Annotated in this window: 102 protein-coding genes, 2 tRNA genes and 1 pseudogene (2 of these 105 cut by a window edge); 47 read left to right on the top strand and 58 right to left on the bottom strand. The window is 63.4% G+C overall.

The window, feature by feature from the left end:
- Positions 1–69: the final stretch of an NAD(P)H-hydrate dehydratase gene (locus H2LOC_RS02745; protein WP_136494987.1), read on the top strand. It extends 1,476 nt beyond the left edge of the window; only the last 69 of its 1,545 coding nucleotides appear in the window; the start codon falls outside the window, past its left edge; it ends in the stop codon at positions 67–69.
- 74 nt (positions 70–143) lie between these two features.
- Here the strand turns inward: H2LOC_RS02745 and H2LOC_RS02740 are convergent, their stop codons facing one another.
- Positions 144–764 carry a 2,3-bisphosphoglycerate-dependent phosphoglycerate mutase gene (locus H2LOC_RS02740; RefSeq protein WP_136494986.1) on the bottom strand — a complete coding sequence of 207 codons (621 nt, stop codon included), beginning with the start codon at positions 762–764 and terminating at the stop codon, positions 144–146.
- Positions 765–903: 139 nt separating this feature from the next.
- The gene (locus tag H2LOC_RS02735; RefSeq protein WP_136494985.1) at positions 904–2,166 is read right to left on the bottom strand and encodes a hypothetical protein; all 1,263 of its coding nucleotides are present in this window, start codon (positions 2,164–2,166) and stop codon (positions 904–906) included.
- Positions 2,167–2,502: 336 nt separating this feature from the next.
- Between H2LOC_RS02735 and H2LOC_RS02730 the strand changes: the two genes are divergently transcribed.
- The 4 genes from H2LOC_RS02730 to modC all read left to right on the top strand — a co-directional run bounded on the left by H2LOC_RS02730 (position 2,503) and on the right by modC (position 5,566).
- On the top strand, positions 2,503–2,787 hold the full coding sequence (locus tag H2LOC_RS02730; RefSeq protein WP_246206956.1) for a hypothetical protein: 285 nt from the start codon (positions 2,503–2,505) through the stop codon (positions 2,785–2,787).
- Positions 2,788–2,995: 208 nt separating this feature from the next.
- On the top strand, positions 2,996–3,757 hold the full coding sequence (gene modA / locus H2LOC_RS02725; RefSeq protein WP_136494984.1) for a molybdate ABC transporter substrate-binding protein: 762 nt from the start codon (positions 2,996–2,998) through the stop codon (positions 3,755–3,757).
- A gap of 4 nt (positions 3,758–3,761) precedes the next feature.
- Positions 3,762–4,451: a molybdate ABC transporter permease subunit gene (gene modB, locus H2LOC_RS02720; RefSeq protein WP_136494983.1), complete on the top strand. Its 690-nt coding sequence runs from the start codon at positions 3,762–3,764 to the stop codon at positions 4,449–4,451.
- Positions 4,448–5,566, top strand: coding sequence for a molybdenum ABC transporter ATP-binding protein (gene modC, locus H2LOC_RS02715; RefSeq protein ID WP_136494982.1), 1,119 nt, complete (start codon positions 4,448–4,450; stop codon positions 5,564–5,566). The genes modB and modC overlap by 4 nt, the downstream gene beginning before the upstream one ends.
- Positions 5,567–5,584: 18 nt before the next feature.
- On the opposite strand, the gene H2LOC_RS02710 is transcribed toward modC, so the two are convergent.
- The 7 genes from H2LOC_RS02710 to H2LOC_RS02680 form a co-directional block, all read right to left on the bottom strand.
- On the bottom strand, positions 5,585–6,904 hold the full coding sequence (locus H2LOC_RS02710) for a choice-of-anchor tandem repeat GloVer-containing protein (RefSeq protein ID WP_154331552.1): 1,320 nt from the start codon (positions 6,902–6,904) through the stop codon (positions 5,585–5,587).
- 85 nt (positions 6,905–6,989) lie between these two features.
- Complete coding sequence (locus H2LOC_RS02705; RefSeq protein WP_136494980.1) at positions 6,990–8,327, bottom strand: choice-of-anchor tandem repeat GloVer-containing protein; 1,338 nt, start codon at positions 8,325–8,327, stop codon at positions 6,990–6,992.
- Positions 8,328–8,412: 85 nt separating this feature from the next.
- On the bottom strand, positions 8,413–9,822 hold the full coding sequence (locus H2LOC_RS02700) for a choice-of-anchor tandem repeat GloVer-containing protein (RefSeq protein WP_136494979.1): 1,410 nt from the start codon (positions 9,820–9,822) through the stop codon (positions 8,413–8,415).
- Positions 9,823–9,908: 86 nt separating this feature from the next.
- On the bottom strand, positions 9,909–11,117 hold the full coding sequence (locus tag H2LOC_RS02695) for a choice-of-anchor tandem repeat GloVer-containing protein (protein ID WP_136494978.1): 1,209 nt from the start codon (positions 11,115–11,117) through the stop codon (positions 9,909–9,911).
- 68 nt (positions 11,118–11,185) lie between these two features.
- Positions 11,186–12,538 (bottom strand): choice-of-anchor tandem repeat GloVer-containing protein, encoded by a 1,353-nt coding sequence (locus H2LOC_RS02690; protein WP_136494977.1) that lies wholly within the window; start codon positions 12,536–12,538, stop codon positions 11,186–11,188.
- A 193-nt stretch (positions 12,539–12,731) separates the two neighbouring features.
- Positions 12,732–14,177 carry a sensor histidine kinase gene (locus tag H2LOC_RS02685; protein ID WP_136494976.1) on the bottom strand — a complete coding sequence of 482 codons (1,446 nt, stop codon included), beginning with the start codon at positions 14,175–14,177 and terminating at the stop codon, positions 12,732–12,734.
- Positions 14,174–14,848, bottom strand: a complete 675-nt coding sequence (locus H2LOC_RS02680) for a response regulator transcription factor (protein WP_136494975.1) — start codon at positions 14,846–14,848, stop codon at positions 14,174–14,176. Before H2LOC_RS02680 ends, H2LOC_RS02685 begins: the two co-directional genes overlap by 4 nt.
- Positions 14,849–15,077: 229 nt before the next feature.
- Between H2LOC_RS02680 and H2LOC_RS02675 the strand changes: the two genes are divergently transcribed.
- The 3 genes from H2LOC_RS02675 to H2LOC_RS02665 all read left to right on the top strand — a co-directional run bounded on the left by H2LOC_RS02675 (position 15,078) and on the right by H2LOC_RS02665 (position 19,199).
- Positions 15,078–15,497 carry a DUF2946 family protein gene (locus H2LOC_RS02675; protein WP_136494974.1) on the top strand — a complete coding sequence of 140 codons (420 nt, stop codon included), beginning with the start codon at positions 15,078–15,080 and terminating at the stop codon, positions 15,495–15,497.
- Between the two features lie 74 nt (positions 15,498–15,571).
- Entirely contained in the window at positions 15,572–17,896 is a 2,325-nt protein-coding gene (locus H2LOC_RS02670; protein WP_136494973.1) for a TonB-dependent siderophore receptor, read from the top strand.
- Between the two features lie 61 nt (positions 17,897–17,957).
- A complete protein-coding gene (locus tag H2LOC_RS02665) occupies positions 17,958–19,199 on the top strand; it encodes a PepSY-associated TM helix domain-containing protein (protein ID WP_246206955.1) in 1,242 nt (413 codons plus the stop codon).
- 24 nt (positions 19,200–19,223) lie between these two features.
- Here H2LOC_RS02665 and H2LOC_RS02660 read toward each other — a convergent pair whose 3' ends face one another.
- Together H2LOC_RS02660 and H2LOC_RS02655 are read right to left on the bottom strand one after the other, a co-directional pair.
- Positions 19,224–20,393: an acyl-CoA dehydrogenase family protein gene (locus H2LOC_RS02660; RefSeq protein ID WP_162009684.1), complete on the bottom strand. Its 1,170-nt coding sequence runs from the start codon at positions 20,391–20,393 to the stop codon at positions 19,224–19,226.
- A 98-nt stretch (positions 20,394–20,491) separates the two neighbouring features.
- Entirely contained in the window at positions 20,492–21,193 is a 702-nt protein-coding gene (locus H2LOC_RS02655) for a DsbA family protein (protein WP_246206954.1), read from the bottom strand.
- Between the two features lie 296 nt (positions 21,194–21,489).
- On the opposite strand from H2LOC_RS02655, the gene H2LOC_RS02650 reads away from it, so the two are divergent.
- Positions 21,490–21,702 carry a cold-shock protein gene (locus H2LOC_RS02650; protein WP_136494970.1) on the top strand — a complete coding sequence of 71 codons (213 nt, stop codon included), beginning with the start codon at positions 21,490–21,492 and terminating at the stop codon, positions 21,700–21,702.
- Positions 21,703–21,837: 135 nt separating this feature from the next.
- Here the strand turns inward: H2LOC_RS02650 and H2LOC_RS02645 are convergent, their stop codons facing one another.
- From H2LOC_RS02645 to H2LOC_RS02630, 4 genes are all read right to left on the bottom strand, one after another.
- Positions 21,838–22,056 carry a hypothetical protein gene (locus H2LOC_RS02645; protein ID WP_136494969.1) on the bottom strand — a complete coding sequence of 73 codons (219 nt, stop codon included), beginning with the start codon at positions 22,054–22,056 and terminating at the stop codon, positions 21,838–21,840.
- Positions 22,057–22,347: 291 nt separating this feature from the next.
- A complete protein-coding gene (locus H2LOC_RS02640; protein WP_136494968.1) occupies positions 22,348–22,662 on the bottom strand; it encodes a Rieske 2Fe-2S domain-containing protein in 315 nt (104 codons plus the stop codon).
- Positions 22,663–22,665: 3 nt separating this feature from the next.
- Positions 22,666–25,104 carry a nitrite reductase large subunit NirB gene (gene nirB, locus H2LOC_RS02635; RefSeq protein WP_136494967.1) on the bottom strand — a complete coding sequence of 813 codons (2,439 nt, stop codon included), beginning with the start codon at positions 25,102–25,104 and terminating at the stop codon, positions 22,666–22,668.
- A 26-nt stretch (positions 25,105–25,130) separates the two neighbouring features.
- On the bottom strand, positions 25,131–25,481 hold the full coding sequence (locus tag H2LOC_RS02630; protein WP_136494966.1) for a molybdopterin oxidoreductase: 351 nt from the start codon (positions 25,479–25,481) through the stop codon (positions 25,131–25,133).
- 226 nt (positions 25,482–25,707) lie between these two features.
- On the opposite strand from H2LOC_RS02630, the gene H2LOC_RS02625 reads away from it, so the two are divergent.
- The 3 genes and pseudogenes from H2LOC_RS02625 (at position 25,708) to H2LOC_RS02615 (ending at position 28,531) form a co-directional block, all read left to right on the top strand.
- Positions 25,708–26,061, top strand: a complete 354-nt coding sequence (locus H2LOC_RS02625; protein WP_136494965.1) for an HdeA/HdeB family chaperone — start codon at positions 25,708–25,710, stop codon at positions 26,059–26,061.
- A gap of 170 nt (positions 26,062–26,231) precedes the next feature.
- A pseudogene (locus H2LOC_RS02620) lies at positions 26,232–27,664 on the top strand (DUF1254 domain-containing protein).
- Positions 27,665–27,715: 51 nt separating this feature from the next.
- Positions 27,716–28,531 carry a hypothetical protein gene (locus tag H2LOC_RS02615; RefSeq protein WP_136494964.1) on the top strand — a complete coding sequence of 272 codons (816 nt, stop codon included), beginning with the start codon at positions 27,716–27,718 and terminating at the stop codon, positions 28,529–28,531.
- A 102-nt stretch (positions 28,532–28,633) separates the two neighbouring features.
- Here the strand turns inward: H2LOC_RS02615 and H2LOC_RS02610 are convergent, their stop codons facing one another.
- Entirely contained in the window at positions 28,634–29,338 is a 705-nt protein-coding gene (locus H2LOC_RS02610; protein WP_246206953.1) for a phospholipase D-like domain-containing protein, read from the bottom strand.
- Between the two features lie 156 nt (positions 29,339–29,494).
- Here H2LOC_RS02610 and H2LOC_RS02605 point away from each other — a divergent pair, with 156 nt between their 5' ends.
- Both H2LOC_RS02605 and H2LOC_RS02600 read left to right on the top strand, forming a co-directional pair.
- Positions 29,495–29,911, top strand: a complete 417-nt coding sequence (locus H2LOC_RS02605; RefSeq protein ID WP_136494962.1) for a CopG family transcriptional regulator — start codon at positions 29,495–29,497, stop codon at positions 29,909–29,911.
- Between the two features lie 29 nt (positions 29,912–29,940).
- Positions 29,941–31,113, top strand: a complete 1,173-nt coding sequence (locus H2LOC_RS02600; RefSeq protein WP_136494961.1) for an extracellular catalytic domain type 1 short-chain-length polyhydroxyalkanoate depolymerase — start codon at positions 29,941–29,943, stop codon at positions 31,111–31,113.
- Between the two features lie 10 nt (positions 31,114–31,123).
- Here H2LOC_RS02600 and H2LOC_RS02595 read toward each other — a convergent pair.
- A tRNA-Ser gene (locus tag H2LOC_RS02595) sits at positions 31,124–31,213 on the bottom strand.
- 319 nt (positions 31,214–31,532) lie between these two features.
- Between H2LOC_RS02595 and H2LOC_RS02590 the strand changes: the two genes are divergently transcribed.
- A complete protein-coding gene (locus H2LOC_RS02590; protein ID WP_246206952.1) occupies positions 31,533–32,996 on the top strand; it encodes a M23 family metallopeptidase in 1,464 nt (487 codons plus the stop codon).
- Between the two features lie 61 nt (positions 32,997–33,057).
- On the top strand, positions 33,058–33,834 hold the full coding sequence (locus H2LOC_RS02585; protein ID WP_136494960.1) for a HesA/MoeB/ThiF family protein: 777 nt from the start codon (positions 33,058–33,060) through the stop codon (positions 33,832–33,834).
- A gap of 39 nt (positions 33,835–33,873) precedes the next feature.
- On the opposite strand, the gene H2LOC_RS02580 is transcribed toward H2LOC_RS02585, so the two are convergent.
- Complete coding sequence (locus H2LOC_RS02580) at positions 33,874–34,227, bottom strand: RidA family protein (protein ID WP_136494959.1); 354 nt, start codon at positions 34,225–34,227, stop codon at positions 33,874–33,876.
- A gap of 285 nt (positions 34,228–34,512) precedes the next feature.
- Here H2LOC_RS02580 and H2LOC_RS02575 point away from each other — a divergent pair.
- The 5 genes from H2LOC_RS02575 to H2LOC_RS02555 all read left to right on the top strand — a co-directional run bounded on the left by H2LOC_RS02575 (position 34,513) and on the right by H2LOC_RS02555 (position 39,403).
- A tRNA-Phe gene (locus H2LOC_RS02575) sits at positions 34,513–34,588 on the top strand.
- Between the two features lie 238 nt (positions 34,589–34,826).
- Positions 34,827–36,197 carry a cytochrome P450 gene (locus tag H2LOC_RS02570; protein ID WP_154331551.1) on the top strand — a complete coding sequence of 457 codons (1,371 nt, stop codon included), beginning with the start codon at positions 34,827–34,829 and terminating at the stop codon, positions 36,195–36,197.
- 125 nt (positions 36,198–36,322) lie between these two features.
- Positions 36,323–37,561, top strand: a complete 1,239-nt coding sequence (locus H2LOC_RS02565; protein ID WP_162009683.1) for a GTPase family protein — start codon at positions 36,323–36,325, stop codon at positions 37,559–37,561.
- An 84-nt stretch (positions 37,562–37,645) separates the two neighbouring features.
- On the top strand, positions 37,646–39,106 hold the full coding sequence (locus H2LOC_RS02560; protein ID WP_162009682.1) for a GTPase family protein: 1,461 nt from the start codon (positions 37,646–37,648) through the stop codon (positions 39,104–39,106).
- Between the two features lie 27 nt (positions 39,107–39,133).
- Positions 39,134–39,403 (top strand): hypothetical protein, encoded by a 270-nt coding sequence (locus H2LOC_RS02555; protein ID WP_136494954.1) that lies wholly within the window; start codon positions 39,134–39,136, stop codon positions 39,401–39,403.
- A gap of 145 nt (positions 39,404–39,548) precedes the next feature.
- Here the strand turns inward: H2LOC_RS02555 and H2LOC_RS02550 are convergent, their stop codons facing one another.
- Together H2LOC_RS02550 and H2LOC_RS02545 are read right to left on the bottom strand one after the other, a co-directional pair.
- On the bottom strand, positions 39,549–41,723 hold the full coding sequence (locus tag H2LOC_RS02550) for a multicopper oxidase family protein (RefSeq protein ID WP_136494953.1): 2,175 nt from the start codon (positions 41,721–41,723) through the stop codon (positions 39,549–39,551).
- 145 nt (positions 41,724–41,868) lie between these two features.
- Positions 41,869–42,183, bottom strand: coding sequence for a GNAT family N-acetyltransferase (locus tag H2LOC_RS02545; RefSeq protein WP_136494952.1), 315 nt, complete (start codon positions 42,181–42,183; stop codon positions 41,869–41,871).
- Positions 42,184–42,377: 194 nt separating this feature from the next.
- Between H2LOC_RS02545 and H2LOC_RS02540 the strand changes: the two genes are divergently transcribed.
- Positions 42,378–43,703: a choice-of-anchor tandem repeat GloVer-containing protein gene (locus H2LOC_RS02540; RefSeq protein ID WP_136494951.1), complete on the top strand. Its 1,326-nt coding sequence runs from the start codon at positions 42,378–42,380 to the stop codon at positions 43,701–43,703.
- Between the two features lie 239 nt (positions 43,704–43,942).
- A complete protein-coding gene (locus tag H2LOC_RS02535) occupies positions 43,943–44,269 on the top strand; it encodes a hypothetical protein (protein ID WP_136494950.1) in 327 nt (108 codons plus the stop codon).
- Here H2LOC_RS02535 and fdhF read toward each other — a convergent pair whose 3' ends face one another.
- Positions 44,270–47,149: a formate dehydrogenase subunit alpha gene (fdhF, locus tag H2LOC_RS02530; RefSeq protein ID WP_136494949.1), complete on the bottom strand. Its 2,880-nt coding sequence runs from the start codon at positions 47,147–47,149 to the stop codon at positions 44,270–44,272.
- Between the two features lie 301 nt (positions 47,150–47,450).
- Here fdhF and H2LOC_RS02525 point away from each other — a divergent pair, with 301 nt between their 5' ends.
- Positions 47,451–48,188, top strand: a complete 738-nt coding sequence (locus H2LOC_RS02525; protein WP_136494948.1) for a YkgJ family cysteine cluster protein — start codon at positions 47,451–47,453, stop codon at positions 48,186–48,188.
- A gap of 112 nt (positions 48,189–48,300) precedes the next feature.
- On the top strand, positions 48,301–48,996 hold the full coding sequence (locus H2LOC_RS02520) for an alpha/beta hydrolase (RefSeq protein WP_136494947.1): 696 nt from the start codon (positions 48,301–48,303) through the stop codon (positions 48,994–48,996).
- Between the two features lie 55 nt (positions 48,997–49,051).
- On the opposite strand, the gene H2LOC_RS02515 is transcribed toward H2LOC_RS02520, so the two are convergent.
- On the bottom strand, positions 49,052–50,011 hold the full coding sequence (locus H2LOC_RS02515) for an NAD-dependent epimerase/dehydratase family protein (protein WP_136494946.1): 960 nt from the start codon (positions 50,009–50,011) through the stop codon (positions 49,052–49,054).
- A 96-nt stretch (positions 50,012–50,107) separates the two neighbouring features.
- Here H2LOC_RS02515 and H2LOC_RS02510 point away from each other — a divergent pair, with 96 nt between their 5' ends.
- Entirely contained in the window at positions 50,108–50,995 is an 888-nt protein-coding gene (locus tag H2LOC_RS02510; RefSeq protein ID WP_136494945.1) for a LysR family transcriptional regulator, read from the top strand.
- A 74-nt stretch (positions 50,996–51,069) separates the two neighbouring features.
- Here H2LOC_RS02510 and H2LOC_RS02505 read toward each other — a convergent pair whose 3' ends face one another.
- The 3 genes from H2LOC_RS02505 to H2LOC_RS02495 all read right to left on the bottom strand — a co-directional run bounded on the left by H2LOC_RS02505 (position 51,070) and on the right by H2LOC_RS02495 (position 55,131).
- On the bottom strand, positions 51,070–53,028 hold the full coding sequence (locus tag H2LOC_RS02505) for a hydrogenase maturation protein (protein WP_136494944.1): 1,959 nt from the start codon (positions 53,026–53,028) through the stop codon (positions 51,070–51,072).
- Between the two features lie 61 nt (positions 53,029–53,089).
- Entirely contained in the window at positions 53,090–54,121 is a 1,032-nt protein-coding gene (locus H2LOC_RS02500) for a GlxA family transcriptional regulator (protein ID WP_202620516.1), read from the bottom strand.
- A gap of 200 nt (positions 54,122–54,321) precedes the next feature.
- The gene (locus H2LOC_RS02495; RefSeq protein WP_136494943.1) at positions 54,322–55,131 is read right to left on the bottom strand and encodes a methyltransferase domain-containing protein; all 810 of its coding nucleotides are present in this window, start codon (positions 55,129–55,131) and stop codon (positions 54,322–54,324) included.
- A gap of 122 nt (positions 55,132–55,253) precedes the next feature.
- Here H2LOC_RS02495 and gloB point away from each other — a divergent pair, with 122 nt between their 5' ends.
- From gloB to H2LOC_RS02480, 3 genes are all read left to right on the top strand, one after another.
- Positions 55,254–56,030 carry a hydroxyacylglutathione hydrolase gene (gene gloB / locus H2LOC_RS02490; protein WP_136494942.1) on the top strand — a complete coding sequence of 259 codons (777 nt, stop codon included), beginning with the start codon at positions 55,254–55,256 and terminating at the stop codon, positions 56,028–56,030.
- Positions 56,027–56,512, top strand: coding sequence for a cupin domain-containing protein (locus H2LOC_RS02485; protein WP_136494941.1), 486 nt, complete (start codon positions 56,027–56,029; stop codon positions 56,510–56,512). Before gloB ends, H2LOC_RS02485 begins: the two co-directional genes overlap by 4 nt.
- 111 nt (positions 56,513–56,623) lie before the next feature.
- Positions 56,624–58,438, top strand: coding sequence for a putative bifunctional diguanylate cyclase/phosphodiesterase (locus tag H2LOC_RS02480; RefSeq protein ID WP_136494940.1), 1,815 nt, complete (start codon positions 56,624–56,626; stop codon positions 58,436–58,438).
- A gap of 111 nt (positions 58,439–58,549) precedes the next feature.
- On the opposite strand, the gene phaR is transcribed toward H2LOC_RS02480, so the two are convergent.
- Positions 58,550–59,167 carry a polyhydroxyalkanoate synthesis repressor PhaR gene (gene phaR, locus H2LOC_RS02475; RefSeq protein ID WP_136494939.1) on the bottom strand — a complete coding sequence of 206 codons (618 nt, stop codon included), beginning with the start codon at positions 59,165–59,167 and terminating at the stop codon, positions 58,550–58,552.
- Positions 59,168–59,414: 247 nt separating this feature from the next.
- Between phaR and H2LOC_RS02470 the strand changes: the two genes are divergently transcribed.
- The gene (locus tag H2LOC_RS02470; RefSeq protein WP_136494938.1) at positions 59,415–60,590 is read left to right on the top strand and encodes an acetyl-CoA C-acetyltransferase; all 1,176 of its coding nucleotides are present in this window, start codon (positions 59,415–59,417) and stop codon (positions 60,588–60,590) included.
- 72 nt (positions 60,591–60,662) lie between these two features.
- Positions 60,663–61,388 carry an acetoacetyl-CoA reductase gene (gene phbB / locus H2LOC_RS02465; protein ID WP_136494937.1) on the top strand — a complete coding sequence of 242 codons (726 nt, stop codon included), beginning with the start codon at positions 60,663–60,665 and terminating at the stop codon, positions 61,386–61,388.
- 83 nt (positions 61,389–61,471) lie between these two features.
- Here the strand turns inward: phbB and H2LOC_RS02460 are convergent, their stop codons facing one another.
- The 5 genes from H2LOC_RS02460 to H2LOC_RS02440 all read right to left on the bottom strand — a co-directional run bounded on the left by H2LOC_RS02460 (position 61,472) and on the right by H2LOC_RS02440 (position 65,871).
- Positions 61,472–62,359 (bottom strand): DUF1259 domain-containing protein, encoded by an 888-nt coding sequence (locus H2LOC_RS02460; protein WP_136494936.1) that lies wholly within the window; start codon positions 62,357–62,359, stop codon positions 61,472–61,474.
- A 259-nt stretch (positions 62,360–62,618) separates the two neighbouring features.
- Positions 62,619–62,777: a type II toxin-antitoxin system Phd/YefM family antitoxin gene (locus H2LOC_RS02455; RefSeq protein WP_136494935.1), complete on the bottom strand. Its 159-nt coding sequence runs from the start codon at positions 62,775–62,777 to the stop codon at positions 62,619–62,621.
- Between the two features lie 21 nt (positions 62,778–62,798).
- Entirely contained in the window at positions 62,799–64,604 is a 1,806-nt protein-coding gene (lepA, locus tag H2LOC_RS02450) for a translation elongation factor 4 (RefSeq protein WP_136494934.1), read from the bottom strand.
- Between the two features lie 174 nt (positions 64,605–64,778).
- On the bottom strand, positions 64,779–65,324 hold the full coding sequence (locus tag H2LOC_RS02445) for a hypothetical protein (RefSeq protein ID WP_136494933.1): 546 nt from the start codon (positions 65,322–65,324) through the stop codon (positions 64,779–64,781).
- Positions 65,325–65,583: 259 nt separating this feature from the next.
- Positions 65,584–65,871 (bottom strand): hypothetical protein, encoded by a 288-nt coding sequence (locus H2LOC_RS02440; RefSeq protein WP_136494932.1) that lies wholly within the window; start codon positions 65,869–65,871, stop codon positions 65,584–65,586.
- A gap of 229 nt (positions 65,872–66,100) precedes the next feature.
- On the opposite strand from H2LOC_RS02440, the gene H2LOC_RS02435 reads away from it, so the two are divergent.
- The 3 genes from H2LOC_RS02435 to H2LOC_RS02425 all read left to right on the top strand — a co-directional run bounded on the left by H2LOC_RS02435 (position 66,101) and on the right by H2LOC_RS02425 (position 69,066).
- Positions 66,101–67,978 carry a PAS domain-containing sensor histidine kinase gene (locus H2LOC_RS02435; protein WP_246206951.1) on the top strand — a complete coding sequence of 626 codons (1,878 nt, stop codon included), beginning with the start codon at positions 66,101–66,103 and terminating at the stop codon, positions 67,976–67,978.
- Positions 67,971–68,639 (top strand): peptidoglycan-binding domain-containing protein, encoded by a 669-nt coding sequence (locus tag H2LOC_RS02430; protein ID WP_136494931.1) that lies wholly within the window; start codon positions 67,971–67,973, stop codon positions 68,637–68,639. Before H2LOC_RS02435 ends, H2LOC_RS02430 begins: the two co-directional genes overlap by 8 nt.
- A gap of 85 nt (positions 68,640–68,724) precedes the next feature.
- Positions 68,725–69,066: a DUF1491 family protein gene (locus tag H2LOC_RS02425; RefSeq protein ID WP_136494930.1), complete on the top strand. Its 342-nt coding sequence runs from the start codon at positions 68,725–68,727 to the stop codon at positions 69,064–69,066.
- A gap of 32 nt (positions 69,067–69,098) precedes the next feature.
- Here the strand turns inward: H2LOC_RS02425 and H2LOC_RS02420 are convergent, their stop codons facing one another.
- Positions 69,099–70,142, bottom strand: a complete 1,044-nt coding sequence (locus H2LOC_RS02420) for a DUF2336 domain-containing protein (RefSeq protein ID WP_162009681.1) — start codon at positions 70,140–70,142, stop codon at positions 69,099–69,101.
- A 211-nt stretch (positions 70,143–70,353) separates the two neighbouring features.
- Here H2LOC_RS02420 and H2LOC_RS21460 point away from each other — a divergent pair, with 211 nt between their 5' ends.
- The gene (locus H2LOC_RS21460) at positions 70,354–70,557 is read left to right on the top strand and encodes a hypothetical protein (protein ID WP_136494927.1); all 204 of its coding nucleotides are present in this window, start codon (positions 70,354–70,356) and stop codon (positions 70,555–70,557) included.
- 13 nt (positions 70,558–70,570) lie between these two features.
- Here H2LOC_RS21460 and H2LOC_RS02410 read toward each other — a convergent pair whose 3' ends face one another.
- The 5 genes from H2LOC_RS02410 to epmA form a co-directional block, all read right to left on the bottom strand.
- Positions 70,571–71,101 (bottom strand): CAP domain-containing protein, encoded by a 531-nt coding sequence (locus tag H2LOC_RS02410; RefSeq protein ID WP_136494926.1) that lies wholly within the window; start codon positions 71,099–71,101, stop codon positions 70,571–70,573.
- Between the two features lie 64 nt (positions 71,102–71,165).
- Positions 71,166–73,832, bottom strand: a complete 2,667-nt coding sequence (locus H2LOC_RS02405) for a DUF3772 domain-containing protein (RefSeq protein WP_136494925.1) — start codon at positions 73,830–73,832, stop codon at positions 71,166–71,168.
- A 168-nt stretch (positions 73,833–74,000) separates the two neighbouring features.
- A complete protein-coding gene (locus tag H2LOC_RS02400; protein WP_136494924.1) occupies positions 74,001–75,056 on the bottom strand; it encodes a lysine-2,3-aminomutase-like protein in 1,056 nt (351 codons plus the stop codon).
- Positions 75,057–75,728, bottom strand: coding sequence for an NAD(P)-dependent oxidoreductase (locus H2LOC_RS02395; protein WP_202620515.1), 672 nt, complete (start codon positions 75,726–75,728; stop codon positions 75,057–75,059).
- A 1-nt stretch (position 75,729) separates the two neighbouring features.
- Positions 75,730–76,776 (bottom strand): EF-P lysine aminoacylase EpmA, encoded by a 1,047-nt coding sequence (gene epmA / locus H2LOC_RS02390; protein WP_136494923.1) that lies wholly within the window; start codon positions 76,774–76,776, stop codon positions 75,730–75,732.
- A gap of 138 nt (positions 76,777–76,914) precedes the next feature.
- On the opposite strand from epmA, the gene efp reads away from it, so the two are divergent.
- A complete protein-coding gene (gene efp, locus H2LOC_RS02385; protein ID WP_136494922.1) occupies positions 76,915–77,484 on the top strand; it encodes an elongation factor P in 570 nt (189 codons plus the stop codon).
- Between the two features lie 113 nt (positions 77,485–77,597).
- Here the strand turns inward: efp and H2LOC_RS02380 are convergent, their stop codons facing one another.
- From H2LOC_RS02380 to H2LOC_RS02365, 4 genes are all read right to left on the bottom strand, one after another.
- Complete coding sequence (locus H2LOC_RS02380; protein ID WP_136494921.1) at positions 77,598–77,873, bottom strand: type II toxin-antitoxin system YafQ family toxin; 276 nt, start codon at positions 77,871–77,873, stop codon at positions 77,598–77,600.
- Positions 77,860–78,120 (bottom strand): type II toxin-antitoxin system RelB/DinJ family antitoxin, encoded by a 261-nt coding sequence (locus H2LOC_RS02375; protein ID WP_136494920.1) that lies wholly within the window; start codon positions 78,118–78,120, stop codon positions 77,860–77,862. Before H2LOC_RS02375 ends, H2LOC_RS02380 begins: the two co-directional genes overlap by 14 nt.
- A 152-nt stretch (positions 78,121–78,272) precedes the next feature.
- A complete protein-coding gene (locus H2LOC_RS02370) occupies positions 78,273–78,677 on the bottom strand; it encodes a very short patch repair endonuclease (RefSeq protein WP_154331549.1) in 405 nt (134 codons plus the stop codon).
- On the bottom strand, positions 78,674–79,816 hold the full coding sequence (locus tag H2LOC_RS02365; RefSeq protein ID WP_136494919.1) for a DNA cytosine methyltransferase: 1,143 nt from the start codon (positions 79,814–79,816) through the stop codon (positions 78,674–78,676). Before H2LOC_RS02365 ends, H2LOC_RS02370 begins: the two co-directional genes overlap by 4 nt.
- A 202-nt stretch (positions 79,817–80,018) precedes the next feature.
- Here H2LOC_RS02365 and H2LOC_RS02360 point away from each other — a divergent pair, with 202 nt between their 5' ends.
- A complete protein-coding gene (locus H2LOC_RS02360) occupies positions 80,019–81,269 on the top strand; it encodes an NAD(P)/FAD-dependent oxidoreductase (protein ID WP_154331548.1) in 1,251 nt (416 codons plus the stop codon).
- 151 nt (positions 81,270–81,420) lie between these two features.
- Here the strand turns inward: H2LOC_RS02360 and H2LOC_RS02355 are convergent, their stop codons facing one another.
- Positions 81,421–81,657 carry a PsiF family protein gene (locus H2LOC_RS02355; protein ID WP_136494918.1) on the bottom strand — a complete coding sequence of 79 codons (237 nt, stop codon included), beginning with the start codon at positions 81,655–81,657 and terminating at the stop codon, positions 81,421–81,423.
- A gap of 351 nt (positions 81,658–82,008) precedes the next feature.
- Between H2LOC_RS02355 and H2LOC_RS02350 the strand changes: the two genes are divergently transcribed.
- Positions 82,009–84,549 (top strand): TonB-dependent receptor, encoded by a 2,541-nt coding sequence (locus H2LOC_RS02350; RefSeq protein WP_136494917.1) that lies wholly within the window; start codon positions 82,009–82,011, stop codon positions 84,547–84,549.
- Here H2LOC_RS02350 and purH read toward each other — a convergent pair.
- Positions 84,546–86,138: a bifunctional phosphoribosylaminoimidazolecarboxamide formyltransferase/IMP cyclohydrolase gene (purH, locus tag H2LOC_RS02345; protein WP_136494916.1), complete on the bottom strand. Its 1,593-nt coding sequence runs from the start codon at positions 86,136–86,138 to the stop codon at positions 84,546–84,548. The two genes, H2LOC_RS02350 and purH, sit on opposite strands and share 4 nt — an antisense overlap.
- A 189-nt stretch (positions 86,139–86,327) precedes the next feature.
- Positions 86,328–88,046 carry a heparinase II/III family protein gene (locus H2LOC_RS02340; RefSeq protein WP_154331547.1) on the bottom strand — a complete coding sequence of 573 codons (1,719 nt, stop codon included), beginning with the start codon at positions 88,044–88,046 and terminating at the stop codon, positions 86,328–86,330.
- 185 nt (positions 88,047–88,231) lie between these two features.
- Between H2LOC_RS02340 and H2LOC_RS02335 the strand changes: the two genes are divergently transcribed.
- Positions 88,232–88,765, top strand: a complete 534-nt coding sequence (locus H2LOC_RS02335; RefSeq protein WP_154331546.1) for a gamma carbonic anhydrase family protein — start codon at positions 88,232–88,234, stop codon at positions 88,763–88,765.
- An 83-nt stretch (positions 88,766–88,848) separates the two neighbouring features.
- Here H2LOC_RS02335 and H2LOC_RS02330 read toward each other — a convergent pair whose 3' ends face one another.
- The gene (locus tag H2LOC_RS02330) at positions 88,849–89,472 is read right to left on the bottom strand and encodes a transglutaminase-like cysteine peptidase (RefSeq protein ID WP_136494915.1); all 624 of its coding nucleotides are present in this window, start codon (positions 89,470–89,472) and stop codon (positions 88,849–88,851) included.
- 431 nt (positions 89,473–89,903) lie between these two features.
- Here H2LOC_RS02330 and H2LOC_RS02325 point away from each other — a divergent pair, with 431 nt between their 5' ends.
- Positions 89,904–90,374: a hypothetical protein gene (locus H2LOC_RS02325; RefSeq protein ID WP_136494914.1), complete on the top strand. Its 471-nt coding sequence runs from the start codon at positions 89,904–89,906 to the stop codon at positions 90,372–90,374.
- Positions 90,375–90,711: 337 nt separating this feature from the next.
- Here the strand turns inward: H2LOC_RS02325 and H2LOC_RS02320 are convergent, their stop codons facing one another.
- Complete coding sequence (locus tag H2LOC_RS02320) at positions 90,712–91,857, bottom strand: helix-turn-helix transcriptional regulator (protein WP_136494913.1); 1,146 nt, start codon at positions 91,855–91,857, stop codon at positions 90,712–90,714.
- A gap of 397 nt (positions 91,858–92,254) precedes the next feature.
- On the opposite strand from H2LOC_RS02320, the gene H2LOC_RS02315 reads away from it, so the two are divergent.
- Together H2LOC_RS02315 and H2LOC_RS02310 are read left to right on the top strand one after the other, a co-directional pair.
- Positions 92,255–92,662, top strand: a complete 408-nt coding sequence (locus H2LOC_RS02315) for a hypothetical protein (RefSeq protein WP_136494912.1) — start codon at positions 92,255–92,257, stop codon at positions 92,660–92,662.
- A gap of 112 nt (positions 92,663–92,774) precedes the next feature.
- Positions 92,775–93,863 carry a helix-turn-helix transcriptional regulator gene (locus H2LOC_RS02310; protein WP_136494911.1) on the top strand — a complete coding sequence of 363 codons (1,089 nt, stop codon included), beginning with the start codon at positions 92,775–92,777 and terminating at the stop codon, positions 93,861–93,863.
- A gap of 48 nt (positions 93,864–93,911) precedes the next feature.
- On the opposite strand, the gene H2LOC_RS02305 is transcribed toward H2LOC_RS02310, so the two are convergent.
- A complete protein-coding gene (locus H2LOC_RS02305; protein WP_136494910.1) occupies positions 93,912–95,189 on the bottom strand; it encodes a choice-of-anchor tandem repeat GloVer-containing protein in 1,278 nt (425 codons plus the stop codon).
- Between the two features lie 205 nt (positions 95,190–95,394).
- Positions 95,395–96,216: a MipA/OmpV family protein gene (locus H2LOC_RS02300; protein WP_246206950.1), complete on the bottom strand. Its 822-nt coding sequence runs from the start codon at positions 96,214–96,216 to the stop codon at positions 95,395–95,397.
- A gap of 150 nt (positions 96,217–96,366) precedes the next feature.
- Here H2LOC_RS02300 and H2LOC_RS02295 point away from each other — a divergent pair, with 150 nt between their 5' ends.
- A complete protein-coding gene (locus H2LOC_RS02295) occupies positions 96,367–96,969 on the top strand; it encodes a TMEM175 family protein (protein WP_154331545.1) in 603 nt (200 codons plus the stop codon).
- On the opposite strand, the gene H2LOC_RS02290 is transcribed toward H2LOC_RS02295, so the two are convergent.
- The 4 genes from H2LOC_RS02290 to H2LOC_RS02275 all read right to left on the bottom strand — a co-directional run bounded on the left by H2LOC_RS02290 (position 96,960) and on the right by H2LOC_RS02275 (position 101,449).
- Positions 96,960–98,159, bottom strand: a complete 1,200-nt coding sequence (locus H2LOC_RS02290) for an FAD-dependent monooxygenase (protein WP_136494909.1) — start codon at positions 98,157–98,159, stop codon at positions 96,960–96,962. The two genes, H2LOC_RS02295 and H2LOC_RS02290, sit on opposite strands and share 10 nt — an antisense overlap.
- On the bottom strand, positions 98,156–98,410 hold the full coding sequence (locus H2LOC_RS02285) for a zinc-finger domain-containing protein (protein ID WP_136494908.1): 255 nt from the start codon (positions 98,408–98,410) through the stop codon (positions 98,156–98,158). The genes H2LOC_RS02290 and H2LOC_RS02285 overlap by 4 nt, the downstream gene beginning before the upstream one ends.
- Positions 98,411–98,701: 291 nt before the next feature.
- On the bottom strand, positions 98,702–100,327 hold the full coding sequence (locus H2LOC_RS02280; protein WP_136494907.1) for an inorganic phosphate transporter: 1,626 nt from the start codon (positions 100,325–100,327) through the stop codon (positions 98,702–98,704).
- A 246-nt stretch (positions 100,328–100,573) separates the two neighbouring features.
- The gene (locus tag H2LOC_RS02275; RefSeq protein WP_136494906.1) at positions 100,574–101,449 is read right to left on the bottom strand and encodes an alpha/beta fold hydrolase; all 876 of its coding nucleotides are present in this window, start codon (positions 101,447–101,449) and stop codon (positions 100,574–100,576) included.
- 249 nt (positions 101,450–101,698) lie between these two features.
- Between H2LOC_RS02275 and H2LOC_RS02270 the strand changes: the two genes are divergently transcribed.
- From H2LOC_RS02270 to H2LOC_RS02255, 4 genes are all read left to right on the top strand, one after another.
- Positions 101,699–102,652, top strand: a complete 954-nt coding sequence (locus H2LOC_RS02270; protein WP_136494905.1) for an acetyl-CoA carboxylase carboxyltransferase subunit alpha — start codon at positions 101,699–101,701, stop codon at positions 102,650–102,652.
- Positions 102,653–102,933: 281 nt separating this feature from the next.
- Complete coding sequence (locus H2LOC_RS02265) at positions 102,934–104,235, top strand: L,D-transpeptidase family protein (protein ID WP_202620514.1); 1,302 nt, start codon at positions 102,934–102,936, stop codon at positions 104,233–104,235.
- 454 nt (positions 104,236–104,689) lie between these two features.
- Entirely contained in the window at positions 104,690–107,290 is a 2,601-nt protein-coding gene (locus H2LOC_RS02260; protein ID WP_136494904.1) for an MMPL family transporter, read from the top strand.
- A gap of 43 nt (positions 107,291–107,333) precedes the next feature.
- Positions 107,334–107,741, top strand: coding sequence for a DUF2147 domain-containing protein (locus H2LOC_RS02255; protein WP_136494903.1), 408 nt, complete (start codon positions 107,334–107,336; stop codon positions 107,739–107,741).
- 19 nt (positions 107,742–107,760) lie between these two features.
- Here H2LOC_RS02255 and H2LOC_RS02250 read toward each other — a convergent pair whose 3' ends face one another.
- From H2LOC_RS02250 to H2LOC_RS02225, 6 genes are all read right to left on the bottom strand, one after another.
- On the bottom strand, positions 107,761–108,981 hold the full coding sequence (locus tag H2LOC_RS02250) for an MFS transporter (RefSeq protein ID WP_136494902.1): 1,221 nt from the start codon (positions 108,979–108,981) through the stop codon (positions 107,761–107,763).
- A gap of 325 nt (positions 108,982–109,306) precedes the next feature.
- Positions 109,307–109,669 (bottom strand): hypothetical protein, encoded by a 363-nt coding sequence (locus H2LOC_RS02245; RefSeq protein WP_136494901.1) that lies wholly within the window; start codon positions 109,667–109,669, stop codon positions 109,307–109,309.
- 250 nt (positions 109,670–109,919) lie between these two features.
- Positions 109,920–110,210 (bottom strand): hypothetical protein, encoded by a 291-nt coding sequence (locus H2LOC_RS02240; protein WP_136494900.1) that lies wholly within the window; start codon positions 110,208–110,210, stop codon positions 109,920–109,922.
- A 260-nt stretch (positions 110,211–110,470) separates the two neighbouring features.
- Positions 110,471–111,184: a 5,6-dimethylbenzimidazole synthase gene (gene bluB / locus H2LOC_RS02235; protein ID WP_136494899.1), complete on the bottom strand. Its 714-nt coding sequence runs from the start codon at positions 111,182–111,184 to the stop codon at positions 110,471–110,473.
- Positions 111,174–112,202: a threonine-phosphate decarboxylase CobD gene (cobD, locus tag H2LOC_RS02230; protein WP_136494898.1), complete on the bottom strand. Its 1,029-nt coding sequence runs from the start codon at positions 112,200–112,202 to the stop codon at positions 111,174–111,176. The genes bluB and cobD overlap by 11 nt, the downstream gene beginning before the upstream one ends.
- On the bottom strand, positions 112,199–112,592 hold the 3' end of the coding sequence (locus H2LOC_RS02225) for a cobyric acid synthase (protein ID WP_202620513.1). It continues 1,064 nt past the right edge of the window; only the last 394 of its 1,458 coding nucleotides appear in the window; its start codon lies off the right edge, out of view — the gene reads right to left on this strand; it ends in the stop codon at positions 112,199–112,201. The genes cobD and H2LOC_RS02225 overlap by 4 nt, the downstream gene beginning before the upstream one ends.

Genomic DNA, 112,592 nt, shown 5'->3' with positions numbered 1-112,592 from the left:
CTCATCGCCGACGACATCGCCGCGACGCTTCCGCAAGTGTGGCGGGAGCTGACGCCCGCGCCCACGTGACCGCCGCATATTGACGGCCGATGGCTGGGAAGGCGGCGAATTTATTTAAGCCCCGAGCCAGCGAATTTTCGTTCTCACCCCCGGAACACCTGCTTCGATGCGACGGTGGCGTCCGCGTTCAAGCGATACGCCGTCGCCGCGCCATTCTCGATTTCCACCTGGGGGACCGTTTCGGGAGTCAGGCCTTCGAGCGCCATGACCAGCGCCCGCAGCGAGTTTTCATGTGAGACAACAAGGACGGGTCCTCCGCGCAAAACATGCGGCAGGATATTCTGACAGTAAAACGGGAGGATCCTCGCCGAGGTGTCCTTCAGACTCTCGCCGCCCGGCGGCGCGACTTCATATGAACGGCGCCACAGATGCACCTGTTCGTCGCCCCATTTACGGCATGCCTCTTCCTTGCTCATTCCCGACAAGTCTCCGTAGTGCCGTTCGTTCAGCGCCGGCTCGCTGAGCGTCGGGATTCCTGTTTGTCCCAACTCGTCGAGAATGATGTCGAGGGTATGCTGCGCCCGCAGAAGGGCCGAAGTGAATGCGACCGTGAAAGCGAGATCGCGCTTTTTGAGTTCGCGGCCGACGCTGCGCGCCTCTTCGATTCCCAGCGGCGTCAGACCGGGATTTTTCCATCCGGTGAATCTGCTTTGCAAATTCCATTCGCTCTGGCCATGACGTACGGTGACGAGCATTCGCTCCATTCTTATTTCCCTCAAACTGTCCTCGCAGGGTCGATCCTGCCCCAAACAGTCCGATGGTCAATATTTAATAATGGGCGAAACTGACGCCAGCCCGCGCAAGACGGCGGCGGCACGCTGCTTTTTTGGCCTCCTTGCAGCCCTAAAACATCACCCTGCCGGCGACCGAGATCTGCCACGCCTTGCCCAATTGCGGGCCGTTGAGTTCCTGGAACACCGGGCCGCCGGCCTCCACCGCGAGAATCGTCATGCCGAGGCCGAAGGGACGTCCCGAGACGGCGAGGCCTCCCAGCAGATCGATGCGCTTGCCGCCGTAATAGAGCGGATTGGCGGGGGAGGAGAGTCCATTGATGAGCGGGTCCTGGCCGTGGATATGATCCTGCGTCGAGCCCGCAACCCGGAAGGTAGCCGTGACGCCGGGAATGAAACTATATCCGCCCCAGCCGGTGAGCTCGTTCGAAGCGCCGAACTGGTAACCCTCGCTGTTCTTGTCCAGGGCGTAGCGCCCGCGAAACATCGCGCCCCAGGACCAGGGGCCCATCTTTCCGGTGTAGGCGAGAGTGGGAACGAGATCGACCGTCCCCGTTCCGATCTGCATGGCGTAGGGCGCGCGCATGGTCATATAGCCGCCCATGGCGCTGAGCATCTGAATCGTGGAAGTCTGCGCACCCACCGGCAGGGCTAGGGCTAGTCCCGCTTGCAGATGATTGACGTCGTCCTGATAAAGCCGCAGATTCAAACCCACCATCGCATCGTTGAAGCCTTCCGTGCTTCCCGAGCTTTGACCAAGCACCGCGAGGCCCGACATGCCCGCGAACGTAGTCATGGTCATCGATTTCTGGGCGTAGCTGCCCATCACCATCAGATTGATGGAATCGGTCAGGCCGTACATGCCGTTGAACATGTGCATCTGCGAATCCATGCTCGACGGCACGATCCGCAGCATGACCGGCATGATCATGGTCTTGGTCATCGGCATGCCTCCCATGCCGCCCATCTTCATGGTCATGGTCATGAACTGGCCGGAAAAAATCGTGGAGGCGATGGTCTGCGGAGACACCTGCTCCGAGCCGACGTAATTGCCGCTCATATGCATGAAGGTCGGCGTGTAATTGAACATGCCCTCGCCGGCGGGAACCATATAGGCGCCGGTCACGCCCGCTGGAATGCGCTCGCCCGCCATGCCGGAGCCGCCATGTCCGGCGGTCGCCCCGCCCGGCATGGGGCTCATGGCGTCGGAATGATCCATCGCGGCGCCGGAGCCGATCTGATCCATCGCGCGCGCCGCCCCCGGAAAAGCGAGGAGGGCGAGCGTCAAAGCGGCGGCGCGGCTGCGATCGGCCGCTCGAAGGCGAAAATTTCCGGCAGGCTGGCGTAGGACGAAATTCAGGGCGCGGACGATCATTCACGAACTCCTCCGAAGCGCCCGGGATCAGAAAGGGTCAAAAAGCTCAGAGGCCCGCGCTTCGTTATGTATCCAAATTAGATAAGGAGAATTAATTGCCGCCGCGGACCGGCGTCAACGAGCATCGAGCCGAGATTTTAGGCAATATATTGATTTGCCGCGAGATGCGACAAAACTGCCACATCGCCCTCCCGCCTGGGCCTCGCCCTGCCCTGCGTCGCAAATCCCCCTTGCAAAAACCGACGGAAGCGGGCAATAGGGCTATGTATATAGTTTATATAATGAGCTGCGTCGGTCGCGCCTTCGCGACTCCAGCGCCCTGGAAAGGAGCATGAAATGCAGAGCAATCTCGCCTATGCGATCGAGGCCGACGAAGTTTCCGCGGGCGGGGAAAGCTCCGCCTCGGCGCAAAACGCTCCGATCCTGCTGCATGTTCGTTTTCGGCCCGACACCACCGTGCTGAAGATCGACTATTGCCCGAGCGATCTCACCCCTGAAGAATGGTTCAAACGGCTCTGCGCCCGCGCCGGCGGCAAATTCGCCACCCGCGCCGGAGGAAGAGGCTTTTTCCGCCTTACCCCTGCGGAATTAGAGGCGCTTGCGGCGCCGCGCGCTCACTGAGCGCTCCGGGGCGCTCTCGCCGGTCGGGCCTTCCCGTCCGGCCCGAGAGCGCGCCGAGCATATCGGGGGCCGGGGAGTTGATCCGCCTCTCCGGCCCTCTCCCGACCCGCCGGCGAAGTTTTCGCTTGAAAAGCATTATGTAAAACATCCATATTTTTTCTCATCGCAATTTGCGCCGGGAGGCGCCGCATCCGGGGGCGCCGATCGAATGAAACCCAAAAACCTTCTCTTGGCCTGGCTGGGCCTGTTTCTGGTCGCAGCGATCCCGGCGCAGGTTCTGGCGGCTCAGACCAATGTCGCGGTCGCGGCCAATTTCACCGAAGCCGCAAAGGAAATCGCCGGCGCCTTCAAGGCGAAGACCGGCCATGAGGCGAGCTTGAGCTTTGGATCGAGCGGCCAGCTTTATACCCAGATCACCCAGGAGGCGCCTTTCGAGGTCTTCCTTTCCGCCGACGAAGCCCGGCCGAAGAAGGCGATCGAGGATGGCTACGCCCTCCCCGACAGCCGTTTCACCTATGCGATCGGCAAGCTGGTTCTCTGGAGCAAGAACCCCGCTCTTTCCGCGGGCCCCGAGGCCCTGAAGGCGCCTTCCTTCGAGAAGCTCGCCTATTGCAATCCTTTGGGCGCGCCTTACGGAGCGGCGGCGATCGAAACCCTGAAATCGCTGAAACTCTACGAGAAACTGCAGCCGAAACTGGTGCAGGGCGAAAACATCTCCCAGGCGTTTCAGTTCGTCGATTCGGGCAACGCCGAAATGGGCTTCGTCGCGCTCTCGCAGCTCGCAAAAGTCAGCGGCGGTTCGAGGTGGGTCGTGCCGCAGGATCTCTATACGCCGATCCGGCAGGACGCCGTGCTCTTGAAAAAGGGCGCGGCCAATCAGGCCGCCGTCGCTTTCCTCGCCTTTCTGAAAAGTCCAGATGGCGTAGCCATCGTCAAAAAATACGGCTACGGCGTCGGGGACAAGAACTAGCCGGATGACCAGCCTGCCGCCCGAAACCTGGACCGCCATCAGTCTCACCATCGAGCTCGCGGCGCTCACGACGCTGATATTGCTCGTTGTCGGAACGCCGCTGGCCTGGTGGCTGGCGCGCTCCCGCGCATGGTGGAAAGAGGCGGCGGCGACGGTGATCGCCCTGCCCCTGGTTCTCCCGCCGACGGTGCTCGGTTTTTACCTGCTCGTCGCGCTGGGGCCCGACGGCCCCGGCGGCTGGATCGCCCGCGCCTGGAATCTCCGCACTCTGGCGTTCACCTTCCAGGGGCTGGTGATCGGTTCGGTGGTCTATTCGACGCCTTTCGTGGTCCAGCCTATTCGCAACGCCTTCGAAGCGATGGGCGACCGCCCGCTGGAGGCGGCGGCGACGCTGCGGGCGTCGCCATGGCGCGCGTTCTGGACCGTCGCAGTGCCTCTCGCCCTGCCCGGCTTTCTCACCGGGGCCGTGCTGGGCTTCGCCCATACCGTGGGCGAGTTCGGAATCGTGCTGATGATCGGGGGCAATATTCCGGGCAAGACCAAAGTGCTCTCCGTCGCGGTTTACGATTATGTCGAAACGATGCAATGGCGCGAGGCCAATATCCTCGCCGGGGCCATGGCGGCCTTCGCTTTCCTGGTGATATTGACGATGACTTTGCTCGAGAAGCGCTTCTCGCGCCCGGGCCGCGCATGACCCGGGGGGCGATCCGGGCGAAGTTCCGCGGCTTTGCGGGCCGATTCGAGCTCAATGCGGCTTTCGAGACGCCGGCGCGCGGCGTCACTGCGCTGTTCGGCCATTCCGGCTGCGGCAAGACCATGCTGCTGCGCTGCATCGCCGGCCTCAATCGCCTCGACGACGGCTTCATCGCCATCGACGGCGAAACCTGGCAGGACGACGGCTATTTCCGCCCCACCCACCAGCGGCCTATCGGCTATGTGTTTCAGGAAGCGAGCCTTTTTCCCCATCTGTCGGTGAGGCGGAACCTGACCTACGGCGCGCCTCGCAAGCCCAATAACGGCGAGAGTCTCCGTTTCGACGACGTCGTCGACCTGCTCGGGCTCGCCGGGCTGCTGGATCGGGCGCCGTCGCATCTTTCCGGCGGCGAACGCCAGCGCGTCGCCATCGGCCGCGCGCTGCTTTCGCAGCCGAGACTGATGCTGATGGACGAGCCGCTCTCCGCGCTCGACCGCATGACCAAGGACGAGATTCTTCCTTTCCTCGAGCGGCTGCACGAAGAACTCTCCATGCCCGTCATCTATGTGAGCCACGACATGGAGGAGGTCGAGCGCCTCGCCGATCGCCTCGTTCTGATGAAGGGCGGCCGCGTGGTCGCCTCGGGGCCGCTCGCGAGATTGCAGAGCGATCCCGACCTGCCGCTGATGCAGAGCCGATCCGCGGCGGTGAGCCTCAACGCGAAAGTGGAACGCTATGATGCGAACTACGGCGTCGCCTCTCTGCGGGCCGACGGCGGCAGTTTCGAGGTTCCCTCTCCCCCTGTCGCAGCAGGAGAAATTCGCCGCATCCGTATCCTCGCGACCGATGTCAGCCTCGCGCGGGAGCTACTGCCGAGGAGCACGATCCTCAATGTCCTTCCGGCGCGGATTCTGAGCGTCGCGCCCTCCGAGGAAAACCGTATGACGGCCGTGCTCGGCTTGGGGCCGGAAGGCGCCGGCGCGCGCATTTTGGCGCGGGTCACCCGACTTTCCTGGGAGCGGCTGGAGTTTGCGCCCAGAATGGACGTGTTCGCCCAGATCAAGGCGGTCACCTTCGCGCCGGGCCGCACCGGCAGCGCCAATGGCGGAGGCTGAGAGGACGATCCGGCAGCCCTAACGCGCGCAGGCCGTTTGCAGGGCGCCGCCAAGGACCTCCCGCGCCCGCGGCAGGCACTGCAAGGCAAAGACCTGGCTGGCTGTGGCGCCGTAGACGCCGAGTCCGAAATTGACCGGGACGATGGTCAGACCCGCGTATGGGCGCGCGCCGTCCATGCCGCCGGTGAAGGTCCAGAGCGTTTCCTCGGTCCATTGGGTGGAGGGCGGAACCGGCGGATTCAGCCGATAGATGGAGCCGCAGTTGGGGTCCAAGGAGCAGCCTCCCCCATATGGAACAGCGCCATAAAGGGCGCCGCCGAGGAGCACGGGAGCGCTGTAGGGATTGGCGCCATCGGCGCCTCCAGTGAAGCTGTAAAGCTCCGTTTTGGTCCATTGCGTGGCGGGAGCGGTCGGCGGCGTCAGTTTGAACACCTGGCCGTAGCCGCCGGCGCCGCCGAGGAAAGTCGCGCCATAGAGCGCGCCGTGGGCATCCATGATGACGCCGACAGGAGACCCGCCGTCGGCCCCGCCGGCGAAGTTGTAGAGCACGGTCTCGCACCAGAGATTGGGCGCCGTGGGCGTGCAATTTGCGCCGGGCGGGGTCAGCTTGAACACGACCCCGTATCTGTTCGCCCCGCCGATGCCGGCTGCGCCGTAAAGCGCGTGGTTCGCATCCATGGCGAAGGTAAGTCCCGGCTGGCCTCCGTCGGCTCCGCCCGTGAAATTATAAAGTGCCACGCCGGACCCCGGCGGCGTGAGCTTGTACACCGTCCCGCGGTATGAGGCCCCGCCTGAATAGGCCCCCCCATAAAGCGCGCCGCTGCTGTCCATTACGAAGGCGCCTTGGGGATTTTCGCCGATGGAAAAATTGAAGTCCACCATCTTGGTCTCGACCCACTGTGTCGCGGGCGGCGCCGGCGGCGTGAGCTTGAATGCGACGCCGTAGTTGCCGGACCCTCCCGAAGTCGTGGCGCCGTAGAGCGCTCCCTGGGAGTTGATGGTCGGGGTAAAGATGGGAATCGCCCCATCGGCCCCGGAAAAAGTGTAAAGGATGGTCTCGGTCCATTTGCTTTTGCCGGGTTCCGGCGGAGTCAGTTTGAATACGACGCCCAAATTGCTGGCGCCGCCCCCCGATGTCGTCCCGTAAAGCGCGCCGTCGCTATCGACCGCCAGGTTGAGGATTTTGCCGCCCCCGTCGGCCCCGCCCGAAAAGGAATGAAGCGGCGCCACGCCGAAGTGCGAGGAGGCCTCGGGGCGAAGCTGCTGCGCCGAAGCGAAAGGGGCCGACAGGCTGAGCGCCGCCGCAAGCGCGAAACGGGCGGCCTTCAGGATAGACACGATGCAAAACTCCGGCGTGAAAACTCAGCCCCAGACTAGCCGGCAGGAGTCGCCGCCCCGTTAATCGCGCCTGCGCAAAACCAAGCTATTGCGCGCAGGCCGTCTGCAGGGCGCCGCCCGAGATCAGCCGCGCCCGCGGGGCGCATTGCAGGCTGAAGACGCCGACGCCAAAAGTCGCTACGCCATAGACGGCGACGCCTAGTCCGAATTGGGACGGGGCGAATGTAAGGCTTGGCGCAGATCCACCATCGGCGTCGCCTGTAAAGCTCCAAAGCGTGTTCTCGGTCCATTGGGCAGATGGCGTAACCGGCGGCTTGAGTTGATAGATCGCGCCGCAGTTCGGACAGTTTCCATAATGTAGGGTTGCGCCGTAAAGGGCGCCGCCCACCAGAACCGGAGTGCCGAAAGGATTGCCTCCGTCCGCGCCGCCCGTGAAGCTGTAGAGCGTCGTCTTGCTCCATTGACTGGAAGGAGGCGTCGGCGGCGTCAATTTAAAAATCTGGCCCTGCCCTTTGGCGCCGCCCATGTAGGTCGCGCCATAGAGCGCGCCGTGGGAATCCATCGTGACGCCGTCAGCAATGGCCACGCCGTCGGCGGCGTCGGCAAAGCTATAGAGCACGGTCTCGCACCACAGATTTGGCGCCGTGGGTGCGCAATCGGCGCCGGGCGGCGTGAGCTTGAACACGACGCCATTTCCGCTCGTCCCGCCATCTCCGGTCCCACCGTAGAGCGCGCCGCTCGTGTCCATGAAGAGCTTTAGTCCGGGATAGCGTCCGTCCGCCCCACCGGTGAAATTGTAGAGAGCAACGCCGGTCCATTGTGTCGCCGGCGGAACAGGGGGCGTGAGCTTGTATACGGTGCCATAGCCCGAGGCTCCGCCTTCCCCACCCACCCCGTAGAGCGCTCCATTGCTGTCAAACACGAAAGCGCCCCCGGGCCAACTGCCGACGCTGTAAGTGAAGTCGAAAATCTTGGTCTCGACCCATTGCGTCGAAGGGGCGACGGGCGGAGTCAGCATGAACGCGACTCCGAGATTGTTCGCGCCGCCCTGAGACGTGGCTCCGTAAAGCGCGCCTCGGGAGTCGAGCGCCGGGGTAAACGAGGGTCTGGCCCCGTCGGGCCCCGAGAAGCTGTAAAGCACGCTCTCGGTCCACTTGCTTTTACCGGGAGCCGGAGGAGTCAGTTTGAACACGACGCCCGCATTGGCGCCGCCGCCTGTCACCGTGGTCCCATACAGCGCGCCGTCGCTGTCGACCGTCAGACCAGCTTCCGGGTTTCCCCCATCGGCGCCGGAAAAAGTGTAAAGCCGAACCACGGTGAAGGACGATGGCGGGGCGCCGACACGAACCTGCGCCGAAGCCGAGGAGGCCGAAAGGCCGAGCGCCGCCGCGAGCGCGAAACGGCCGACGTCGAGGATAGTCAAGATGCGAAACTCCTGCGTGAAAAACTCAACCGCAAGTTTAAGCCGCGCGAGTTTCCGCGGCGTGAATCACGCCGCGGAAGAAGCGCTATTGCGCGCAAACGACATGCTGCGCGCCGCCGTAGATCTCGCCGGTCTGCGGTTTGCACTGCAACTGGTAAACCACGCCTTTTCCGGCAGGGCCTCCCGTCGCAGTGACGCCGTAGATCGCCGCCCCGAAGCCGAAGTCGGTGGGACCGAAGATCACGCCGCCGAGAGGATTGCCGCCGTCAGCGCCGCCCGAGAAGTTGTAAAGGACGTTTTCGGTCCATTTCGTCGAGGGTGGAACCGGCGGCCTGAGCTGGAACAGCACGCCGTTGCCGGCCGAACCACCCTGAGAGGCGGTCCCGTAGAGCGCGCCGCCGATCATGGTCACGCCCGCCTGGGAAGCGCTGCCGCCCAATGGATCGGTGAAAGCATAGAGTGTGGTCTCGCACCAGAGGTTTTGGCTTATCGGCCTGCAATCCTGGCCGGGCGGCGTCAGCTTGAAGACGTTCGAGAGCGTCGTTCCATAGAGATTGCCGCTGCTGTCGATGGTCAGCTCCGCTGCGGGCGTCTGGCCATCAGCGCCGAAAAAGTTGTACAGAACCGAGCCGCACCAGGGGAATGGCGCCGTGGGCGTGCAGTTCGGCCCCGGCGGGGTCGCCTTGAACACCGTGCCGTAACCGCCCGCGCCGCCAATGGGAGTCGTGCCGTAGAGAGCGCCGGCCGAGTCCATCACGAGAGCGATCGACGGAAGATTAGCAATGCTGCCCGCCCTCATGTCGAAACTGGCGAGCGAGGCCGCGCACCACAGATTGGGCGCGACGGGAGCGCAATTGGGGCCGGGCGGACTCAGCTTGGTGACGAGAGCGAAATCCTGCTCGGTTGGCGTGACGCCGGCAAAAACGCCCACAATCGCAATCCAAGAGATCCCATAAAGCGCTCCCTGGGAATCGAAGATCAGGGGCGAATCCGGAACCGCCTCCGGCGAGACCGCCTGATTGTAAAGGATGGTTTCGCACCAAAGATTGGGGGCGGTGGGGGCGCAACTCGGCCCCGGCGGGGTCAGCTTGTAGACAAGTCCGCCCCACGCCCCATAAAGCGCCCCGCTGGTGTCCATCACCACGCCCGCTTGCGGATTGGCGAGGTCGCTCCCGCCGGCGAAGCTGTAAAGCACTGTCTCGGTCCATTTGGTCTGGCCCGGACCGGGCGGGGTCAGCCTGAACACGGTTCCGAGATTATTGGCCCCGCCATAGGCCGAGGTTCCATAGAGCGCCCCCTGGCTGTCTATCGCCAGCTTGACGTATTTCGGCGTGGCGGCGTCGGTTCCGCCCGCGAAGCCGTAAATCGTCGTCCTGCCGGAGGGGATGCCGCCTGTTGCGGTGGGCGGACGGCCATAGACCTGCGCCGAGGCGAAAGTCGCCGAGAGGCTGAGCCCCGCCGCGAGCGCGAAGCGCGCCGCCTTGAAGATAGACACGATGCGAAACTCCTGCGTGAAAACTCAACCATGAGTTTAACCCGCAGGCGTTTCCACGCCGTGAATCGCGCCCGCCCAAAACCGCGCTATTGAATGCAGGCCGCGCGCGGGGCGCCGCCGAACACCTCCCGCGCGCGGGGGGCGCATTGCAGGGCGAAAATCTGGCCGGGCGTCGAGCCGAAAATAGAAACGCTACGGCCCAGATTGGATGGGGCGAAAGTCAGGCCCGCCACTGGAGCTCCGCCATCGGCGCCGCCGGTGAAGCTCCAGAGCGTGTCCTCGATCCATTGGACAGCCGGCGGAACCGGCGGCCTGAGCCGATAGATGGCGCCGCAAGAGGAGCAGTTCCCCTTGTTCGTCGTAGCGCCGTAAAGAGCCCCGTCGATGAGGACCGGAGCACTGAACGGATTGGCCCCGTCGGCGCCGCCCGTGAAGCTGTAGAGCGTGGTTTTGATCCAGGGCGTGGAGGCAGGCGTCGGCGGCGTCAATTTGAAGAGCTGGCCGTAGCCATAGGCGCCGCCCGCCTGTGTTACGCCATAAAGCGCCCCGTGCGAATCCAATGTGACGCCGCCCACGATGCCGGCCCCGTCGGCGTCGCCGGCGAAGCTGTAGAGCACGGTCTCGCACCAGAGATTGGGCGCCGCCGGCGTGCAATTCGCTCCAGGCGGCGTCAGCATGAACACGGCGCCGTTTCCGCTGGCGCCGCCAGATGCCGTCCCGCCGTAGAGCGCGCCTCTGCTGTCCATGGCGAGCGTTATCCCAGGTGTTCCGCCGTCCGCGCCGCCGGCAAAATTATACAGCGCCGCGGCGGTCCATTGCGTGGCGGGCGGCGCAGGCGGCGTGAGCTTGAAAGCGACGCCAATATTATTTGCGCCGCCGCCGCTCGTCGCGCCGTAGAGCGCTCCCCAGGAGTCGAAACTAGGCGTAAACCAGGGGCTGGCCCCGTCGGGCCCCGAGAAGCTGTAAAGGACGGTCTCGCTCCATATGGCGTTGCCGGGAGCCGGCGGGGTAAGTTTGAACACGACGCCATTATTGGCGGAGCCGCCCGTGAGAGTGGTTCCGTAGAGCGCTCCGTCGCTATCGACCGTCACGTTGAGAGACTTGCCGCCGCCATCGCCGGCGCCGGAAAAGGCGTAGAGCGGCGTCAGGGGAAGAGGCGGTGTCGAAACGCGGGGCGACGTCAAAACATGGGGCGCAGCAGAGCCGCCCGGATGAACGACCTGAGCCAAAGCGGAGGACGCCGACAGGCCGAGCGAGGCCGCCAGCGTGAAGCGCGTGGCGTTGAGAATGAACAAGGCGATAGCTCCTGCTGCTGCGATATTTATTTCGTCATGCCGTGTCGTCGCGCTCTCGCAAGACCGCGCTATAGCGCGCAGGCCGTCCGCATGGCCCCGCCAAAGACTTGTCTGCCTCGCGGGGGGCACCGCAAGGTGAAGATCTCGCCGTAGCCGCCTGCCCCACCCCCCATTTGTACGGCGCCGTTGATCGCAATGCCGAGGCCGAAATTGGACGGCGCCAAACTCAGGCCGGACGGGAACGGTCCGTGGGGGGTGGCGAAACTCCAGAGCGTGGTCTCGGTCCATTGGGTGGAAGGCGGAACCGGCGGCGTGAGCTCATAGATCGCGCCGCAATAGATGCAGTTCCCCATTAACGACGTTGTGCCGTAGAGGACGCCGCCCACGAGAATCGGAGCCCTTGTTGGATTGGCTCCGTCGGCGCCGCCGGTGAAGCTGTAAAGCGTCGCCAGGGTCCATTGCGTGGCGGGAGGCACAGGCGGAGTCAATTTGAAGAGCTGGCCGTGGCTATAGGCTCCGCCGCCCTGCGCCGCGCCGTAAAGCGCCCCGTGCGAATCCATGACTACGCCGCCGGAAAGACTGCCGATTCCGTCCGCAAGCACGGTCTCGCACCACAGATTGGGCGCTGTCGGCGTGCAATTCCCTCCCGGCGGGATCAGCTTGAACACGACGCCGCTTCCGCTCGCGCCGCCAGATGCGGTCCCGCCGTAGAGCGCGCCGCTGCTGTCTATGACGAGCGTCCTTCCGGGATTGCCGCCGTCCGCGCCGCCGGAGAAGCTGTAAAGCGCCGCTCCGGTCCATTGCGTGGCGGGCGGCGTAGGGGGGGTAAGCTTGTACACCGTCCCCTTGCCCTGAGGGCCGCCGGTCGAGGTGGTTCCGTAAAGCGCGCCGCTGCTGTCGATCACGAAGCCGCCCTTGGGGTTAGCTCCGGTCGAGGCGTAACTGAAGTCGAAAATCTTGGTCCCGGTCCATTGGGTCGAGGGCGGGATCGGCGGGGTCAACTGGAACGCGGCGCCGCTATTATCGTTCGCTCCGCCGTACTGTGTGGCGCCATAGATGACTCCTCGGGAGTCGATGGTCGGCGTAAACATGGGGTTGAGCCCGTTGGACCCTCCCAAAAAGCTGTAAAGGACAGTCTCGGTCCAATTGTTTGAGCCCGCGGCCGGCGGCGTCAGTTTGAACACCACGCCGTCGTTATAGGCGCCGCCCGCCACTGTGGTCCCGTAGAGCGCGCCGTCGCTGTCGACCGCCAGCTCGGAAGCCGGCATCGACCCGTCGTTCCCGCCTGAGAAAGAGAAAATCGGCGTCACCACCAAGGGCGCAGCAGCGCCGTCCGGATGAACCGCCTGAGCCAAAGCGGAGGACGCCGCCAGGCCTAGCCAGGCCGCAAGAGCGAAACGAGCAGTATTGAAGATGGACAAAGGTGACGACTCCTGCTGGAGAATCTTACGATTTAGCCAGCAGAAGTTGCCAGCACATTAAGCGCACAGGAAAAAACCTATTGCACATAACCATTTGCATGCTCGATCTGAAAGCGCGCAGGCCACTGTGCTCGATGCGATAACGGCGCCGGACGCGTCAACCGCGCCACGGAGGAAGCTCCGACGCCTTAAATCAAACGATGAAGGCGGGTTTCGCCAGCTGGGGCGCGGCGAGGTCGTTCAGGGGCGGCGAAACCGGCTCCTGAACGACGTGCGGGAGGGACACTTTGAATGTCGCGCCGCCGCCGGGCGTTTCCTCGACCCAAATGCGCCCGCCCTGCTGGTCGATCAGCTCCCTGGCGATGGCGAGGCCGAGGCCCGCGCCGCGCGTCGAATTGCTCTTGCGCCAGAACGGCTCGAAAATCGCCTCGCGATCATTGGGCGCGACGCCCTCGCCATGATCGACGATCTCGATCGTCGCGCCGGGCGAGACGCGCACGAGCACGTTTCCGCCGACCGGCTCCGCGCGAACCGCGTTTTCAACCAGATTGGTGACCACGCTCTCCAGCGCCCAGCCGTTTGCCCGGGCCATCACCGGAGACGACGCGCAGTCGAGTTCGATGTTGCGCCCGCTTTCGATCGCGAGCGGCATATAGTCGAGGATCACCGAGAGCGCGGCCTTGCCGAGATCGATGTCCTTTTCGCTGGCGCCCTTCTGGCCCGAGATGTGGGCGACGCTGAGCAATTGCTCGACGATGGTGCGGATGCGGCGCGCGTCGCGTTTGATGTCCTCGCGAAATGTCTGATCGTCCGGATTGGCGATGTGCGAGCACAATATCGTGATCGGCGTGCGCAATTCATGCGCGGCGTTGGCGAGAAAGCGTTTTTGACGGGCGACACCGTCGTCGACGCGCTCCAGCGCCTTGTTCATCGCTTCGACAAAAGGCGCGACTTCCGAAGGAAGACCGGCGACGGGAATGCGCTGGTCGAGCGAGTTCAAATCGATGCTGGCCGCCTTGCCCGCCGCGGCGCGCAAGGGAGCAAGGCCGCGCCGCACGACGAAAAGCGCGATGAGCGCCATCACCGCACAGATCGGAAGATAAACGAAGAAGTTCCCCCAAGTGAAAGCGTAGGAAATCTGATAAAGCACGTCGTCGCCGTGAAAATTCGCGCCGTAGAGGATGAAACGCACTGTTCCGACTTCGGTGGCGATCGTGCGGACCCAGCCGCGGGCGTCGGGGTCCGGATCGTCGGCGAGATGAAACGAAATGGTGAGCATGTCGGCGCGGCCTCGCGGGGCGAAGGCGGCGGCCAGATCTTCGGACGAGCCCGGCAAGAGTTCGTCGTTCTTCGCGTCCAGCACGGCGAAGCGAAAGTGCGGATTGGCTTCCATATAGGCGCGCAATTCGTCGGTCTGTTCGACGAAAAGGCGCCCGTCAGGCCCCTTGCGCAGCGCCGCCTCCACCGTGAAACGCGCGCGTTTCGTCGTCCAGCTCTGAAGGTTTGCGTCCGAAAATTCGTTGAGCCGCAGCGCCGCGAGCAGAAGGGCGACGATGATCGGCAGGGTAAAATAGGAGACTGCGAAACCAACGATCCAATAGACCGTCAATCGGGAGGAGAGAGAGGTCGGCTTCTTCATGCGGACACCGCCCCTATCATGTAGCCGACCCCGCGCGCGGAGTGAATCGCGACGCCCGCGCGATGCTCCTCCAGGGTCCGTCGCAGGCGCAGCACCAGCACGTTCAGCGCCGCCGGCTGAATGTCGTCGTCGGGCCCGTAGATTTCGTCGAGCAGGCTCTGGCGCGACACCATCCTGTCGGCGTGACGCATCAGAACTTCGAGCAGCGTCAATTCGCGCCCGTGGACGATCACGGATTTGCCGCGCACGGAAACATCGCGAATGCGGGGATCGAAGGACAAGTCGCCGACGACGATCTTCGGCAGCGCGTCGCCATGGCGACGCAGCCCGACGCGGATTCTCGCCAGCAATTCGTCGAAATCGAAAGGCTTGGACAGATAATCGTCGGCGCCGGCGTCGAGCCCTGCGACGATCTCGTCGGTCTTGTTGCATGCGGTGAGCATCAAAACCTGAATGCCCGGCCGCATCCGCCGCATCTCCGGCGTCAGGGAAATGCCATCGCCGTCGGGGAGGCGCCGATCCAGAACGACCAACGCATAGGGCTGGCGCGCCAGCGCGCGCCGCGCCTCGTCGATGGAGGAAACATGGTCCGAGACGAAGCCCGCGCGGCCGAGTGCGCTAGAAATCGAGAGCGCGACTTCCATTTCGTCTTCGACCAACAGGATTCGCATGCGGCCTTCCATCGGGAACACGAGGAACCATCAAGAAGAACAGGTAATTCGCCGCGCCGTCAATCCGGCTCGCGCCGCTCCGATGTGGCAAAAATGGCACAGTGTCGAAAACTTTAAGAATTCCATACTGTCGAAATCGTCATGAAATTTTTCGTGCGCCGAAAGTGTTTAGTTACGCTGCTCAAATGCTTTGAGCGGCCGAGCGGCCCGCTCCTGGAGAGACGAAACCTTGCCGAAGGTCTGGGGAACAAAGACAGGATCGGCCCGCGCGGCTCTCGCGACGGTCGCCATCTGTCTGCTCGTTCTCAAGGCGCTTGTCCTGGCTCCGCTCCAATCCGGAAGCGCGGCGCAACACTGGGGCCTCGGCGCCCCTGCCTCCCTTCTCGCCGTCGATTGCGCCGCTACGGGCGCGCCCGGAGACGGCAAGGTCCCCGCGCCCACTTCGCATCATCATGACGCCTGCGCCTTTTGTCTCGTCAGGCATCATGCAGCGGCCTTCGGCGCCGCGATCTCGCCCGCGGCGCTGGTATTCATCGTCCCCCACGCTCCGCCGACGACGCTGGGCCGACCGGCGCTCTCCGATTCCCGGACGCCTTCCAGGGTCTGGTTCGAGGCCCGGTCGCCGCGCGGCCCGCCGATCTTCTCCTGACCCACTGAACGCGGCCCCGGCCGTATCCGTTCTTGGTTCGCGCGCGCGCCCGGCGCCGCGCAGGAGACTCCTTTATGTTCCGTTCGACCCCGCCACGCCGCGCTTCCGCCGGCGCGCTCGCACTCGTCCTCGCCTCGTCCTGCCCAGCCGCCCTCGCGCAGGAAGCCTTGCCGTCCATAGACGTCGGCAGCGCCGCGCCCCCGGCGACCTCGGCGCCCGCGACCTCGACTCCAGCGCCCGGTCCTATGACGGCTAAGGAGCGCGAGAAGGCCGAGGAGCACTCCTACACCCGCAGCTATGCGACAACGGCGACCAAGACCGATACGCCGATCCTCGATACGCCGAGAGCCATTGTCGTCGTTCCCAAGCAGGTGCTGGAGGACGCTCAGGTTCTCAACACGCAGGATGCGGTGAGATTCGTGTCGGGCGTGCAGCAGGGCCTGGGCGTCTATTACGACAGCTACATCATCCGCGGATTTCCGACCGCCTCGAACACTTACCGGAACGGCCTCAAGCTGTTCGCGGTCGCCGGCTCGGAGGATGTGTCCTTCATCGACCGGGTCGAGATCGTGAAGGGGCCGACCGCGATGCTTTATGGGCGCATCCAACCCGGCGGACTGGTGAATTTCGTGACGAAGCGCCCGCAGGAGGAGGCTGCCTACAGCATTCAGGAACAGTTCGGAAGCTGGGGATTGTCGCGCACCACGCTGGATCTCACCGGACCCGTGACCTCGGATAAATCCGTCCTCTATCGCGTCATGGGAGCGTTCGATCACTCTGACTCATGGGTCGATTTCGAGCATCACGACAAGGGCGCTTTCTCAGGCGAAGTCAGCTGGCGGCCAACGACGCAATTCGAGGCCAATGTGGGTCTCGAATATTACAATGACAGCGACGCCAACCGCGGCGGCTACGCGGGGATGATCCCCGCGATCGCGACGACCTATAAAGTGCCGTGGCTCATTGGACGGCCCGCCTATCTGCCGCGCGATTGGACGCAAAACGATCCACAAAAATACAACCAGTTTCCGGATACGATCGAGCGCGAGCTGGTCTCCGCCGACTGGACCTATCGCTTCAACGATCAATGGAAGGTGACCAACCGGTTCTTGTACAATCACAGCGATGAAAACGAGAATTATCTTCTCGCCGCTCCCGTCGCGCTGAATTACAAAACCGGCAATCTCCTGCGGCGCCTGAGCTGGAGCCAGGTCTATCGCGACAACTGGTCCATCAATCTCGACGTGACCGGCAAGGTCGAAACCGGCCCCGTCAAACACAACCTTTTGTTCGGCTTCGATTATTACGACTATCACAACCTGTATCTCGGCGACAATCCCGCCCCCAGGGCGGTGCCGGAAATCCCAGCGTTCAACATCTGGGCTCCAGCCTATGGCGGCATAAACTGGACGATCATCGGCGCCCAGCAGGCCTATGCCCATGGCAACAAGAGCCGCAACAAGTCCCTGGACGTCGGCTATTATGTTCAGGACGACATCGATTATAACGATATCATCCATTTCCTGATCGGCGGACGCTACGACATCGCGTTCGACGCCGCCTCGGAGCTCGCCTTCGCGACGGTTTCGGGGAGCCCCTGCTTTCCGCTTTGCGACGGCCACTATACCCCGCCGTGGAAAGGCAATCCGACCTATCACAAGGTCTCGCCCAGCGGCGGACTGCTGTTCAAGCTGACGCCCGAATATTCGGTTTACGCCAGCTACGCCGAGTCGTTCGGAACGTCGAACGCGACTGCGCGCAGCTTCAGCGGCGCGCCGTTCCAGCCTCAGGAGGGCAGGCAATATGAAATCGGCGCCAAGGCGAGCCTCTACGACGGCAAGCTCACGGCGTCGATAGCCGCCTACGATCTTTACATGACCAACGTGCTGACGACCGATCCGGCCAATTCGGGCTTTTCGATCGCCGCCGGCGAGGTGCGCAGCCGCGGCGTTGAACTCGACATCGCCGGACAGGTCACCGACAACATCAGCATCATCGGCGGCTATACCTATGACGACGCCCTGGTCATCAAGGACAATACGACCGGAACCGGCGCCATTCTCGGCAAACGTCAGCCCGGCGTTCCGCGAAACGCCGGCAGCCTCTGGGCGAAATACGACACGGCGCCCGGTCTGAAGGAGGGCTGGAGCTTCGGCGCCGGAGCCTTCGCCAACGGCCTGCGCGAAGCAAACGCTACGAACTCTTGGGCGCTGCCGGGCTACGTGCGCTTCGATACGATGATCGGCTATCGCACCGTGTTCGAAGGTCATCAGGTCGAGGCGCAGTTGAATGTCGTCAATATCGCCGACGCCAAATATTTCGACACGGCGGTCAACAGCCAATACGCCGTCTACGGACAACCGAGAACTTTCATCGGGTCGATCAAGGTCAAGTTCTAGCACTTCGCGAGTCGAAAGCGCCGCCGCCGCGGCGGCGGCGCCTTTTTCAAGGGAATGGAACATGATTACGCGCTCGCTCTGGGTCGTCGTGCATCGCTGGACCGGCCTGGCAATGGCGGCCTTTCTCATCGTCGTCGGGCTTACGGGCAGCGTGCTCGCTTTCTTCGGCGAGTTGAACCACTGGCTCTCGCCGGAACTCTTCCCCGAGCCGCGTCCCGGCGTCCGGCTCGACGCCGGAACGCTGGCGCGCAGCGCCGAGGAGCTGGTTCCGCAAGCGCGGACAAGCTCGGTCTATCTCGGCTTCGCCGGGACGGCGATGGTTCGAATGGAGCCGCGGCCCGGCGCGGCTCAAAAGCTCGACTTCCAGCAGTTGATGCTGGATCCTATCGACGGCCATGAACTGGGCCGGCGCGAGGCAGGCGGTCTTCCAACCGGCCTCGCGACGATCATCCCCTTCGTCTACCAGCTGCACATGAATCTGCTGATGGGGCCGACCGGCGCCTGGATACTCGGGATCGTCGCTCTCGTCTGGACGCTGGATTGCTTCAACGGTTTCTATCTGACGCTGCCTGTTCCCAGCCGCGCGGCGCGCAACGGTTACTTCGCACGCTGGCGTCCCGCCTGGATGGTGAAATGGCCGGCCTCCAGCTATCGCCTCAATTTCGACCTGCATCGCGCGGGCGGGCTATGGCTGTGGGCGATGCTGCTCGTATTCGCGTGGTCGAGCGTCTCGTTCCATCTGAACGGCGTTTACGCCGCAGCGACGAGACTGTTCCTCGCTTACGAGGAACCGCTCATGAAGCATGAAGCGGAGCCGGCGCCGGCGCAAAAAAACCGCAAGCCGCTGGGCTGGGAGGAGGCGCAGGCGATCGGCGTCCGGCTGATGGACGAACAGGCGAGAAATCACGACTTCAAGATCGACCGGCCGAACGCGCTGTCATATATGCGCGCTCGTGGGCTCTATGGTTACAGCGTGCATTCCAGCCGCGACGTCGGCGAGAAATACGGCTCGACCACGGTCTACTTCGACGCCTATTCGGGAGAGTTTCACGCGCTTGGTCTCCCCAGCGGGGAGCACGCCGGCAATACGCTGACATCCTGGCTCGTGGCGCTCCACATGGCCAATCTGTTCGGTCTTCCGTACAAGATTTTCGTCTGCGCGCTCGGCTTCGCCATCACGATGCTCTCAGGGACCGGCGTGTACATCTGGTTGCGCAAGCGACGCGCGCGAAAGCGCATCCCCTCGCAGAAGCGCGTCGCGCCGGAGCCGCTCACAATCGCCGCGCAAGCGTCGGCGGAGTGAAGAAGTCGAAAAGCGCAGCCCAATTCAAAAGGCGAAGAACGGCCAGTCCGGCGCAAGGCCCAGCATGATCTGCCCCACCCCCTGCAATTTGGCGGAGTTGATGAAGCCGTGCTGGGTGATGACGTGGATGTCGCGGAAATGCCGCGAGAAGCTGTATTCGTCGCGCACGCCCGAGGCGCCGACGATCTCATGAACGATGTCGACCGCCGCCGCCGCTTCGAGCATGGCGTGGGTCATGGCGAGCTGCATTTTCGCCTTTAAGCCGATGTCGATAGGGCGCCCGGCGACAGCTTCCCGATAGGCCTCCGCGAAGGTCTGGTAAAACAAAGCCCGACCGGCGCAGAGCCGCGCTTCGGCGCGCGCCAGTTGCGACTGAACGACGCTATTGTCCTTGAGCGCCCTGGCGCCGAAGGCCGGAGTCTTCGCGGTCGCGAGCGCCACCGCCTCGTCGACCGCGGCGCGGGCGATGCCGAGCGCCGGCGGCGTGAGGGCGGCTATCGCCGGCCATACGGTGAGACGATAGAGCGGCCCCTGATAGGCGCTGCCCGGCTTTTGCAACGGCGCCCACGGAACCGTCCAATGCGCGGGAATGAAAGCGTCGTGCATCTCGACGTCATGGCTGCCGGTGCCGCGCATGCCGATGACGTTCCAATTGTCGACGATTTGGGCGTCTTTCGCGGGACAGGCGACCAGAAGCGTCTCCGGCGTCCCATCGGCGCCGCGACGCAGTTCGCCGTTCTCCACTATGTTGGCGTAACCGATGTAGGCGGTCGCCTGATGCGCGCCGCTCACAAAGGGGGTCTTGCCGGAGAGGAGATAGCCTCCCTCGACGGGAACGGCGCGGCGCGCGGGCTGCTGGCCGCCCACGGTTATGGCGTCGCCCCCGAAAATCTCGCGCGCGGCGGCGTCGCCGAACCATGGGCCAAAGAGATCATGCGCGATCGATACCTGAAGGTTCCAGCTCGCCGCGCTGTCGATGCGCGCGAGCTCCTCGATGACGCGAAAGCCGGTTACCGGATCGACCTCGAGTCCACCGAGAGCTTTCGGACGCCACAGCCGATAAAGCCCCGCCTCGCGCATCGCGGCCGCCGCCGGCGCCGCCAGCCTACGGTCGCGCTCTGCGGCGGGAGCGTTTTCTCGTATGACCGGTTCAATCCGCCGGACGGCGTCGAGGATTGAATCGATCTGCTGCATGGCGGCTTTCCCTTTTTTGCGCGACTCGAAAATGTTCGCGCAAAGACTAGGCGAAGCCGTGGGCCGAACCCGCGCGGCGAATTGCCGCTCTCCTCGAGTTATTTTTTCTCGCAGACCGGCAGGCCGCATTGATGCACGGCGGCGGCGACGGACCCCAGCGCTTTGATCCCGGGCCATCCGATCAAGGCGGCGCCGGCGATGACGAAGGACGGCGTCATGTTCATGTCGAGGCTGGAAGCGAGTCGCGTCTGGCGCTTCAGCACGTCGGATACGACGTCGCTGTCGGCGGATTCCTCGATCTTCGCGGCGTCGAGCTTCATCGACCGCGCCACGTCGAGCGCGGCGAGCCCGTCGTTCTGGCCCTTGCGCGCAAACATGCGCAGGTGAAAATCATAGGCGACCTTGGGCCCGTAAAGCCTGAGGATGGCCTGCTGAACCTTCGCAGCCTGAACCGAGCCGATCGACAACATGGCGTTGTTGACGAGCCCGAGGCGCAGGCGCTTGTCCTTTGCGACGAGCGCCTCGATTTCGCGGGCCGCCTTTCGGCACCAGGCGCAATTGTAGTCGAAGAACTCATAGAGGACCGCGTCGGCGCCTTCCGCACCGCGCCAGACGATTCCGGGCGTAGCGGCGGGATCGAGTTCCGCCGGAATGCGAAAGTTCCTGACCGGCGCGCCGTCGTCGCCCTGGATCGGATACCATTGCGTGTCGTCGGCGTGCGCGGCGACGGCGAAGGGAACGACGCCGATGAGGCGCAGCGCGTCTCTTCGGCTGAGGATGGGTGGAGTGATTTGCTGCATTCGCGATTCCTGGCGGACAAAGCTGAAGGAATTCTGATGGGCCATCGAAAAGCGGCGGCGCCTTTCGGGCGCCCCGCGGCCGGGCGGCGGCGTCGAAGGAATTACTTTTCCGGTCGAGGTTGCCATTCGAGAAAAACCGCCTATTTGTAGCTTATCGGGTTTCGGCCGGACGATCTTACTGTCTTTCTCGCCATAATAGGCGCGTCGGCCCGTGACTTCCTCTCCAGAACTTCGATTCTCTCTCGCGCCAGCAGCTCAACGCGCCGGCGCCTAAACGCTCCTGGAAAGGACATTCTATGATCAGCGGAACCGTAAAGTGGTTCAACGCCCAAAAGGGCTTTGGCTTCATCCAGCCCGATTCCGGCGGAAACGATGTTTTCGTCCACATCAGCGCGGTTGAGCGCGCCGGCCTCTCAACTCTCGTAGAGGGCCAAAAAGTCAGCTTCGACCTGATGGTCGACAAGCGCAGCGGCAAATATTCGGCGGACATGCTGAAGCTGGAAAGCTGATCGCAGCAGCGCCATAGGCCTCTGAAACGAAGCAAAAGCACGAGAAGCGACGGCTTTCCGCCGCTTCCTCCCCCAGGAATTTTCAGTGAATGTCTTGTGGCCGCGAAGCGGCGCCTGCGTCGCTCCGTCCGATGCTCAGGATGAACGTCGCACCGCCTTGATCGCCGCCATCGGTCGTCCCGAGCGTTCGGCGATTTCCCGATCCTGAGCTTCGATCACTGCGCGCGCCGGCTCGTCTCCGTCGAGCCCGCCGAGGATATCCTTCGGCACCCGGCGATTGGAGCGTTGGCTGCCGTCATCGTAGATGACGTCGAAAAGGACATATTCGCTTTTTGTCCCAGGCTTGCGAGCCATCGTCATCACTCCATTGTCTGCTTCGGACCGTCTCAACCGCCCGCAGGGGATGTCGCGGGCGCTCGCGTCAATTCAGGTTCGAATTGACGCGACAGGCTCCGTGGTCGAAGCTCGGCGGCGGCCCTGCGCTTTTTGCGTCGCCTCCGCCTTCTCGCGAATTCGGATATCGGGGAGAATATCTAGGGCGGGAAGATACCGCGTTCGAACGTCGAACGGCCCTGCCCCATTCTTTAGGATAAGACGCAGGCGAGCGCCAGCCGGTTTCCGGCTGAAATGAACAAGTTCGAGAAATTACTCCGCCAATTCGACGACCATTCCGCCATCCCGCTCGATTGCGACGGGAAAGACGCAAATATCCTCGCAGTCCCCGCTGAGATTCCTGCCCGAGCGCAAGTCGAAAGAACGATCATGCAGCGGGCAGGTCACGGACGCGCCTCCGAGAAGGCCGTCCGCGAGCGGGCCTCCCGCATGCGGACAATCCGGCTGGGCGGCGAAGATTTCGCCCGCCCAGGTGCGGAAGACGGCGATTTCGCGGTCCCCGAGCCTGAACCGCCGCCCCTCGCCTCTGGGAACTTCTTCGATGTTGCCGATCCTGACCAGACCCATCGATCAGTCCTCCGCGCCAATCGCGGCGGCGAACTGGTTCGCAGTCCTCGGCGCCGACGCTTCCTTCCAGGGATCGCAAGCGGCGTCGACAGCCGCCTGCATGGCCGCGTCGAGAGCCGCTCCCTGCCCTTCGGAATCCGCAGCGACAACCGCTCGGACATGATCTATGCCGACGCGCTCGATGAAATCGTAAGTGCGCTCGCGCCAGTTGGCGTTCTCGCGGTAGTATTGGAGAAAACGGCCGGCGAGAGCGAGCGCCTTTTCTTCGCCGTCGACCGTGCAAAGCAAGTCGCCCTTGCGCACATGCGAGCCGCCCGCTCCACCGACATAAATCTCCCAATTGCCATCGCCTATCGCAACGAAGCCGACGTCCTTGATCATGGCTTCCGAGCAGTTGCGAGGGCATCCCGCCGTGGCGAGCTTGAGTTTGGCCGGGCTTTCCACCCCGCGAAACCGACGCTCGACCTTCTGGGCCAATCCCATGCTGTCATCGAGGCCGAAACGGCAATAGTCCGAACCGATGCAGCTCTTGCAGGTACGATAGGCCTTGGCCCAGGCCGCCCCGGCGGGCATGTCGAGATCGCGCCAGATCGCGGGCAGGACATTCTTTTGCGCTCCGACGAGGTCGATCCTCTGCCCGCCCGTCAGCTTGACGAGCGGAATATGATATTTCAAAGCGACCTCGGCGATGCGCATCAACTCCGCAGGCGTGCAAACGCCGCCCGGCATCTCCGGAACGACCGAGAACGATCCGTCTTTCTGGATATTGGCGTGCACGCGGTCATTGATGAAGCGGGCGCCGCGCTCGTCTTCGTAATCGCGGTTCCAGATCGTCGCCAGCAGCGAGGCGAGCGCAGGCTTGCTCGCCGCGTCCTCGACTCCCCCCGCGAGCGCATCGAAAACAGCGGAAACGGATTTGAGGCCCCTCTCCCGCAGCTCCGCGGCCAGCCTCGGCTTCGTCATGGGAATGCACGGGACGTAGTAATGGATCGAAGGATCCTCTTCGGCCTCGCCGCCACAAAAATAGAGCACCGTCTCGGCGACGAGGGGTTTGCAGGCGCCGCAGCCTTTGCCGGCTCGGGTTGCATCCATCGCCGCTTTCAAAGTGCGATGGCCGGCCGCGACGCAGGAGGCGATCGCAGCTTTTGTGACGCCGCTGCAGTTGCAGACCTGCGTTTCGGCGGACATCTCTTCGATCGCCGCCGTCCCGCTCGGCGCGCCGAAATCGAACAGCATCCGCAACCGGTCTTCCGGCAAGGGCGCGTCTTTCGCGAAGGCCTGCATCAGATAGGCCGCTTTTGCGATATCGCCGAGCAGGACCCCTCCCACGAGGCGGCCGTTGCGAATGACGAGTTTCTTGTAGACGGCCCTTCGGGGCTCGGAGAACTGGATCAGTTCGTCGCCTTCCTGGGGCTCGGGCGAGCCCATCGACGCAAGCTCGATGCCCATGACCTTCAGCTTGGTCGCCAGCTTGGAGCCGTGATAGCGGGCGTCCGGATTGGTTTGAGTCACATGGTCAGCGAAGACCTTGCCCTGCTCCCACAGCGGAGCGACCATGCCATAGACCTTGCCGCGATGCTGGGCGCATTCGCCGAGCGCATAAACGTCGGGATCGTCTTCCGTGCGCATGTGATCGTCGACGACGATGGCGCGTTCGACGGTCAGGCCGGCGCAGAGCCCGATTTCAATATTCGGTCGCACGCCTGCCGCCAGCACGACCAATTCGCAATCCAGCCTCTCGCCGTCCTTGAAGGCGACGCCTGCAACCTCGCTCTCGCCGACGACGCCGACCGTCCGCTTATCGAGATGCACCCGGGCGCCGAGCTCCGCCATGCCGGCCGCGAGCATCGCCCCCGCCGCGGCGTCGAGTTGCTGGTTCATCAGATGCCTGCCGCTGTGGACAACATGCACCTCGCTCATATGCTTCAGCAGGCCATGGGCGGCCTCGAGTCCGAGCAGGCCGCCTCCGATGACGGCGGCGCGTGAGCTTTCCCCGGCGCGCGCCATGATGGCGTTGCAATCATCCATGCTGCGGAAACCGAAGACCCCGGATTTCAACCCTCCGTCGACGCCGCGAACGCCATCGATCGGCGGAATGAAAGGACGGCTTCCTGTCGCGATGAGAAGCTTGTCGTAGCCTTCGCGAAGGCCCGCTTCCGAAACCACGATTTTGGCGGCGCGATCGATCCTGGCTACCGGATCTCCGGCATGCAGGGCGATGTTGCGCTCCCTGTACCAGTCCAGCGGATTCATGAAGATTTCACTCGCGTCCTGCTCGCCGCTCAAGACGCTGGAAAGCATGATCCTGTTGTAATTGCCGTAGGGCTCGGCGCCGAAGATCACGATGTCGAAGAGATCGGCGCCGCCCCGGAGGAGAACCTCCTCTACAGCGCGCACGCCGGCCATGCCGTTGCCGACGACCACGAGTTTTTTCTTGGCCATCCCGGCCTCCCGAGTGGAATTTCAGGTCATATTTCCACCAATCCGACATCAACCATGATGAAGCCGGCGACGCCCCCCGGCGCGGCAAGAAAAATATCTATCCTGGTGTCGGGAGGCAGGTCCTCGACCACTGCCAGCGGAACATGGGTTCCGGCCTTCGACCCGATTGCGAAATAGCGCATGGGTGCGCCGTCGCGCATCAATATTGCGATGATCATTTCGCCGGAGGAATTGCCGCCGCGGAAATAGATCGGCTGCGTTCGCCTGTCGGGCGGGACGATGTAACTCAGTTTTTCGTGCAGAAGTCGGGGCTTGTCGAGTCCTGCTCCGACAAATTCAAATACGCCCTGCAGAAATTGGGGGACGGAGTCGCGCATGACGCCAGCCTCGCATCTCAAGCACCCGAAAATCGGCCCCCTGTGTCAAAATTAGCCGAAGGCCGACCCCATGGCAAGCAGTATCTCATAATTTGGCGCATTATCGCCAGCTGCCGAAAACCCAGGTGAAGATAGCGAAATTTGGAGTAACGCGTGTTATTGTGCCGTCATCGCTTCCGAGGCTGCGGTCGCGGGCGCGTATAAAATAGTAAAATGGGAGGATTACATGAACTTCAAGACAGCTTTATGCGGCCTGCTGCTCTCGCTGGCTGCGGGCTCGGCTATCGCTGCGACCGAATTGACCGAATACGCCGACAAGGATGGTTACATCGACGTCCAGGCGCTCACCTGCGACCAGCTGGCCAATACGTTTCAGGAAGACGCCGACTACCTCACCGTCTGGTACAGCGGCTGGTACAATGGCCTCGGCAAGAAACACAAAATGAAAGTCGACCGCGCCAGAACCCTGGAGCATGAGGTTATCGTCTACTGCAAGGAAAACAGGGAAAAGAAGGTCATTCAGGCCATCGACGTCGTATTCAAGAAGTATCGCGCCGACCAGGGTATAAAGGCCAACTGACGCTCGCGGCCGAAAACAAATGCGCCCCGACGCCAACCCGCGGCCGGGGCGTTTTTTCAGGATTTGCAGTCCAAATTCGTGCGCGCCGGGGCCCGGACGATGTTTTAGCGACGACCCGAAACCTTGCCGAGGGGCATTGCACGGCAAGGCGCCAACATCAGGAGAGCTCCATGGAAATTACACGCCGCGCCGCCGCAATGGGAGGACTCGGTTTAATTGCGACCGGGGCGTTTTCTCCCCCGAGCTTCGCCTGGGATAATTTCGCGCTCGACGCCATCGAGGACGTCGAAGCTTTCAAGATCGCCTCCGACGCCTACATCTACGGATACCCGCTGGTAACCATGGAAATGACGCGGCGGGTGATGACCAATGTCGCAGCCCCCGAGGGCACGCGCGCGCCGATGGGTCAGATCATCAAGCTTCGGCAGTATCCCGACGCGTCGTTCCGTGACGTCACCGCGCCCAACGCCGACACACTTTACACCACTGCCTTTTTCGATGTCGGCGACGAACCCTGGGTTCTCGAGGCGCCCGACATGGAAGGACGCTATTTCCTCCTGCCGATGCTCGACGGATGGACCGATGTGTTCCAGGACCCCGGCGCTCGGACGACCGGAACCAAGGCGCAGACCTACCTGATTTCCAGCGCAAGTTGGAAGGGGAAGGTTCCCCCGGCGTGAAGCATCTGGTCTCTTCCACCAGCATCGTCTGGCTGTTGGGCCGCATCTACTGCACCGGTTCCGCGGAAGATTACGCAGCGGTCCACGCGCTTCAGGACAAATTCAGGCTCTACCCGCTCAGCGCCTCAGGCAAGCCCTGGACGCCGCCCGGCGGCAAGATCGATCCCTCGGTCGACATGAAGACGCCGGTTCGAGATCAGGTCGACCGCTTGACGGCGACGCAGTTCTTCAAGCTTCTCGCGGAGCTGATGAAGCGCAATCCGCCTTCGCCCAAGGACGCGCCGGCGCTCGCCCGTTTCGCGGAAATCGGCCTTGTCCCCGGCCAGGACTTCGACGGCAAGGCGATCGACGACCGATGGGAGACGCGGATCCCGAAAATCTCGCGCGACCGCATCATGTTTCACTTCAAGTTCAGCGACGGCGACGTAACCAATGTCAACGGCTGGAGTTACACGATCAAGACCGGTCTCTACGGAACCGATTATATCCAGCGCGCATTGGTCACGGTTATCGGCCTGGGCGCAAACAGGCCTCAAGACGCAGTCTATCCGACGTCGCTGAAACCCTCGACGTTCGAAAGCTACGAAGGGTCGAAAAAATATGTGATGCGGTTTCCGCCGGGACAACAGCCGCCGGCGAAAGGCTTCTGGTCGCTCACGATGTACGACGAAAACTATTTCTTCGTCGCCAATCCGATCAATCGCTATTCGATGAGCATGCGCACCAATCCGAAGCTGGAGAAAGACGGGTCTCTGATCGTCCACATCCAGCATGAGTCGCCGGGGCCGGACAAGGAGGCGAACTGGCTGCCGGCGCCGGAGGGCAAGTTCGTGCTGATGCTTCGTATGTACTGGCCCAGCGAGAAGAAACCGTCGATTCTCGATGGGTCCTGGACGATACCGCCGGTGACGACGGCGAGCTGACGCATCGCGAAAACAAAGACGCCCCGCCGTCGCATTCCCGGGCGGCGGATTTTGCCTGCTCTATTAAAAAAACTGCGATCCCCGGTTGAAAAAGCTGTGGAAATTCTCCTGCGCATGCGTCAGAACTCGCATGCGCAGGAAGCCCCTGAATTTCTCTCAGGGACTAAAACGCAAGATTTCAGGACGCTCGGGCGCTCGGGCAAAATTCAATCGAAAGTCATATGCATGTTTACATGTAAAGTGCCCGACGAAGCGGGCATCCGCCGCCTCACGAAAATCGAGCATCATTTATTCGATGGCGTTTCCTTATCGAAGGAGCGAATACGAGAAATACATGAATTCTGCCCAGAAATGTTCTGCGTCATTGAAAATGAGGATGCCAATATCGTCGGCTATTCAACCATATTTACAATGGCTCCCGAACAAGCGCTCCACTTTATTTCCGGAAGCATATCGGAGCCGGACCTTTCTCCTGAATTGCTGATCACGCCCTCGGACGACAATTTCAGCAAAACCCATGCCTATATCGGATCGGTTGTCGTAACAGGGGATTTCAACGTCATAACCCGGTCTGTGTTGTTGTCCAGCTTACTTTCCTGGCGCATGACGCAGATGACGCGTCTCGCGCTCCGCCGGCTTCCCGTATTCATGATCGCCGCGTCCGAGAACGGGAGCCAATTGATTCGGTTCGTCGGCGCCCGAATCCTCAAAGAGGCCGCCGAGCGGGAGGACGGCGCCCCCGTTTACGGTCGAACCATAACGCCCAGCTTCATGAATCGCGCCAACAAGGCGCTTCAGCGCTGCTTGTCTTCCGGATTTGTAAAGATGGACTATTCGGGATGTTCACGAAGTTGCGCCGACAGCTGAAAGCCGGTTGAACGCCGGGTCGGATGCTTCGTCCGCCGGCAAAAGAGGTCTCGAAGGGCTTCGAGCGACGCCGTCCTCAACGACAATGAGTCGGCTCTTCGTTCAGCGCGCCGCCTTTCGCCATCCTGCGGCGACCGCCTGGGCTTCCGAGCAGAACCAGCGCTTGCCGTCGCCCTTCATCGTCACGCGAGCATAGCCTCGCCCATTAGGCAGATGGTAAATCCTCTCGCCCCGGCTGTTCACGTTGCCCTTGATCGCGCAGGCCGCGCCGCCGCGTTCCGGCGCAGGGGCGCCGGCCGACGCCGTCCAAGGGTCGGCCGCGGTCCATATGGCGTCGAAACGCGCCTCGAACGCAGCGACGGCTTTGGGGCTATCGCGCAGGACGATGAGGTCGTTGTCCTGCTTCTTCAGACCCGAGGCCGAAAGATTCGCCGACCCCGACCGCAGCGCGACGCGGTCGATCGCATAGGCCTTGAGATGCATGTAGGGGCCCGGCGGCTTCATGCGGACGCCGCCCGACAGGGGCCGAAGCAGTTCGAGGGCGTGGTTCTGGCCGGGATCCAGGACGAGCCGCACCGCGACTCCGCGTCGTCGCGCGTCGATCAGCGCCTCGATGACCGGGCGATCCGTCAGCGTGTAGGCGGCGATATCGATGCTCTTGCGCGCCGACCGTAGCAGAGCGAGGTCGATCCGCTCGAGATTTTCTACCGGCGCATAGTGGATCTCCGCCTCGCCGGCGAAGACCGCCGCAGAGGCTGTCGCGGCGAAAACCGTGAATGCGTAATAAAGGCATGTCCGGCGCGACACGCTGCATCCCCTCCAATGTTCGCTGCTTCGAAAGCACGGCCTCGATAACAGAACAAATAAAGAACAAAAGAGCCGAAGTCCAGCCCCTCGAAACGTCCTTTCCTCTTGAAGAGGCGCCATCGCTCTCCATATGCCATCCAGCTGGAGTGCACAGGGATGGCGGAGATACAGAGGCTGCGCGAAAAGGTCGGAGAGACCGAAAAGGTCACCGTCAATGTGGGTTACGTCGACCTCGGTCATATCGACCTTCTGGTGCGCGAAGGGTTCTACTCTAACCGCACGGATCTTATCCGTACGGCTATTCGCAACCAGCTCGCCAACCATTCGGATGCGATCAGGCAATCGATCGTCCGCAACACGCTCGAACTCGGCTTGAGGAAATTCACGCGCGAAGAGCTGGAAGCGGTCGAGGCCGCCGGCCGCAAACTGCGCATACAGGTGATCGGGCTCGCCGTCATAGCCGACGACGTTACGCCCGAACTCGCGAGGAAGGCGATCGACTCGATCACCGTTCTCGGGGCGCTTCAGGCAAGCGCATCGGTAAAGGCTGCGCTCGCGGACCGAATAAGCTGAGCAATCTCCCTCAAAATCAGGCGTGATCAATGCAACCCTTCACCGGCAATGCAATCGAAGAGGCAATGAGGCTCGCCCGCGAGCAAAACCCGATCGGAGCGACGCGCCTGCTGTTGAACCGCCTCTCCGTGGGCCGCTTCAAAACGCCCACGCAACCGGCGCCTGAAGAACGGGGAAATCCAGCGCAGCCCCGCATAGATTCCAGGGTCGGCGTCACATCCGGCGCCGAAGGCCCCGCCACACGCTTGCGCATGCCCCTCGGAGAGACGCTGGCGCGCCTGCGCAGCGGCGAAGTCCCGAGCTTTGGGCTGGACCCGGAGGCCCTCTCGAAACTCGGCAAAAGGCCGAAGGTGCTGGTTCCCGAAGGAGCCTCCTATCTTTCACGCGAGTTTATCGGGACGGCGGGAGCCCGACGTTACAAGGTCTATGTGCCGAGCAAATTGCGCGGCGCCAGGGCCCCGCTCCTCGTGATGCTTCACGGCTGCACACAGAATCCGGACGATTTCGCGGTTGGAACCGGAATGAACCGTCTTGCCGAAGAACTCGGGTTTATCGTCGCTTATCCGGAGCAGCCGGCCGCCGATAATCAGATGCGGTGCTGGAATTGGTTCGACCAAAAGCATCAGCTGAGGGATTGTGGCGAGCCGAGCATCATCGCCGGCCTCACCCGCGCTCTGATTTCCGAGATGAACCTTGATCGTGAACGCGTCTTCGTCGCCGGCCTTTCCGCCGGCGGCGCCATGGCCGATGTGATGAGCGTGACCTATCCGGACCTCTACGCCGCCGCGGGCATCCATTCGGGCCTGGCCTATGGGGTCGCCGCCGACCAGGCCTCGGCCTTCATGGCGATGAGCGGAAAATCACAACAATGCCGGCAACGCTTTGCACGCAACCGCGTTCGAACCGTCATTTTTCACGGCGCTCGCGACGCCAAGGTGCACCCGATCAACGCGGAACGGATTCTGACCGAAGCGCGCGCGGGAATTTCTGGCGACTGTGAGGAGACGACGCAGCGGGGAATGTCGAACGGGCTTCAATATCAGCGCACGGTCGTGGCCGATGCCGCAGGCGTCCAGCTGGAATATTGGGCCATAGAAGGCTTGGGGCATGCGTGGTGTGGAGGCTCGCCGGAAGGGTCGCATACCGAGCGCCGCGGACCCGACGCTTCTCGCGAAATGCTGCGCTTTTTTCTGGAAAGCTGAATTTGGAGAATGGCGGAGAGGGAGGGATTTGAACCCCCGATACGGTTGCCCGTATGCCGCATTTCGAGTGCGGTGCATTCAACCACTCTGCCACCTCTCCGGCGGGCGGCTCGCGGTCCTGGTGGACCGTGGCCGCTTACGTGGTCTGCGGGCAGATAACATGCGTCGGCGCGCGCAATCAAGCCAGGAATGATCTTTCGCCCAAGAAACTGCGCCCGCCCCTGCGCGCCTCGACCGCATGCCCCGCAAGTCGCTGTTTGGCGAAGCGTTAACCTTAATGATGTCTAATGAATTTTGCGGGGGGCTCCTGTCCGCGAAGCCTTCGGCGGCCATGGGTCGGCCCCGGAGAGCGGCGGGAGCGGCCCGCAGTTCGTGAGTTTTGGCGACGTCGGCTGAAACAAGCCGTCAGGAACCGTGTCATGGCGCTGCGCGAAAAGTCTTACCAATTCGTAGAAGCAACCTCGGACTTCGTGGTCCACTTCAGCCGCGGCCAGTATCGCAGGCGATTCGATGTGTCGCCGCTGGCGCTTCTCGGCGGGATCTCCGCCGTGCTGGTCGGCGCGGCGGCCCTGGGCGCCGCAGGTTATATGATCTTCCGCGACGATCTCGTCGCCAATCTGGTCGAGCGCCAGACCCAGATGCAATACGCCTATGAGGACCGGCTCGCGGCCGCGCGGCTGAGACTCGACCAGGTGACGAGCCGGCAGTTCATCGACCAGGACACGGTCGAAGGCAAAGTCCAGAACCTCGTCATCCGCCAGGCCATGCTGGAAACGCGCGCCGCCGTGGTGGCGCAGCTCGTCGAGCACACGGCCCGCGATCCCGTCGCGACCGTCGCCAGCGCCCGCCCGGGCGAGAGCGTCGTGAAAAAGGGAGCCGCGCCAGCCGCCGCCGGAGCGACGACGCTTTCCGCCGTCCCGGCTTCCGGCCTCGGTCTCGCGCCTCCGCCCAAGATTTCCGCCGAGGAGCAGATCGAGCAGGTCGGAGGGAAACCCCACCCCGAAGGCATGGATCTGCGTCTCGGCCACGAGAGCGAACCGGGCAAGAACGCGCAGCGCCCCGGCCAGAACGAGGCTTACGAAACCGGAACGCCGATGCCCGCCTCCAGCCGCAAGAGCTCCGCTCTCACCGAGGCCGCCGATCCCGCCCTGCCGATGCCGACGCGCCTCGCCAGCCTCGCGGTTTCGCTCGACCGCGTCGAAAAGGAGCAGGCCGCCGGGCTTTCCAACATCGTCAAGCCGGCGCTGGACGCCGCGGTCAAACTGCGCCGCGCCTTCGACGTGGCGGGCCTGCCGGTCGAAAAATACCTCGGCAAGAACAAGGCGCGCGCCGGCGCGACGACGACGGCGGTGGGCGGGCCTTTCGTCCCGGCCGATCCCAGAGGCGGATCGTTCGAACGCGACCTCGCCACCGCACAGACCGCCGTGGCGACGCTGGACGGGCTGCGCCGCGCCCTGCCCAGCGTGCCGCTGCGCAAGCCGCTGAACGGCGAACTGCAGATGACCTCCACCTTCGGCTATCGCACCGATCCGTTTCTCGGCCGTCCGGCGCTGCACAGCGGCGTCGATCTGCGCGAGGAATACGGAACCCCCGCCCGCGCCACCGCGGCCGGCGTCGTGCTTTCCGCGGGACCGACCGGCGGCTACGGCAATATGGTGGAAATCGACCATGGCGGCGGCCTCACCACCCGCTACGCTCATCTCTCCTCCATCGCCGTCTCGCCGGGGCAGCAGGTCTCCCCCGGCGCCACTGTGGGCCGGGTGGGCTCGACCGGCCGCTCCACCGGGCCTCATCTGCATTATGAGGTGCGCATCGACGGCGAGGCGGTCGATCCCGCGCGCTTCCTGCGCGCCGCTACGGCGCTGAACGGCATGGCGCAATAAATACGAAGGGCTCGTCCCGCGAGGCGTTTCACTCGATTCGGAAAGCCGCTAAACAGCGGGGATGAGCCTCTCCTCCGAAGAAATCGAACGATACGCGCGTCACCTCGTCCTGCGCGAGGTCGGCGGGCCGGGTCAGCAGAAGCTTCGCAAGGCGCGCGTCCTGGTGGTGGGCGCCGGCGGGCTGGGCGCGCCGCTGCTGCAATATCTCGCCGCCGCCGGGCTCGGAACTCTCGGAATCGTCGACGACGACGACGTGTCGCTGTCCAATCTGCAGCGCCAGGTGCTTTACGGCGCGGAGGACATCGGCCAGCCCAAGGTCGAGCGCGCCGAGGCGGCGATAAGGCGGCTCAATCCTCATGTGACAGTGGAGCGGCGGCGCCTGCGCATCGACGCCCAAAACGCGCGCGAACTCGTCCGCGACTATGACATCGTGGCCGACGGATCGGATAATTTCGCGACCCGCTATGCGGTGTCGGACGCCTGTTTCCATGAAAAGAAGCCTCTCGTCACCGCCGCGGTCGGGGGCTTCGACGCCTCGCTGACCACGCTGCGGCCTTTCGAGAAGGACGCGGGGGGCCGCCCCAATCCGACCTATCGCTGCCTGTTCCCCTCCCCGCCCCCGCCCGGCGCCGTGCCGACCTGCGAGCAGGCCGGAGTGCTCGGCGCCCTCACCGGCATGGTCGGCGCCATGATGGCGCTGGAGGTCGTCCGGGAAATCGTCGGCTTCGGCGAGGGACTGGTCGGGCGCCTGCTGCTGATCGATACGCGCGCGATGCGCTTCGAGACCATCAGATACGGCCACGATCCCGACAATCCGCTTTCCGGGGCCGGGAAGTAGCGGCGGCGCGAAGGGGGCCGCCGCAGCGGCCCTGTCATGTCAGACCGCCGCTATAACCGCGATCTCGACCTTGTAATCCGGCGCGACCAGCTTGGCTTCCACCGTGGCGCGGGCGGGCGGATTGATTTTGTCGACCCAGACGTCCCAGACGCCGTTCATCTCGGCGAAGGTCGAGATATCAGCCAGATAAATGGTGGCGGAAATGATCTTGGCCTTTTCGCTTCCCGCCTCGGCCAGAATCGAATCGATCAGCGCGAGAATCTCCCCGGTCTGGTCCTTGACCGAGCCGCCCTTGGTTTTCTCGGCCACCTGGCCGGCGGTGAAAATCGTGTCGCCGTGCACCACGGCCTTGCTCATGCGGGGTCCCGCGCCGATGCGCTTGATCTTCGACATTAAATCCTCCTTCGAGCGCGTTTTGCGATCGAACGACTCGTTCGATCGACGAGAAATCGCGCCAAGTGAAAAAGCGGAGCGAATTTCCGTCGAAAACGGCCCGCTGGAATTCGCTCTGGTCGCCGCCGGTTTAGGCGAAGGCGCCCGCAGGAGCAAGCTTTCCGGGCGATCCGGCGGCCTTGGCCTTGGTCGCTGACATAAAATCGAAAAGAATGCCCGCAAGGGGCTGGACAAGACGCCGACCGCTTTCTATAAGCCGCTCCACGTTGCGTCGCTGACGCACACGCCCGGGTAGCTCAGTTGGTAGAGCATGCGACTGAAAATCGCAGTGTCGATGGTTCGATTCCGTCCCCGGGCACCACTCCCCGCCTAAAAAAGTTCAAGGACAACCCTACCCGCCCCGGCTTGACGTCGGTGGGCGCTCAGCCGCCCCATTTTTTCCCGGGGTGGAATGCTTCTTTACGTGCTTGCGCGCCTCGTCGCTACAAGCGCCGCCGATTGAATTCGTCTTCCCCGAACGGCCGCGGATACGCCATATTGGCGCCATTTCGTGTCGGCTTCGCCGCCGACGAAAGCATTTTCTTTCAGGAGCGCCTTTCATGTCTCGATATCCCGATCTCATCGGACCAAAACCGCCGATAAAGAAACTGCCCTTTTTCACCGCGATGCGCGCGATGAAAGACAATCCCATCGCGACGCTTCCGCTGGCGGCTTATCAGCGACCGTTCTGGGAGGCGAAGAGCATCTTCGGCGCTCAGCTGCTCGTCAGCGAGCCCGCCGGAATCAAGCGCGTCCTCGTCGACAATGCCGCGAACTACGCCAAGGCGCCGCTCGACGCGCGCATTCTCGGCACGGCCTTCGGAGATGGGCTGCTGGCAAGCGAGGGCGACAAATGGCGTGCGCATCGGCGCGTGATGTCGCCGGCTTTCGATCCGCGCGCCGTCGCCTCCTATGCGCCGGTCGTCACCCGCGCGACCGAGGCGCGGCTCGAGGACTGGGATGCGATGGAAAACGGCGCCGAGATCGATATTGCGCGCGAGATGACCACGCTGATGCTGGGGATCATCTCGCGCACGATGTTCTCGACGGACAGCGAATGCCTGCAGGGGCGCCTCGATGAAACCCTCCGCAAATGCATCGCCGAACTGAGTTTCGGCTTCCAGCATCTCGCGCCCGTGATCGGGCCCTTGCTGATGAAGCGCAAGCTCGCTCGCGTGCGCGCCAATTTCGAGGCCGTGGATGCTGTGATGCAAGGCTTGATCCGCAGTCGGGACAAGCGCACGGGGCAGCCGCCTAGAGACCTGCTCGATCGGCTGATCGCCGCGACCGACGCCGACACGGGCTTTCGCATGACGGACGAAGAAGTGCGCGACGAGGTCGTCATCGTCTTCCTCGCGGGACATGAAACCAGCGCTCTCGCCGCGACCTATGCCTGGTATCTCCTGTCGCTCCACGCTGAAGCGGAAGCTACTCTCCACGCCGAACTCGACGCCGTGCTCGGCGGCCGCACGCCGACATACGACGACCTCGAAAAACTCGTCTATACGCGCATGGTCGTGGATGAGGCGCTGCGGCTCTATCCACCCGCGCCGCTGCTTTCGAGCCGCATCGCACGCGAAGACGACGAGATTTGCGGCGTTCGGGTCGCCAAAGGCATGGAGATCGTCATCTCGCCATGGGTGACGCAGCGACACAGGACGCTTTGGGACGATCCCGACCGCTTCGATCCCTGGCGCTTCTCGCGCGAGCGCAGCCAAGCGCGCCCGCGCTATGCCTATTTGCCCTTCGGCGCGGGACCGCGCGTCTGCATCGGCGCGCAATTCGCCATCGCCGAGGTCATGCTCCTCCTCGGCGCCATGGCGCAACGCTATCGGCTGAAGCTCACCCCCGGGCAGGATATCGTTTTGGATCTTCGGATCACGCAGCGTCCTCGCGACGGGATTCGCATGCGATTGGAGCGCAGGGGCTGAGCCGATTCGCCCCGACCCTCGAGGCGCGGCGGCCAGCGTGGTTCCTTGTCCGCATTGTTGGACTTATAGTCGTGTGTTGCAAGTCACAGCATTACGCGCAGGCGGACTCGCACGGGAGGGACGTATTGCTAGAGGCTCTCTGGAAACGCCTGAATGGTTGGAGACTGACCCGGTTTTGGGAGGCGGTCGGACGGACCGCGGCGGCGGCGGATGAAGAGGACGCCGAAAAGACGCAAAGCAGCGCGGCGGCGACGGCCCCGATCATCTGGCTGTTGGGAAAGACGGGTTCGGGCAAGAGTTCCATCGCCTCCGCCCTGACCGGAGACCCCAAAGCGACCATTGGGGAGGGCTACAAGCCATGCACCGCCCGATCCGCCATTTACGACTGGCCCAGAGAAGCGCCGATCTTACGATTCCTGGACACCAGAGGGCTTGGAGAGGCTGACTACGATCCCGCCGAAGATATCGCCTATGCCGAAGCACAAACCCATATCCTGCTTGTCGCGGCGAAGATATCAGACCCGTCGCAAGGCGAAGTCGTTTCGGTCGTCGAAAAAATAAGGCTCAAACATCCAGAGTGGCCAATCGTCGTCGCGCAAACGACGTTGCACGCCCTTTATCCTCGCGGCGAAACGCATCCGCCCACCTATCCTTATGCGGGAACCGACGCCGATGACCGGAACATCGCGCTGCCGACGGATCTTCGCCGCGCCCTTCGTTATCAGCGCGAACTCTTTGCAAGAATCGCAGGTCGCGCCCCAATTTTCGTGCCGCTCGATTTCACCTTGCCTGAAGACGGTCATGTCCCAATCGGTTTTGGCGACGAGACGCTGAAGGCGGCGCTCATAAAGACCGGCGCCGATGTTTTGCGAAAGATCGAGGAGAACTTCGCCGAAGAGGCGAATGACGAAATCGCCCGACAAGCGCATCCGTTTATTCTAGGCTATGCCGCCGCGGCGGGGGCGTCGGGAGCCGTCCCGATACCCATCGTCGGGATCGGCGCCCTTGCAAGTTCGGTCGGCCTTATGCTGCACGCCTTGGCGAGCCGCTACGAGATGGACTGGAATCGGATGCGGATCTCGCAATTCGCGGGCGCAATCGGTTTAGGCGCAGCCGGCGGCTTTGCTTTCAGATATGGGCTCGGCGAACTGGTGAAGCTTATTCCAATCCAGGGAACGATAGCCGGCGGCGCCCTCAACGCGGCAGGCGCCTCCGCACTGGTTTACGCAATCGGGATCGCGGCTTGCGTCTATCTGGGAGAGATACGCAAAGGCCAAATCGTGTCGTCGGAGAAAATCCGTCGCGCTTTCGAGGACGCGTTCGCGAGGTCTCAGGCGAAGAAGCCGAAAGCCGACCGGTCGTAGGGGACGAAGGCGATGCTCAAGAATTCCATATTTGGGCGTTATTGGCGAGAAGCAGCCTATTTCGCGGCGATCCTTCTGCCCTGGTTGGCTTTGGCGCCGCTCGGCTTCTATTGGTTATGGCGAAGCGCGCTGCTCTACTGGTGGCTTCTTCTCGCCTCTGCCTTTGGCGTAGCGGCATTCGCTTTGAGGCGGAGCATTGCGGCGAATGTAAAAGCCGAAACTGAAAAGATTGCCGAACAGGCGTCGCCAGTCTCGAATGAATGGGGGCCGAAAGAAAAAGAAGCCTGGCGATTGGTGGAAAATATCGCCAGAGAGTCTGAGCCGCTGACCGAGTCAACGCGGGCCATCGCGCTCATGGAGCAGACCGTGGACGCGGTAGCTGAATTTTTCCATGAGGATGCGGCGCAAGCGCGCTTCAGGATCACCCTCCCGGAAATGTTGTTGCTGACAGAGCGGGTGTCGCGCGACTTGCGCGCCGCAGCCGTGAAATATCTTCCGGGAGCGCGAGAAATCCAAATCAGCCACCTGCTTTGGTTGAAGGAGAGATATGATCGTCATGGCCCATGGGTGAAAATTGCGCACCCCTATTTTACCAATTTTCTTCGTTTGAGCAGATGGACGCGGCCCGAAAGCGCGCTGCTGTCCGAGGCCACGGGCCGGCTTGCAGGACCAGTCGTTGACTTCGTGACTTTACGGCTGCGCTCCGAATTCACCGCCCTGCTTGTCCGCGAAACTGGTAGAGCGGCGATCGACCTCTACTCGGGGCGCCTTCGGCTTGCCCCACAAGAAATTCAATCCGCGGCGCAAGCCGAAAATTCGGGAGCGGCTCGCGATCTCGTCGGTCCGATCAGGGTCCTTCTTGCAGGGCAAGTGAATGCAGGCAAATCAAGCCTGCTGAATGCGATCGCGGGACAGGCGCAGCGAAGCGTGGGAGTAACGCCGATCCGGGATATTCCGGCGGAGGTGACGCTGACCCTGGCGGGCCGTCCCGAGGTCGTTCTGATCGACACGCCCGGCATCGGCGACAAGCTCTGGACTCTCGATATCTTTGCCGATCAACGCGCGAAAGCGGATTTGATCCTCTGGGTCGTCTCGGCCACCCAGCCGGCATCTGCGCCCGATCTGAGCGCATTGCGGGCGACTCGTGATGAATTCCAACAGAAGGGACGCCACATGCCTCCGGTGCTTTGTGCGGTGACCCACATCGACGAGCTGCGCCCGGCGAACGAATGGAATCCGCCATACGACCTCACGCAGACCGATGACGCCAAGGCCGCTCGGATTCGAGAGGCGATCGACCACATCGGCGCTACCCTGAAAATTGACCGTGAGCGCATTGTTCCCGTCTGTGTGCGTGACCTCGATATGGCCTATAACGTCGACCTTCTCTGGAGCTTGATTGCGATGCATCTGGACGATGCGCGCTTTGCTAAGCTGGATCGGCTTCTCCAAGACGCTCGGGCCTTTTCGAGCAAAAGAGTATTGGAACAAATGGCGGCGGCCGGGCGATGGCTGAGCAAGGCTGTCCTCTTCGAGAAACGCTGAAGACGAGCCCGCGGCGGAGAAACCGACATGCCGACTACCTATCTCCCCCGGGTCAATGCGACGGAACACGAGGCTCTGCGGCGCCTCGTCGGCAACTACCCGGCCGACACTTACGAAAAATGGCTTTATCTCCAGGCCAAGGAGATCGGCAATTGGGAGAGGAGCGGATGGGAAGTTGTCTTGATCGATGTCAGCGCGGATGATTTTGTCCGCTATTGCCGTGAGACAGGGGCAAGTCCCAACTTCCATACATTCAGGGGCATTGCCTCCGCCAAGGCGATAGGAAAGTTCAGTTGACGCGCGATCGGAGCGTATAACGGTTCGCGCGAGAAGAAGACGCGAGCAAATATGAATGCCCGTTTTCCTTTCGCGCCTCTTGCCCCGGCTCCTCACCCTGACCCTCTCCCCGCTTGCGGGGAGAGGGAAGCGCCCATCGCTGCGATCACACCGTCTCGAAGTGAAGCATCATGCCCATGTCTTCATGTTCGACGAGGTGGCAGTGGTAGGGATATCTGCCCTTATATTCCGGCGGGAACCAGACCAGCAGCTCGACGAGTTCATTGGATTGAATCCGCGTCGTGTCGTGCCTCGCAATGTCGTCTGAATCGACGGCGGGCCTCGGCGCCGGAACATAACGCCATTTCCCCGCCGCATCCGCCTGGAGCGCATAGCGGTTCGTCACCACGAAATTCACGAGATGCAGATGGAAAGGATGCATGTCGGGAAGCTTGCCGTTCGGCTCCGGCTGCGCGTTGCCGATATTGGCCACATACCAGCGCTCATAGGTTCCCGCTTGCGGCTTGACGACTTCGCCCTGGAACAGCCGCCCATATTTGAACAGCGGCGGATGGCCATGGGGATTTTCCGTGATGAGCGGCCACAGCGGGTCCTGGGTCCTTGGCGCGTGGGTCTCGTCCTCGGGATGAAAGAAGGTCGCGCGCGACACCCTGTATTCCTTGAGATCCGAGGGCCCGCCCCGCTCCGTCGAAGCGAGTTGCGCATCGAAAGGAAGCTTGAAGGCTTTGGCGGGATCGCCCAGGGGATTTCCCCGGATCATTTCCCAGATCTGGGTGTCGCGCCAGGGCAGGCCTGTGATCGGGTTTGACCGCGTGCCGGGATCGCCGGCCTTGCCCTCGGTGTCGTTCATCAGCAGGATCAGCCGGTTCTTAACGATCCCGCCGTTCCTCGGATCGCAGCCGAGGCGCTGCCTGGCCGCATCCCAAACAAAACCGTCGCCGCAGGCGTAATGCGCCAGCACTTCGTCGAGGTCCTTCCGCATCGCCGCGTCGAGAGCGGGCGTCGCGCCCATCCCGCTCATGCCCGCGGGGTCGGCGAAACGGAACTGCATGACGTAAAGCTGCGGGAAAGCCGCGGCGTCCTTGATGTTGGCGGCGCTGCCCGCGTCGGTCGACGCCAGCACCGACTCGGTTTCGGTCTGAAAGATCGGCTCCGCGGCGCCCGGATCGGCGGCCAGCCCTTTCAGCGCCAGATTATAGAGAACGAGCGGCGGGCTCTTGCCGTCGAAGCTCGAGAAATCCACCAGCACATCCAGCCGCTCTCCGGGGGCGAGCAGCAGATAGTCGGTCTCCTTCAGCCGCAGGGACTTCGCGTAGAGACCGCCGTCGTTGCCGATGACGGTGAAAAGGTCGCTGCGCCAGATCTTGCCGCCTGCCGCGCCGGTGGGCTCGGCCAGCGCCAGAGCATAGCTGCGCGCATTGGAGCCGTTGAGCAGACGCAGCCTGTATATGCCGGGATGCACATGTGCGTGGGGCGTCTGGCGGCCGTTGACGAAGATCGTCCGCCCCAGATACTCGGGCCGGTCGAAGTCGGTTATCTTCGAGCCGTCCGAGCTGTAGACCGGCGCGAGACCGGCAAAATAATCGAAGCTTTTGCCGTCGCCTGCAAGGATGCGATCCTGGACGACGAGCGGCAGCTCCTGGGCCTCGGAGCCGATCAGGTTGAAGATGTCCGCATCAGACTGGTCGCGCAGGAAATAGACCCCGGCAAGCCCGGCGTGCACCTGAGGCGCGGTGTTGTCCATGCCGTGATCGTGGAACCACAGCATCGCCGCGCGCTGGTCGTTGGGCCAGTGATAGGTCCGCTGCATCGGAAAGCCGAAAGGGTTGCTCGAAAAGCTCGCCGGCTCCAGCGGCCAGCCGTCCGAGTCATGGGGGACCTTGCCGCCATGAAGATGCGCCACGACGCCGACCGAGAAATTCATCGAGGACCATTGCGGAAGCTGCTCGGCGTCGATCTTCGCCATCGGCAGCGGATCGATCGGCGGGTCGATCAGCGTCCGCGCAGCTCCGGGCTTGGCGGGCGGCATCGCCGGCATGGAGCCGAGCATATTGACGAAGGAAATCTTCAGCGGCTGTCCCCGCGTCACATTGAGGACCGGGCCGAGGTAATTCGCCAGCAGGCCGGGGACGTCCTTGAGCGAGCCCTGCCGCACATAGCACCAGGCGTTGGTCTTGCCGGCGTCGGGAGAGACGCCTTCCGCCAGAGCGACGCCGCGCGCTTCCACGCGCAGGATGACATGTCCAAGGGCGGCGGTCTCTCCGGTGGATACGATGTCGAGAGCGGCGGCAGGCAAATGTTCGTCGAATGAAACGGGCATTTTTAAGCTCCGTGAGAAGGAAAGTCGTAGGAAATTCTCAAAACGTGGCGAGCGGCAGCATATGAATCGAAATCGCCCGGTTCAAGCCCGTCGACGGCAAGTCAAAATGCCGCAGAAGCGGCCCTGCGGCGCATGGGGCGGCGGCCTATCGGGCGAGGTCGGAGAATTCGGGATGCCGGGCGAGAAAATCCGCCACGAACGAGCAGCTGGCGAGAACTTTGTAATTTTCCTCGCGCGCGATCTCCAGGGCGCCTCGCACCAGCCGCGACGCCACGCCCTTGCCGCGCAGTTCCGGCGGGCTGTGCGTATGCGTGAAATCCATTACGCCGTCCTCGACGCGAAAATCCGCAATCGCGGTGCGTCCATCGACTTCGAGCTCGAAACGCCCGAGGGCGGCGTTCTTCCTGACGCCGCCATGCTTCGGCGCGTCCTGTTTCGCACCTGCGCCGGACTCCGACATCGCTCTCTCCCGCAAGCTCTCCGAAACGGATTATCGGGCGAAGCCACGGGATTTCCAGCGCCTTTCTCGCGAAGTTGACGTGCGGCGGCCGATAGGCTCCTGATGGCGGGATAAAAATTCGTTTTTCAGGGGATCGGGGTATGCATTTGGGGTCGATTTTCAGGCATTGCCGCGGGCTTTTGCGAGCCGCTTTGTTGCTGGCCGCGACGGGCGCCCCCGCCCTCGCCCAGGTCGCGCCGGCGACGCCTTTCAGCATGAGCACGCTGTATGGTTTTGCGGGCGGGACCGACGCCGCGTTCCCGCAATATGTCACGCTGGCTATCGACGGCAAAGGCGCGCTTTACGGGACGTCGCAATACGGCGGCTCGAACGGGCTCGGCGCGGTTTTCAAGCTGACGCCGCCCGGGTTTGGCCAAACCGCCTGGACCGAGACGGTGATCCACAGCTTCTCCAGCGCCGACGGCGCCGCCCCACTTGCTGGGCTGATTTTCGATTCTCAAGGGTCGCTCTACGGCACGACGCTGAGGGGCGGCGCTTCCGCCAACTGTCCCGGCGGTTGCGGCACGGCCTTCAAACTGACGCCGCCCGTCACGCCCGCTGCGCCCTGGACCTTCACTACGATCTTCAACTCCGACATAGGCACGACGGGCTCGACGCTTCTCGGCGGGCTCGTGTTCGACGGCCTCGGCGCGCTTTATGGAAGCGCGGTGCAAGGCGGCTTCTATGGCGGCGGCGTCGTTTATCAGCTCACGCCTTCCGGCCTGGGTCAATGGACTTCCGCCGCGATCTACAATTTCAGCGGCGCCGACGGCGGTTTTCCCTCCTCGACGCTCATTACGGACACGAGCGGCGCGCTTTACGGAACGACCTCGTTCGGCGGCCCCGCCGGAGCCGGCGTCGTGTTCAAGCTGATGCGCAGCGGCACGGGCTGCACGCCCGTGACTCCCAATCTCTGGTGCCAGACCGTGCTCTACGCTTTCACCGGGGGAGTCGACGGAGGAAGCGCGTTCGGCGGCGTCGTCATGGATAAGAGCGGCGCTCTCTACGGGGCGACCAAAAACGGCGGCACGTACAACTTCGGCGTCATATTCAAATTGACGCCGCCCGCGACACAATGGACACAGACGACGCTCTACACTTTCACCGGCGGCAAGGACGGCGCGACGTCCTTCGGCCCCCTCACCCTGGCGGGCGGAGCGCTTTACGGCACAACCGCATATGGCAATGGAGGCGGCTGCGGCGGAAACGGTTGCGGCGCTCTGTTCCAGCTTCGCCCGCCGGCCGCCCCCGCGACAAATTGGACCCTCGCAACGCTGCACGGTTTCTCCGGAGCCGCAGACGGCGGAAATCCTCTCGGCGGGCTCGCTTTCGGCGCGCTCGGCTATGGCTTCGGCGCAGCCGTCTATGGCGTCACCTCCTACGGCGGCGCCAATGGCCTCGGTACGATCTTCGCACTGCAATGTGCGCATCCGGCGCGGGAGGTCTTCGGCGGCGCGCAGCACGTCGCCTGCGCGCAATAAGGCCCTCGCTCCGACACAGGGCAGTCGGGTGAAGGACGGAACCTTTCGATGTGGGGCGAATACCTCCCTTTGGCGGGGAGGTCGATCGGCAAAGCCGATCGGGTGGGTGGTAAAAGGCGCAAAATAGGGCGGAAAACCACCCCGCCCCGCCGCTTCGCGGCGACCCTCCTCCTCAAGGGTAGGGTAATAGCCCTTCACCCGATCGCCCTGCGCTCCGACCCAAGGAGACGGGACCAGACATGACGCAGTTTTTCAGCTTGGCGGTCGCTCCGCATCGGGCCATGGGCGAGGTGATCCTGCTGGCCGTTTCCGGTCAGCCGGAACGGCGTTTCACCCGCCAGGAAGCGCTTACCGTCTCCCGCGCGCTCAAAGCCGTGGCCGAAGGCCAGAGTTCCGAGCGCCAGATCTATATGAGCCCGATCGCCAGCGACCACGACTTCGAAGCCCTGGCCGAAGCGGGCGGCGTCGCGGTGACGTCCCCGGGCCGCGACGCCGTGACGCTGGATTGGGACCAGACCCGCGCCCTCGCGCGAGAGCTGCAAGCTCTCGCCGAAGGCTCTGCCTGATCATTCGGCGACGTCGACCGGGGGCTCGATGCGACGGCTGAGTTCGGACATCTTGCGGTAGCGTTCCTGCCAATCGCTCGGGCCGTTGGAAGGCGAGACCTGAACCGCCGTGACCTTGTATTCCGGGCAATTGGTCGCCCAGTCCGAATTGTCGGTCGTCACCACATTGGTCTGGCACAGCGGATGGTGAAAGGTGGTGTAGACCACGCCGGGCGCGACGCGATCGGTGATCTTGGCATGCAGCGTGGTCTCGCCCGCCCGGCTTTGTACGCGCACCCAGTCGCCGTCGCGCACGCCGCGCATCTCGGCGTCCTGTGGATTGATCTCCAGCACGTCTTCGGGGTGCCACTGTCTGTTTTCGGTGCGGCGGGTCTGCGCGCCGACATTATATTGCGAGAGGATGCGCCCGGTCGTCAGCAGCAGGGGGAACCGCGGACCGCTACGCTCCTGGGTCGGAACATATTCGGTGATGACGAACTTGCCCTTGCCTCTCGCAAATCCCTCGATATGCATGATCGGCATTCCGTCGGGCGAAGCGTCGTTGCACGGCCACTGGACTGAGCCGACCTCTTCCAGCTTCTCATAAGTCGCATGGGCGAAGGCCGGCGTCAGGCGCGCGATTTCGGCCATGATTTCGCTGGGATGGGAATAATTCCAGTCGCAGCCGACAGCCTTTGCGAGAAGCTGGGTCGACTCCCAGTCGGCGTAGCCCGCCTTGGGGCTCATCACGCGCCGCACGCGCTGGATGCGCCGCTCCGCATTGATGAAGCACCCGTCCTTTTCAAGGAAGCTCGCGCCCGGAAGCAGCACATGGGCGTAATTTGCGGTTTCGTTCAGAAAGAGATCCTGGACGACGAGACATTCGAGCGCCCCAAGCCCCGCCGACACATGCTTGATATCGGGGTCGGACTGCAGAATGTCCTCGCCCTGCACATAGAGGCCCTTGAACACGCCGTCGACCGCGGCGTCGAACATGTTGGGGATGCGCAGGCCGGGCTCTGCATCGAGCGTCACGCCCCAGGCCTGTTCGAAACTGCGCCGCACGTCGTCGTTGGAGACATGGCGGTAGCCGGGGAATTCATGCGGGAAAGAGCCCATGTCGCATGAACCCTGAACGTTGTTCTGACCACGCAGCGGATTGACGCCCACGCCGCGCCGGCCGAGATTTCCGGTCGCCATGGCGAGATTGGCGATCCCCATCACCGTCGTCGATCCCTGGCTGTGCTCGGTGACGCCGAGACCGTAATAGATCGTGGCGTTGCCGCCCGTGGCGTAGAGCCGCGCGGCCTGCCGCACGAGATGAGCCGCTACCCCGGTATGCTTTTCGACCGCCTCGGGGCTGTTGCGTTCCTCGGAAACAAAAGCGGCCCAGTCCAGATATTCGTCCCAGTCGCAGCGCTCGCGGACGAAAGCCTCGTTCGCCAGCCCCTCGGTGACGATGACATGGGCCAATGCCGTGACCATCGCGACATTGGTTCCAGGGCGCAGCGCCAGATGATAGTCGGCCTCGATATGTGGCGAGCGAACCAGCTCGGTGCGCCGCGGATCGATGACGATGAGCCTCGCTCCGGCGCGCAAACGCTTCTTGATCTGCGAACCGACGACCGGATGGGCGTCGGTCGGATTGCAGCCGATGATCAGGACGACATCGGCTTCCTCGACCGAGTCGAAGTCCTGCGTCCCCGCCGACGTGCCGAAAGCCTGGCTGAGACCATAGCCGGTAGGCGAATGACAGACTCTGGCGCAGGTGTCGACATTGTTGTTGCCGAAGCCTGAACGGATCAGCTTCTGGACCAGATAGGTCTCCTCGACGGTGCAGCGCGAAGAGGTGATGCCGCCGACCGAGAGCCGGCCGTATTTGGCCTGAATGCGCTTGAACTCGTAGGCCGCGTGGTTGATCGCAGTCTCCCAGCTAACCTCCCGCCACGGGTCGGTGATTTTCTCGCGGATCATCGGAGAGCGCACGCGGTCGCGATGCAGCGCATATCCATAGGCGAAACGGCCCTTGATGCAGCTGTGGCCGTGATTGGCCTTGCCGTCTTTCCAGGGAACCATGCGCACGATTTCTTCCCCGCGCATCTCCGCCTTGAAGGTGCAGCCGACGCCGCAATAGGCGCAGGTGGTGACGGCGGAGTGCTCCGGCTGGCCGATCTCGATGACCGAATTTTCGATGAGGGTCGCGGTCGGGCAGACCTGCACGCAGGCCCCGCAGGAAACGCATTCCGATTCCATATAGGCTTCGCCCATTCCGGGCGAAACGCGGCTGCCGAACCCCCGGCCCTCGATGCTCAGCGCGAAAGTCCCCTGCACTTCGGCGCAGGCGCGAACGCAGCGATTGCAGACGATGCATTTGGCGGGGTCATAGGTGAAATAGGGATTGGATTTGTCCTTTGGCCGCCAATCCCGGTTATGCTCGCCATCCCTGCGCGCGGATATGTGATTTCGTCCGTCGGCGTCGTAGCGGACCTTGCGCAGATTCACCGCGCCGGCCATTTGCTGGAGTTCGCAATCTCCATTCGCGGCGCAGGTGAGACAGTCGAGCGGGTGGTCGGAGATATAGAGTTCCATGACGCCGCGCCGGACGGCGTCGAGGCGCGGCGAATGGGTCTTGACCGCCATTCCGGGCGCGACGGGCGTCGTGCAGGAGGCGGGAAGGCCGTTGCGCCCCTCGATCTCGATGAGACAGAGCCGGCAGGAGCCGAAGGTTTTCAAACTGTCGGTCGCGCAGAGCTTGGGGATTTCGACTCCGACGCCCATCGCCGCCCGCATGATCGAGGTTCCCTCGGGGACAGAGACCTCATGGCCGTCGATCGTCAGGGCGACCAGCTTTTCCGACTTCGACTCAGGCGTGCCGTAATCCAATTCCTTGATGAGAGTCATCGTCGCTGTACCCTTTGCGGCTCGCGCCTCTGCGCAGGCCGGCTCGCGTTTATTATGTAATCACTTTACATAACAGCCTGCGAAGCGCAAAACGTCAATAAAGCCGTTCCATGGGGCTATTCAGCGGACCTATGAAGAAGAACGGACCGCATGCACCCGCCATCGATTGCGTAAATATATATTCTTTCTATATGATGAGACGCCCGCGCGACCCCTGGAAATCCGACCCCGCCCGGGAGCTCCTTTCCAAGCAAGCCGGTCTCGGCTTATTGCTCGGGCGCATGAACGAGAGCCGATCACGATGAACGCCGACAAAGGACCCGCTTCCTTCTTCAACGCCCTTTCGCAGGCCTTTGGCGAAACCCTCGCCTCGGCCGGCGGGCAACCCGAAGCGATCGGGCGCCTCTGCCTTCAGGCTTTCGACAGTTTCGACAAAAATGTAGCGATTCAGGCCGAGGACGCGCCGGCGGTCGCCTGCCAGGGCGAATGCGCAGCCTGCTGCACGCTGCGCGTGGTCGCGACGGCGCCGGAGGTCTTTCTCGTCGCCCGCTTCATCGAGGTCAACGCCGCCTCGTTCGAGCAGCGCGGCATGGATATTCGCAGCAGGATCGCCGAGCTGGACGCCGACGCGGGCGGTTTGTCGGAGCAACAGCGCATGTCCTTGCGGCGCGACTGTCCTTTCATCGAAAACGGGCTCTGTCTCGCCTATCGCGTGAGGCCCCTCGCCTGCCGCGGCCACGCCTCCTTCGATAGGGAGGCCTGCGAAAAAGCAGCCCAAGGCGAAAATGTGCAGGCCCCGGTGTCCTCTCCCCATCTCATGGTTCGCAGCCTGGTCCAGAACGCGATGATGTCGGCGCTGCGCGAGGCGGGCCTCGCCTGGCGGCCCTATGAGCTTGCCGGGGCGCTGAATCTCGCGCTCTCCAACCCTGAGGCGCTGGACCAGTGGCTCGCCGGTGGGGACCCTCTCGCCGCCGCGGCGGTCGGCGATTTCGACATCGACGAGGCCGCCAAGACCTTCGACGACATAGCGGCGGCATAGAAAGAAGATTTCCCCGGCGCCTGCTTGCTATCCCGGCCAGGATCAATGGTGTGGCGTTCGCGCCCGATTGCCGTTAAAGCTCGCCCTGCGCATCACAGGAGAAAACCAACCCATGCCGACGCCCATCGACGGTCCCAAAGTCGCTGCGAAATCCGGCGTCGCAAAGCAACTGGTCGTTTTCCTCCATGGCTACGGCGCCGACGGCAACGACCTCATCGAGATCGGGCGGCAGTGGCGCAATTTTCTTCCCGACGCCGATTTCGTTTCGCCCCACGCCCCTGAACGCTGTTCAATGTCTCCAGGCGGCAGGCAATGGTTTCCCCTCACCATGCGCGATCCCGAGGAGCGCTGGAAAGGCGTGGTCTCGGCGCGCCCGACTCTCGACGCCTTCATCGACCAGGAACTGGCCAAGCGGGGCCTCGACGAGAGGTCCCTGGCCCTGGTCGGCTTCAGCCAGGGCACGATGATGGCCCTCCACGCCGGCCTTCGCCGCAGCGTCGCGCCGCGGGCGATCCTGGGCTATTCCGGCGTTCTCGTGACCGGGCCGGAAACCGCCGGAGAGGCCAGAGTGGCTCAGAACCCGCCGCCTGCGATCATGCTGGTCCATGGCGAGGAAGACGATCTCATCCCCGCCCAGGCCTTGTTCCTGTCCAGCAATCTGCTGGGGGAAATGGGGCTTCCCGCGCAATGGCATCTTTCCCCCGGCCTCGGCCACGGCATCGACAATGTCGGGCTGGTGCATGGCGCGCTTTTCCTCGCCCAGAGCTTCGGCGTGCCCGTGGAGTTCGGCCCCCGCGCAGCGGGGTAAGACTGCCGCGCCGCAGGCACGCAGCGCCCAGCCCCCACACCGCCGGATCATTTGGTCACAACTCCCTGCCCAGGGCGGCGACGGCGGCTTCCACAGCCTGATCGAGCGGCGTGTGGGGCTCGTCGCCGATCAAGCCGACGAGCTTTCCATTGTTCAGCCGCAGCGGTTCAAGCCAGAGGTAGCGCATCTCCAGCAACTCACGCAAAAAGGGCGACAAGGGCGACAACAGGCGGAACGGGAGCCACGGGAGCGGGCGAACGGCGCCGCGCCCGCCCAGCGCTCGACGGACGGCCTCGGCCATTTCCACTCCCGGCTCCACCCAGTGGCCGCCAAAATGAACCGCCTCCCAGGCCGGCAGTGACGCCTCGATCTCGATCAGCCGCGTCATCGCCTCGGCCAGATCCGGCAGATAGGCCCAGGCATGGCCGACATCGAAGCGGCCGGGATAGCGGATCGGGCCGTCCGGCTTCGCCGGCGCAATGACCTCGGCGAACCACGAACCACGCGCTCCGCCGCCGAAAAAGTCGCCGGCGCGCACGACCAGCGCCCTCATCCGGCCGCGCTGGCTCGCGTCCCGCAGCATCGCCTCCATCTCGACCCGGATCGCGCCCTTGCGGGTCAGAGGATGCTGGGGCGAGTCCTCGTCGATCACGGCGCCGGCGTCAGGGCCGAAATTATACACATTGCCAGGAAACACGAGACGAGCCCGGGCCTGTTCTGCGGCGGCGATGGAGTTCGCCAGCATCGGCAGGCCCCATTTCCGCCAATGGCGATACATGGGCGGGTTGGCGCCGTGGAAGACGATGTCCGCCCCTTCGGCGGCTGCGACCACCGTCTCCGTATCCAACGCATCGCCGCAGACCCATTGGATCTCGTCCGGCCAGTGCGCAAATTTGGCGGGATCGCGAACCAGCGCGCGAATCGTCCAGCCCCGCGCGAGCATGGCGCGAGCAGCCGCGCCGCCGATCGCTCCGCCAATTCCGATAACCAGAACAGCGCCCTTCCGCCCAACCATCTTCGGATGCTCCTGTTGCGCCAACGGGAAGCAAGATCGCAAAAGCTCAAGTCAGAAGAAATTGTATAAAGCTGCAGATTATGTATTCGTATTTGTATGACGTCGTCGCCCCCCTGGGATCTCTACCGGTCCTTTCTCGCCGTGATGCGGAACGGCACTCTGACCGCCGCCGCCGCCCGGCTCGGCATGAGCCAGCCCAGTCTCGGCCGGCATGTGGACGCCTTGGAGGCGGCATTGGGAATGGCGCTGTTCACGCGCTCGCGCCACGGCCTGACCCCGACCGCGCAGGCTCTCGAACTGCTGCCCCACGCGGAGGCCATGGCGGCCGCAGCCGAGGCTCTGGCCCGCGCTGCCTCCGGGGAGACAGAAGGAACAACAGGTTCGGTCCGACTTTCGGCCAGCGAGATCATGGGGCTCGAGGCACTGCCGCCCATGCTGGCGTCCTTCCGGCGCCGCCATCCCGGAGTCACGTTGGAGCTGTCGCTGACCAACCGGGTGGAAGACCTGTTGCGCCGGGACGCCGATATCGCGATCCGCCACCTGCGCCCCCGCCAGGAGGCGCTGGTCGCCAGGAGGATCGGCGAGGTGGCGATAGGGCTGTTCGCGCATCGAAGCTATGTCGCCCTCCACGGCGCTCCGGAAAGCCAAGAAGAATTGCTCAGCCACGCTTTGATCGGCTGGGACAGGGAGGTTGGCGTGGCGGCCGAGGCGATCGCGGACTTTCCCCTCGGACACGAGGACTTTCGAATCCGCTGCGATAGCCATCCCGGGCAGTTGGCGGCCCTGCGGGCGGGGCTCGGCATCGGCGCCTGCCAGATCCCCATTGCGGCGCGCGATCCGGATCTGCTTCCCGTGCTGGCCGACCGGTTCCGCCTCCCCCTGGAGATCTGGTTGTGCGTCCATGAGGATCTGCGGGCGAGTCGGCGGATCCGCCTGCTGATGGATCATCTCGCCGAGGGTTTGTCGGCCTATGTCGCGCGGTGAGCGGCGGCGCTAAAAGTGTTTTCGAGCGAAGTGGATACCGGCTCGCGTGAAGAAAACACGATTAAACAAAGACGCTAGGAACTCGCGACCTTGTCCCGACGGTTCGACATTGCGGAGGAAATCTCGCCGGCCGAGTCTGGTTCGGCCACCGGGCGCATCTGCGGAATCCTGAAGCCGATCAGGGCCAGCCACTGCGCCATCAACTCCCTGCCCCTCTGCGCATGAGGCTTTTGAACCTTCGGCTCCCTAGCCGGCTCAACGCTGGCGGCGCCCGCGGCCAAAGCGACGCGAGGCGGTGCGCCTTTGAATACGAAGCTGCGGCGCGCCTCGTGATAGGCTGGATCGGGACCGAAGAAATTTTCCCTCATTCGCGCCAGTTCCTCGGCGCGATAGCGCGCCAGGGGCTTGACCTGCTCGTCGCGCATGCGCGCGTCGTGTTTGGCCTTCAGCATCGCCCAGAACTCGGAATCCTGCGCGAGCCGCTGCGCATGGACCGCCAGTTCGGCCTCGAATTCCTCGACGCCGTTTCCGAAGGCGGCGTCGATAAAGCCGAATTCGCAGGCCGTTCTTACGCCCATCGGCCGGCATGACCGGATGAGCTCGAGCGCTTTTTCACGCCCCACCCGCCGCGGCAGCAGATAGGTCCAGTATTCGGAGCCATAAAGCTCGCCCATGCCGCGGTAATGCGGATTGAGCACAACCCCCTTCCTGGCGAAGACCCGGTCCGCCGCGAGGGCGAGTATGGCGCCGCCGGCTCCGGCATTGCCGCGCAGCCCCGCGACCACGAGATGCGAGAATGTGTTGACGATCTCGCAGACCAGATCATCGATGGCGTTGATGTTGCGCCAGGATTCCTGCGCGGGGTCGGCGCTCGCCTCGATCACGTTCAGATGGATGCCGTTCGACCAGAAATCGGCGCCGCCCGTCAGCGCGATCACCTTGGTCGGACGCGAACGAGCGTAAAGAAAGGCGTCGCGCAGACGACGGCACTGATCGACGCTCATCGCCCCATTGTAGAAATCGAAAGAGAGAAATCCGACCTCGCCCTCTTCGCGATAGATTATCTCTCGATAGGTTCGACGGTCGGAGGGCGCGTCGATCTCCAGGGGAGCATCCGGCGCAGCGTCCAGCAACCGCCCCAGGACTTGGGCCGCCGGCAGCTTTATTCCGGCGATGCGGCAAAATTCCGCGTCGCAGGCGGCGCATTCGCCATCCGCCTCGGCGAGCCGGCAGAACTCTGTCTGCGTCGCGCGGTCGCCTCTGAGCTTGAGATGGGAAATCCAAACCGCTCCGTCTCTTGCGCCGATGCATATGGCGCCGTCGCGCCGCGCCAGAACTTCGCCCGGCGGTCCTTGCAAGGCCTCTTCTTCATGCGCCCCAAAAAGAAAGCATTCGACGCCGAGCACTTTGCCGAGCACGCCGGGAGCGCTGTCGGCCGCGCGCAATTTTCCGACGATCGTCGCTGCGTCATCCCGGCCCCAGTCTATGGCGCGATCACATTGGCGCATGGCGGGCTGGAGACGCCCCACGACATCGGCGCGGGAATAGTCGAGAGGCTCGGGCTGGAAGTTTCCGGACTGGAACCTCTCGATGGCCTGCAGCACGCCGCGCACGGCCGCTTCCGTGACCTGCCGGCGATAAAGGCTGCTTTTCGACGGCGGGCGCGACGGCAAATCGAAATTGCAGGACGCCCATATCGGCCCCGCGTCCATTTCGGCGACCGCCTGCAGAATGGTGACGCCCCAGATCTTCTGGCCGGTCGCGATAGCCCAGTCGAGCGATGACGGCCCCCTGTCGCCCTTCACGCCCGGATGAACGATCAGGCAGACATGCCGCGACCAGACCTCCTCGGGGACGGCCGCTTTGAGCATTGGCGCAACGATGAGATCGGGTTGATTCGCGCCGACTCCCTCGATCATTTGTTCTGGCGTCGCCACGACGCAGACGCGCACCTCATGACCGCGCTCGGTCAGTTCAATGAGCAGGCGCTGGCTCAGACTGTTGTGCGCCGAGGTCAAAAAAAGAATGCGCATGGAAAATCCTCCCATGTTTTTGCTTGGTTGATTGAGAGATTTTTAGAACCTCGCGGAGCGCCTACTGGATCGCGGTCGAACGGAACCGCGCCCTGTAATCCGCCGGGCTGATCTCATAGAGGCGCTGAAAGCTTCGCCGCATCCGCTCGGGATCGCCGAAGCCGCATTCCAGCGCGATCGTCTCTACCGGCAGGAGGGTCTGCTCGAGCTTGCAGCGGGCCGCGTCGGCGCGCGCCTTTTCGGCGAACTGGGCCGGGGTCTGGCCCATTTCCTCGCGAAAAACCCGCGAGAAGTTGCGCGGACTCATGCCCATGCGCTCGGCCAGGGCCGGCACGCTCAAATCCGCTTCCGGGTGGGCCATTATCCAGATATGGAGCTGACGAAATTCCGCCCGGCCGATCCCGTCGGTCGAATAATTGTAGGTTTTGAACTGCGATTGCCCTCCAGGGCGACGAGGAAAGACCACCATCGTCCGCGCGACCGCGAGCATGACATCCGTCCCCATATCCTCCTCGACCAGCGCCAGGGCGAGGTCGATGCCGGCCGTAATGCCGCCGGAGGTGTAGATATTGCCGTCGCGAATGAAGACTTTGGTCGCGTCGACCTCGATCGACGGATAGGTCGCGGCCAGCAGATCGGAATACATCCAATGGGTGGTCGCGCGCCGGCGATGCAACAGGCCGGCCGACGCCAATATGAACGCGCCGGAACAGATCGAGGCGACGCGCCGCGCCCGCGGGGCTATGGAACGCACCCAATCCACCAGTTCCCGGTCCCTGGAGGCCTCCTCCATGCCGGTCCCGCCCGCGACGATCAGAGTGTCGATTCCGTCGCTGATGTCGTTGAAACTCTGGCTGGGAAGAATCGCGAGCCCCGACATGCTTCTGACCGGTTCGCTTCCGCCGGAAATGATCAAGGGGCAGTAGGCCGGCTCGGTCGTCTTTCCGAGCCGCTCGAGCCACTGGCCCGCGAAGTAGAACGCTTCGAACGGGCCGCACAGGTCCAGAATTTGATAATCCGCGAAAATGAGGAAGCCGATCCGGCGGAACCGGCCTGTCTCTTGTGTCGCTCTCTCGATCAGGTTCGGTCTCATAATTTAATGTTCCGCCCGAAAGCGAAATCTCACAAGGAAAAATATCCCTCCTTTTCGGCCAGAATCCCTTGCGCTCGCGGCCCCACGAGCGCATCGGATCGACGAGCCGTCGCGCGATCATAGGGTTGTCGTGAATCGCGTAAAAAGCCCGCCGGCTTTTGCGAAAACGCATTCGAGCCGTGGAAACGACTTCGCCCGGCTCAAGTCTTCTGGCGGCTCTGTCCGAGCTGAGCTTTCAGCTCGCCCTTTTGCGGGCCGAGCCCCGAAAGCGCGCCGCGAAGGCGGGCGGCGCCGACCGGCTCCAGCACGGGCTCCAGGATCGGAACGCTTCGCCTGACCGCCCGCCGCGCGCCGATGGGACGGTAGAGCTGCTTTGTCGCCTCCACGACATGCACGCCTCCGCCCGGCAGGGAGAAACGCCCGGCGATCCGCTCGAAAGCGGGCGCCGACCGCAGGAGCGAGGCGCTGCTGAAGGGAGGAACGTAAAGGGCTTCACCCCAGAATACCGGGAGAAACAGGGTTTCCTGCAGCAGATCGTGCAACTGGCCGCGGGAATAGGGATGGCCGTTGCCGAAAGGCGTGGTGTCGAGCCGCGCCCAAAGCCCGGTGCGGCTCGGCGCGACGATGATCACGCGGCCTCCCGGAGCGAGAATGCGCCAGATTTCTTCGAGCAGATCGCGCGGATGCTCCCCCGTCTCCAGGGCGTGGATCACCAATATGCGGTCGACGCAGGCGTCCGGCAGCGGCATCATGGTCGGGTCGACCAGCGCCGAAGCGGAATGACCATTGCATGGCCAGTGCACCACGCCTTGCGTCGCGGGCATGAAGGCGAGAACCCTCTGGGCCTGAACCCCGGCGAGGTAAGGCGTGGCGTAGCCGACGCCGAGCATGCTGAGGCCGGAGGTCGGTCCGTCCCAACGGGCGCGTATCAGCTTGGCGATAAGCCGTTGGGCCACTTGTCCCAACGGCGAATCATAGAATGCCCGTAAATCGACGACATCGAGAGACATGGGGCGGATAATTGGCTCGAATCGGGGCCAATGCAAGGACAACGACGCGGCCGGAAAAGACAGGCGTTCCCGCCTTCGCCGAATGTCCTATGATAGGGGCCGAAAGCCGGGAGAGATGCGCGATGGCGGTTGAGATTCACCAGTTTATTTGCCTCGACGACAATTTTGGCCTGCTCGTGCACGACGGAGAAACCGGGGCGACCGCTTCGGTGGATGCGCCGGACGGCGACGCCATCGCCGAGGAGGCCAAAAGGCTCGGCTGGCGCCTCACCCATGCGCTGCTCACGCATCACCATCTCGATCATATCGAGGGGGTCCCCGCATTGCGCGCAGCCTTTCCGGAGATCAAAGTATGCGGCGCCCGCAAGGACGCCTATCGGATCGACGGGCTCGACGTCCTGGTCGAGGAAGGCGATGCGATCGAAATCGGCGCCGCCCGCGCGCTGGTTCTGGAGACGCCCGGCCATACCACAGGGCATCTCGCCTACCATTTTAGCGAGGATGAAGCGGTATTCGTCGGGGACACGCTTTTTTCCCTGGGGTGCGGAAGGGTCTTCGAGGGAACCATGGCCACAATGTACGGCTCGCTGGAGAGGCTGGCGTCGCTCCCGGACGAGACCCGGGTCTATTGCGGTCACGAATACACAAAGGCGAATGCGCGCTTCGCGCTCACCGTGGACCCTGAGAACCCGTCTCTCGCCGACCGCGCCCAGAACGTCGACGCCCTGAGGGCCGCGGGGCGATTCACGCTTCCCACCACCATCATGCTGGAGCGCGCGACCAACCCGTTCCTGCGCTGCGAAGACCCCCTCGTCCAGCGCGCCATGGGCATGAGCGACAGCGATCCGGTCGAGGTGTTCGCGAAAATGCGCGAGCGCAAGAACAATTTCCGCGCATGAACGGCTCCGATCCAACCCGAGCCCTCGGCGCCCAAGAGATCGTCGAGATGCTCGCGCTGAAGCCGCATCCAGAGGGCGGCTATTACCGCGAAACCTTCCGTGACGCCGATCTGCCGGGAACGGGACGCGCGGCGTCGACGGCGATATATTTCCTGCTGTGCGCGGGACAAAGCTCGGCCTGGCACCGGGTGGACGCCGCCGAAGCATGGCTTTTCCATGCGGGAGCGCCTCTTCTGCTTTCGCTCTCGGTCGACGGAAAAGCGGCGACCTCCCATCGCCTCGGCGTCGATCTCCTCGCCGGAGAACGTCCGCAATGCGTCGTCCCGCCGGGATGCTGGCAGGCCGCGAAGAGCCTCGGGCCATGGACTCTGGTCAGCTGCACGGTGGCCCCGGGCTTTGAGTTCTCCAAATTCGAGATGGCGGGCGAGAATTTTTCCCCCAGAATCGAGGAAGAGGAAATGGAGAAAGCAAAACCGGCCTGAAATCATGCTGTTGCGTCGCAGTGAAAAACCAGCGGCTCTAACGCCGATTTTACTTTTCGCCGGCATACTGCAGACGCGGGCAGCGCCCAGTCCGGGAATCTGGATTCACTCATGCTTTTGAAACATCTTGCGGTCAAAACCCCGTCCGCGCCGAAGGCGGCGGTTCCCGAACCGGTAGAAATCTCGCCCGAGCCGCAGAGTCCGGATCCGGTCGCCTGGAGCGCGCCGTCGCCCGATACGAACGCCATCGTCAATTCGATCGGGGATCTGGTCTACGAGTGGGATCTCGTCAGCGACCGGCTGGTCTGGGGGGAAAATCTCGCCAGAACGCTCGGCCCCTTGGCGGAAAGCGATCTATCCTCGGGCATGGCCTACGCCCAGATGCTTTCGCCCGAGAGCACGACTTCGCGCTACGACGCCGTCGTCAAATCCGGGCGCATGGATGAAGGCGAGGGCGTTCCGTATCAGGTGGATTACGCCCTTTCCACCCCTCGCGACGCAAGCGCGCGGCGGACGATCTGGATCGAAGACACGGGACGCTGGTTCAGAGGCGAGGACGGCCGGCCGCTGCGGGCCCACGGCGTCGTCCGGGTCATCACCGAGCGGCATCAGAAAGAAACCCGCCTGGCGCAGCAGACGCAGTTCGATCCCCTCACCGGCGTCTTCACCAGAGCCCATCTTTGCGAGCAGGTGCGGCGGATATTCGACGCGTCCGAACGCACCCGCAAACCCTTCGCCATTCTTCTGGTGGCGCTCGAAAATCTGTTCGGGCTCAACCGAACCTACGGCTACGACGCCGGAGACGAGGTGATCGCGGGCCTCGCCAAGCGGCTTTCGGAAAATCTGCGCGCCAACGACATGGTCGCGCGTCACGCCGGCAACAAATTCGCCGTGGTGTTGCAGGACTGCGACGCCGAGCAGCTCAAGGCCATCGCCATCAGAATGATCGAGGCCGTCGCGGCGGCGCCGTTCGAGACCTCTGCCGGCCCGGTCCCGGCCACGGTCCGCATCGGCGGCGTCGTCGGCCCGCGGGAAGGGCGCACGACCCAGGCGCTGTTCCAACACGCCGAGGAAGCCCTCGACGTGGCGCGCCAGCGCAACGGCGAACGCTTCGTCCCCTACACCGCTTCGCTGGCGCGGGAGGACTCCCGCATCCGCGCCTTGCAGATGGCGGACAATATCGTTTCCGCGCTCAACGAGCGCCGGGTGGAGCTCGCCTTCCAGCCCATTGTCCACGCCGGGGACGGACAGACGGCCTTTTACGAGGCGCTCCTGCGCGTGAGGCTGGGCGACGGCTCGGTGGTGACGCCCGGCTCGATCCTGCCGGTGGCTGAAAAAGCCGGTCTGGTCCGGCTTCTCGACCAGCGCGTGCTCGAACTCGCCCTCGTGACCCTCTCCGAGAACGAGACGCTCAATCTTTCCGTCAACGCGTCGCTCGCCAGCATTCTCGATCCCGACTGGCCCGATCGGCTTTCGGCCGGCGTCCAGGCCTATCCCGGCGTCGCCCAAAGACTGACGATCGAGATAACCGAAACCAGCGTGATCGAGGACATCGAAGCTACGAGCCAGGCGATCGCTTCCTGCAAGCGGCTCGGCGTCCATGTGGCGATGGACGACTTCGGCGCCGGCCATACCTCGTTCCGCAATCTGCGCGCGCTCGCGTTCGATCTCGTGAAGATCGACGGCGCCTTCGTGGAGAACATCGTCAATTCCGAGGATGACAGGTTCTTCGTGCGCACGCTGATCGACCTCGCCCGTCATCTCGATCTCAAGATCGTCGCCGAATGGGTGAAGGACGAGGAGACCGCCGGCCTGCTGAGAGGCTGGGGCGTCGATTACTTCCAGGGCTCGCTGTTCGGCTCCGCAGGACCCGAGACGTCGCGACGGCCTTCGCAGCCACCTTCCCCGATGACGGCCGGCGGTTGAATATCCGCCCTTCGCCGCAGCGCATGCGCGCAAAAACCCGGCGGCTTTTGCGCTTGAGCCTGCGCTCCGGCGATCCGGTCCGACGCAATGGCGCGCCGGCGGAAGACGGGCTCACGCCCCGGCGGACAGCTTGTCTATGCGCTTGTTGAGTTCTTCGAGCTGACGCTTGAGTTCGTCCACATCCGCCTGCTGCTTTGCGGTCGCATTGCTGGATTCTTCTCCGGGCGCCGGAGCCGCCGCGCCTTCGGCGACGATGCCGAAAGGATTGAGAATGCTCAAGGCCTGGCGGAACACCACCATGTTCTTGCGGGCCTGCTCCTCCATTGCGGCGAAAGCCTGCCTCGTGGGCTCGGTGAAGGGGCCGGAAGGCAGCGCGGAACTGAGCTGGTCCCTGAACTTCTGCTGGTCGCGGGTGAATTTGTCGATCGAGAATTCGAGATAGCTCGGAACCAGCATCTGCATGGAGTCGCCGTAAAAGCGAATGAGCTGGCGAAGGAAGGAGACAGGCAAGAGGCTTTGCCCGTCTTTTCCTTCCTGCTCGAAGATGATCTGGGTCAGCACCGGCCGGGTGATGTCTTCGCCCGATTTCGCGTCGCAAACGACGAAATCCTCGCCGCGCTTGACCATGGCGGCGAGATCCTCGAGCGTGACATATGTGCTCGTGCCTGTGTCGTATAGACGGCGGTTGGCGTACTTCTTAATGGTCGTCGGTTTTTTTTCGTTGGCCATGATGCGCTTGCGTCGCCTCCCCGTGACGGATCGAGCGCTTTTGCGCCCCTTGCAAAACGATCTATCCCGCACTGCGACGATAGGCACAAAAGCTTCCCTGCGGCAATATTTTCGTCTTGGACGGCTTTCGTTCCGGGCCAAACCGTGCATAACGACGCTAGCGCGCGCGAGGCCGGGCCTCTTGCGCTCCACATTTTCGCCTGCGGCGCAAAAGCGCCCATAGCTCGAAACTCTGAGGGAGATCGACATGACGACCGAAATCGTGATCGTTTCCGCGGCGAGGACCGCCGTTGGATCGTTCAATGGAGCTCTCGGCGGCGTCCCCGCCCATGATCTCGGCGCGGTCGCCGTGAAGGCCGCTCTGGAACGCGCCCAAGTTGCGCCGGCCGAAGTCTGCGAAGTGATCCTGGGCCAGGTGCTCGGCGCCGGCCACGGCCAGAATCCCGCCCGTCAGACCGCGATCAAGGCGGGCGTTCCCGACAGCGCCACCGCCTTCGGAGTCAACCAGGTTTGCGGCTCGGGCCTGCGCGCCGTGGCGCTCGCCGCCCAGCAGATCGTGGCCGGAGACGCCCGCATCGTCGTCGCCGGCGGCCAGGAGAGCATGTCGCTCTCGGCCCACGCCGCGCATCTTCGCTCCGGCACCAAGATGGGCCCGGTCAGCTTCGCCGACACCATGATCGTCGACGGCCTCACCGACGCCTTCAACAACTACCACATGGGCATCACCGCCGAGAACGTCGCGGCCAAGTGGCAGATCAGCCGCGCCGAGCAGGACGCTTTCGCCGTCGCCTCCCAGAACAAGGCCGAGGCGGCCCAGAAGGCCGGCAAGTTCAAGGACGAGATCGTTCCCTATGTGGTCGCCGGCCGCAAGGGCGACGTGACCGTCGACCAGGACGAATACGTTAAGCACGGCGTCACCCTGGAGAGCGTCTCCAAGCTGCGCCCGGCCTTCGCCAAGGACGGCACCGTCACCGCCGCCAACGCCTCGGGCATCAACGACGGCGCCGCGGCCCTCGTGGTCATGACCGCCGAAGAAGCCAAGAAGCGCGGCCTGACGCCTCTCGCCCGCATCGCCGCCTGGGCCACCGCCGGCGTCGATCCGAGCGTCATGGGCTCGGGCCCGATCCCGGCGACCCGCAAGGCGCTGGAAAAGGCCGGCTGGAAGGTTTCGGACCTCGATGTGGTCGAGGCCAACGAGGCTTTCGCCGCCCAGGCCCTCGCGGTCAACAAGGACATCGGTTGGGACCCGGCCATCGTCAACGTCAACGGCGGCGCCATCGCCATCGGACATCCGATCGGGGCCTCCGGAGCGCGCATTCTGACCACCCTGCTCTATGAGTTGCAGCGCCGCGGCTCCGGCAAGGGCCTCGCCACGCTCTGCATCGGCGGCGGCATGGGCATCGCCATGGCGGTCGAACGGTAATTTGCGCAGCGCGTCCGCTTGCTGCGGACGCGCGCCACTGAAAAGCAAAAAGATTCTTCCAAGGAGAAACAAATGTCGAGAACAGCAGTTGTGACCGGCGGCACGCGCGGCATCGGCGAAGCCATTTCCAAGGCGCTGCAGGCGGCTGGTTACAAAGTGGCCGCGACCTATGCCGGCAACGACGAAGCCGCCAACAAGTTCAAGGCGGAAACCGGCATCAATGTCTATAAGTTCGACGTTTCCGACTACGACGCCTGCGCCGCCGGCATCGCCGCCATCGAGAAAGACCTCGGCCCGGTCGAGATTCTGGTCAACAACGCCGGCATCACCAAGGACGGCCTGTTCCACAAGATGGACCTGGCGAAGTGGAAGGCCGTCATCGACACCAATCTGAACTCGCTGTTCAACGTCACCCGCCCGGTCATCAACGGCATGCGCGACCGCGGCTTCGGCCGCATCATCGTGATCTCGTCGATCAACGGCCAGAAGGGTCAGGCCGGCCAGACCAACTATTCCGCCTCCAAGGCGGGCGATATCGGCTTCGTGAAGGCTCTGGCGCAGGAAAGCGCCTCCAAGGGCATCACCGTCAACGCCATCGCTCCCGGCTACATCGCCACCGAAATGGTCAAGGCGGTGCCGCAGGACGTGCTCGACAAGCACATCATCCCGCATATCGCGGTGGGCCGTCTCGGCGAACCCGAGGAAATCGCCCGCGCGGTGGTGTTCCTCGCCGCCGACGACGCCGGCTTCATCACCGGCTCTACGCTGACCGTCAACGGCGGCCAGTATCTGGCCTGAGGTCTTTTGTAAGGCCTGGAAGCTTGGGCGGCGCTCGGGGAACCGGGCGCCGTTTTCGCTTTTGCGTCGAAGGGCGCAACGGATCAGCTCGCCGGTGCGGCATGCACGGCGTCGAGACCTGCACGCACGCCGCGAGCCAACTTCGCAGCTTCGTCGTCGGCCCAGAAATGGACGAAGAACAACCTGGGCTCGTCGTCCAGCATATGGTTGTGCAGGGCCGTGACTTCGATCCCGTTCGACTGGAGCGCTTTCAGCAGAGGCTGGACCTCCCTTGCTGTGGCGACGAAATCTCCCGATATCGCCGCCCTGCCATCGTCGGTAGGTTGGAAGTTGATGGCGTTCGCGATCCCCATGGCGGGAGAAAGCGCCCTGCCCCCAGCGCTGATCCGCTCGGCCTTCGGGACGCTGAACTGAAAGACTCCACCGTTGTTCTTCCCCTGGAAGCCCAGAATCTGCTCGACTTGTCCGACGTCGAAGCCGATTTTCTGGTCTGCCGCGGGAGAAGCCGCGGACGCGTCGAAGGGCGTTTTCGTTTGCGCGAGGGCTTCGCGAAGCGTTTTGGCGAGTTGCGCCGGATCGCCGTGCCCGCCGACATGCATATAAAAGGTCGCGGGGGTCGCTCGAAACAGGTGGTTATGTAACGCCGTCACCTGCACGCCGCCCGCGAGCAGCGATTTCATGACGGGGCCGACTTCGTTTTCGGTCAGCACGAGATCGCCCATCATCATGGCCGCGTCTCCAGCCGGCTCGAAAGCGACCCATCCTCCGAGAGCGAGGCCGGGCTTTATATCGACATTCTCCAGCTTCACATGAAGATCGCCGCGCGGAAAACCGTATTTATGAACCGCGCCGATGACGGTAGCCTTCTTTCCGAGAGCGGCGTCGACCTGCAGCCAATCGGTTTCAGCAAGGGCGAAGGAGTTGGGAAAAAGGGCCGCGAAAAACGCAATGCCAATGAGCGCTTGTTTCATAACTGACCATTTCCGGGCATCAAATTGCGAGGACAGTTTCGCAAGTAGGGGCTAATCCCGAAACATCCAGAGCAAGCGGGGGGAGCGTGTCGCAGGTGTGACGATAGCGAAAAGGGCGTCATTGTGAGCCGCAGGCGAAGTAATTCAGACACAATATTTATTCCGTACACAAGCGAACTAAACGCAATTGCAGCGCTGGCGTGGCTCTGGATTGCTTCGCTTTGCTCGCAATGACGTGCGAGCAATCAGCTTTTGTTGGTCAGTCGTCTATCGCACGCAATAGGCGCGCTGCATTGCGCGGGCTCGACAGCAAGTAAGCGGTCTCCTCGAAGGCGGCGTAATCCTCCAACGATACGAGAACCGCCGCCGGCTTGCCGTGATCGCGCGTGATCAGCACAGGCTCATGGTTCGTCGCCACATGATTTGATGCGTATGCTGATCACTCCTCCATCTTCAACGCCGCGATAAAGGCCTCCTGCGGGATTTCCACGCGGCCGAACTGCCGCATCTTCTTCTTGCCTTCCTTCTGCTTTTCCAGAAGCTTGCGCTTGCGGGTGGCGTCGCCGCCATAGCATTTGGCGGTCACGTCCTTGCGGAAGGCGCGGACGGTCTCGCGGGCGATGATCTTGCCGCCGAGCGCCGCCTGGATCGGCACCTGGAACATATGAGGCGGAATCAGCTCCTTGAGCTTCTCGCACATCTGCCGGCCCCGCCCTTCCGCGCGGGTGCGGTGCACCAGCATCGAAAGCGCGTCCACGGGCTCGGAATTGACCAGAATGCTCATCTTGACGAGATCGCCGGCGCGATAGTCCGTGAGCTGGTAATCGAAGCTGGCGTAGCCCTTGGAGATGGATTTGAGGCGGTCGTAAAAGTCGAACACGACCTCGTTGAGGGGCAGGTCGTAGATCGCCATGGCGCGCTTGCCGACATAATTGAGATCGACCTGAACGCCGCGCCGATCCTGGCAGAGTTTCAGCACCGAGCCGAGATAGTCGTCCGGCGTCATGATCGTGGCCCTGATCCAGGGCTCCTGGATTTCCTCGATCTTGACCACGTCGGGCATGTCGGCGGGATTGTGGAGCTCGATTTCGTCGCCATTGGTGAGCTTGAGCCGGTAAACCACCGACGGCGCCGTGGCGATGAGATCGAGATTGAACTCGCGGCTGAGACGCTCCTGAATGATCTCGAGGTGCAGCAGGCCGAGGAAGCCGCAGCGGAAGCCGAAGCCGAGCGCAGCGGAGGTCTCCATCTCGAAGGAGAAGCTGGCGTCGTTGAGCCTGAGCTTCGCGATCGCGGCGCGCAAATCCTCGAAATCGGCCGCATCCACCGGAAAAAGGCCGCAGAACACCACCGGCTGGGCCGGCTTGTAGCCCGGGAGCGCCTCGGCGCAGGGCTTGCGGTCGTCGGTGATGGTGTCGCCGACGCGGGTGTCGGCGACCTGCTTGATCTGGGCGGTGATGAAGCCGATTTCGCCCGGCCCGAGCTGGGCGACGTCCTGCATCTTGGGGCGGAAAACGCCGATCTTGTCGACCTCGTAATGGGCGTCCGTGCCCATCATCTTGATTTTTTGGCCCTTCTTCAGCACGCCGTCGAATATGCGCACCAGCACCACGACGCCGAGATAGGCGTCGTACCAGCTGTCGACGAGTCCGGCCTTGAGCGGCGCGCTTTCGTCTCCTTTCGGCGGCGGCAGGTGGGTGACGATCGCCTCCAGCACGTCCTCGATGCCGATGCCGGTCTTGGCCGAAATCAGCACGGCGTCGGTGGCGTCGAGACCGATCACGTCCTCGATCTGCTGCTTAATGCGGTCGGGTTCGGCCGCCGGCAGGTCGATCTTGTTGAGCACCGGCACGATTTCATGGCCGGCGTCCAGCGCCTGATAGACATTGGCCAGGGTCTGCGCCTCGACGCCCTGGCTGGCGTCCACCACCAGCAGCGAGCCTTCGCAGGCGTGCAGCGACCGCGACACTTCATAGGCGAAGTCGACATGGCCGGGAGTGTCCATGAGGTTCAGGACGTAATCCCTGCCGTCCTTGGCCCGATACTGGAGCCGGACGGTCTGGGCCTTGATAGTGATGCCGCGCTCGCGCTCGATATCCATGGAGTCGAGCACCTGCTCGACCATGTCGCGCGCCGCAACCGCGCCGGTCACCTGAATGAGGCGGTCGGCGAGAGTCGATTTGCCGTGGTCGATATGGGCGACAATCGAGAAATTGCGGATATTGTCGATGCTGTGGCTGGTCATGGCGCACCCCGATAGCAGCGCGGGGCCACGAATGGAAGTGCGCAGAAACGGCCGGGCCGAGTTCCGCAACAGCGCGCGCCGGCCGACCGGAGAAAAAAGCCTCCTCGGGCGCGAGGAGCCCGCCGAAACAGAGCGTTCCGGCGGGCTCCAATGTTCCGAACCTGCGGCGCGGGCTTATTTCTTGGCGAGGCGCGTCTCGATTTCCGCCAGCAGCTTCTGAGACAGCGCCTTGGCGCGCGGCAGACCCTCGGCCTTCAGCCATTTGGCGAAGGCGATCGTCAATTGCACGGCGAGGCAGCCGAGCTTGGTCAGGACTTCGACGGTTTTGTCGAACCAGGGCAGCGCCGGGTGATTCGCGGGGATCTTCGAGCGCAAAAACGCGACGCCGGCCGTGGTTTTCTGCCGGGCGACCTCCCAGAGCAGGACCAGTGGATCATTGCCGGGCTTCGCTTCGAGGAGCTTGCGGAGATTGGCGGCTTCGGCGCTCGCCTCCTCCGCGCGCCGCTGCGCTTCGGAAAGCGAGCGACGAGTCGACTCGACCTCCGAAGCCAGTCGGGAGTTTTCCGAGCCGAGACGCTCGCGCTCGGCGGTTTCAGCGGCGAGTCGGCTGCGGATATCGTCCCGCTCGCGCGAAATCACGTTGGCTTTTTCAATGATCTCCGCCTTTTCGAAGGCTTGGCGATCACGGTCCGCGGAGATGCTTTTCAGTTGCTCCTGCAAGGCGCCGACATCGATGGTCGCGGCGGCGAAATTCTCGCTTGCGGGGGTCTCAGTTTCGTCAGACAGGGCAGCCTCCTGATATTGACCCGACTCAAGCGCGGGCGGTGATTACAAAGCGGGCACGCGAACTACTACTCTGGCTTTGTTTAAAAATGATACACATTCGTTTCTCCGATTCGGCAACAAAAACTTTTGCCGGCGCAGCTTTGCCGCCTGCTCGGCCCCGGGCCTGCGGCGCGACGCCGAAGCTTGGGGGAAATCAGTGGTCTTTATGTTCCGGTTTTCTGACTTCGGCGCCGGCGGACTTCAGCAAGGCCAGACAATCGGCCGGCTTGGCGAGGCAATGCTCGCGCGCCGCGCCCATCAGCTTCGCCGCCGCGGCCCGCTGCAGCTCCGACAAGGGCTCCTGCCTCCCGATTTTGCTCCCGTTTTCGCCGATCGCGCGGGCCGGCGAAACGGCCGAAGCCATCAGCGCGCTCAACTCGCCCTTGTTCACCGCAAAGTAAACCAGCGCGATGGCTATGAAGCATTTGAGAAGAAAACCCACCGTCCGCTCCTGAACGCCCGCCGAAAGCGGCGCTGCGCAGGAGCATTGCGGTCAAATCCTTTCGCAAAGATGAATTCGTCCGCCGCCGGAAATTCGGCGCGCGTCAACGGCTTGCAAACCATGAGGCGAGATCGCGCCCGCGCTTTCGCCGGCATAAACAAGACGGGCGCTGCGTTTAGCAGTCACTTAACGACGATCTGAAAAGGTGGCGTCGTAAGGGAGCGTCGCTGTGCGTAATACATTGAAGCTTGCATCTACCGCCGTGCTGCAGAGCCTGGATCAACTGACCCCGCATAAGGACGGCAGGCATCCTGTGCAGCAGGCGCGTCAGAAGTTTTTCGTGGCCGCACGGCTCGCCGTCGGCTTATGCGTGCTCGCCGCCGGCCCCGCGCTGCTCTATCTTCACGGCCTGCCGAGCCTTCAGCATGCGGCGCAATACACCCTGGCGCTGACGCCCCTGGCCTCGATCGTGATCCTGAAAACCACGGGCAGTCTGAGGCTGGCTCAGGATCTCTCGATCTGCGGATGGCTGGCGCTCGCGGTAAGCGTCAGCGCCACGACCGCCGGCCAGGAAGCCGTTTCGCTCTCCCTGCTGACGATCGCTCTCATCGAAGCGGCCCTGACCATGGACATAGTGATGGTCGCGGGAGTCATCGGCCTCACCCTCACTCTTATCGTCGTTGGCGCCGCCTCTCCCAACTATATGACCGAAGAAGCCCTCGCCCTTCGCGCGAACGTCGCCATGAGCGTCACCCCTCTGATGATCTACATGGCCGCCCTGGCGGCGGGAGCCATTCTGGTCGAGCATGCGAGAGCCCGGGCCGACCGGCGCAACGCCAGGGACCTGCGGCTGCTCACCGACGCGATCGGAGACATCGTGGTCCATTTCGACCGCACGGGAGCGGTTTCCTCGATCGTCGGCGACACCCACAAGGCTTATGGGCTCGAAACGCGCGACCTCCTCGGAAGGGGTTTCTTTTATCGCGTTCATGTCGCCGACCGGCCGGCTTTTCTGAAGCTGGTCTCGGACGCCGTTTCCGGGGGGGCGCCGGCCCACGCGGTGCTGCGCCTGCACGTCGGCGCTTCGCAGAACGCCTCCGGCTACATCGAGCCCGTGTTCAACTTCTTCGACGCGCGCACATGCCACGTCGAGACCAAGGATCTCGACGAAAACGGCGCGCCCGTGGTCTGCATCCTGCGCGACATCACGGCGACGAAGCGGGCCGAGGAAGAAATCGCAGCGGCGCGGCGCGAGAGCGAACTCGCCATGGCGAGCAAGACCAGATTTCTGGCCAATGTGAGCCACGAGCTGCGCACGCCGCTCAACGCCATCATCGGCTTTTCGGAAATGCTCGGAAGCAAGGACCTCGAGCCCCAGGACCCGGAAAAGCGCCGGGAATACGCCAGGATCATTCGCGACTCCGGCAATCATCTGCACGAAGTCGTCAACTCCATCCTCGACATGTCGAAGATCGAGTCCGGCTCCATGCAGATTTTCCCGGAGCCTTTCTCGATGCCCGCCCTGGTCGAGCAATGCTGCGATATGATCCAGATCAAGGCCGATCACGGCCAGGTCGGGCTCCTGCGCGAATATCCCTTGGACATGAGCGAACTCGTGGCCGACAAGCGCGCCTGCAAGCAGATCCTCATCAATCTCCTGTCCAATGCGGTGAAATTCACGCCGCCGAACGGCACGGTGACCGTGCGCCTCTGGATCGAAGGGAACAACCTCGCGGTTTCCGTCGCCGACACCGGCATCGGAATAGCTCCCCCCGACCTCGCGCGCCTCGGAGATCCTTTCTTTCAGGCGAGTGCGACGCATGACCGCGCCTACGAAGGCACCGGCCTCGGGCTCTCCGTCGTCAGAGGGCTGGTGGGGCTGCACGGCGGCGCCATCGCCGTGGAAAGCGCTCTGAAGCTGGGCACCACCGTGACGGTGCGCCTGCCCGTCGACGGCCAGCGCAATCCGGAACGCACGACGGGCGGCACGAAAATTCAGGTCATGGCCCGCCATGGCGTCGGCGCTCCGGGGCAGGACGTCAGCCACGAACGGGCCGTAAGCCAGGCCGTCGGTCACAAACAGGAAATGGTGAAGAAAATTGCGTGAAGCTCTCGCCGCAGCCAATCAAGATTTCATCGCCAAGGAAGGTCGCGGCGCCCAGACCCGGCGGCGAGACAAACCGGCCAAGGCGAAGCCTCTTCCGTTGTGGCGCCGAATGTTCGGCGGCAAGCGGAGCACGGGCGCCATGCTGTTCCTGGGCTTTGCGGCGATCGCGGCGATCGGCGTGCCCGTGAACGCGCTGTTCCTGCAGGACGGGCGTCATCCCGCCCCCATCTTCCAGAAGGCGGCGAGCATTCTCGCCCTGCCGACCGCGCCCCAGCAGGCCCATGGCCCGGCGCAGCAGGGCGAGCCCGCGAAGCCGCTGCATGCGGCCCCGGCCGTCAAAAGCGAAACGGCAGCGGCGACGGAAACGACCAGGGTCGAAGCCGCCAAGCCCGCGGAAAAGTCCCGCGATCTCATCGGCCGGCTGTTGGAAGGCGGAGCGCCGCGCAATGCGAGCGCGGACGACAAGAACAAGACCGTTCTCGCGGCGCAGCGCGCATTGGCCAAGCTGGGCTTTGCGCTCCATCAGGACGGCGTTTTCGGCGGCACGACGCGGCAAGCGATCGAGAAATTCGAGCGCGCCAACGGCATGCCCGTCACGGGCGAGCTTTCGCCGAAAATTCGCCGCCTGCTGAGCGCGCGCACCGGCATTGCGGTAAAATAACGCCGCCCGGCGGCGATGCGAGGCTCGACGCCGGCCGTCGCGGCAAGCCGCCGCGGCGGCTTTTTTGTCCGAAACAGAGGGCTCGATGCGGCTGCGATCCGATATTTTCGTTTCGGCGCTTATCCGGCGCGCCGAAATCGAAGGCGCGACGGCGATGCTGCGCCGGCGCGGCGCCGCAGAGGCCGGGGCCATTTTCGTGAAAGTGGACCGCCTCGACGGCAGGGCGGCTCTCTACGGCCCCGCCCCGCAAAGCGTCGAAGTTCCCGAAGGCGTCGCGAGGCTGTTTGTCCGGTTGCACGAAGAGGACTGGCGCGATCCGCTGTCCCTCGAGCAACGTCTGCAACGCGAAATTTCCTTCGACCCCGATCTGTGGATCGTCGAAATCGAGGATCGCCAGGGCCGTTCGTTCCTCGACGTCGGCGCCTGACTTTTCATTCCTCCGGCAACAGAGAGGCTCGATCAGGCGGACTGATCCAGCCGGGCGGATTTGCGTCCCTCGGCCGACGCCTTGAGACCGATCGCCGGACGTCTACGGGCGCCCGCCGAGGCCGAGGCCTCCTCCCGCCAGCCGGCGACCCGGCGCTGCGGATCCCGGTTGCCGTTGATCGCGGCCACGATGCGCGCGGCGGCGCGGGCGGGCGTGGAAGTCATCAAGGCGCGAAGCGCGCGCATTTTCTTGGCGTCGAGCCCGGCGGCCCGGCGGTGGCAGATAAAGAGCCTGGTCGCGACGTCGGGATGGATTCCGAGCGCCGTCAGCGCGAGGGCCAGCGCCTCGCCGCCTTCATCCAGAAAAATCCTCCGTATGCGGCTTTTTCGCGCATCCAGTGCGTCGGCCATGCGCGAAATCGTCGCTCCTTCGTCGCCCGAAAGCGCGAGCGCCTCCAGTTCCGACCCTAGACGCTGATCCGGCCGGGCCGCAGATTCCACTGCCCCGGAAGAAAGCGCCGATCGGCATGCGGAGAGGATGATTTTCTCGCGCTCCGCCGGGGTCGCAGCGAGAAAGAGCGGCTCGGGATCGACGTCGAGGTCTTCCCGGTCGAGCAGAATCCTCGCAAGGCCCTGGTCGTCACGGGCGACCTGTATCAGCGACCTCAGCGCGCCCGGGTCGAGATAGGCCTGGCGGTTCGCCGCCAGCGCATGCAGCACCGCAGATTCGCTGCGCGCGGCAAGGGCGGACACGACGTCCCTGGAAAGATCGGGCCGCCGGGCGATCGCAGCGGCGAAATCCGTGGGGCCCTGCTCGGCGTAAGCGGTCAATTCAGCGAGCGGCGCATCTGGCGCATGCTCCAATGCGATGCGGGCGCAGGTCCCGCCGAGATCAAACAGTTTCGCGATCAGTTCGCGAGGCGTTTCCGGATGGCGGCAAAGCGCCTCTGCAACATCGACGACAGCCTCTGCTTCGGCGAGATCGATCAGGCCGCCGGCGAGACGCCCGAACTCCTGAAGATCGCTCTGTCTGTATCCGGTTCGGGCGACGAATTGCTCGACGATGGTCCGCAACAACGCGCGATCTACCTTCCGCCCTTCGCAACTCCGGGACAGCATACGCACTCACTCCCTCGACCAACGCAGGAAACCGTCCCTCGACCAACGGGAGGAACTTGCCGGCATTTTACGGAGCGGGCGTTGACGGAACATTAACCCTCGCCATTCCCTAATCCGCTTGTGAGAGTCGGCTCGTTCTTTGTGCACGAATTGGCGGGGAGATGTACGCATGGCTCAGATAATTTCGCTGCAATCGAGGCCGCGCCCGGCGCGGTCCGCCGCCACGCCTTCGGGCGAGGCGGAGATTCTGTTCTTTCTCGGCGTCCGTTACATGCGGGCGGAAGAGCCTTTCCTGACCCCGGGCGGGGAGCCCGAAGCGCATGGCGCCCATGGCGCGGGAGCCAAGAAACGCAAAAGACGCGCGCGGGGTTGATGGGCGCAGCCCTTCAGTCGGTCAGGATCAACGCCCAGAATATTTTATATCTCGAACCCGGCGCATAGGCCGTTGCGAGGCCCATTCTTCGGGCACTCGGCTCCAGCATTCGCGCATTGTGCGGTGGAGACTGCCGCCAGCCGGAAAAGGCCTCGGCGAGCGTATCGTATCCAGCGGAGACATTCTCGGCCGCAAACCCGGGCCGCGCGCCCCGCTCCGAGAGACGCGCCTTCAGGGAAGCGCGCGCGTCGGGAAGCATCGAGCCCCGTCGGGCCATTTCCTTCGCCTGCTGTTGCGCGAACTCCTGCAGCCTCTCGTCCAGCGCCAAAGGCGCAAGACCGCCGTTGGCCCGATACTGCGAGATCATGTCGCGCGCCGCTTCCGCATCCACGGCGGCGCCGGGATGCGCCAGCGAGAGATACATGCTCGGCGTCGAGCCCTGCGTCGGCGCGCGCGGGGCTTCGGCCGGCGGTCCGCCGCAGGAGGCGAGAGCGAGCAAAAACCCAATTCCGCAGATGCGCTTGAACGCCGGACGAAGCTTCATGCGCCCTTTCTGCGTCAATAGGGTTCACGAAAAATGAAGAACCATCGACTTTCTGGAGCGCGATTCACCCCAGCGCCCCCGCGACTTCCGGCTCCTTGCGCTCTTCCTCGCCGATCTTCCTGAAATCCTCTTCGAGCAGCCTTTGCTCGACGACGATGCCCCCGGCGGCGGCTGCGAATTTTTCAAGGCCGGGAAACTGCACGACCGTGGGAGGAACAGGCTCCGGAGCGATGCTTATGCCCGCCTCCGCCAACCGCCTGTGCAGATCGAAATGCAGATCGCTGCGCAGCCGCGTCGCCTGCTGCACGTCCTCGACGAAACACCACAATTCGAAGCGGAAGGTGTCCGACTCCATGGCGAGGAACATCACCTGCGGAGCCGGAATGCGCAGCACGCCTTCCTGGGCTCGGGCGGCGGCCAGGAGAATGTCCCGGATCTGCTCGGGATCGACCTTGGCGCTCGGAGACAGAGCGACTTTTATGCGCCCCACCTTGTCGCCCCGCAGCCAGTTCTTGACGACCCCGGTCACGAGATTGGAGTTGGGCACGATCATGGTGGCGCGATCGAATGTTTCAATTTCGGTCGAGCGCACGTTTATACGCTTCACATATCCCTGTTCGTCGCCGACGACGACCCAGTCGCCGACGCGAACCACCCGCTCCCACAGCAGGATGAGCCCCGACACGAAATTGTTCACGATCGACTGGAGGCCGAAACCGATGCCGACGGAAAGCGCGCCGGCCACGATCGCGAGTTTCTCGAAACCAATGCCGAGTTGTGAGAGCGCGACTGAAGCCGCGAGAATGAAGCCCGCGTAATAAACGCTCGTCCCTATCGAGTTCCGAAGGCCGGAATCGAGCCGCGTCAGAGGCAGGAACCGGCTGTCGAGCCAGTTTCGAAGGCCCTGGGTCGCGGCGAGCATCACGGCGAACAGCGCCGCCGCCGACAACACGCTGGAGGGCGAGACGGTCATTTCGCCGACTTTCACCGCCAGGAAGGACGATTGCAGATTGGCGAGGAAATAGCCCGACTCGATACCGAACGACGCCAGCACCAACAGGGCCGCGAGGCCAAAGAGCGCGAGCGTGAAAGCGCTGGCCGTCAGTTCCGCGAACGCCCCGAGGGATCGCCGGTCGACTCCGAGGATGTTGACGGCGACGCGGCCCAGGAAGCCCGCGGGCGCGAAAGCGGCGTCGACGCCCCAGCGCGTCAGCCGCAATGCGATGACCAGGGCGCCCACAACGATCAGCGTCCAGCACAGCTGGACGATGAAGAAAATGGCGAGAGTCACATAGCCGAGACTGCAGGCCCCGACCACCAGGATCACCGAGCCCGTGCCCAGCAACCGGGTCAGTGCGATCCAGTCTCTGCGCGCGTCCGAACGCGCTTCCTCGTTTTGCGGAAAGGAGGCCAGAACGGCCGCCGCCATAACTGCGCAAATAAGGACTCCGACGGCGCGCGTGACGATGACCGCCCCGAGAGCGGCTTGCACGGTTTCCTCGATCTGCTCGATAAGGCCGGTTATCGAGAGGACGACGGCTACCGCAGTCGCCAGCCGCGTGAGCCGGGCGGCGAGCGGATCGCCCGCATTGACGAGGCGCCACTGCGGATAATCGGGAGCCAATAATGCGCGCGCGAATCCATAGGCCACCGCGACTCTTCCGACGCCCTCGTAGATCCGCTGGAGGACGGGCTCGACACTGGCGTCGGCGAGGTTGAACTCCTCGATGAGAGCATTGAAGGCGATCACCGCGAGGAGCGGAACCGAGACAGTCACCAGAGCGGTCCAGGCCGCCGCCGCGGCTATTCGATCTTTGCCGGGATTGCGAATGTCCTCGGTGCGCGCCAGCACGCGCCGGGCAAACACGATCGAAGACGGAATCATCGCGAGGATCAGGAACGCGAGCGCGAGAAACTCGACCTTGCCGCCGCTGTTGAGACGGCTCACCACATTCGCCGCACGCTCCTCGATGAACTCTCGCGCCGCGGCGCTTGTCCGAGGCGCGTCGGACGCCGCTTCCTTCCATAGCGCCGGCGAAAATATTCCCTTGGCTCGCAAGAAGAGCGTCTTCGCGAACAGGGATCGCTGGCGGGCGACGATGGTGACGAGAACCTGACGCGTCTCAACCAGCAAGGCGCGGGCGCGTTTCAGTGTGGCGTCGATCTCGTCGTACAGCTTGCGCTGTTCGGTCCATTCCGCGTTGATTCCGGCCGCGGCCGAATCCGGGGCTGGCGCGGAAGGCGCAGGCTGGAGCGCCGGGGCGGCCGGGGCGGGCGCCGGGGCCGGAGCGGCGGCGGGCTTCGCCGGGGCTTTGGACCCGCCGGCGGCCGGCGCTTTATCGGCCGCGGCCGGCGGGGGTTGGGCGGGAGCCGGAGCCGCGGGTGGATGCGCGGCGAACGTAACGTCCGGAGCCGAGGCCTTCGTGTCGTCGGAGGGCGAACCCAGCTCTTTGAGCCGGGCGTCCACCGCCTGCAGGCGAGGCGTGAGCCGATCTATCACGTCCTGCAGCTCGCCGGGCAGCGGAAGGACCCGGTCGCGCAATTGCCGCAACTGATGTTCGTTTACGACAGGCTGGCCGAGGTCTTTCTCGACCTCGTCGAGCGTGGAGCGCGCGCGATCGATAGCTTTGCTGCTTTTATCCACCAGCAGCGCCGATTGGCCCGCGAGCGCCCCGGCGGTGAAGAAAACCAGTCCGAGGATGGTGAAGAGGCGGAGAAACAGTGGTCGCAAGTGATGACATCCGGCAGGTGGATCGAATCGGCGCAGGCATATTCGCAAAACTCTACCGGCTTTTGCGATCCGATGCGCTTCAACTCTTTAATTCGCCGCAGCGAAGGGCCAGCGCGACAAAGCAGGAAATACGGGCTTTCTTTTGGCTTCGCGCCGGCCTCCGGAAAATCAATCCTCGTAGTCGCGCTCCGCTCCGAACCGGTCCACCACGCGCCAGCGGCCTTCCCCCATCCGAACGAGATGAGGGCTCTCCACGGGAATCTTGCCGAAGCCGCCGGGGAGATCGAGCACATATCGCGGCAGGCTGTGGCCTCCGATGCGCCTTGCGAGTTCTGCGTAGATTTCCCGGCCCCGATCCAGCGAAAGGCGAAAATGCCCGGTTCCCCTGGCCATGTCGGGATGGTGGAGGTAGTAGGGCTTCACCCGCAGGGAAACGAGAGCGCGCAGCAGCGTCTCCAGCGTAGCGGGATCGTCGTTCACGCCCTTGAGCAGCACGGTCTGGGACAGGAGCGAAGCCCCGGCGCGATGCAGCCGCTCTATAGCGGCGCGAGCGGCGGCGTCGAGTTCCCGCGCATGGTTGACATGCAGTGCGACATGTAGCGCCTTGCCGCCCGCGGCCAGGGCGCCCAGCCGCGCATCGGTCACGAGATCGGAGGCCGCCGTCGGCGCCCTTGTGTGGACCCGCAACAAGGCGACGTGTTCTATCTCCGCGAGCCGTTCCGAAACGAGGCGCAGCCGCCGCGCCGGGGCCGCAAAGGGATCGCCCCCGGTCAGTATGACCTCGAAAATCTCGGGGCGCCCGCCGATGTAGCTCATGGCCGCGTCGATCGCCGATTCCTCCAGCAACCCGCCCTTCCCGCGCCCGACGACCTCGCGCCGGAAGCAGAAGCGGCAATAGACCGGGCAGACGCCGATGAGCTTGAGCAGGACCCGGTCGCGGTAGCGGTGCACCAGCCCCGGCATGGGGCTGTGGGCGTCGTCGCCGATAGGGTCCTGCAGCTCGCCTGCGCTCTCGATCAGCTCGCGTGCGTCCGGCAGGAACTGCCGCGCGATCGGGTCGTCGGGGTCGCCGCGGTCGATCAGATCCGTGATCTGGGGCGTTACGGCGACGCTGTAACGCCTCTCCACTTCAAGCAACTCCGGGGTCGGCCCTGCCAGGCCGGCGACCGCCAGATCATCGACGCTGACGAGCGTTTTTTTTATTCCGGGCGGAGCCAGCGTCATTTAGTAGATCAGCAAGGGAGTTTGCCCAAAAAAGGTGGGACGTTCCAACTGGTCGACGATGAAATCCGCGACATCGGCGCGCGAGATCTTTCCGGCGGTGACGCCGTTGATATCCACGAGCGCGCGATAATGGCGGGTCCGCGGCCCATCGGTGAGGAATCCCGGCCGCACGATCATCCAATTCGCGGAAGACGCCTTGATCAGCTCTTCCTCGCGGTCCTTGTCGGCGTAAATCGTGCGAAGCAGCAGCGGCTGGAAGATCTTGTCGTAAAGGAATCCGCCATGGCCGCGGCTGTCCCCCGCGCCGACGCCGGTCACCGAGACAAATCGCGCTTTCGGCGCGCCCTCCAGGGCGGCAAGGATATTACGCGCGCCCCGCGAGAAAATATCGACCGGCTTCCTGGTCGGGCCAATGCCGACGCAGGAACAGATCGCGTCCCTGCCGACGACCGCGGCGCGAAGGTCTGCGAGATTGCCCACATCGCCCTGAACCTTATTCAAGTTCGGATGGCTCATCGCGAGTTTGGCGGGATCGCGCAGAAGCGCCGTCACTTCGTGCCCCCGTTCCAAAGCCTCCCTGACCACCTCGAGCCCGATGCCGCGGGAGGCGCCGACCACCAAAATTTTCAGCTTTGCGGGAACCTGGGATGTTACTTCAACAACTGCATTCATTTCAAACGCTGCCCTCTCCCCGCTCCGGAACCGGAGTCCATAAAACCTCCTCTATATGCGTCGCCCCGGCGGCAAGCATCGCCAGCCGGTCGAATCCGAGCGCGATTCCGCTGGCGGGCGGCATGACGGCAAGCGCGGAAAGAAAATCCTCGTCGATCGGATAAGGCTCGTCATAGATGCGCTGGCGCGCGTCGTTCTCGGCGACGAAACGGCGGCGCTGCTCGGCGGGATCCGTCAGTTCGCCGAAGCCGTTGGCGATCTCGACCCCGCAGACATAAAGCTCGAAGCGCTCGGAAAAGCGGGGGTCGTCGTCTTTGGGACGGGCGAGCGCGGCCTCGCTCACCGGGTAATCGGACAGTATCGTGGCTCTCCCGCTGCCGAGCCTGTGCTCGATCTTCTCGGACAGGACCTTGCTGAAGATATCTGACCAGTCGTCGTCTTCCGTGATCCTCACGCCGTCCCGCTCCGCCGCCCTGGCGAAGGCGTCGCGATCCTCGAGGAGCGCCGCAAGATCCATATCGGCGTAGCGACCGAAGGCCTCGCACAGGGTGAGGACCTCGGGCTCCGCGAAAGGATCGGCGACCCTGCCCCGCCACGCGAAACTGTCGGTCCCTGCGGCCTTTGCGGCGGTCGCGAGCAGACCCGCGCAATCCTCCATCAGGCGCGAGACCGGCTCGCGCACCCGGTACCATTCCAGCATGGTGAATTCCGGGTGGTGCAGAGCGGAGCGCTCGCGGTTTCGGAATACGCGGGCGAAAGTGAAAATCTTTTCCTCGCCCGCCGCCAGCAGCTTCTTGCAGGCGAATTCGGGGGAAGAATGCAGATAGAGCCGGCTTTTTTCGTCGTCGGGGCCGATCAGCTCCACCCCGAAGAGAGAAATATGAGCCTCGTTGCCGCCCGAGACCGCAAGCGCGGCAGTTTCGACCTCAGTGAACCCCTCCGAGCCGAAAAAATGCCGAATCGCGGCTGCGATGCGTGCGCGCGCCTTGAGAAAAGGCTTCCGATCGGCATAAACATGCCTGTCCCACCAGGGCGAAGCGCGGGTCATTTGGGGCCATCCAAAGCGTTAGGGCGAAGCCCGCCGGCAAATATTTGCCCGGACGGGCGAAGTGTGGTTTTAGACCGCACATGATTTTAGCCCGTTCATAGACCAGACGGGACCGCCGCAGCAATCGAGGAAAAAAACGTGAAAGTCATCGCCAGTTCGATCCGCAAGGGCAATATTCTCGAGAGAGAAGACGGCCAGCTTTATGTCGTTTTGAGCGCGGAAAGCTTTTTCCCGGGCAAGGGCACGCCCACGACCCAGATCGACATGCGCCGCATTTCGGACGGCGTGAAGACCACCGACCGCTACAAGACCACCGAGCAGGTCGAGCGCGCCTTCGTCGAAGATCAGGACTACACCTATCTCTATTCGGACGACGACGGCTTCACCTTCATGAATCAGGAGAATTTCGAGCAGGTAGCCGTTTCCAAGGACGTCATCGGCGATCAGGCCCAATGGCTCCAGGAGAACATGGTCTGCATTCTCTCGATCTTCAACGGCGTCGCAGTGGCGATCCAGTTGCCCCCGCGCGTGACCCTCGAAATCACCGAGACCGAGCCGGCCATGAAGGGCCAGACCGCGTCTTCGTCCTATAAGCCCGCCAAGCTCAGCAACGGCGCCCGCGTGATGGTGCCGCCGCATATCCAGACCGGCACAAGGGTCGTGGTCCAGACCGAGGACGGAACCTACGTCGAACGCGCGAAGGATTGAGCTTATCCAGGCTTCCTTCCCTCGGGAAAAGGGGAGGAGGCCCGCTACCCAGCCAACACGGGCGGCATGACAATGGCGTCCGTGTATTATGGCGCAACGAATGATCGAATTTCTTAAAAGCCAATTTCGCTGTGGGAACCGAGGCGCACGAGTTCAAGCCTATTGTCGTCGGGCTTGCGGTAAATGAGGATGAGATCGGGGCGTAAATGGCAGTCCCGAAAATCCTTCCACTCGCCCGTCAATTCATGATCGAAATAGCTGCGCGGCAACGCCTCGTCGACCGCCAGGAGGCTCACCGCGTCCATAAGCAGCTTGTCGATTTTCTTGGCGAAACTCCAGATTGTTCCCGCCGATAGTTTGAAACGGGAGGTGTATCTAATCTCCTGCATTCAGGCTCGCGAGCAACTTGTCGGGAGTTCCGGCTTTCGCCAATGCGCCCTGCCTCGCCGCCTTCATCGCTTCGACGGTTTCGGCGTTAGGAACCAGAGGCTCGAAAGGCAAAGCCTTGTCCTTTGCAATCCGCATCATCATGAGCCGGAACGCATCGGACACGGTTAGCCCTATCGACGCCAGCACAGCAGCAGCTTCTTCTTTCACTTGCTCGTCGATCCGAGCGCGAACGGTCGTGTTGGTCATGGGGCGAACTCCTTGGGCTACACTGTGGCCCAGCATGGCCCGGATTTCATGAAAGACGAGCGAAAGAGAGGAAGGCGGGGAATATTGGAGAAGACGGTAGGCTCCGAGACCCAACTTGCGAAAGCTACCGACTGTATTTTCCCCAACGCCCCTCACTCCAAAAACTCCCGCAACCTCTTTTCCAGCGCGTCCCTGTCCTTCAATTCGCATTCCCACACGGTGAGAGAACGCCAGCCCTGCGCCGACAGCTTCTCTAAATTGGCCGCGTCGCGGGCGCGGTTGCGGGCGATTTTCGCCTTCCAGTAATCGGCGTTGGCCTTGGGCGTTCGCGCGCCGCGGGCGCAGTCATGCCCGTGCCAGAAGCAGCCATGCACGAAGATCGCGCGCTTTCGGCCGATATAGGCGATGTCGGGTTTGCCGGGCAGATCCTTGCGCTGAAGCCGGTAAAAGGGCGCAAAGCGCCGCAGCAGCGCCCGCACGGCGAGTTCCGGCGAAGTATCCTGCGATTTCACCGCCCGCATGATGGCGGAGCGTTTTTCGGGGTCCTCGGCGGTCACGCCGCGACGCGCAGCCGAATACCGCGCAGCAACGGCTCCAGCACATGTTCGGCCAGATGCCGCACCGCCGGGACGACCACGCCGTCGCCGGTCAAATGATAGGCCTCGTTATATCTTTGCGGCAGGATATATTCGTCGGGCAGGCCCATCAGCCTTGCGGTCTCGCGAGCCGACATCAGCCGCGAGCGGACCCGGCCCTTCTCGACAATGAGCACGAATTGCCGGCTGGAGCCGCCCGAGGGCGTGCGCAGGCAGCCGGCGAGGCCGTCGAAGCGCGCCTCCGCGCGCTGGGTTTTTTCGTCGCCCGAGCCGCGGGTGCGGCGATAGAGGGTGCCGACCATGCGCCGCCCGGCTGTCTTCGCCACGGCGATCCTGGCGAGATTGACCTCGCTCATCATGGCGATCAGCGCCTGCGTCTCCTCCGGCGAATGCCAGCGGACATCGCGCGGTTCGTCCTCGATGATGTCGGCGAGCCCCCTATTGCGCAGCGGCGGCGGCGGCAGGCGCCACCATAGCCAGTTCGATTTCAGCTCTTGCGGAAGCCGCTCTTGAGCCGCAATGAGCCCGGGCGTCGAAAAAGGCGCGCAAGGCCCCTGCCCCAACAGCTGCGGCGAGAGCGCGATATCCTTTCGCGCCGCGATGATGAACAATCGCGGACGCGATTGCGGCAGGAACAGCGCCGCGTCGATCACCACCGCGCCGAAGCGATAGTCTTCCTGCGCCAGCGCCTGGCAGATTTTGGTGAAATCCTCGCCGCCATGCGAGGTCAGCGCGCCGCAGACATTTTCCAAAGCAAGCAGCGGCGGCTGACGGTCTTCCGCGCGAAGCTTTCTGACCAGATCGAAGAAGGGCCAGAAGGTTCCGCTGCGCGCGCCGGCGAGCCCCGCTCCCGCGCCCGCGAGCGACAAATCCTGACAGGGAAAGGAAGCCCAGACCAGATCGGCATGGCCCGGCAATTGCTGAGGCTGGACTGTGCGGACGTCGCCGATATGCAGCGCGTCGGCGCCCCAATTGGCGCGATAGGTCTCGCCCTTCTTGTGGTCGAAATCATTGGCGAAGAGACAATGCCAGGAAGAACCCAGCCCCGCCCGCGCCATCCCGCCCCCGGCGAAAAATTCGTAGAACGTCGGCCTGTTCATTTCCGCGACTCAGCTTCCTTTGTAAAAAGTAACCGATCGCGCGCAAAGATCGAAGCCGCTCGGCGCCCTCAGGATGAGACGGTCGGCGTCCGCATTCAGAGGAGCCCGCCGAGCGGGCGTCTCGAAGGGTGAGGCGTCGGCGCGCATGGCGCCGTCCCAGCATAACGCCATATAATAACCGACGCTTTTGCAGGAGAGATCAATGCGCGATGCGGATGTCGCAGTTCTCGGAGCCGGAATGGTCGGCGTATCGGCGGCTCTCCATCTGCAGGCGCGGGGACGCGACGTCGTTCTCGTCGACCGCCACGGAGCCGCGGGGCTGGAGACCAGCTTCGGCAACGCCGGGCTGATCGAGCGCGCTTCGATTTTCCCTTATCTCTTCCCGCAGGACCCGGGAAAGCTGATCCTCTACGCCTTCAACCTGCTGCCCGAGGCGCATTACCATATTTCCGCCCTGCCCTCGGTGGCTCCCTGGCTGTGGCGCTACTACCGCGAAAGCGCGCCGGGCCGCGCCGCCAGGAACAGCGCCGCGATAAGGCCGCTGATCGAGCGGAGCCTCATCGAGCATGAAGCTCTGATCGACGCCGCCGGCGCCAGGGACATGCTGCGCAAGACCGGCTGGATCAAACTCTATCGCAGCCGGCAGACCTTGGATGCGGGAGCGGCGGAGGCGGAGAAACTGCGCGCCTATGGGCTGAAGATCGACACTCTGGACGCAGCGGAGCTTGCGCGGCGAGAACCAGATCTCACCGGCGGCGTCGGCGGCGTCCATTACCTCGATCCGGCCTCGGTCGACGATCCCAGCCGCGTGGCGCAGGTCTATGCGGATCTGTTCGTTTCGCGCGGCGGGCGTTTCCTCACCGGCGACGCGCATGGACTGCAGGAATCGACCGACGGACGCTGGAGCGTCGCCACCCATGAAGGCCCGCTTTTGGCGCGCGACCTCGTCGTCGCCATGGGGCCATGGTCCGACCTTGTCTATCGCGCCTTCGGCTATGATTTTCCGATGGCCGTGAAGCGCGGCTATCACATGCATTACGCCCCGCTGCATGACGCGAAGCTCGGCCGTCCGGTGCTCGACGCCGACAATGGCTATGTGCTGGCGCCGATGACGCGGGGAATAAGGCTGACCAGCGGGGCGGAATTCGCGCTGCGCGACGCGCCGGCGACCCCGGTGCAGATCGACCGGGCCGAACCCATCGCGCGCAAGCTGTTCCCGCTCGGCGAGCGGCTGGACGCAAAGCCCTGGAAGGGATGCCGCCCCTGCCTTCCCGATATGCTGCCGATCGTCGGCAAGGCCCCGCGCCATCAGGGCCTCTGGTTCGATTTCGGCCATGAACACCACGGCTTCACGCTCGGCCCCGTATGCGGGCGCCTGCTGGCCGAGATGATGACGGGCGAAACGCCTTTCACCGATCCGAAGCCTTATGGCGCGGAACGGTTCATGAAGTGAAAGAGAAGCAACGACCATCACCGCGAGCGAAGTGAAGCAATCCAGCAGAAGTCTTCACGGCATTGGCGTGGCTCTGGATTGCTTTGCTTCGCTCGCAATGACGAGCTATAATACATATTTCTACAACTATACTAACAGCGAACCAACCCGACTACATCTTCCCGCCGGCTTTCCGGCATTCGGACCTGAACTTATGGCGCGCCCTGCCATGGAGTCCTTTGGCGTCCGCCTGCGCCGAACAGTCCTTTGAAATCGCTTTCTTATCCATCGGCGCGGCGGATTGTTCGGCGCCGCCGGGCGAAGCCGGCGCTGCGGTCTGCGCCATGGCGCCATTCAGGCCGAGAAGCCCGGTCACAATGAGAGCGGTAAAAGCTGTCTTGAAGCGCATGTTTTTATCCCTGGCTGAGGAAGGCCGAAAAGTCCGCCTCAATAACTAGGGCCTCGCGCCTGAACGGCGAATGAAGCGCCGACGCTCGGCTATCGGCCCAGGGCGGCGTCGGAAATCTCTTTCGCAGCCGAGCGGCTGAATGCGCCCCATTAATACACTATTTTGATATTATTACTAGATGTCTCTTTTATAACACACCGGCGCCTCTGTAAAAATAAACTCATTTAATTCAATAAGTTAGATTAGTATCACAGCCTAGAATCTGCAATTCTCGCGGACATCTCCCGCTTTGACTCTACCAATTTAGTAGGATTATGCTTCTTGCAGTCTCTTTTTGAATTGAGGAAATGGATGATAAGGCGACGTTCCCTGAAAAATTTGAAGCTCTCCACCGCCTCCTTCGCCGCCGTTATCTACGGACTGGCGCTCGGGTCGTCCGACCCGTCGGCCCACGCCCAATCGCAAGAGCGCCCAGCGCATGAGGGGCATGTGGGGGTGCCTGGAGGTGGCGGCGACGAGACTGAAACGGCGACTGTCGCCGACATCCAAGTCGGCCTCGGAGGGCACGGTCATCATGGAGATGGCCCAGGAGAGAAGCTGAAGCAGGAGGTGCTCACCAAGACGCCGCAGTCGGGCAATGTGATCACCAGCACCACCATAAAAGACCAGCAGATCGACAATCTGACCGACGTCTCTCATTATGTCGCAGGCTATCGGCCGAATATCGGACAGCCGCGCGCCTCCCGCATGACTATCCGCGGCGTCGGAATCGCGGGATCGGGGGGTACTGGGTACCAATCGGATACGGGTTATGTGGTCGACGACGTCTACTGGGCCTTCCCGGGCTTTCAGTGGGGAGATCTCGTCGACGTCAGCTCCGTTGAGCTCCTGTACGGCCCGACGGGCACGGCGGGAAACAAGAACACCAACGTCGGCTCGCTCATCTTCCATACGCAACTGCCGTCGTTTGAAGACAAGACGACCGTCAGCGTCAACTATGGAACCTACAACCGCACGAGGGACACCCTCAATTCGACAGGAACACTGATCCCCGACACGCTCGCCTATCGCTTCGCGGGATATATCAACCATGGCGACGGCTATTACCGCGACGGCTACAGCGGCTCAACGTATCAAGAAATCAACCGCGCCGGGTTGCATGCGCAGCTTCTCGGCGTGGGCGACGACTGGAGCGACCGCCTCAGCTTCACCTATAATGGCTCGAACGAGCACAACTCTTATCTCACCGGCACGGTTGGCGACACCAGCCTCGTTTACGCCAATCTGACGCTTCCAAAGAGCAGTTTCTTCCAGAACATGTGGGCCAAGCTTCATTGGCCGGTGCTTACCATCGACCCCAACACGCCCTATATCGCGCGCCAGGGTCGCGACCCTGCGCATTCGCTCATGCTCACCAACACCTATAGCAAGCAGGTCGGCGACAACACTTTCAAGTCGATATCCGCCGTTGGTTATGACGCCTTCCGCCAATTTGGCTACTCCGACAACCAGCTGCTCGAGCTCGGTTTCGGTTCGGCCGGCATGGACACCTATGCGCTGCAGACGTCGCAGGAGTTCAGGCTTTCCTCGCCGAAGGATCAGCCGATCGAATGGACGACCGGCCTCTTCACCTATTACGAGGCGGCTCAGGATCGCATGCATCACTGGGAATTTGGCTACAACTCGGCGGCCTGGCTCGGATATCCGGGGGCGCTTCCCGGCCTCAGGCCGTGGTGGCTCACGAAGGCAGGCGATTTCCAGGCCGCGGCCTATGGGCAGGCCACGTGGCATGCCACCGAGCAGGCCGCCATCACCTTCGGCCTGCGCGACAGCTACGAGGATCGCTACAAAGCGACCAAATTCCAGACGCCCTGGTACTATGGCCTGCCGATCACGCCCGCGCAGCAGGCCTTTGCGATGGCCGCGGCCGGCGGGTATTTCCCGTCCGACTCCGGGGGCTTCACGCATTTCCACAACGGCGTCACCGGCATTCTAAATCCGCAATATCAGCTGAACGAGAATGTCCTGCTCTATGCGCTCGTCGGCCGCGGCGACAAGGCGGGGGCCGTCAACTCCACAGGCACCGACGTCGCATCCTATGACAAAGCAGCCAAGACCTTTACCCTGGCGACTTTCTCTCCGCCCTTCACCAAGGGCGAGATTTCCTGGGACTATGAACTCGGCGCCAAGACCAACTGGTTCGACGGCAAGCTGATTTCCAACATCAACCTCTATTGGAACGATCTCTTTAATTTTCAGGCCACCCAGACCAGGACGATAGCCACCTCGCCTGTGCTCGTCACTCAGTCCTATCTCGGCAATGTGCCTCATATGCGGCTGCGCGGCATCGAATTCGTGCAGCAATGGTCTCCGATCGAAGAGCTTACCTTCAATCTGAACGGCGCTTACACCGAGGCGCGATATGTCAGCTATCCGGACTCGCCATCCCCGACGGACTGGACCTTCAGCGGGGCCCCGGCGACACTCTCGCTTTCAAACACGCGGGTCACTGGCCTGCCCTGGTGGCAGATCAATGGCGGCTACGCCTACCATGTGCCGGTCGGGCGCGCGCTCGCAGGCCTCGGCGGCTGGCTGGGCGAGCAGAATTACACGCTCTTTCACTACACCAATGCGAGCTGGTACAATAAGCAGCAATACACCAACCCCTGGTCGCTTATTCAATATTGGCAGCCGGCCTATGTCATGTTCGACGCGGGCTTTGGGCTTCATACCGACGATCGACGCGTCCAGGTGACGCTCTGGGGCAAGAATCTCTTCGACAACAGAGCCTGGACCTCCTGGTCCCCCGGCGCCAGCGGGGCGCCGACCACCGTAGGCGTCTCGACGTCGGGGCCGCGCCTCCTGGGCGTCACTTCGTCCGTCACTTTCTAATGCCTGAAGTGGCGCACGCCGGTCACGACCATGGCGAGGCCGGCTTCGTCTGCGGCGGCGATCACATCCTTGTCGTTGACCGATCCGCCCGGCTGAATGACCGCGGTCGCCCCCGCTTCCGCCGCGGCGAGCAGGCCGTCGGGAAACGGGAAAAAGGCGTCCGAGGCCACCACCGAGCCTATGGCGAGGCTCTCGGCGAGCCCCGCGGCCTTGGCGGCCTCGCCCGCCTTATGTGCGGCGATGCGGGAGGAATCCACGCGCGACATTTGTCCTGCGCCGATGCCGACGGTGGCGCCGTCCCTGGCGTAGACGATGGCGTTGGACTTGACGTGCTTGGCCACCCGGAAGGCGAATTTGAGATCGGCCAGTTCGCGTTCGGTCGGCGCGCGTTTGGTCACGACGCCCAACGCCATGTCGTCCACCACCGCATTGTCGCGGCTCTGCGCCAGAAAACCGCCGGCCACCGAGCGGAAGGTCAAGCCGGGAGCGCGCGGATCGGGGGCCCCGCCGGTCAGCAGGAGCCGCAGGTTCTTCCTGGCGGCGACGAGCGCGATGGCTTCCTCGTCGGCGTCGGGCGCGATGATGACTTCGGTGAAGACTTCCACGATCTTGCGCGCCGCCGCCGCATCGAGCCGCCGGTTGAGGGCCACAATGCCGCCGAAGGCCGAAACCGGATCGCAGCGAAGGGCTTTGACATAGGCTTCCTCGAGCGTCGCTCCTTCGGCGACGCCGCAAGGATTGGCGTGCTTGATGATGGCCACGGCCGCCGTGCGCGCAGGGTCGAACTCGGCGACGCATTCGAAGGCGGCGTCGGTGTCGTTCATATTATTGTACGAGAGCTGCTTGCCCTGCAGCTGGCGGGCGGTGGCGACGCCGGGACGCTTGTCTCCGGTGATGTAGAACCCCGCCGCCTGATGGGGGTTCTCGCCATAGCGCATCGGCAGGGCCAGCTTTCCGCCGATCGCCCGCCACGCCGGGGCTTCTTCCCGAAGTTCGCCGGCCAGCCAGTTGGAAATGGCGGCGTCATAGGCCGCCGTGCGGGCAAAGGCCTTTTGCGCCAGTCTCTTGCGGGTCGCGAGCGTGGTCGCGCCCTTGTTGGCGGCAAGTTCCGCGGCGACGGCGGCGTAATCTTCCGGGTCGACCACCACGGCGACGTCGTTGTGGTTCTTCGAGGCGGCCCGGATCATGGCCGGGCCGCCTATGTCTATGTTCTCGACGCATTCCTCGAAGGGAGCGCCCTTGGCCAGCGTCGCCTCGAACGGATAGAGATTGACCACCAGCAGGTCGATGGGGCGGATGTCATGCGCCAGCATCGCGGCTTCATGCTCGGGGTTTTCCCGGATCGCGAGCAGGCCGCCATGGACCTTGGGATGCAGCGTTTTCAGCCTGCCGTCCATCATTTCCGGAAAATGCGTCAGGTCGGCGATGTCTTTCACCGCAAGCCCCGCATCCGCCAGCGCCTTGCGCGTGCCGCCGGTCGAAACCAGCTCGACCCCTTGCGCGTCCAGCGCGCGGGCGAACTCGACAAGACCGGTCTTGTCCGAAACGGAGAGCAAAGCGCGGGCGACGGGACGCAGATCGACAGGCATTTGATTTCCTGGGTTGTGCTACGGCGCGTTCGGTTCAAACGCAGTCGAACGCGCTCCAAATCTCATTGACGGAGCATGTTCCCAAAAACCGCTTCGCACTTTTTGGGAACACGCTCTCGTGGCGGCTTGCGGCGGGGAATCTCGGCGATGCGAGCCCCTGGCGCGGCGGCCACCGCCCTACCATGAATTTCAGGGAGCCGAAACCTGAGCCCCTTCCTCGCCTCTCTCAAATTGCTCGATCCGCCTGAACGTCCAGCGTAGCCGCATTTTCTGCGACGCCGGGCCCGAAATGACGATCTGAGCGGTTTTTCTCGGCCCTTCATGCGCGGCGAAGAACAGGCTCTCCTCGATCTGCGGCGAGAAATGGGAGGCCTCGAACAACAGGAGCGCGCCGCTGGGCAGGGTGAGCACGATTTTCCTTTCTTCCGCCTTCTCCGCCCGGACGGCCGGATGCAGATGGAACCGGAGCGCAAATTCGCGCGGCGAGAAAGGAGCTGGCGAGGGCGTCCCGATAAGACGCTCCTCGCCGATGAAACGCCGGCCGTCGTCGGTGAGGGCCAGAGTGCGCTGGTGAATCATGCCGAACTGGCGGGCGTAGCCTTCATGCGCGAGTTCGAGGACTTCGCCCGAACTCGAGCGCCGCCGTTCGGCCCGCACCTCGCCGGGTCCGGCGACGATCAAGCCCGCCGATTTCCGGTCGGACAAAGGCGCAATTTGGCAATTGCAGCGTTCATCGAGGACAAGGGTCGAGTGGGCGGCGCTGAGGCGCGCGGATTCGCGCGCGAATTCATGCTGGACGCCGGGGCTTCCGCAATTGACCACGACGCGCTCCGCGCCGAGCGAGAATTCAAAAGCCAGGGCTCCGGCATGGGCCGCGCGCGAAAATTCTTTGGGCGGCGATCCTCCGGCGTCGACGATCACCAGCGAGTCCCGCGCGGATAAACGGCGATAGCCCGATTCCAGGGCGTCCAGCGGCGTGGGATCTGGCGCCTCATGCATGAAGATGGCGGCGAGCTTGCCCGGCGCCGTGGCGTCCATTCCGTTGAACAGCGCCAGCGAACCGTCGCCGTGCTGAAGCAGGCGCAGAATCGGAATCATGCGATCTATGGCGCCGAGCAGGGCTTTCGGCGGATTGAGACCCCGCGCGGCGTAGAGCTGGCGAAGCGGCAGAAGATCGAGCAGAAGCTCCAGGAGTATCCTGGGGTTTCGGCTGATATGGCCGCCGTCGGCGAGGATCTGGCGCTCCAGTTCCTGCATCAGAAGCCTTGTTATCCGCGACTGCAGCTGCGCGTCAGCGTCGGCGCAAATGGCGAATTCCAGCAGGGCCAGAGCGCATAAAAAGCGGTCGTGGGCGCGCGCGCGGCCTTGAAGAAGCGCCTGGGACAAAGACTTCGCGGCTTGGGTCAGCGCCGCCATGAAGCTGTCGTAGAATTCCGGCTCCGCGCCATCGAGCAGCAGCGGCGAATGAGCCAGAAACGAGAGCGTTCGCCGCGCGGCCACGGCGGGCTCGGACGCCGGATCGCGTTGGGAAATCGGCCCGAGTTCGATGAATTCCGCAACCAGGGCGCGCGCGTTTTCGCGCGCAAGACGCATGTCCGAAACATGCAGATGCCGCAGCCATGTGAAGCCGGTCAGCGAGCGCCGCCAGGCCGCGCTCGGGGGATCGAGGAGGAAAGGCGAACGGCCGCGCGCATTGACGACCTTGCCGTCGAAGGAAAAATACCCGTTGTAGATTTCCTCGGCCACGGTCGCGTCCGCGGTGCGGATGTCGTCCGGCGCAATACGCAGCCGCGTCGGCTGCTTGATTCGCAATCCCTGCGCCGCCTGATAGGGAGCGGCCGCGCGCGCGGCGACGGCTTCGGCGGCCAGGGCCGCCGTCCGCAGCAGCATCCGCAACTGCTCTTGCATTCAGCCTCCATGAAGTGCGCGGCCGCCGAAGCCGCCGTGAGCAAGTATGAAAGTCTATGTCGCACAATTTAGAACGATTCTCACATCGTCATGGGACTATTGGGTATTTTCTTGACCAACCAGACCGGGCTTTGCCAGCCGGCGCGAAAATGGCAAGGTCTGACCCGAATCGAGAGGCGAAAGAAATGCCATTTTACAAAATCGACGGAATCCCGCCCCGTCTGCCTTCGCCCGGGCGCTTTTGGGTGGCCCCCGGCGCCGTGCTGATCGGCCGGGTGGCGCTGGAGGAAGATGCGAACGTCTGGTTCAACTGCGTGCTTCGCGGCGACAACGAATGGATCGCCGTCGGCGCGCGGACCAATATACAGGAAAGCTGCATCCTTCACACGGACATGGGCTTTCCGCTCGATATCGGAGCCGATTGCACCATAGGCCATGGCGTCATTCTGCACGGCTGCACGATCGGCGACAACTGCCTCATCGGCATGGGCGCAACCATCCTCAACGGCGCCAGGATCGGCCGCAACTGCATCGTCGGAGCCAATGCGCTGGTCACGGAAAACAAGGAGTTCCCCGACAATTCGCTGATCGTCGGAACGCCGGCCAAGGCGATCCGGGAACTCGGCGCGGACGTCGCCGCGCGAAATCTCGAATCGGCTGCGCATTATGTCGAAAACGCCCGGCGTTACGCTAAGGGGCTGGAGCTCATCGAGCCTTGAGCTCCGTCCGGCTTTAAAAAACAGCTTCGGCGTCGCCAGAGCGCTTCCCGCTCCGGCGACGCCGCCGCGCAATTTCCGACAGGTTATTTCGACACGTAGAGCGGTTCGCTCGTGGGCGCGCCGATCGACACCCATACGTTCTGGTTGGTCTCGGACTGGCGCTTGACGAAGCGATAGGGCGCTTTGGTCCAGGGCTTCACCTCGTTGCTCAGATTATCGAGCACGAATTCGCCGCGGTTGGTCTTGATGGTCAGGATCGCATGGCCGTCGCCGTTGGATTCCTTGACCACCGTCATCAGAAGCGCCTGGCGCGGAAAACCTTCCTCGATCAGCATGCGGCGTTTCAACAGCGCGAAATCCTCGCAATCGCCTTTGCCGTCGGTGGGATAATCCCACTGATCCACGACGCCCCAGTGATCCTGGTCGGAAACGGCGACGATGTTCTTGTTCACCCAGGCGTTGATCCGCTGGATCTTGCGCATCGCCGCGGGGGTCAGCTCGATCGGCTGAACGGCGCGGTCGTCGTCTTCGCATTCGCCGCGATAGCGCGCGCAGAACTCCACCCATCCATAAGGAACGCTGGTGTCCGCTCCCACAGACACGAAGGTCGCGACATCCGATCCGGCGATGCCGGGGGCCTCGATGGCGAAAAATACCGCGGCTGCGAGCGCGATGGCCAAAGCCGCCTTGGTGATGATGCCGAACATTCCCGTCTCCATTCGATGAGACGAGAGTAGGTTCCCTGATTTGCTATCGCCGAAAGTAATTTGGCGGCATTTTACGCAAATCCGTTCAGAATTTAGCCCAAAGGATGGTAAGTATAATTTTTGGTAGCCGGACTCGGTAAAATTCTACGTATCTGTGTACATAACATATTTTCAGTGTGTTGTGTCTGTTTTCGCCGCCGCTGCCGCAGGGCGACGGCGGCGGCGAAAAGCTTGCCGTCGTCAAAGGTTAAAAATGAGGGCCGCAAGTCGTTAACGCGGGCGCCGAACCGGGGCTCCACGCGTCGCCGTCTCCGCACGAAACGCGAGCGCGCCGCCACGTCAAGTTCGCGTAATTTTCACGCAACCGAAAAACTCGCGCCGTGGAATCATGCTATTCTGCCTGCGCATTCTCGATGGGCGTGGAATTCTCGATGGGCTTGGAAATGAATCACGAAAGCAAAAGCGAGAACCTTTCTTGCGCCATCCGCGGCGGCAAATCCTTATCCGTCCTCGCCGCCGCCCTGCTCGCAACCCTCGTCGCGAGCGGAACTGCAGTCGCCGAGCAAAGCCCGAGCCGGCCGGGCGGGCCGGCGGCGCCCGCTTCGGAAAGCGAGACGCAGACCCACCCCGCGGAGCCCGCATCCCTCAGGACGAAGGAATCCTTGCCGCGCATTTCAAAATTCGAGGCCCGGCAATTTCGTCACGCCTGCCAGGAAAGAGCCAATGAACGCGGCCTCAAAGGAGGGGATCGCGAGTCCTTCCTGACCCGCTGCTTCTTCGGCCGCCGAGCGCAAAAGGGCGTTCGCCGGGAATGCAAGAAGCAGGGCGCCGCCAAGGGATTGGACAAGACGGCCCTGCGCGACTTCGTTCGCGAATGCGTCAGGGAGCAGCGCAACCGCTGAGCCCGCCTCGGCAATTCGTCCATTCATACCCCGTTTGGGAGATGGCGAGGCCGCGGCGACATGCGATGGGCTCATTGCCGGAAATTCGCGCCGGCAGGCGGGGTTCTGAACAACTCCGCCAAAAGGGGCGGAGAGCAATTGTTGCAACAGCCTCCAAAGCCGGCGACATATTTCCTGGCGCCGGGCGAGGAGCCTGCCCGTCCTTTTTCTTTAAGGTCGGCCCGCGCAAGCGAGCCGACCTTTTCCATTTGTCCCCGTTCGTCGGGCCTCAATAGACCGGCGAGGCAAACGCGTTAAAACGAAAACCTGGAGTCTTTTCATGTGTCCAGAAAAGACTCTAGCGAAGCACCAGTTTCGTCAACAAGGCCGACAACTCGCTTTGGCGCGATACGCCCGCCTTCGCAAAAACGCGCTTCAAGACGACGCGCGCCGTTTCCTCGGCGATGCCGAGCTGTTCCGCCGCCGCCCGCGGGGTAAGCCCGAAGCCCACCAGCGCCGCCACGCGCGCTTCGCCGAGCGTCAGCCCCAAAATATCACGCACCACGGCAGGATCGGCCGGGGAATCCGCTTGCGGATCGATGACGAGAACAATTGCGCGGGCGTGGGTCAGGAATTGCGCCGCGGCAGGATCGAGACCGTGCGCCGTGACAGGCAAGACATAAAGGGCAAGCGGTCGGTCATGCTCTTCCCGATGGATCAGGACCGGCTTGGGAGCGCCGTCCACTTGTTCGGGCGTCGCGTGGATCACGCGGTCTATCTCGCATTTGAGAGCCGTCGTTTCATGCTTTGCAGCGGCGCAGAGGCGCCCATTCGCGATGTCGAGGCCCTTGCCGACGACACGCTCGGCGGCTGGATTGGCGAAAACCACGCGTTTCAGCGAATCGAGCGCGAATACGCCGATGCCGAGGCGCGCCAGGGCTTCCCCCATGCCGACTTTGGACAATTCGGCGTCGAACAGCCGCACGCTGAGGCGAAGCGATTGTTCGGCATGGCGGGCAAGACGCGCGAGGATCTCCAGTTCTTCGTCGGAAAAGGAAGCCTTGGCTTTGGCGCGTTGCACGCTGATCCAGACGACGACGGCGGGATCGGGAGAAACCGGAGCCGAAGCGAGCCAGCCTAAACCGTTGGGGATCAAAAACTGTGTGTAGAAAGGGTGCGCTTCGACCTCTTGCGCGGTGACGAGATGGCGGTCGGTCACCGCGTCAAATTGGGCGGCGATGCTGCGATCGTGCACCCGCTGCGCGCGAATGTCGGCATCCTGCCATTTGTTCCACTCTTCCGCACAGAAAAGAAGCGACGGCGAAACGATGATCCCCAGACTGCCGTCGTCGCGCCGCCATATCAGATTGGCTCCGACATCGCCGAAGACGTCGGCGACCGCCTCGAGGGCTCGCGCCCAATTGGAAGGCTGTGCGGCTGCGCCGTAAATCGCTTCAACCGCCGCGACGAACAGATCGTTCGCTTTTCCAAAACCGGCCGCCATCCGCCATCACCCCCACACCTCTGCGCCCTCCTCCCGACCAAGGTCGCATTCCGCGAAAGCAAGACATGCTTCCATGGGCGCTCCACCAGCTCTGAAGTCTTTCCGGGTCCGGTTGAAACAGAAAGACTTGAACTTTCCTCGGCTGACCGCGTTTTCGTCACAAGTGGGCGTCCACTTCGCTCAAAAAAACTATAGCAGACCCCAGTCTTTTTGCAGAACGCCATGCACGGGACTGGCGTTTCTTGTTTGCTCCCGCTCTGGAGGCTTTGCCGGCTTAATTGGCGAATCCTCATGCGTGCCCCCATTTGGGAGATGCGTCTTTTTACGAGTGGCGCAATTGCTGAGGCTTTTAGGGCGCCGACTCGCGAGAGGAGGCGCAGACAATGGAAACTTCAAAATGTTGACGCTTCTGGAAGCACTTGCCCGACTAACGGATGATAAATCCGCTTTAGGATGGCGCCTACGCGAGGTCACTGCCACGATCAAGGTCGACATGGCCTTATTGTGCGTGAAATGGGACTTTCCCGACGAGTATTATTTTTACCTTGCAAATTCGGCGGAAGCCGACACCGATCATATTTACAGACCCAAAGGCGTATCGGATCGGGATTGGTTCGGACCTCCGCCCGATAAGGTTATGGTCGCGCCGCCTACGGAAGCCGATATATTTTGTACCGGGCTTCTTCTCGGCTTGAGCGCCGCGCCAAAAGGTAAACAATGCGAGGGAGTAGTAATTTTTTCTCGTCGCGAAGCGAACAAAACTGACGAGGCGAGGTGTTTCTCGACGACCCTAAACAGGGATTAGCCGCGCAAACACGCCAATGCCAGAAGATCAAGAGCTTTTCGTGGACAGAAGGCTCGGGGTACGCGAATAACTTTGCGACAACCAAAGCAAGCGCATCCCGAGCCCGGCGGTCATGGCCGATTTCGAAAACCTCGTCGACCGAATCTACGAAGCCGCGGCCGACGCCGACCTCTGGCCGCAGGTGATGCACGATCTCGGCGGAGCGGTTGACGGGGCCGGCGGGATCATCCTCACGCGTCGCAGCGACGCTTGGCTAGGTTGGCGCTATTCCGCCGCTCTGGCGCCCGGAGCAGAGGAGTTTATGCGAGACGGCGCCACGCGCACCCAAGCGACCGCGCGCATGCTGGCGCTGAATCGTGCGGGTTTCGCCGATGCGCAGGAGGTGTTCACCGAAGAAGAATATCTCGCCGATCCGCTCATAGCGGAATGGGGCGCCTTGGCAGGCCTTCACCATGCAGCGGCGACCGCTATCCCTGTGCCCAGCGGCGATTTTGTCGTGGTGCAGGTCAACCGCCGCATCGGCCAGCAATGCTTTTCCCGCGGCGACCTCGCCCGCCTCGACGCTTTTCGGCCCCATCTCGCCCGCGCCGGCCTGCTCGCGGCGCGCTGGCGGCTGCAGAAGCTGCGCGCCGCCGCTGAAGCGCTCGCCATGATCGGCCTGCCCGCCGCCGTTCTCGACGCCACAGGCAAAGTGCTCGCGGCCAATGCACTCATCGAGGGGTTGCGCTCGCATCTGATGTGGCTCCCCAAAGACCGCATCGCCCTCGTCGATCCCGCCGCCAACGAGCTGTTGCGGCGCGCCATCGCCGAAGTCGACGATCCGACCGCAAGCTCCGTGCGATCCTTTCCCGTAAAAGGCGCGGCAGGCGATCCGGTCGTCGTTCACCTCATCCCGGCGACGGGGACTGCGCGCGATTTGTTCGAAGGCGGGTTCAGCGTGTTGGCGGTGACGCCGCTCGCGGCGCCGTCCGCTCCCGACGCCGCCCTGATTCAAGGCCTGTTCGACCTGACCGCCGCTGAAGCGCGGGTCGCGGGCGGCGTGGCCGAGGGCCTGACGCTGGACGAGATCGCCGCGCGGCATGGCGTGACCGTCGGAACCATTCGCAGCCAGATCAAATCCGTCTTCGCCAAGACCGGGGCGGCGCGTCAATCGCAACTCGCCGCCCTGCTCGCAGCGCAGACGAAGATTCCTCTTAAATAGGTCGAGAGCGCTTCCTGTCGCCGCCTCGCAGCAGAACCGGCAACCTGCCTATTTCACCTGAACGACAGCCCCCTGCGTTGCGCTTCCGCCACTGATCGTGGTCGCGTAAAGCACGCCATTGACGAATAGAGGAGCGCCGTTCGAATTTGCGCCTTTGAAGAGGTTCAAAGAGCCCACCCAGGTTTCGCACCATCTCGGCGCAACGGCCGGGCAAGCGCCCCCGGGAGGCGTCAACTGAACGACAGCCCCTTCGCCGGAAGCCCCCCCAGCCTGAGTCGTGAGCCACAGCGTTCCCTTTGGACCGAAAGCGACGCCGGCTTCTGGGTTCCTCGCCTGGCCCTGGGCGCCGTTGAAACTGTACAGAACATCCAGGCTCCAGGGCGTCGTCGCTCCAGAATTGTTCAACCTGAACACCGTGCCATAGGCCGTATCGCCAGAACCGACCGCGGTTGTCCCGTAGAGGTTTCCGCTTGAATCAAGGATCATTCCCCCGGGGGAATCGTAGCCTTCGCTCTGGTCGAAGTTGAGCATGTGAAGGACTGAAAATATCCACGAGGAACTGGAGGGCGCGAGCTGGAAAATGCCCCAACCAGCGACCCCGTAAAGATTGCCTGTCTTATTGTCGTAAGCGAGGTCGCCCCTCGGACTAACCAGATAACCGCCCTGGGGCTGCAGCGCGCCGAAATCCACCAGCGTCACAGGAGGGGTCCCCGCAGGGGCGGCCGGATCGAGTTCAAAAACAACACCCCATTTGTTGGGCGTCGCTCCTCCGCTGGTGGTCGTCCCATAAAGCTTTCCACCAGCGCTGAGGACGACCCCGCCGTAAGGCGTTCCACCATCTGCGCCGTTTGTGAAACTCCAAAGCACCCTCATGCACATGGCATTGGGAGAAACCGGAACGCAGGCTGGCCCCCGGGTCGTCGAGCCCGGCGGAACCAGCATGAAGACCGTACCGTAACCCGTTTCGCTCATAGAGGTCGTGCCGTAGATGTTTCCGGCGTTGTCCAGAGTGACGCCAGCCATGGACATGTAGCCCGGCATGCCCTCGCTTCCGAAGCGATAAAGCACCGTCGCGGTCCAGCCGCTCCCTCTGGCCGGCGTGAGCTTAAAGACGGAGCCGCCCGTCGTTCCATAGAGGTTTCCGCTGGCGTCGGAGACCAGCCCGCCATGGGAACCTGAGCCGTAAGTGAAGGAATAGGCCGTCGTCAGCTTGGGCGCCGTGGGACTGGGCGGAGAGATGGCGAAAGTCGATCTGGGGGCCGGCTCCGCCAATGCGAAAGCCGGCAGGACCGCAAATATCGCCGCGGCAAAAGGTGCCCAATTCATCGAAATCCCCTTCGCAGGGCGCAACGCGCCCCGCTCGCCCATAAAACTCCGCCAAAGATACGAAAGCGGCGGCTCGCCGGCATCTCCCAGCTGGGATATGCCGAGGCGCAGCCACTGGAGCCCGGAGACTTTATGGGTGGCGATCAATCAACCCGCCGGGGCGCAGCCGGCCCCGCGGCCTCGCTCGATAGAGCGAGGCGCCGCATCACCAGAATTTGCGGATCTCGAACGAACGGCTGAACGAGAGGCCCGCGGTGAACTGGTCGCGGGAGCCGATCATGCTCGGAATGGGGCTCGACCCCACGCTGCCGGCGAGATGCTGCAGGCCGGTGTAGAGGGTCGCGTTGAAATTGGGGGTAATGTCGTAGCGCAGAGTCGCGACGCCGCCGGCGGAAGTGAATCCCCCGGTCGCCTGATAGGGCGTCAGATGGCCGTTCAGCAGCGCCTCGCCCGGGCTCACCGAAAAATAGGAATTGGCGTAGGCGTTGTTGCCGAAGCTGAGCCGCGGTCCGAGCGAGAAGGTGACGGCGTTTTCCCGGCTGAAAACATCGGCGCCGAGCACGGCCACGAAGCCTTCATGGCCGTCGATGCCCTGCCTCAGTTCCGCGCGGGTGCGAAAATGGTCCAGAAAGTCATATTCGGCGAACCCGCCTACTTCATGCGTCAGGCCGACCTGATGCAGCCCGAACAGTCCGTCGCGATTGCCCCGGCGGAACACGAAGTTGGCCACCGGCCCCATGCGAAAGCCGTCGACGTCGACCACAGCGAAGCCAAAACCGTCGTCCGGCGTGGAAAAATGCTCGGGCTCGTTGAGTTTGCGAATATTGACGGTCGGGAACGGATAGGGGCGGAAATGGGCCGAGCCGGGATAGCTCGGCGCCACGGCGCCGATAACGCCGACCGTCACGATCCAGCCGTCGTCGTCGCTTTTCGGAGCCGATTCGGCCGGCTTCGGGGTGGGGGCCGCGTCAGCCGCCTGCGCCGCGCCATTGATAAACATGGCGGTCGCGCCCAGCAGAAAGAACAAAATCCTCGCCTTCATTCGCGGAACTTAACCCTCCTGCAACGAATGACCAGAAGCCGAATCTAGCAGAGGAGGCCGCGCTTGACCATCCATTGGGGGTTGCGCGTCGGAAGTACCTGCATACAGTCAACAGAAGTATAAATGGAGCCTCGAGTGATTAAGGAACGACTCACCGCATTCAGCGACGGCGTGCTGGCCATTATCATAACGATCATGGTCCTCGAGCTGAAAGCGCCGCATTCCTCCGACTGGAAGGCGCTGCTTCCATTGGCCCCGACATTCACGGCCTACGCCCTGAGCTTCGCCTATGTGGCGATCTACTGGAACAATCACCACCATTTGCTGCAAGGGACGCGATATGTGAACGGCGCAATTCTCTGGGCCAACACCCATTTGCTGTTCTGGCTCTCGCTGATCCCTTTTTCCACCGCCTGGCTCAGCGAAACGCGATTTGCGGAAGCCCCGGCCGCTCTTTACGGCGTCACCCTGCTGCTGCCGGCCATCGCCTATTTCATTCTCTCTCGTCTGCTCATCAAAACCGGCGCGCTCGAGACAAGAATAGCGAAGGCTATCGGCTCCGATCGCAAGGGAAAGGTCTCGCTCGCGCTTTATGTCTGCGGAATAGCGCTTTCCTTCGCCACGCCCTACGCCGCGATGGCCCTTTACGCCCTGGTCGCTCTGATCTGGCTGGCGCCTGACAAAAGGATTGAAAGAGAAATCGAGGCTGCGAGCGAACGGGCGGAAAATCAGCGGTAGAGCCACGCGTTGCGCATCAGCATACCCTGCCCTCCCAATATTTTCATGGCCGCGTCGCGGGCCTGGGCGAGCGGGAAACCGGCGTGGAAATAATCGCCCTGCCGGCGCGACGCGCGCTGGACCTTGGTCGCCCGTGCGATCCGCTCGCGCTCATAGGCTTCGACGGCGAGGTCCGAAGCCGCATTCTCGGCGAAAGCCTTCCCCAGAGATTGAGCGTCCTCGATCGCCTGCGCTGCGCCCTGCGCCAGAAAAGGCAGCATGGGATGCGCAGCGTCCCCCAGAAGCGTGACCGCGCCGCGGCTCCAGCCATTGAGAGCGGGACGCAGGTACAAAGGCCAGCGGCGCCATGACGCGCCGGCTTCGATCAGATCCCTCAATGCGCCGGCGCAGCCGGCCAATCCGGATCGCCGCAGCAGCGCGGCGCCGTCGAGGGACTGCGGCTGGTCGGGAGCCTCATGGCGCCCGCCGTCCTCGACGATCACGACGGCGCTGATGATGGAGGCGTCGCGCAACGGATAATGAACCACATGCGCGCCTTTGCCGAGCCACAGCTGGGTCTCCCGCGCGCGAAACGCCGCGGGCGCAAGCTCCGCCGGGAGAATCGCGCGCCAGGCGGTGTGGCCCGAATAGGCGGGCTCGTCCTTTTGGTCGCGCCGGAGGAAGGAACGCACCGACGATCTTGCGCCATCGGCCCCGACCAGAGCCGAAGCCTCCATGTCCTGTGCGCCTTTGGCCTTATGCACGCGCAAATAAACGGCGCCGCCGTCTTCCTCGAAATCGCCCACCCGGGCGCCGACTCCTATGGCGATCGAGCCGTCGCGCCGCGCCGCCTCCAGCAGAAGCTGCTGCAGATCGGCCCGGTGAAACAGGCGGAACGGCGCTCCCCAGCGGTCTTTTGCTTCGGCGAGGGGCAGACGGGCGACAACCTCGCCGTCGCGAGCCCGGCGAATATTGATCGCGTCAGGCCGCAACGCCGCCGCTTCCAGCGCGTCGGTCAGCCCGAGCCCCTGAAGGATGCGCCCAGCGTTGGGGGCGATCTGAAGCCCGGCCCCGACCTCCTCGATCACAGGAGCGCGCTCCAGGATCGTAACTTTGCGGCCGGCGCGGGCCAGGCTCAGGGCGGCGGTCAGACCGCCGATGCCCGCGCCCGCCACGACGATGGGCGGTTTGCCGCAATCGGGCCCGGTCACGCTGCGGTCGCCGGCTCCGCAGCCGCATAAACGCACTCGGCCGGGTCTGCGCCGCCATGGAGGGAGGCGTCATAGACGTAATGGGTCGAGCAATAGGGGCAGACGGCCTCGTTCGAAGCGCCCATGTCGATATAGACATGGGGATGGTCGAAGGGCGGCAGCGCCCCCACGCACATGAATTCCTTGGCGCCGACGCGGATTTGGGAGACGCCGGGCTGGTTATGATAGTGGGGCGTGGAGTGATCGGACATGGGCAGAGGCGATCCGTGTCTATGGCCCTGGGGCCGAAAACCTTATCAAAGTCCGGTATATTGCACCGACGGGCCGCTGAATAGAGGGTAACTGGTCTGGTTTCGCCGGCGCTTCGGAAGCCTCCCCGGCTTTCCCGCTTTCGCGCGCGCGGCGCCACTGCGCCATAAGCGCGCAGCGCATGCATTTGCCCCCGAGCGCCGGCTTCCTGTTCAAAACCGAAACAGGCGTCCGTCGGCTTCCCGACGAACGCCTGCTGCGCATTTCGCGCTGCTCGGACGGGCTGAACCGCCTTACATCACCCGGCTCAGGATGAAGTAGAGCGAACCCGAGATCAGGATGGCGCAGGGCAGCGTCAGCAGCCAGGCCATGAGCAGCTTCTGCAGCGTGGCGATCTGCACGCCCGAGCCATTGGCGGCCATGGTGCCGGCGACGCCCGACGACAGCACATGGGTGGTGGACACCGGCAGGCCGAAGGTGTCCGCGGCGCCGATCGTCGCCATGGCGACGAGTTCGGCCGAGGCGCCCTGGCCATAGGTGAGGTGCTCCTTGCCGATCTTCTCGCCCACGGTGACGACGATGCGCTTCCAGCCGATCATGGTGCCGAGGCCGAGGGCGAGGGCGACCGCGATCTTCACCCAGGTGGGGATGAATTTCGTCGCCTTGTCGATGACGCCTTTATAGGCGGCCAGCGTGTCCTTTTCGGCGGCGGTCAGCTGAGCTTCCTTGTCCTTGGCGAGGAAGCGCAAGGCTTCGGAAGCGAGATAGATGTCGTTGCGGGTGTTGCCGACGGTCGCGAACGGGATCTTGGAGATCGCGCCGTAACCTTCGATCTGGCGCGAAATGTCGCGGATCAGAGCCGCGAGCGAAGGATAGGTTCCCTCGTTGAGCTCGTGTTTGGCGACATAATTGGTCACCGCCGCACGCGGGTCGCCGATGATCTGGTAGCCGGCGGCCTTGGCTTCCACCACCTTGGAGGCGGCGAGCGAAGCTTTGGAGAATTCCGCCACATGGCTCGCCGGCAAGGCGCGGTTGAGCGCATAGGCGGTGGGAACCGTGCCGATCAGGATCAGCATGATGAGGCCCATGCCCTTCTGCCCGTCGTTCGAGCCGTGAGCGAAGGACACGCCCGTGCAGGTCAGGATCAGCAGGCCGCGAATCCACCACGGCGGAGGCGTCTGGCCCTTGGGCTCGGAGTAGAGCTCGGGCTTGCGCACCAGGAACTTGAGAATGAGCAGCAGTCCCGCGGCGCAAGCGAAGCCGACGAGAGGCGAGAGCAGCAGCGAATAGCCGATCTCGGTCGCCTTCCCCCAATCGACGCCGGAGGTTCCGTCACGACCGCGCATCAGGGCGTTGGCGATGCCGACGCCGATGATGGAGCCGATCAGCGTGTGGGAGCTCGATGCGGGCAGGCCAAGCCACCAGGTGCCGAGGTTCCAGATGATCGCGGCGATCAGCAGGGCGAACACCATCGCGAAGCCGGCGCTGGAGCCGACCTGGAGGATGAGCTCCACCGGCAGCAGCGAAACGATGCCGAAGGCGACCGCGCCGGTCGAGAACAGCACGCCGAGAAAGTTGAAGAAGCCGGACCACACCACCGCGATGTTGGGCTTCAGCGAATGGGTGTAGATGACGGTCGCGACCGCATTGGCGGTGTCGTGAAAGCCGTTCACGAATTCGAAGCCGAGCGCGATCAGCAGCGCCACGCCGAGCAGAACGAAGGGGAGCATGGTGGTGACCGGCGCGCCGGCGTCCTGAAGATCGCGATAGATGCTCCAGGCGGTATAGGCGAGGCCGAGCGCCGTGATTCCGAGGAAAGCGAGAACCCCCTGAACGCCCGTGGGCTGATCCAGCTTGGGTTTGGGGTCATGCGACCCTGCATCGACGCGCAAACCCGCGTCGGAAGCGAGCGATGTCATTTATTGCTCCAGTCAAGTGCATATTAATGCATGAGGTCCCTAGCCGCGCGCCACGACAGATACATGACATTCCGATGACGGTTGTTGTCGACTCGCGCTCTTCCGGCCAGAATGCGCCGGCCCCCTTACATTGTTTTGCAGATTGAAGGCCTTGCGGCCGAATGCATTATAAATACGCGCTATATAGAGGTTTTTCGCTCCGCAGCGCCTCTCTCGACCCTATGCGCCGAGCGCGTTACAGCGGGTTTACGCGACCCGGCGGATAAAATCCGTCACGCAGGCAATCGTCGGGGCGTCGAGCAGCAGCGGCGCATGGGCTTGCCCCGCGATCGTATGCCGCTCCATGCGCGGCGCGCGCGCGGCCATCCGCTGAAGGATGTCCGGCGTCAAAATATCGGAGTTTTCGCCCCGGAGCGTCAGAAGCGGCCCCTGCGCCAGGGCGTCGAACCCGTTCCAAAAATCATAGGGCTCCATGTCCTCGGCGACGTCGTCCAGAGTATGGGCGAGCGCCGGATCGTAACGAAACGCCATTCTCCCGTTCTTCTCTTCGAAAGTATGTCTCGCGAAGATTTCCCACTCCCCGGCGGTCACGGCCGAGAATTTCTCGCCGGCGGTGAGGCGCATGAGGCCTATGGCGTCATCCAGGGTCGCAAGAGCGGGCAGCTTGCCGACGTAACGCTTGATCGCCATGAGGCCCTTGACCGGGATTTCGGGGCCGATGTCGTTCAGGACGCCCGCGCGCACGAGGCCCGGGAAAGCCCCCGCGAGTCGCATCATGTGCAGGCCGCCGCGCGATGTTCCGACAAATATGGCGCTGGAGACGCCCGCATCGGCGAGGAAGCGCAATATGTCGTCCTGCTCGACGCTGAGATCGTAATGCCGCCAGTCTTCATCCCATTGGGAGGCGCCGCGCCCGCGATGGTCGAGCGCCAGCACGCGCCGCCCCTGCTCCGCCAGCGCCGGGGCCAGAAAGTCGAAGTCATCCGCAGGCCGGGCGAGCCCCGGCAGGCAGACGACCGGCGCGAGCCCTTCGTCCGGCGACGGCCAATCGAAATAATGAAGCGTGAGCCCGTCGGCGGATCGGTAAAACCGGCTTTGAGGATGCGCTACGGCGTCAAGCATATCCATGATCCTGAAATTTGCCTGCGTTGACAGGGGAACAGAAGAGAATCGCCCTCCGCAATGTAGTTAATCATGGAGCCGCTGCGCGCGTTCCGCCATCCTCCTTTCGGGGCGCGGGCCAGGGTCATCGGGCGGATGGAGTTCCTCGATCGAGGCCGGCGGCTTGACTTCCCCTCATGTTACAGCCAGTTTCCGCGCGCTCGCGGCAAGCCGAAAAATCACCCTCAAGGGAAAGTCTCGAACACTCCCATGCGCGCCTATCTCGACTTCGAAAAGCCGGTCGCCGAACTTGAAACAAAGGTCGAGGAACTTCGCCAGCTCGCGAGCCAGGGGGACGCCGTCTCCATTTCCGAAGAGCTGAACAAGCTGGAGGCAAAAGCCTCCAAAGCGCTCGTCGATCTCTATGCGACGCTGACGCCCTGGCAAAAGATTCAGGTGGCCCGTCACCAGGAACGCCCCCATTTCTCCGATTACGTCCGCCAGCTCCTCGTCGATTTCACCCCGCTCGCCGGCGACCGCGCCTTTGGAGAGGACCACGCCGTCGTGGGAGGCTTCGGCCGGTTCCGGGGCCAGCCCGTCTGCATCATAGGCCAGGAGAAAGGCTCCGACACCCAGAGCCGCCTGCGACATAATTTCGGCATGGCCCGCCCCGAGGGCTACCGCAAGGCGGTGCGCCTCATGGAGCTCGCCGACCGGTTCGACATTCCGGTGATTTCTCTCGTCGACACCGCCGGCGCCTTTCCCGGCATCGACGCCGAGCAGCGCGGACAGGCCGAAGCCATCGCGCGCTCCACCGACGTCTCGCTGCAGCTCGGCGTTCCCAATGTGGCGGTGATTCTCGGCGAAGGCGGCTCCGGCGGCGCCATAGCCATCGCGGCCAGCAACAAGGTGCTGATGCTCGAGCACGCCGTCTACACGGTGGCCTCCCCCGAAGCCTCCGCCTCGATTCTCTGGCGCGACGCCGGAAAGGCCCAGGAAGCGGCGACCAGCATGAAGATCACCGCCCAGGACCTTCTGAGATTCGGCATCATCGACGTGATCATCACCGAGCCGGCCGGCGGGGCGCACCGCGACCCCGCGGCGGCGATCGCCTCGGTGGGAGAAGCGATCCATCACGAATTGTCGAGCCTTTCCACCTGCTCGCGGGAGCAGGTGCAGACCCTGCGGGCCGAAAAATTCCTGGCGATAGGCCGGAAAGTCTAAGGCTTCCCGCCCACCCGCGCGCTCCAGCGCCCGGAATCCGGTTTCCAGCCGGTCGCGTTCAGCGCCGCTCTGGCGGGGCTCGTTCCGGACAATGCGACGCCATGGATCGATTCCCCCCGACTCGAGCTCGTCAGCCCGCCTGGGGCCATCGAATAGTCTCAATTCTTTGGTTACCTTATATGGGCATTTATCCGTCGAATGGTGAAGTCGGTGTTACTCTGATAGCCTAAATTTCACGGTATCTTGGACGCGTGTCCCTCGCGTCCGTGAGCGGAGCCAGCATGACACTACGCCGACCCTTGCAGCTTCTGGCCCGTTCCGGCCTGATTTCGGCTGTGGCGGCGCTTGCGGCCTGCGAAGATGGCAGTTCGCTTTCCCAGCGTGCGATGGCGCCCATCCCCTCGGAGACCGTCGCCCTGATGGAGCAGGCCGGCAGCACGAAGGAAGCGCCGACGCTGATCCGCGCCTTCAAGAAAGAAGCGGAGCTCGAGGTCTGGAAGATGCGTTCCGACGGGCGCTACGTCCATGTGAAGACCTACCCCATGTGCCGCTGGTCGGGACAGCTCGGCCCCAAGACGCGCGAAGGCGACCGGCAGGTGCCGGAAGGCTTCTACTCGATCGCGCCGGGTCAGCTCAATCCGAACTCCTCCTATTATCTCTCCTTCAACGTAGGCTATCCCAACGCCTATGATCGCGCCTGGAACCGCACGGGCGGCACGATCATGGTGCACGGCGTCTGCTCCTCCATGGGCTGCTTCTCCATGACGGACCGCCAGATCGCCGAGATCTACGCCATCGTCCGCAGCTCGCTGAACAACGGCCAGAACGCGGTGCAGATGCAGTCCTATCCGTTCCGCATGACCGCGGAGAACATGGCCCGTCATCGCCTCGACCCGAACATCGCCTTCTGGAAGCAGCTCAAGGAAGGCAACGACCATTTCGAGGTCTCGAAGCGCGAGCCCGCCGTCGGGGTCTGCGGCAAGCGCTATGTGTTCGACGCCGTCGCCGCGAACGGCGCGCGCCTCGAACCCGCCGCCGCTTGCCCTCCGCTGAAGGAAGACCCGCAGGTCGCGCAGGCCGTCCGGGAGAAGGAAGCCCAGGACAACGCCCGGATCGCCGAGTTGTCGGAAACCGTCAAACCGGTGCGGCTGGTTTATCAGGACGGCGGACAACATCCCTCTTTCGCCTCGCGGGTCGCCGAGGTCAGCCGACCCGAGGCGCTGGTCCCTCCCATGGAAGTCGCCATGGAGGAAAACGCGACGACCGCCTCGATCAAGCCTCACGGGAAGCCGGCGCCGAGAGATTCGGCGAGCCCCGGAGCGGTGAAGACGGCCAAGCTGAATCCTGGCAAGACGGTGGTTCCGGCCACCGGCAAAGGCGCCGACGCCGACGCTGTAGCGGCGCTCGCCTCGGCGCCGGAGGTTCCCGGCAAGGTTTCGGTACGCGATTGGCAGAGTCTGCATAAGGAGCCGGAGCCTTCGCCGGCCGCTTCGACCGGGCAGAAGAAGAAGGACGCCGCCCCCAAGAGCGCCCAGATCGGCTCTCTCGAGAAGGCGCTGCGCGACGCCCAGCTTAAAAAGTAGCCGGCCGTCCGCCGATAACCCTCGCCCTCGTCATCTCGTCCCCCTATCCCAACCCGATCGGCCGCCACGGCGCGTTTTCGCAAAGGCGGGCATGCTTTTGCGACAGCAACGCGGCTTCCTCCGGCTCGAACGGCGCCGGCAAATATCGCCCCGGATTGAGAGTCTGGAGCGCATATTCCGTAGAAGCCTGTTTACTCTCGCCGAAAGCGCTTCGACCGCGCAGTTGGAGCCCGCGGCGTAGACCTGTATAGAGAATAAAGATCAACCGCCGGGAGAACCGCGCCGCAACCGGACGCTCGCAGACGGCCGGGAGCGCGTTCTTGCGAAAGTTGGCGCGGTTTTGCGGCAAGAATACGCCGCAGCGCCGCGATCGGGGGCTATCGCCCGTCGCGCGCGCCGTTTCATGCGAGCCAAATGCGCGCCGGAGTTGCGTTCAGGGTCGAGGAAAGACTGGATGCTTGAGAAAATTGTGGGCTTTTGTTTGCGTTGGCCCAAGACCATCGTCCTGCTTTTCCTTGTTTTGACCGGCGCCGGCGCTTACTTCACCTCGGCGCGCTTCGCTATCGACACGGATACCGAACACCTCTTCTCGATCAAGATTCCCTGGCGTCACAACGAGGCGGAGCTATACAAAGCTTTTCCTCAGCTCAATGACCTGCTTATCGCCGTCATCGACGCGGATACCCCGGAAAACGCCGAAAACTCAGCCAAAAGGCTGAACGACGCGCTGCAGGGGGCGCCGTTGATATCCCGCTCCTGGCGTCCGGACGACAACCGGTTCTTCCGCACCAACGGACTGTTGTTCCTCGGCGTCGACGATCTGCAGCACAAGATGGGAATGCTGATCGGCCAGCGCGACATACTTCTGCCTCTGGCCGAGGACCCGACGCTTCGGGGCCTGACCGCGGCTTTGACCGCCAATTACAAGCAGGTCGAGCGCAACCCGCGCGCCCTGGCGATGTATTCCTCCGCGCTCGACGAATTCTCGACGGCCTTCGAAAACGCGCTGGTCGGCGAGCCGGCCCGCGTATCCTGGGACAAGCTGCTCGCGGGAGGAAAGCCGGAAACGCTCGCCGAGGACGCCCCCAGCGTGCGCCGGATCGTGCTCGTCAAGCCGGTGCTGGATTTTTCCGCGCTGGAGCCTGCGCAGGACGCCATCGCCTTGGTGCGCGCCACCGCCGCAAAGCTCGATCTGGACCCCGCCCACGGGGTAAAGCTGAGACTGACCGGACAGGCTGCGCTCGCGGACGACGAATTCGCCACGATCTCGGAGAATATGGGCTCCAATCTGACGATCACGCTCGTCATCGTCACGTTCATTCTCTTCCTGGCCTTGCGGTCGCCCAAGCTGATACTGGCGGTTCTGGCGACGCTGCTCGCCGGCCTCGCGATAACGGCGGGGCTCGGCATTATTCTGATCGGGCGCTTCAACCTGATATCGGTCGCTTTTGCTGCGCTCTTCATCGGCCTCGGCGTCGATTTCGGCATTCAGTTCGCCACGCGCTACCGGGAGGAGCGCCACAAGGGCGGCGATCTCGATCTCGCGCTGGTGAACGCGACGCGAGAGATCGGCGGTTCCCTGACACTTGCGGCGGTTTCGCTGCTCGCCGGCTTTTTCTGCTTCCTGCCGACCGAGTTTCTCGGCGTCGCGGAGCTCGGGCTCATCGCCGGCTTCGGCATGATCATCGCCTATGTCGCGACGCTGACTTTCCTTCCAGCCCTGATCAAGCTGCTGCAGCCCAGGGCGGAACAGCTGCCTCTGCAGACCGCCTCTCTCGCTTCGATAGACCACTGGATCGCCCGGCATAGAGCGCTGGTCATTGCAGCCGCGGTCACGACGGCTCTAGCCGGCGCCCCTTTCCTGATGCATCTCGCCTTCGACTCCAACCCGATGGATCTTCGGAACCAGCGCGTCGAATCGGTCGCGACCTTCATCGATCTCTCCAAAGACCCCAAAACCGCAATCAATACGGTGGAAATCCTCGCCCCTTCGCTGCAGGCTGCGGACGGGCTGGCGAGCAAGCTTTCGCAGCTTCCCGAAGTCGATCGCGTGACGACGGTCGAGAGCTTCATTCCCAAGGATCAGGACGAAAAGCTGCCGGTGATAGAGGATGCGGCGCAGGAGCTGAGCGGCGTCGTCGATCCGAAGGTGAAGCCCGCGCCGACGGACGAGGCGACCGTCAAAGCGCTGACCCAGGCCGCCGCTTCCCTGCGCCGCCTCGGAGGCCGCAATATTCCCCCGTCTGTCGTCCGCTTCGCCGACGCTGTCGAGGCGCTGGCCGATTCCGATCCTACGATCCGGGAAAACGCGCGCATCGCCGCCTTCGGCGATTTTCACCAGATGCTCGGGCAGCTGCGCGAGGCGCTGCAGGCCAGGCGCGTCACCTTCGAGAACCTGCCGGTCGAGATCACGCAGGATTGGGTGTCCGCCAACGGACAGTTCCGCGTCGAAGCCGCGCCCAAGGGCGACAGCAACGACCGCGAGGTCCTGACCCGCTTCGCGGAAGCCGTGGAAAAGATCGCGCCCAACGCCAGCGGCGCGCCGATCGGCATATCGGAGGCGGGAAAATCGATCGTTCGCGCCTTCATCCAGGCGGGCGCCTACGCTTTCGCCGCGATTTTCATCATCCTTGCGGTCGCGCTGCGAAAGGCGACCGACGTCGCCCTCACGCTCGGCCCGCTGGTCCTCGCCGGCGTCGTGAGCCTCGAGGCTGCGGACGCCCTTGGCCTTTCGCTGAATTTTGCGAATATAATCGCCCTGCCACTGATGTTCGGCGTCGGCGTCGCGTTCCACATCTACTACGTCATCGCCTGGCGCAAGGGCATCGTCGACATGCTGGCGTCCAGCCTGACCCGCGCTATCTTTTTCAGCTCGCTCACAACCGGAACCGCCTTCGGAAGCCTGTATTTTTCCAGTCATCCGGGCACGGCAAGCATGGGCGAGCTGCTCGCGATCTCGCTGTTCTTTACTTTGCTCGCCGCCTTCATCGTCGTTCCGGCGTTTCTCGGCCCTCCGCCCAAGCGCCAAACAACCGGGGAAGGCTCCGCGTTGTGATCGCCGCTCCGGCACCGCCTGCTTCGAGATAGGATTTCCCGCCATGAGAAAATCGATCGTTTTCATATTTCTGGCTTTGCTGACGTCCGCTCCGGCCCTGGCCGCCGAAGCGGTATATGGAACCTGGCTGCGTCATGGAGGCAACAGCGAGAAGCTGGAGTTCTACGACTGCGACGGCCAGCTCTGCGCTCGCGGCGTCATTCCCCTGCCCGACGGATCGCCGCCCCCGGTCGTCCTGCGCCACGCCAAGAAGACCGCGCCGAACCAGTGGAAGGGCGACCTTTTCAATCCCGAGAACGGCAAGACCTACTTCGGCACGATCACGCTGGATACACCCAACCAGCTGACCCTGAGCGGATGCCTCATCGCCTTCCTTTGCCAGAGCGAGACCTGGACCCGCGTGGCGAAGGCCCCGGCGCCGGCGCCGGCGCCGGTCAAGGGCGCGCATTGAGACGGGAACGGCGTCGGCTTCAGCGCCGGCGCGGGTCTAACCCGGCCGTTTTATTCATATCGGCCGGCCGCGTCTCCGGGAGCAGGAAAAGCACCAGAACGAGCCCCGCCGCCGCAATGAGCGCCAAAGCGAGAAAGGCCGCGGAATAGCCCGCTCGGGAGACGATAAAGCCGGCCGCGGCCTGGCTGCATGAGCCGCCGATCCCCTGCACGGTCCCGACCACGCCGCGGGCGAGGCTGTAGCGGCCGGTTCCCTCCATCACATCCGCGAGAATGAGGGGCAGCAAGGCCTCGAAAAGGCCGCCCGTCACGCCGTCGAGCGCTTGCAGCAGCAGCAGGGCCGCCGGGTCGCCGAACCAGACGCAAAGACCGCCCCGGATCGCCAGCGCGGCGAAGGCGGCGATCAGCAGCGGGCGGCGCCCGATGGCGTTGGCGCGGGTGACCAGCAGAGCGGTCAGAATGGACACGAGCTGCGCCAGGACGATCGAGACGGAGGTGACGCCCGTCTCCCACCCCGGATTGGCCAGCGCCAGCTTTTGCGCGACCAGCGGCAGCATCGGGGAATTGGCGAAGTGGAAAACGGCGGCTGCCGCCGCGAAAATCACAAGCGGACGATCATGGAGGAGAATCCGCCAGCCGGCCGGATGCTCCCCGTGATCCGCGCTGGCCTCCAGGCCGCGCGCCCGGGCATTGTCGATGGCGCTTCCAGGAATCGAGAGCGCCGCGACGGTCGTCAATATGGCGAAGATCGGCACGAGATAAAAAGGCGCCTTTTGCGACACCGTCACCCCGATGATCCCGGCGACAAGAGCTATGGAGACATTGCCCGCCTTGTCGAAGGCGGCGTTTCGCCCGAGCCTCGCCGCCAGCTTCTCGCGGTTGTAAAGTCCGAGAGTTATGGCCGCGATCGACGGCGCAAACAGGCCGCCGAGGACCGCCATGACGACGTCGGCGACCAGCACGACCGGAAGTATCGGCCAGGTTGCGATCGCCAGGGCGCAGCCGGACAGTAGAAACGCTCCGAGGATTACGGCCTCGCGCTTTGCGTGGGTGCGGTCGATGAACGCGCCGACCGCCGGATGCGCGGCGACGCCGATCAGCCCGCTCGCCATCAGCACCGACCCGACCGCAAACTGGCTCCAATGCGCCTCGGTCACCAGGAGGACATTGACATAAGGCCCGAGGCCGCCTCGGACATCGGCAAGGAAGAAATTGAGCCCGTCGAGCGCGGTGAAGGCCATGGTCGCTGCATCCGGCGAGCGACGCAACTGCTCTGCGCCGCAAAACAGGGTTCTGCGGCAAATAGCGCGGATCGGGCCGAATTGCGTCTCGCCCCGCCTTCAGTTGCGGCGCCGTCGACGCACGGCCGACCGCTCATACGGTTTCCGGCTGAATGAAGCGGCTCGCGCCGTCATCGCGACGAGCGTAAGCTCCGCGGCGATCCAGGAACGGTATCAGACGCCGATCAGGAGCCGAGGCCGGCGCGAGCCGGCCTGGGCGAGCCGATCGGGCGTTCGCCGCGCGCATCCTTCGAACGATTCCGTCCAGACGGAAGGCGCGTCATTCTCACCAGTAGTGGCGATGCCACCTGTGATAGTGATGGTAATAAGGCCGGTAATAGTGGTAGTGGTAAGGCCTATAATAGTGATAGCGATGATAATAACGGTAAGGATGATAATAGTGACGATGATAATAATGATAGGGGTGATAGTAATGAGGCCGGTAGTAGCCATAACCCCCGCATGGCCCCCAATGCAGGAAGCGCCCGGTATAGCGGTTATAGCAATATAGTCTCGCCTGCTGCACAGGCGATTGCAGCTTGACCGAATCCGACTGTATCGAGCCATTCACCGGCAGAGCCGCGGCGCCGAGCGGGTTGAAGAGCAACATTCCGCCCGCAGCCAATATTATCGCCAGAAATTTTCTCATAAGCGCCCTCCCCTGAAAACGCCGCGAAAGACTAGCTAACGTCGGCGCCGCCTGCGTCAAGAACGACGCCTTCGGCCGCGTTCTCCGCTCGAATGGAGCGTCCGAGCGATAGAAACCGCGCCAGATCGGATGAGTGGAGCGCATTCTTATCTCAAAAGCATGTCAGCTTTCGGGGAATGCGCTCGCGGCAGAGCGATCAAAACAGCGAGGAAAAGGCCAGGGGATGAACAATATCCGTGCTCTTCTCCGATCAGGCGGCCTCCAGATAAGGCGTCTCGAAGAAAAAGCGCAGCACCTTGGGGTCCCCGCTGTCTTCGACCGGGATATGCCAGAATTTCGAGTCCATGTGGGGAAAGCGTTCGAAAGGAACATGGATCGCCGTCAACTGGGCATGTTCGCGCATGCCGCGCATCATGGCTCCTTCCAAAATTTCGAGCAGGTCGCGCTCATCCTCCGGCGCCTCGGTCACGGTCAACATCACATTGTTCGCAATCGGAAGGGCTCGATCGAATATCTGTTCGAAGTTTACCGACGCCGTCATTTGCTTCTCCAAGAGCATGTCCGACTCTCTCGAACTTTTACATTCACTCAGGTGAACCCGCCCCGCAACGCGAAACGGACGAAACGCTTAAGCCACCGTAACTCGCCGTCACCCCTCGATCAGTATCGCCTATCCAGTTATCAATCTATTGTGCAAAAATCATACCTTTGCGGCATACTCCTTTTTATCCAGCCTGTTGTCCAGTCCCGCCCGAGCTTCGACGGTCAGAAAGCAACAAAAATACGACCGTATTAAGAAGGTCAGTCGCTTCCCCTGTGCGCGCGCTCGCCCCAGCGGTCGTCGAACACCAGTTCGTCGAGCGGGAGCCGCCGCGCCCAGTTTCGCACCTCGAGTTCAGGCCGGACATAGGCGCGGTCGACATATCCGACGCAGAGATAGGCGACGATCGCGATATGCTCCGGGACGCCCAATATGGACCGCAGTTCATCGGGCTTGAGGATGCTGACCCAGCCGACGCCCACGCCCTCGACCCTAGCCGCGAGCCAGAGGTTCTGGACCGCGCAGGCAGTGCTCAGAAGATCCGTCTCGGGCTGCTGCGAGCGCCCCAGCCCGGTCCTGCCCATGCGGGCGCGATCGCAGGTGACGCAGATATTCAGCGGCGACTTGAGTATCCCCTCCAGTTTCAAGTTGCGATACAGCCCCCGCCTCGCCGGCTCAATGGCCGCTTCCTCCTCTTCCTTGACGCTCCTCGAAAAGGCCTCACTCACCCTTTGGCGGACGGCGCGGTCCTTGATAATGATGAAATTCCACGGCTGCATGAACCCCACCGAGGGGGCGTGATGGGCCGCGTCGAGTATGCGCATCAGGACCTCCCGCGGCACCTCGTCGCCAAGGAACTCGTTGCGGACGTCGCGGCGGCTGTAGATCGCGCGATAGACCGCCTCTCGCTCGTCTTGCGAAAACGGGCCGGCGGCGGCCAGATCGCCGTTCTCGACGGGCTTTTCAGCGGACATCGGGCAAACCCAATGCTTCGCGCAGGCGCGCCCAATGCTCCTCCTCGGCGGGCAGGCCGAATCGGAGCCATGAAGGCCGCTCCGCAAACCGCCGCGTCAGAATGCCGCGCTTCGCCAATCGCTCGAACCAGACTTCGGCGTCGCTGCGCGCGGCGAGCGTGAACAGCGCAGCTCCCCCCAGAATCTCAAAACCCGCAGCCATGAGCATCGCTTCGAGACGGCGGGCGGATTTCTGCAAGGCCGCGCGGCTGCGCTCGAGCCAGGCCGCGTCGGAAAGCGCCGGCGTTCCGACCGCGAGAGCCGGCCCGCTGACGCTCCAGGGGCCGAGTTCGGCCCGCAGTCGCGCCGCCATCAGAGGCTCGCAGACGGCGAATCCGAGCCTCACGCCAGGAAGGCCGAAAATCTTGCCGAAGGAGCGCAGCACAACGACGGCGCCGCCCGCCCTCGGCGCCATGCTCGCGTCCGGCGCGATGTCCATGAAAGCCTCGTCGACGATGAGCACGCCGCCGCGCCCGGCGAGGCGCTCAGCAAGCCGGATCAATTGCTCCGGGCTCGCGAGCCTTCCGTCGGGATTGTTGGGATTGACCACGATGGCGACGTCGGCCTCTGCGAGTTCTTCAAAAGACGCGACCGTCTCGGTGTGGGCGCCGGCCGCGCTCCAGGCCGCCTGATGTTCGGCATAGGTGAAGCCGAGGATCGCGACGCGACGGCCCGGACAGACGCGAGGCAGGCTCTGAATGAAGGCCTGCGTGCCGGCCCCGGCGACCACGGCCAGGCGGCTCGGCGCGCCATAGGCGCACGCGGCGGCGGCCTCCAGCGCGATCAGCGCATCCGCATCCGGCAGGCGGCTCCACGCTTGCGGCGCAATGGGCGGCAAGGGATAGGGAATTGGGCTCACGCCGGTCGAAAGGTCGATCCAGGGCTCGGGCGCCGCGGGAAAACGGCGCCTTGCGGCGTCCAACCCTCCGCCATGCTCGATCCGCTGATGGCGGCTGTCATGAGTATCGGCGTTGCTCACCGCGCGAGTTCCAGTAACTGGCCGATATCGATGTGGCGAACGCAATGTTCGGCCAGCGCGTCGAGCGTCTGCTCCACCTGGGCTTCGTAAAGCAGGGCCGAAGGAGCGGCTTCGAGGCGGCGCAGCCATGCGCCGCGCTGGGCGTCATGGGAGAACAGCCCATGGACATAAAGGCCGGTGACGAGGCCATCGGCCGAGCACGCCCCGTCGAGGCGTCCGTCCGCGAATTTGAGCGCGGGTCTGTTGCAGTCGGGTCCGATCGTCTCCCCCATATGCATCTCATAGCCGCTGAAAGGCTCGCCGTCCGGCTGGCTCTCGCCATGCGAAAACTGCAGCCTTTTCTCCCGGCCCAACACGGTCTCGACATCGAGGAGGCCGAGCCCTTCGACC

Source organism: Methylocystis heyeri (assembly GCF_004802635.2).
GTDB classification, from domain to species: Bacteria; Pseudomonadota; Alphaproteobacteria; order Rhizobiales; family Beijerinckiaceae; genus Methylocystis; species Methylocystis heyeri.
Note: the sequence above shows the minus strand (reverse complement) of the source record. Positions and strands in the feature narration are given on the sequence as shown.

What these genes read in the sequence shown, in the direction of transcription:
- H2LOC_RS02740 (WP_136494986.1), bottom strand. Translation starts at nt 764, where the DNA reads ATGGAGCGAATGCTCGTCACCGTACGTCATGGCCAGAGCGAATGGAAT.
- H2LOC_RS02735 (WP_136494985.1), bottom strand. Translation starts at nt 2,166, where the DNA reads ATGATCGTCCGCGCCCTGAATTTCGTCCTACGCCAGCCTGCCGGAAAT.
- H2LOC_RS02730 (WP_246206956.1), top strand. Translation starts at nt 2,503, where the DNA reads ATGCAGAGCAATCTCGCCTATGCGATCGAGGCCGACGAAGTTTCCGCG.
- modA (WP_136494984.1), top strand. Translation starts at nt 2,996, where the DNA reads ATGAAACCCAAAAACCTTCTCTTGGCCTGGCTGGGCCTGTTTCTGGTC.
- modB (WP_136494983.1), top strand. Translation starts at nt 3,762, where the DNA reads ATGACCAGCCTGCCGCCCGAAACCTGGACCGCCATCAGTCTCACCATC.
- modC (WP_136494982.1), top strand. Translation starts at nt 4,448, where the DNA reads ATGACCCGGGGGGCGATCCGGGCGAAGTTCCGCGGCTTTGCGGGCCGA.
- H2LOC_RS02685 (WP_136494976.1), bottom strand. Translation starts at nt 14,177, where the DNA reads ATGAAGAAGCCGACCTCTCTCTCCTCCCGATTGACGGTCTATTGGATC.
- H2LOC_RS02680 (WP_136494975.1), bottom strand. Translation starts at nt 14,848, where the DNA reads ATGCGAATCCTGTTGGTCGAAGACGAAATGGAAGTCGCGCTCTCGATT.
- H2LOC_RS02670 (WP_136494973.1), top strand. Translation starts at nt 15,572, where the DNA reads ATGTTCCGTTCGACCCCGCCACGCCGCGCTTCCGCCGGCGCGCTCGCA.
- H2LOC_RS02665 (WP_246206955.1), top strand. Translation starts at nt 17,958, where the DNA reads ATGATTACGCGCTCGCTCTGGGTCGTCGTGCATCGCTGGACCGGCCTG.
- H2LOC_RS02660 (WP_162009684.1), bottom strand. Translation starts at nt 20,393, where the DNA reads ATGCAGCAGATCGATTCAATCCTCGACGCCGTCCGGCGGATTGAACCG.
- H2LOC_RS02655 (WP_246206954.1), bottom strand. Translation starts at nt 21,193, where the DNA reads ATGCAGCAAATCACTCCACCCATCCTCAGCCGAAGAGACGCGCTGCGC.
- H2LOC_RS02650 (WP_136494970.1), top strand. Translation starts at nt 21,490, where the DNA reads ATGATCAGCGGAACCGTAAAGTGGTTCAACGCCCAAAAGGGCTTTGGC.
- H2LOC_RS02645 (WP_136494969.1), bottom strand. Translation starts at nt 22,056, where the DNA reads ATGGCTCGCAAGCCTGGGACAAAAAGCGAATATGTCCTTTTCGACGTC.
- H2LOC_RS02640 (WP_136494968.1), bottom strand. Translation starts at nt 22,662, where the DNA reads ATGGGTCTGGTCAGGATCGGCAACATCGAAGAAGTTCCCAGAGGCGAG.
- nirB (WP_136494967.1), bottom strand. Translation starts at nt 25,104, where the DNA reads ATGGCCAAGAAAAAACTCGTGGTCGTCGGCAACGGCATGGCCGGCGTG.
- H2LOC_RS02630 (WP_136494966.1), bottom strand. Translation starts at nt 25,481, where the DNA reads ATGCGCGACTCCGTCCCCCAATTTCTGCAGGGCGTATTTGAATTTGTC.
- H2LOC_RS02625 (WP_136494965.1), top strand. Translation starts at nt 25,708, where the DNA reads ATGAACTTCAAGACAGCTTTATGCGGCCTGCTGCTCTCGCTGGCTGCG.
- H2LOC_RS02605 (WP_136494962.1), top strand. Translation starts at nt 29,495, where the DNA reads ATGGCGGAGATACAGAGGCTGCGCGAAAAGGTCGGAGAGACCGAAAAG.
- H2LOC_RS02600 (WP_136494961.1), top strand. Translation starts at nt 29,941, where the DNA reads ATGCAACCCTTCACCGGCAATGCAATCGAAGAGGCAATGAGGCTCGCC.
- H2LOC_RS02590 (WP_246206952.1), top strand. Translation starts at nt 31,533, where the DNA reads ATGGCGCTGCGCGAAAAGTCTTACCAATTCGTAGAAGCAACCTCGGAC.
- H2LOC_RS02585 (WP_136494960.1), top strand. Translation starts at nt 33,058, where the DNA reads ATGAGCCTCTCCTCCGAAGAAATCGAACGATACGCGCGTCACCTCGTC.
- H2LOC_RS02580 (WP_136494959.1), bottom strand. Translation starts at nt 34,227, where the DNA reads ATGTCGAAGATCAAGCGCATCGGCGCGGGACCCCGCATGAGCAAGGCC.
- H2LOC_RS02570 (WP_154331551.1), top strand. Translation starts at nt 34,827, where the DNA reads ATGTCTCGATATCCCGATCTCATCGGACCAAAACCGCCGATAAAGAAA.
- H2LOC_RS02555 (WP_136494954.1), top strand. Translation starts at nt 39,134, where the DNA reads ATGCCGACTACCTATCTCCCCCGGGTCAATGCGACGGAACACGAGGCT.
- H2LOC_RS02550 (WP_136494953.1), bottom strand. Translation starts at nt 41,723, where the DNA reads ATGCCCGTTTCATTCGACGAACATTTGCCTGCCGCCGCTCTCGACATC.
- H2LOC_RS02545 (WP_136494952.1), bottom strand. Translation starts at nt 42,183, where the DNA reads ATGTCGGAGTCCGGCGCAGGTGCGAAACAGGACGCGCCGAAGCATGGC.
- H2LOC_RS02535 (WP_136494950.1), top strand. Translation starts at nt 43,943, where the DNA reads ATGACGCAGTTTTTCAGCTTGGCGGTCGCTCCGCATCGGGCCATGGGC.
- fdhF (WP_136494949.1), bottom strand. Translation starts at nt 47,149, where the DNA reads ATGACTCTCATCAAGGAATTGGATTACGGCACGCCTGAGTCGAAGTCG.
- H2LOC_RS02525 (WP_136494948.1), top strand. Translation starts at nt 47,451, where the DNA reads ATGAACGCCGACAAAGGACCCGCTTCCTTCTTCAACGCCCTTTCGCAG.
- H2LOC_RS02520 (WP_136494947.1), top strand. Translation starts at nt 48,301, where the DNA reads ATGCCGACGCCCATCGACGGTCCCAAAGTCGCTGCGAAATCCGGCGTC.
- H2LOC_RS02515 (WP_136494946.1), bottom strand. Translation starts at nt 50,011, where the DNA reads ATGGTTGGGCGGAAGGGCGCTGTTCTGGTTATCGGAATTGGCGGAGCG.
- H2LOC_RS02510 (WP_136494945.1), top strand. Translation starts at nt 50,108, where the DNA reads ATGACGTCGTCGCCCCCCTGGGATCTCTACCGGTCCTTTCTCGCCGTG.
- H2LOC_RS02505 (WP_136494944.1), bottom strand. Translation starts at nt 53,028, where the DNA reads ATGCGCATTCTTTTTTTGACCTCGGCGCACAACAGTCTGAGCCAGCGC.
- H2LOC_RS02500 (WP_202620516.1), bottom strand. Translation starts at nt 54,121, where the DNA reads ATGAGACCGAACCTGATCGAGAGAGCGACACAAGAGACAGGCCGGTTC.
- H2LOC_RS02495 (WP_136494943.1), bottom strand. Translation starts at nt 55,131, where the DNA reads ATGTCTCTCGATGTCGTCGATTTACGGGCATTCTATGATTCGCCGTTG.
- gloB (WP_136494942.1), top strand. Translation starts at nt 55,254, where the DNA reads ATGGCGGTTGAGATTCACCAGTTTATTTGCCTCGACGACAATTTTGGC.
- H2LOC_RS02485 (WP_136494941.1), top strand. Translation starts at nt 56,027, where the DNA reads ATGAACGGCTCCGATCCAACCCGAGCCCTCGGCGCCCAAGAGATCGTC.
- H2LOC_RS02480 (WP_136494940.1), top strand. Translation starts at nt 56,624, where the DNA reads ATGCTTTTGAAACATCTTGCGGTCAAAACCCCGTCCGCGCCGAAGGCG.
- phaR (WP_136494939.1), bottom strand. Translation starts at nt 59,167, where the DNA reads ATGGCCAACGAAAAAAAACCGACGACCATTAAGAAGTACGCCAACCGC.
- H2LOC_RS02470 (WP_136494938.1), top strand. Translation starts at nt 59,415, where the DNA reads ATGACGACCGAAATCGTGATCGTTTCCGCGGCGAGGACCGCCGTTGGA.
- phbB (WP_136494937.1), top strand. Translation starts at nt 60,663, where the DNA reads ATGTCGAGAACAGCAGTTGTGACCGGCGGCACGCGCGGCATCGGCGAA.
- H2LOC_RS02460 (WP_136494936.1), bottom strand. Translation starts at nt 62,359, where the DNA reads ATGAAACAAGCGCTCATTGGCATTGCGTTTTTCGCGGCCCTTTTTCCC.
- lepA (WP_136494934.1), bottom strand. Translation starts at nt 64,604, where the DNA reads ATGACCAGCCACAGCATCGACAATATCCGCAATTTCTCGATTGTCGCC.
- H2LOC_RS02425 (WP_136494930.1), top strand. Translation starts at nt 68,725, where the DNA reads ATGCGGCTGCGATCCGATATTTTCGTTTCGGCGCTTATCCGGCGCGCC.
- H2LOC_RS21460 (WP_136494927.1), top strand. Translation starts at nt 70,354, where the DNA reads ATGGCTCAGATAATTTCGCTGCAATCGAGGCCGCGCCCGGCGCGGTCC.
- H2LOC_RS02410 (WP_136494926.1), bottom strand. Translation starts at nt 71,101, where the DNA reads ATGAAGCTTCGTCCGGCGTTCAAGCGCATCTGCGGAATTGGGTTTTTG.
- H2LOC_RS02400 (WP_136494924.1), bottom strand. Translation starts at nt 75,056, where the DNA reads ATGACGCTGGCTCCGCCCGGAATAAAAAAAACGCTCGTCAGCGTCGAT.
- H2LOC_RS02395 (WP_202620515.1), bottom strand. Translation starts at nt 75,728, where the DNA reads ATGAATGCAGTTGTTGAAGTAACATCCCAGGTTCCCGCAAAGCTGAAA.
- epmA (WP_136494923.1), bottom strand. Translation starts at nt 76,776, where the DNA reads ATGACCCGCGCTTCGCCCTGGTGGGACAGGCATGTTTATGCCGATCGG.
- H2LOC_RS02380 (WP_136494921.1), bottom strand. Translation starts at nt 77,873, where the DNA reads ATGCAGGAGATTAGATACACCTCCCGTTTCAAACTATCGGCGGGAACA.
- H2LOC_RS02375 (WP_136494920.1), bottom strand. Translation starts at nt 78,120, where the DNA reads ATGACCAACACGACCGTTCGCGCTCGGATCGACGAGCAAGTGAAAGAA.
- H2LOC_RS02365 (WP_136494919.1), bottom strand. Translation starts at nt 79,816, where the DNA reads ATGAACAGGCCGACGTTCTACGAATTTTTCGCCGGGGGCGGGATGGCG.
- H2LOC_RS02360 (WP_154331548.1), top strand. Translation starts at nt 80,019, where the DNA reads ATGCGCGATGCGGATGTCGCAGTTCTCGGAGCCGGAATGGTCGGCGTA.
- H2LOC_RS02355 (WP_136494918.1), bottom strand. Translation starts at nt 81,657, where the DNA reads ATGCGCTTCAAGACAGCTTTTACCGCTCTCATTGTGACCGGGCTTCTC.
- H2LOC_RS02350 (WP_136494917.1), top strand. Translation starts at nt 82,009, where the DNA reads ATGATAAGGCGACGTTCCCTGAAAAATTTGAAGCTCTCCACCGCCTCC.
- purH (WP_136494916.1), bottom strand. Translation starts at nt 86,138, where the DNA reads ATGCCTGTCGATCTGCGTCCCGTCGCCCGCGCTTTGCTCTCCGTTTCG.
- H2LOC_RS02340 (WP_154331547.1), bottom strand. Translation starts at nt 88,046, where the DNA reads ATGCAAGAGCAGTTGCGGATGCTGCTGCGGACGGCGGCCCTGGCCGCC.
- H2LOC_RS02335 (WP_154331546.1), top strand. Translation starts at nt 88,232, where the DNA reads ATGCCATTTTACAAAATCGACGGAATCCCGCCCCGTCTGCCTTCGCCC.
- H2LOC_RS02330 (WP_136494915.1), bottom strand. Translation starts at nt 89,472, where the DNA reads ATGTTCGGCATCATCACCAAGGCGGCTTTGGCCATCGCGCTCGCAGCC.
- H2LOC_RS02325 (WP_136494914.1), top strand. Translation starts at nt 89,904, where the DNA reads ATGGGCTTGGAAATGAATCACGAAAGCAAAAGCGAGAACCTTTCTTGC.
- H2LOC_RS02320 (WP_136494913.1), bottom strand. Translation starts at nt 91,857, where the DNA reads ATGGCGGCCGGTTTTGGAAAAGCGAACGATCTGTTCGTCGCGGCGGTT.
- H2LOC_RS02315 (WP_136494912.1), top strand. Translation starts at nt 92,255, where the DNA reads ATGTTGACGCTTCTGGAAGCACTTGCCCGACTAACGGATGATAAATCC.
- H2LOC_RS02310 (WP_136494911.1), top strand. Translation starts at nt 92,775, where the DNA reads ATGGCCGATTTCGAAAACCTCGTCGACCGAATCTACGAAGCCGCGGCC.
- H2LOC_RS02305 (WP_136494910.1), bottom strand. Translation starts at nt 95,189, where the DNA reads ATGAATTGGGCACCTTTTGCCGCGGCGATATTTGCGGTCCTGCCGGCT.
- H2LOC_RS02285 (WP_136494908.1), bottom strand. Translation starts at nt 98,410, where the DNA reads ATGTCCGATCACTCCACGCCCCACTATCATAACCAGCCCGGCGTCTCC.
- H2LOC_RS02280 (WP_136494907.1), bottom strand. Translation starts at nt 100,327, where the DNA reads ATGACATCGCTCGCTTCCGACGCGGGTTTGCGCGTCGATGCAGGGTCG.
- H2LOC_RS02275 (WP_136494906.1), bottom strand. Translation starts at nt 101,449, where the DNA reads ATGCTTGACGCCGTAGCGCATCCTCAAAGCCGGTTTTACCGATCCGCC.
- H2LOC_RS02270 (WP_136494905.1), top strand. Translation starts at nt 101,699, where the DNA reads ATGCGCGCCTATCTCGACTTCGAAAAGCCGGTCGCCGAACTTGAAACA.
- H2LOC_RS02265 (WP_202620514.1), top strand. Translation starts at nt 102,934, where the DNA reads ATGACACTACGCCGACCCTTGCAGCTTCTGGCCCGTTCCGGCCTGATT.
- H2LOC_RS02260 (WP_136494904.1), top strand. Translation starts at nt 104,690, where the DNA reads ATGCTTGAGAAAATTGTGGGCTTTTGTTTGCGTTGGCCCAAGACCATC.
- H2LOC_RS02255 (WP_136494903.1), top strand. Translation starts at nt 107,334, where the DNA reads ATGAGAAAATCGATCGTTTTCATATTTCTGGCTTTGCTGACGTCCGCT.
- H2LOC_RS02250 (WP_136494902.1), bottom strand. Translation starts at nt 108,981, where the DNA reads ATGGCCTTCACCGCGCTCGACGGGCTCAATTTCTTCCTTGCCGATGTC.
- H2LOC_RS02245 (WP_136494901.1), bottom strand. Translation starts at nt 109,669, where the DNA reads ATGAGAAAATTTCTGGCGATAATATTGGCTGCGGGCGGAATGTTGCTC.
- H2LOC_RS02240 (WP_136494900.1), bottom strand. Translation starts at nt 110,210, where the DNA reads ATGACGGCGTCGGTAAACTTCGAACAGATATTCGATCGAGCCCTTCCG.
- bluB (WP_136494899.1), bottom strand. Translation starts at nt 111,184, where the DNA reads ATGTCCGCTGAAAAGCCCGTCGAGAACGGCGATCTGGCCGCCGCCGGC.